At 42.4% G+C, this 115,343-nt stretch carries 104 protein-coding genes and 1 tRNA gene (2 of these 105 cut by a window edge); 31 read left to right on the top strand and 74 right to left on the bottom strand.

Annotated elements, in window-relative coordinates; genetic code table 11:
* From ACFFGT_RS04385 to ACFFGT_RS04375, 3 genes are all read right to left on the bottom strand, one after another.
* A protein-coding gene (locus ACFFGT_RS04385) for an ABC transporter permease (RefSeq protein ID WP_377021289.1) crosses the window boundary here: on the bottom strand, positions 1-750 show its 5' portion. Its footprint begins 1,644 nt before the window's first position; the window shows 750 of its 2,394 coding nt (coding positions 1-750); it begins with the start codon at positions 748-750; the stop codon falls past the left edge of the window.
* Between the two features lie 94 nt (positions 751-844).
* Positions 845-1,978, bottom strand: coding sequence for a M56 family metallopeptidase (locus ACFFGT_RS04380; RefSeq protein ID WP_377021288.1), 1,134 nt, complete (start codon positions 1,976-1,978; stop codon positions 845-847).
* A gap of 10 nt (positions 1,979-1,988) precedes the next feature.
* Entirely contained in the window at positions 1,989-2,396 is a 408-nt protein-coding gene (locus tag ACFFGT_RS04375) for a BlaI/MecI/CopY family transcriptional regulator (RefSeq protein WP_377021287.1), read from the bottom strand.
* Positions 2,397-2,846: 450 nt separating this feature from the next.
* Between ACFFGT_RS04375 and ACFFGT_RS04370 the strand changes: the two genes are divergently transcribed.
* Positions 2,847-3,104 (top strand): hypothetical protein, encoded by a 258-nt coding sequence (locus ACFFGT_RS04370; RefSeq protein ID WP_377021286.1) that lies wholly within the window; start codon positions 2,847-2,849, stop codon positions 3,102-3,104.
* 216 nt (positions 3,105-3,320) lie between these two features.
* Here ACFFGT_RS04370 and ACFFGT_RS04365 read toward each other — a convergent pair whose 3' ends face one another.
* The gene (locus ACFFGT_RS04365) at positions 3,321-3,944 is read right to left on the bottom strand and encodes a class I SAM-dependent methyltransferase (RefSeq protein WP_377021285.1); all 624 of its coding nucleotides are present in this window, start codon (positions 3,942-3,944) and stop codon (positions 3,321-3,323) included.
* A gap of 215 nt (positions 3,945-4,159) precedes the next feature.
* Between ACFFGT_RS04365 and ACFFGT_RS04360 the strand changes: the two genes are divergently transcribed.
* Together ACFFGT_RS04360 and ACFFGT_RS04355 are read left to right on the top strand one after the other, a co-directional pair.
* Entirely contained in the window at positions 4,160-4,747 is a 588-nt protein-coding gene (locus ACFFGT_RS04360; protein WP_377021284.1) for a Crp/Fnr family transcriptional regulator, read from the top strand.
* A gap of 30 nt (positions 4,748-4,777) precedes the next feature.
* Complete coding sequence (locus ACFFGT_RS04355) at positions 4,778-5,509, top strand: alpha/beta fold hydrolase (RefSeq protein ID WP_377021283.1); 732 nt, start codon at positions 4,778-4,780, stop codon at positions 5,507-5,509.
* Between the two features lie 233 nt (positions 5,510-5,742).
* On the opposite strand, the gene ACFFGT_RS04350 is transcribed toward ACFFGT_RS04355, so the two are convergent.
* The 6 genes from ACFFGT_RS04350 to cobA all read right to left on the bottom strand — a co-directional run bounded on the left by ACFFGT_RS04350 (position 5,743) and on the right by cobA (position 11,377).
* Positions 5,743-6,660: an aldo/keto reductase gene (locus ACFFGT_RS04350; RefSeq protein WP_377021282.1), complete on the bottom strand. Its 918-nt coding sequence runs from the start codon at positions 6,658-6,660 to the stop codon at positions 5,743-5,745.
* 374 nt (positions 6,661-7,034) lie between these two features.
* The gene (locus tag ACFFGT_RS04345) at positions 7,035-7,901 is read right to left on the bottom strand and encodes an alpha/beta fold hydrolase (RefSeq protein ID WP_377021281.1); all 867 of its coding nucleotides are present in this window, start codon (positions 7,899-7,901) and stop codon (positions 7,035-7,037) included.
* 178 nt (positions 7,902-8,079) lie between these two features.
* Positions 8,080-8,661 (bottom strand): Crp/Fnr family transcriptional regulator, encoded by a 582-nt coding sequence (locus ACFFGT_RS04340; protein WP_377021280.1) that lies wholly within the window; start codon positions 8,659-8,661, stop codon positions 8,080-8,082.
* Between the two features lie 307 nt (positions 8,662-8,968).
* A complete protein-coding gene (locus ACFFGT_RS04335) occupies positions 8,969-10,009 on the bottom strand; it encodes a methyltransferase (RefSeq protein WP_377021279.1) in 1,041 nt (346 codons plus the stop codon).
* 279 nt (positions 10,010-10,288) lie between these two features.
* Complete coding sequence (locus ACFFGT_RS04330) at positions 10,289-10,642, bottom strand: DUF7009 family protein (RefSeq protein WP_377021278.1); 354 nt, start codon at positions 10,640-10,642, stop codon at positions 10,289-10,291.
* Between the two features lie 6 nt (positions 10,643-10,648).
* On the bottom strand, positions 10,649-11,377 hold the full coding sequence (gene cobA, locus ACFFGT_RS04325; protein WP_377021277.1) for a uroporphyrinogen-III C-methyltransferase: 729 nt from the start codon (positions 11,375-11,377) through the stop codon (positions 10,649-10,651).
* A 289-nt stretch (positions 11,378-11,666) separates the two neighbouring features.
* On the opposite strand from cobA, the gene nirB reads away from it, so the two are divergent.
* The 8 genes from nirB to ACFFGT_RS04285 all read left to right on the top strand — a co-directional run bounded on the left by nirB (position 11,667) and on the right by ACFFGT_RS04285 (position 26,175).
* The gene (gene nirB, locus ACFFGT_RS04320; protein ID WP_377021276.1) at positions 11,667-14,162 is read left to right on the top strand and encodes a nitrite reductase large subunit NirB; all 2,496 of its coding nucleotides are present in this window, start codon (positions 11,667-11,669) and stop codon (positions 14,160-14,162) included.
* A gap of 67 nt (positions 14,163-14,229) precedes the next feature.
* Positions 14,230-14,580 (top strand): nitrite reductase small subunit NirD, encoded by a 351-nt coding sequence (gene nirD / locus ACFFGT_RS04315; protein ID WP_377021275.1) that lies wholly within the window; start codon positions 14,230-14,232, stop codon positions 14,578-14,580.
* Positions 14,581-15,283: 703 nt separating this feature from the next.
* The gene (locus tag ACFFGT_RS04310) at positions 15,284-16,825 is read left to right on the top strand and encodes an alginate export family protein (protein WP_377021274.1); all 1,542 of its coding nucleotides are present in this window, start codon (positions 15,284-15,286) and stop codon (positions 16,823-16,825) included.
* 81 nt (positions 16,826-16,906) lie between these two features.
* Positions 16,907-18,202, top strand: a complete 1,296-nt coding sequence (locus ACFFGT_RS04305; protein WP_377021273.1) for an MFS transporter — start codon at positions 16,907-16,909, stop codon at positions 18,200-18,202.
* 5 nt (positions 18,203-18,207) lie between these two features.
* Positions 18,208-21,723, top strand: a complete 3,516-nt coding sequence (locus ACFFGT_RS04300; RefSeq protein ID WP_377021272.1) for a molybdopterin-dependent oxidoreductase — start codon at positions 18,208-18,210, stop codon at positions 21,721-21,723.
* Between the two features lie 4 nt (positions 21,724-21,727).
* Positions 21,728-23,167: a rubredoxin gene (locus ACFFGT_RS04295; RefSeq protein WP_377021271.1), complete on the top strand. Its 1,440-nt coding sequence runs from the start codon at positions 21,728-21,730 to the stop codon at positions 23,165-23,167.
* A gap of 642 nt (positions 23,168-23,809) precedes the next feature.
* A complete protein-coding gene (locus tag ACFFGT_RS04290) occupies positions 23,810-24,322 on the top strand; it encodes a hypothetical protein (RefSeq protein WP_377021270.1) in 513 nt (170 codons plus the stop codon).
* 218 nt (positions 24,323-24,540) lie between these two features.
* Positions 24,541-26,175, top strand: coding sequence for an ABC-F family ATP-binding cassette domain-containing protein (locus tag ACFFGT_RS04285; RefSeq protein WP_377021269.1), 1,635 nt, complete (start codon positions 24,541-24,543; stop codon positions 26,173-26,175).
* 174 nt (positions 26,176-26,349) lie between these two features.
* Here the strand turns inward: ACFFGT_RS04285 and ACFFGT_RS04280 are convergent, their stop codons facing one another.
* From ACFFGT_RS04280 to ACFFGT_RS04245, 8 genes are all read right to left on the bottom strand, one after another.
* A complete protein-coding gene (locus ACFFGT_RS04280) occupies positions 26,350-26,715 on the bottom strand; it encodes a putative quinol monooxygenase (protein ID WP_377021268.1) in 366 nt (121 codons plus the stop codon).
* A gap of 115 nt (positions 26,716-26,830) precedes the next feature.
* Positions 26,831-27,604 carry an alpha/beta fold hydrolase gene (locus tag ACFFGT_RS04275; protein WP_377021267.1) on the bottom strand — a complete coding sequence of 258 codons (774 nt, stop codon included), beginning with the start codon at positions 27,602-27,604 and terminating at the stop codon, positions 26,831-26,833.
* 51 nt (positions 27,605-27,655) lie between these two features.
* Positions 27,656-28,294, bottom strand: a complete 639-nt coding sequence (locus tag ACFFGT_RS04270) for an NAD(P)-dependent oxidoreductase (RefSeq protein WP_377021266.1) — start codon at positions 28,292-28,294, stop codon at positions 27,656-27,658.
* Positions 28,295-28,361: 67 nt separating this feature from the next.
* Positions 28,362-28,958, bottom strand: coding sequence for a Crp/Fnr family transcriptional regulator (locus ACFFGT_RS04265; protein ID WP_377021265.1), 597 nt, complete (start codon positions 28,956-28,958; stop codon positions 28,362-28,364).
* Between the two features lie 240 nt (positions 28,959-29,198).
* Positions 29,199-29,957, bottom strand: a complete 759-nt coding sequence (locus ACFFGT_RS04260) for an SDR family NAD(P)-dependent oxidoreductase (protein WP_377021264.1) — start codon at positions 29,955-29,957, stop codon at positions 29,199-29,201.
* A 371-nt stretch (positions 29,958-30,328) separates the two neighbouring features.
* On the bottom strand, positions 30,329-30,916 hold the full coding sequence (locus tag ACFFGT_RS04255) for a Crp/Fnr family transcriptional regulator (protein WP_377021263.1): 588 nt from the start codon (positions 30,914-30,916) through the stop codon (positions 30,329-30,331).
* Positions 30,917-31,092: 176 nt separating this feature from the next.
* A complete protein-coding gene (locus ACFFGT_RS04250; RefSeq protein ID WP_377021262.1) occupies positions 31,093-31,716 on the bottom strand; it encodes an NADPH-dependent F420 reductase in 624 nt (207 codons plus the stop codon).
* 61 nt (positions 31,717-31,777) lie between these two features.
* On the bottom strand, positions 31,778-32,530 hold the full coding sequence (locus ACFFGT_RS04245) for an SDR family NAD(P)-dependent oxidoreductase (RefSeq protein ID WP_377021261.1): 753 nt from the start codon (positions 32,528-32,530) through the stop codon (positions 31,778-31,780).
* Positions 32,531-32,636: 106 nt separating this feature from the next.
* On the opposite strand from ACFFGT_RS04245, the gene ACFFGT_RS04240 reads away from it, so the two are divergent.
* Positions 32,637-32,996, top strand: a complete 360-nt coding sequence (locus tag ACFFGT_RS04240; RefSeq protein WP_377021260.1) for a winged helix-turn-helix transcriptional regulator — start codon at positions 32,637-32,639, stop codon at positions 32,994-32,996.
* Positions 32,997-33,182: 186 nt separating this feature from the next.
* Here ACFFGT_RS04240 and ACFFGT_RS04235 read toward each other — a convergent pair whose 3' ends face one another.
* Positions 33,183-33,968 (bottom strand): hypothetical protein, encoded by a 786-nt coding sequence (locus ACFFGT_RS04235; RefSeq protein ID WP_377021259.1) that lies wholly within the window; start codon positions 33,966-33,968, stop codon positions 33,183-33,185.
* Between the two features lie 1,375 nt (positions 33,969-35,343).
* On the opposite strand from ACFFGT_RS04235, the gene ACFFGT_RS04230 reads away from it, so the two are divergent.
* Positions 35,344-38,781, top strand: a complete 3,438-nt coding sequence (locus ACFFGT_RS04230) for a glycosyl hydrolase family 18 protein (RefSeq protein WP_377021258.1) — start codon at positions 35,344-35,346, stop codon at positions 38,779-38,781.
* The gene (locus ACFFGT_RS04225; protein WP_377021257.1) at positions 38,778-39,464 is read left to right on the top strand and encodes a hypothetical protein; all 687 of its coding nucleotides are present in this window, start codon (positions 38,778-38,780) and stop codon (positions 39,462-39,464) included. Before ACFFGT_RS04230 ends, ACFFGT_RS04225 begins: the two co-directional genes overlap by 4 nt.
* Here the strand turns inward: ACFFGT_RS04225 and ACFFGT_RS04220 are convergent.
* The 4 genes from ACFFGT_RS04220 to ACFFGT_RS04205 all read right to left on the bottom strand — a co-directional run bounded on the left by ACFFGT_RS04220 (position 39,451) and on the right by ACFFGT_RS04205 (position 43,089).
* Complete coding sequence (locus ACFFGT_RS04220) at positions 39,451-39,726, bottom strand: hypothetical protein (protein WP_377021256.1); 276 nt, start codon at positions 39,724-39,726, stop codon at positions 39,451-39,453. The two genes, ACFFGT_RS04225 and ACFFGT_RS04220, sit on opposite strands and share 14 nt — an antisense overlap.
* A gap of 222 nt (positions 39,727-39,948) precedes the next feature.
* Complete coding sequence (locus ACFFGT_RS04215; protein ID WP_377021300.1) at positions 39,949-40,098, bottom strand: hypothetical protein; 150 nt, start codon at positions 40,096-40,098, stop codon at positions 39,949-39,951.
* 552 nt (positions 40,099-40,650) lie between these two features.
* Positions 40,651-41,553: a HEPN domain-containing protein gene (locus ACFFGT_RS04210; protein ID WP_377021255.1), complete on the bottom strand. Its 903-nt coding sequence runs from the start codon at positions 41,551-41,553 to the stop codon at positions 40,651-40,653.
* A 21-nt stretch (positions 41,554-41,574) separates the two neighbouring features.
* Entirely contained in the window at positions 41,575-43,089 is a 1,515-nt protein-coding gene (locus ACFFGT_RS04205; protein WP_377021254.1) for a hypothetical protein, read from the bottom strand.
* 165 nt (positions 43,090-43,254) lie between these two features.
* On the opposite strand from ACFFGT_RS04205, the gene ACFFGT_RS04200 reads away from it, so the two are divergent.
* Positions 43,255-43,656 (top strand): helix-turn-helix transcriptional regulator, encoded by a 402-nt coding sequence (locus ACFFGT_RS04200; RefSeq protein WP_377021253.1) that lies wholly within the window; start codon positions 43,255-43,257, stop codon positions 43,654-43,656.
* Positions 43,657-44,038: 382 nt separating this feature from the next.
* Here the strand turns inward: ACFFGT_RS04200 and ACFFGT_RS04195 are convergent, their stop codons facing one another.
* The 17 genes from ACFFGT_RS04195 to ACFFGT_RS04115 form a co-directional block, all read right to left on the bottom strand.
* Positions 44,039-45,013, bottom strand: a complete 975-nt coding sequence (locus ACFFGT_RS04195) for a DUF5712 family protein (RefSeq protein ID WP_377021252.1) — start codon at positions 45,011-45,013, stop codon at positions 44,039-44,041.
* Positions 45,014-45,053: 40 nt separating this feature from the next.
* Positions 45,054-45,611 (bottom strand): BfmA/BtgA family mobilization protein, encoded by a 558-nt coding sequence (locus ACFFGT_RS04190; RefSeq protein ID WP_377021251.1) that lies wholly within the window; start codon positions 45,609-45,611, stop codon positions 45,054-45,056.
* Between the two features lie 390 nt (positions 45,612-46,001).
* The gene (locus ACFFGT_RS04185; RefSeq protein ID WP_377021250.1) at positions 46,002-46,319 is read right to left on the bottom strand and encodes a hypothetical protein; all 318 of its coding nucleotides are present in this window, start codon (positions 46,317-46,319) and stop codon (positions 46,002-46,004) included.
* The gene (locus tag ACFFGT_RS04180) at positions 46,316-46,585 is read right to left on the bottom strand and encodes a helix-turn-helix domain-containing protein (RefSeq protein WP_377021249.1); all 270 of its coding nucleotides are present in this window, start codon (positions 46,583-46,585) and stop codon (positions 46,316-46,318) included. The genes ACFFGT_RS04185 and ACFFGT_RS04180 overlap by 4 nt, the downstream gene beginning before the upstream one ends.
* Before the next feature lie 211 nt (positions 46,586-46,796).
* Entirely contained in the window at positions 46,797-47,558 is a 762-nt protein-coding gene (locus tag ACFFGT_RS04175) for a hypothetical protein (protein ID WP_377021248.1), read from the bottom strand.
* Between the two features lie 255 nt (positions 47,559-47,813).
* On the bottom strand, positions 47,814-48,350 hold the full coding sequence (locus ACFFGT_RS04170) for a hypothetical protein (protein ID WP_377021247.1): 537 nt from the start codon (positions 48,348-48,350) through the stop codon (positions 47,814-47,816).
* A 1-nt stretch (position 48,351) separates the two neighbouring features.
* Entirely contained in the window at positions 48,352-49,527 is a 1,176-nt protein-coding gene (locus ACFFGT_RS04165) for a hypothetical protein (RefSeq protein WP_377021246.1), read from the bottom strand.
* The gene (locus tag ACFFGT_RS04160) at positions 49,520-50,530 is read right to left on the bottom strand and encodes a nucleoid-associated protein (RefSeq protein WP_377021245.1); all 1,011 of its coding nucleotides are present in this window, start codon (positions 50,528-50,530) and stop codon (positions 49,520-49,522) included. The genes ACFFGT_RS04165 and ACFFGT_RS04160 overlap by 8 nt, the downstream gene beginning before the upstream one ends.
* 45 nt (positions 50,531-50,575) lie before the next feature.
* Complete coding sequence (locus ACFFGT_RS04155) at positions 50,576-51,520, bottom strand: OmpA family protein (RefSeq protein WP_377021244.1); 945 nt, start codon at positions 51,518-51,520, stop codon at positions 50,576-50,578.
* 309 nt (positions 51,521-51,829) lie between these two features.
* Positions 51,830-52,462, bottom strand: coding sequence for a response regulator (locus tag ACFFGT_RS04150; protein WP_377021243.1), 633 nt, complete (start codon positions 52,460-52,462; stop codon positions 51,830-51,832).
* Between the two features lie 4 nt (positions 52,463-52,466).
* On the bottom strand, positions 52,467-53,252 hold the full coding sequence (locus tag ACFFGT_RS04145; RefSeq protein WP_377021242.1) for a sensor histidine kinase: 786 nt from the start codon (positions 53,250-53,252) through the stop codon (positions 52,467-52,469).
* Between the two features lie 670 nt (positions 53,253-53,922).
* Complete coding sequence (locus tag ACFFGT_RS04140; RefSeq protein ID WP_377021241.1) at positions 53,923-54,864, bottom strand: hypothetical protein; 942 nt, start codon at positions 54,862-54,864, stop codon at positions 53,923-53,925.
* Between the two features lie 150 nt (positions 54,865-55,014).
* Entirely contained in the window at positions 55,015-56,334 is a 1,320-nt protein-coding gene (locus tag ACFFGT_RS04135; RefSeq protein ID WP_377021240.1) for an IPT/TIG domain-containing protein, read from the bottom strand.
* A gap of 40 nt (positions 56,335-56,374) precedes the next feature.
* A complete protein-coding gene (locus tag ACFFGT_RS04130; RefSeq protein ID WP_377021239.1) occupies positions 56,375-58,003 on the bottom strand; it encodes a S53 family peptidase in 1,629 nt (542 codons plus the stop codon).
* A gap of 40 nt (positions 58,004-58,043) precedes the next feature.
* A complete protein-coding gene (locus tag ACFFGT_RS04125) occupies positions 58,044-59,141 on the bottom strand; it encodes a hypothetical protein (RefSeq protein ID WP_377021238.1) in 1,098 nt (365 codons plus the stop codon).
* A gap of 881 nt (positions 59,142-60,022) precedes the next feature.
* Positions 60,023-60,847: a hypothetical protein gene (locus tag ACFFGT_RS04120; protein WP_377021237.1), complete on the bottom strand. Its 825-nt coding sequence runs from the start codon at positions 60,845-60,847 to the stop codon at positions 60,023-60,025.
* Positions 60,848-61,083: 236 nt separating this feature from the next.
* The gene (locus ACFFGT_RS04115) at positions 61,084-61,983 is read right to left on the bottom strand and encodes an RHS repeat domain-containing protein (protein ID WP_377021236.1); all 900 of its coding nucleotides are present in this window, start codon (positions 61,981-61,983) and stop codon (positions 61,084-61,086) included.
* A gap of 383 nt (positions 61,984-62,366) precedes the next feature.
* Between ACFFGT_RS04115 and ACFFGT_RS04110 the strand changes: the two genes are divergently transcribed.
* Positions 62,367-62,993 carry an FkbM family methyltransferase gene (locus tag ACFFGT_RS04110; RefSeq protein WP_377021235.1) on the top strand — a complete coding sequence of 209 codons (627 nt, stop codon included), beginning with the start codon at positions 62,367-62,369 and terminating at the stop codon, positions 62,991-62,993.
* 345 nt (positions 62,994-63,338) lie between these two features.
* Here ACFFGT_RS04110 and ACFFGT_RS04105 read toward each other — a convergent pair whose 3' ends face one another.
* Complete coding sequence (locus tag ACFFGT_RS04105; RefSeq protein ID WP_377021234.1) at positions 63,339-63,980, bottom strand: class I SAM-dependent methyltransferase; 642 nt, start codon at positions 63,978-63,980, stop codon at positions 63,339-63,341.
* Between the two features lie 78 nt (positions 63,981-64,058).
* Positions 64,059-64,907 carry an alpha-1,2-fucosyltransferase gene (locus tag ACFFGT_RS04100; RefSeq protein WP_377021233.1) on the bottom strand — a complete coding sequence of 283 codons (849 nt, stop codon included), beginning with the start codon at positions 64,905-64,907 and terminating at the stop codon, positions 64,059-64,061.
* Between the two features lie 416 nt (positions 64,908-65,323).
* Between ACFFGT_RS04100 and ACFFGT_RS04095 the strand changes: the two genes are divergently transcribed.
* Complete coding sequence (locus ACFFGT_RS04095) at positions 65,324-66,133, top strand: beta-1,6-N-acetylglucosaminyltransferase (RefSeq protein WP_377021232.1); 810 nt, start codon at positions 65,324-65,326, stop codon at positions 66,131-66,133.
* A gap of 3 nt (positions 66,134-66,136) precedes the next feature.
* Complete coding sequence (locus tag ACFFGT_RS04090; protein WP_377021231.1) at positions 66,137-66,943, top strand: alpha-1,2-fucosyltransferase; 807 nt, start codon at positions 66,137-66,139, stop codon at positions 66,941-66,943.
* Positions 66,944-67,043: 100 nt separating this feature from the next.
* On the opposite strand, the gene ACFFGT_RS04085 is transcribed toward ACFFGT_RS04090, so the two are convergent.
* The 5 genes from ACFFGT_RS04085 to ACFFGT_RS04065 all read right to left on the bottom strand — a co-directional run bounded on the left by ACFFGT_RS04085 (position 67,044) and on the right by ACFFGT_RS04065 (position 72,549).
* Positions 67,044-67,772, bottom strand: a complete 729-nt coding sequence (locus ACFFGT_RS04085; RefSeq protein ID WP_377021230.1) for a hypothetical protein — start codon at positions 67,770-67,772, stop codon at positions 67,044-67,046.
* A gap of 115 nt (positions 67,773-67,887) precedes the next feature.
* A complete protein-coding gene (locus ACFFGT_RS04080) occupies positions 67,888-69,216 on the bottom strand; it encodes a glycosyltransferase family protein (protein WP_377021229.1) in 1,329 nt (442 codons plus the stop codon).
* A 120-nt stretch (positions 69,217-69,336) separates the two neighbouring features.
* Entirely contained in the window at positions 69,337-70,545 is a 1,209-nt protein-coding gene (locus ACFFGT_RS04075) for an erythromycin esterase family protein (RefSeq protein WP_377021228.1), read from the bottom strand.
* A 16-nt stretch (positions 70,546-70,561) separates the two neighbouring features.
* Positions 70,562-71,617 (bottom strand): erythromycin esterase family protein, encoded by a 1,056-nt coding sequence (locus tag ACFFGT_RS04070; protein WP_377021227.1) that lies wholly within the window; start codon positions 71,615-71,617, stop codon positions 70,562-70,564.
* Positions 71,618-72,045: 428 nt separating this feature from the next.
* Positions 72,046-72,549: a hypothetical protein gene (locus ACFFGT_RS04065; protein ID WP_377021226.1), complete on the bottom strand. Its 504-nt coding sequence runs from the start codon at positions 72,547-72,549 to the stop codon at positions 72,046-72,048.
* A gap of 310 nt (positions 72,550-72,859) precedes the next feature.
* Here ACFFGT_RS04065 and ACFFGT_RS04060 point away from each other — a divergent pair, with 310 nt between their 5' ends.
* Positions 72,860-75,163: a peptidase domain-containing ABC transporter gene (locus ACFFGT_RS04060; protein WP_377021225.1), complete on the top strand. Its 2,304-nt coding sequence runs from the start codon at positions 72,860-72,862 to the stop codon at positions 75,161-75,163.
* Positions 75,150-76,496, top strand: coding sequence for an HlyD family secretion protein (locus tag ACFFGT_RS04055; protein WP_377021224.1), 1,347 nt, complete (start codon positions 75,150-75,152; stop codon positions 76,494-76,496). The genes ACFFGT_RS04060 and ACFFGT_RS04055 overlap by 14 nt, the downstream gene beginning before the upstream one ends.
* Positions 76,497-76,918: 422 nt before the next feature.
* On the opposite strand, the gene ACFFGT_RS04050 is transcribed toward ACFFGT_RS04055, so the two are convergent.
* From ACFFGT_RS04050 to metG, 7 genes are all read right to left on the bottom strand, one after another.
* Positions 76,919-79,912 carry a caspase family protein gene (locus ACFFGT_RS04050; protein WP_377021223.1) on the bottom strand — a complete coding sequence of 998 codons (2,994 nt, stop codon included), beginning with the start codon at positions 79,910-79,912 and terminating at the stop codon, positions 76,919-76,921.
* 33 nt (positions 79,913-79,945) lie between these two features.
* The gene (locus ACFFGT_RS04045; RefSeq protein ID WP_377021222.1) at positions 79,946-80,689 is read right to left on the bottom strand and encodes a hypothetical protein; all 744 of its coding nucleotides are present in this window, start codon (positions 80,687-80,689) and stop codon (positions 79,946-79,948) included.
* 1,081 nt (positions 80,690-81,770) lie between these two features.
* Positions 81,771-82,457 carry a nucleotidyl transferase AbiEii/AbiGii toxin family protein gene (locus ACFFGT_RS04040; RefSeq protein WP_377021221.1) on the bottom strand — a complete coding sequence of 229 codons (687 nt, stop codon included), beginning with the start codon at positions 82,455-82,457 and terminating at the stop codon, positions 81,771-81,773.
* Positions 82,415-82,921, bottom strand: a complete 507-nt coding sequence (locus tag ACFFGT_RS04035; protein ID WP_377021220.1) for a DUF6922 domain-containing protein — start codon at positions 82,919-82,921, stop codon at positions 82,415-82,417. The genes ACFFGT_RS04040 and ACFFGT_RS04035 overlap by 43 nt, the downstream gene beginning before the upstream one ends.
* A gap of 103 nt (positions 82,922-83,024) precedes the next feature.
* Positions 83,025-84,320, bottom strand: a complete 1,296-nt coding sequence (locus ACFFGT_RS04030; protein ID WP_377021219.1) for a site-specific integrase — start codon at positions 84,318-84,320, stop codon at positions 83,025-83,027.
* Between the two features lie 259 nt (positions 84,321-84,579).
* A tRNA-Arg gene (locus ACFFGT_RS04025) sits at positions 84,580-84,651 on the bottom strand.
* Positions 84,652-84,789: 138 nt separating this feature from the next.
* Positions 84,790-86,862: a methionine--tRNA ligase gene (metG, locus tag ACFFGT_RS04020; protein WP_377021218.1), complete on the bottom strand. Its 2,073-nt coding sequence runs from the start codon at positions 86,860-86,862 to the stop codon at positions 84,790-84,792.
* Between the two features lie 139 nt (positions 86,863-87,001).
* Here metG and ACFFGT_RS04015 point away from each other — a divergent pair, with 139 nt between their 5' ends.
* The 4 genes from ACFFGT_RS04015 to ACFFGT_RS04000 all read left to right on the top strand — a co-directional run bounded on the left by ACFFGT_RS04015 (position 87,002) and on the right by ACFFGT_RS04000 (position 91,417).
* Positions 87,002-87,904, top strand: coding sequence for a S66 peptidase family protein (locus ACFFGT_RS04015; RefSeq protein ID WP_377021217.1), 903 nt, complete (start codon positions 87,002-87,004; stop codon positions 87,902-87,904).
* A 287-nt stretch (positions 87,905-88,191) separates the two neighbouring features.
* Complete coding sequence (locus tag ACFFGT_RS04010) at positions 88,192-89,286, top strand: ligase-associated DNA damage response exonuclease (RefSeq protein WP_377021216.1); 1,095 nt, start codon at positions 88,192-88,194, stop codon at positions 89,284-89,286.
* A complete protein-coding gene (locus tag ACFFGT_RS04005; protein WP_377021215.1) occupies positions 89,283-90,899 on the top strand; it encodes an ATP-dependent DNA ligase in 1,617 nt (538 codons plus the stop codon). The genes ACFFGT_RS04010 and ACFFGT_RS04005 overlap by 4 nt, the downstream gene beginning before the upstream one ends.
* Positions 90,900-90,955: 56 nt before the next feature.
* A complete protein-coding gene (locus ACFFGT_RS04000) occupies positions 90,956-91,417 on the top strand; it encodes a MaoC family dehydratase (RefSeq protein WP_377021214.1) in 462 nt (153 codons plus the stop codon).
* 200 nt (positions 91,418-91,617) lie between these two features.
* Here ACFFGT_RS04000 and nadD read toward each other — a convergent pair whose 3' ends face one another.
* The 3 genes from nadD to ACFFGT_RS03985 all read right to left on the bottom strand — a co-directional run bounded on the left by nadD (position 91,618) and on the right by ACFFGT_RS03985 (position 93,827).
* Entirely contained in the window at positions 91,618-92,190 is a 573-nt protein-coding gene (gene nadD / locus ACFFGT_RS03995) for a nicotinate (nicotinamide) nucleotide adenylyltransferase (protein WP_377021213.1), read from the bottom strand.
* Between the two features lie 89 nt (positions 92,191-92,279).
* A complete protein-coding gene (gmk, locus tag ACFFGT_RS03990; protein ID WP_377021212.1) occupies positions 92,280-92,861 on the bottom strand; it encodes a guanylate kinase in 582 nt (193 codons plus the stop codon).
* Between the two features lie 90 nt (positions 92,862-92,951).
* The gene (locus ACFFGT_RS03985) at positions 92,952-93,827 is read right to left on the bottom strand and encodes a YicC/YloC family endoribonuclease (protein WP_377021211.1); all 876 of its coding nucleotides are present in this window, start codon (positions 93,825-93,827) and stop codon (positions 92,952-92,954) included.
* Positions 93,828-94,062: 235 nt separating this feature from the next.
* On the opposite strand from ACFFGT_RS03985, the gene ACFFGT_RS03980 reads away from it, so the two are divergent.
* Positions 94,063-94,872, top strand: coding sequence for a hypothetical protein (locus ACFFGT_RS03980; protein ID WP_377021210.1), 810 nt, complete (start codon positions 94,063-94,065; stop codon positions 94,870-94,872).
* A gap of 11 nt (positions 94,873-94,883) precedes the next feature.
* Here ACFFGT_RS03980 and rnc read toward each other — a convergent pair whose 3' ends face one another.
* The 3 genes from rnc to ACFFGT_RS03965 are packed head-to-tail and all read right to left on the bottom strand — an operon-like array spanning position 94,884 to position 97,130.
* Positions 94,884-95,609 carry a ribonuclease III gene (gene rnc, locus ACFFGT_RS03975; RefSeq protein ID WP_110586156.1) on the bottom strand — a complete coding sequence of 242 codons (726 nt, stop codon included), beginning with the start codon at positions 95,607-95,609 and terminating at the stop codon, positions 94,884-94,886.
* 10 nt (positions 95,610-95,619) lie between these two features.
* Positions 95,620-96,873: a beta-ketoacyl-ACP synthase II gene (gene fabF / locus ACFFGT_RS03970; protein WP_377021209.1), complete on the bottom strand. Its 1,254-nt coding sequence runs from the start codon at positions 96,871-96,873 to the stop codon at positions 95,620-95,622.
* A gap of 20 nt (positions 96,874-96,893) precedes the next feature.
* Positions 96,894-97,130 (bottom strand): acyl carrier protein, encoded by a 237-nt coding sequence (locus tag ACFFGT_RS03965; RefSeq protein WP_031266521.1) that lies wholly within the window; start codon positions 97,128-97,130, stop codon positions 96,894-96,896.
* Between the two features lie 154 nt (positions 97,131-97,284).
* Between ACFFGT_RS03965 and ACFFGT_RS03960 the strand changes: the two genes are divergently transcribed.
* The gene (locus ACFFGT_RS03960; protein WP_377021208.1) at positions 97,285-97,704 is read left to right on the top strand and encodes an IPExxxVDY family protein; all 420 of its coding nucleotides are present in this window, start codon (positions 97,285-97,287) and stop codon (positions 97,702-97,704) included.
* A gap of 65 nt (positions 97,705-97,769) precedes the next feature.
* A complete protein-coding gene (pyk, locus tag ACFFGT_RS03955; RefSeq protein ID WP_377021207.1) occupies positions 97,770-99,209 on the top strand; it encodes a pyruvate kinase in 1,440 nt (479 codons plus the stop codon).
* Between the two features lie 215 nt (positions 99,210-99,424).
* Here pyk and ACFFGT_RS03950 read toward each other — a convergent pair whose 3' ends face one another.
* Positions 99,425-99,646 (bottom strand): hypothetical protein, encoded by a 222-nt coding sequence (locus ACFFGT_RS03950; protein ID WP_377021206.1) that lies wholly within the window; start codon positions 99,644-99,646, stop codon positions 99,425-99,427.
* Positions 99,647-99,887: 241 nt separating this feature from the next.
* Between ACFFGT_RS03950 and ACFFGT_RS03945 the strand changes: the two genes are divergently transcribed.
* From ACFFGT_RS03945 to ACFFGT_RS03935, 3 genes are all read left to right on the top strand, one after another.
* Positions 99,888-100,694 (top strand): shikimate dehydrogenase family protein, encoded by an 807-nt coding sequence (locus tag ACFFGT_RS03945; RefSeq protein ID WP_377021205.1) that lies wholly within the window; start codon positions 99,888-99,890, stop codon positions 100,692-100,694.
* Entirely contained in the window at positions 100,691-101,269 is a 579-nt protein-coding gene (gldD, locus tag ACFFGT_RS03940) for a gliding motility lipoprotein GldD (protein WP_377021204.1), read from the top strand. The genes ACFFGT_RS03945 and gldD overlap by 4 nt, the downstream gene beginning before the upstream one ends.
* Positions 101,270-101,339: 70 nt before the next feature.
* Positions 101,340-102,263 carry an ROK family protein gene (locus tag ACFFGT_RS03935; protein WP_377021203.1) on the top strand — a complete coding sequence of 308 codons (924 nt, stop codon included), beginning with the start codon at positions 101,340-101,342 and terminating at the stop codon, positions 102,261-102,263.
* On the opposite strand, the gene ACFFGT_RS03930 is transcribed toward ACFFGT_RS03935, so the two are convergent.
* Complete coding sequence (locus ACFFGT_RS03930; protein WP_377021202.1) at positions 102,264-102,746, bottom strand: hypothetical protein; 483 nt, start codon at positions 102,744-102,746, stop codon at positions 102,264-102,266. It abuts the gene before it with no gap.
* A 106-nt stretch (positions 102,747-102,852) separates the two neighbouring features.
* On the opposite strand from ACFFGT_RS03930, the gene ACFFGT_RS03925 reads away from it, so the two are divergent.
* Entirely contained in the window at positions 102,853-103,413 is a 561-nt protein-coding gene (locus ACFFGT_RS03925; RefSeq protein ID WP_377021201.1) for a hypothetical protein, read from the top strand.
* 306 nt (positions 103,414-103,719) lie between these two features.
* Here ACFFGT_RS03925 and ACFFGT_RS03920 read toward each other — a convergent pair whose 3' ends face one another.
* From ACFFGT_RS03920 to ACFFGT_RS03865, 12 genes are all read right to left on the bottom strand, one after another.
* Positions 103,720-104,268 carry a dihydrofolate reductase family protein gene (locus tag ACFFGT_RS03920; protein WP_377021200.1) on the bottom strand — a complete coding sequence of 183 codons (549 nt, stop codon included), beginning with the start codon at positions 104,266-104,268 and terminating at the stop codon, positions 103,720-103,722.
* Positions 104,269-104,270: 2 nt separating this feature from the next.
* Positions 104,271-105,659, bottom strand: coding sequence for a LutB/LldF family L-lactate oxidation iron-sulfur protein (locus ACFFGT_RS03915; protein WP_377021199.1), 1,389 nt, complete (start codon positions 105,657-105,659; stop codon positions 104,271-104,273).
* 216 nt (positions 105,660-105,875) lie between these two features.
* Positions 105,876-107,438 (bottom strand): M28 family peptidase, encoded by a 1,563-nt coding sequence (locus ACFFGT_RS03910; RefSeq protein WP_377021198.1) that lies wholly within the window; start codon positions 107,436-107,438, stop codon positions 105,876-105,878.
* Positions 107,439-107,588: 150 nt separating this feature from the next.
* A complete protein-coding gene (gene rpiB / locus ACFFGT_RS03905) occupies positions 107,589-108,026 on the bottom strand; it encodes a ribose 5-phosphate isomerase B (RefSeq protein ID WP_377021197.1) in 438 nt (145 codons plus the stop codon).
* A 174-nt stretch (positions 108,027-108,200) separates the two neighbouring features.
* On the bottom strand, positions 108,201-109,070 hold the full coding sequence (gene tatC / locus ACFFGT_RS03900) for a twin-arginine translocase subunit TatC (RefSeq protein ID WP_377021196.1): 870 nt from the start codon (positions 109,068-109,070) through the stop codon (positions 108,201-108,203).
* Positions 109,071-109,145: 75 nt separating this feature from the next.
* Positions 109,146-110,480, bottom strand: coding sequence for an acetyl-CoA carboxylase biotin carboxylase subunit (accC, locus tag ACFFGT_RS03895; RefSeq protein WP_377021195.1), 1,335 nt, complete (start codon positions 110,478-110,480; stop codon positions 109,146-109,148).
* Between the two features lie 147 nt (positions 110,481-110,627).
* Complete coding sequence (gene accB / locus ACFFGT_RS03890; RefSeq protein ID WP_377021194.1) at positions 110,628-111,101, bottom strand: acetyl-CoA carboxylase biotin carboxyl carrier protein; 474 nt, start codon at positions 111,099-111,101, stop codon at positions 110,628-110,630.
* Positions 111,102-111,358: 257 nt separating this feature from the next.
* Positions 111,359-112,348 carry a beta-ketoacyl-ACP synthase III gene (locus ACFFGT_RS03885; protein ID WP_377021193.1) on the bottom strand — a complete coding sequence of 330 codons (990 nt, stop codon included), beginning with the start codon at positions 112,346-112,348 and terminating at the stop codon, positions 111,359-111,361.
* Positions 112,349-112,358: 10 nt separating this feature from the next.
* Positions 112,359-113,297: a phosphate acyltransferase PlsX gene (gene plsX, locus ACFFGT_RS03880; RefSeq protein ID WP_377021192.1), complete on the bottom strand. Its 939-nt coding sequence runs from the start codon at positions 113,295-113,297 to the stop codon at positions 112,359-112,361.
* Between the two features lie 16 nt (positions 113,298-113,313).
* Positions 113,314-113,505 carry a 50S ribosomal protein L32 gene (rpmF, locus tag ACFFGT_RS03875; protein ID WP_090534782.1) on the bottom strand — a complete coding sequence of 64 codons (192 nt, stop codon included), beginning with the start codon at positions 113,503-113,505 and terminating at the stop codon, positions 113,314-113,316.
* Between the two features lie 16 nt (positions 113,506-113,521).
* Positions 113,522-114,046 carry a YceD family protein gene (locus ACFFGT_RS03870; protein ID WP_377021191.1) on the bottom strand — a complete coding sequence of 175 codons (525 nt, stop codon included), beginning with the start codon at positions 114,044-114,046 and terminating at the stop codon, positions 113,522-113,524.
* Positions 114,047-114,208: 162 nt separating this feature from the next.
* A protein-coding gene (locus ACFFGT_RS03865) for a S8 family serine peptidase (RefSeq protein WP_377021190.1) crosses the window boundary here: on the bottom strand, positions 114,209-115,343 show its 3' portion. It continues 518 nt past the right edge of the window; the window shows 1,135 of its 1,653 coding nt (coding positions 519-1,653); its start codon lies beyond the right edge, outside the window; its stop codon occupies positions 114,209-114,211.

Here is a 115,343-nt window from a genome sequence, read left to right as displayed (position 1 = left end):
AATTTCATCTTTGGCCCGGGTGCGGTACACCTGGTCCATTTTATGGGAAATGTTTTGTATATCGGCCCCGGGCGAAAGGAGAAAATAAGTAGGGAACGATACCCACATCCAGCCATTATCAGGGCTGGCCACTTCAAAAAAGGAAAAAGGCAGCACAATGCTGAACTGGATGCTGGAATTTTGAGGGACTTTTTTGGCGACACCAGTAACGATAAAGGGCTCAAACTTCCCGTTGATCTCCAGTTGCAGGGTCTTTCCTGCGGCGGCATCCACACTTCCAAAATATTTAACTGCGCTTTCCTCGCTCAGTACCATCGCATGCTGATCAGACAAAACTGTGGCGGGGTTTCCTGAAAGGAGCGGGAAAGTGAAAACATTAAAAAAATTGGCATCGGCCCAGGTAATATGCTCATTAAACACGTCGTTGCCCCTTTTTATTACGATATCCCTGGGGTTAACGCGGATACAGGCCTGTATCTCCGGGATCTCCTGTTTAAAAGCAGGCCCTTGTACCAATGCTGCAATGGCGAATTTTTTCATGCTGCCATCCTGTTCGCTGCGGAGGCAGGTCAATTGGTAAATATGCTGTCTTTGAGCATGAAAACGGTCAAAGCTTAGTTCATCTTTGATGTATAATAAAATAAGGATACAGCAGGCCAAACCTATGCTTAAGCCCGCGATATTGATCATCGAGAAGGCTATGTTTTTCTGAAGATTTCTGACCGCGATTTTTAAATAGTTTCTGAACATGGTTATAATTTTTTAAGAAATGTTAGCCCAATAACCGGCCAGGGACACCGGGTAAAGTGTGCAAAAAAGGTTTATAAATGGGGATATACTAAGCCTAAGGACCTGGCTCTTTATGGCGCGTTCGCTCAGCAGCTTCCGCCTTCTTCTTCGCTTCCAGGTTTTTGCTGTTTGAGCCCGTACCGGGGTATTGTGTTTTTAGCAGCGATTGTACAGGAGTTTGCGGACTGACAGCGATGAACACTGTACTCAACACAAGAATAACCGCTAAAATGATCAGCTCCAATTTACCCAGTGAACGGTTATTCCCGGCTAATATTCGTTCCAGCCGGCCAAGCATATTCCCTCTTCTGCCGGTCAAAGCTACAGCCTGAGGAGGTAAACCCTGGCGGTATTCCTCAAAATGGACCAAAGCCTGCATATAGCCAATTTGATTTTGTGTATGATGAATAACAGCATCGTCGCAGCAATTTTCCCTTTCCAACCGGATTAGCCAGGACAGCCAAAGAACTGCAGGGTTAAAAAAGAAAAAGGTCTCCAATACTGTTTGCAGGATGTTGACGAGATAATCTTTTCGCCGGATATGTGCCAGTTCATGTAAAAGGATGGCTTCCACCTGTGCTGGTTCTAACGAATTAACCAGGCCTACCGGCACCAGCACCACGGGTTTTAAATAGCCGATCACCATTGGCACTTTAGCAACGGCCGATTCCAGGAGTAAAACGGCCTGGCTTATCCCTAACGCGTGGCCCAGCCGGTTTATTTTTTCCTGCCAATGCCCCCCGGCAGGTTTTACCCTTACCCTTTTTAATCGCTCCATGGCATATAAACCAAAAAACAACCTTACATTTTGCAGGCCAACCACAAGCAACCAGATACCACTTACCATTGCTGCATGTTCGTGGGCGCTCTTCAGCACATCATTAAATTGCGCTATCAACGCTGTAACGAAATCAGGCCATTCGTAGGGGTTTAAGCCGGCTAATCCAAAGCTTTCGCCTGCCGTTGCGTTCAACTCCCATACTAAAGTTAAACTTACTATCGCTGTATAAAGCAGCAAGGCCCCTACCAGTAAGCGGTAACGGAGCGCCGATCCTGAATTTCGGGTCAGCAGGATGATCAGCCCGGTGAGTATGGCCAGGAACAACCCTTCCCAAAGGGAATGCAACAGCGTATGGCACAGCGCTTGCGCGATATTTTGCGGGAAGATATGTTGGATGCGCTGTTCCATCTATTTTTTCTTATTTACCGGTATTCTTTTCCAGTTGATCCAGCAGGGCTTTCATCTTTTGCAGGTCTTCTTTCGTTGTTTTTTTATTCCCTATCAACTGGATCAACAGATTCGGGGCAGAGCCTTTGTACAGTGTTTCAAGGAATTTATCCAGCAAATGCGCTTTTGTTTGGTGTTCAGCCTCTACCACATGATAAACATGCTGCATCCGGCTCTCATCCCTTTTCAGAATACCTTTATCAACCATAAGCTGCATCAGTTTTAAGGTTGCTGTATAATTCAATTCGCGGCTTTTATTGATCTCCTGCATCACCAGGCGTACAGGCGACGGGCCATGTTCCCAAAGCACCTGAAGGATCTCCAGTTCGGATTTGGTAGGCTCTATCTTTTTACTTTCCTGAGGTTTATTCGGTTCCATGATACAAACCTACAAATAATTTTGTAGGTACAAAATTATTTGTAGGTTTGTATTGATTATTTAACAGAAATTAACGTATTGATAAAGATTGTTCGGAGAAGCTGTTTAAATCTTGAGAAGATTTCACACTTATGGTTACATGCTTTTAGCGGATCTTTGAGAACATTTTATCGCCCTTACTGCACTTAATTGGTAACATCTGCCATTTCAAATAATCCGGCTTCACCAAATTCTGCATTGATCGATTCCCTGTCATAAAAAAACATATTAACCTCATCAAATATTTCATAACGGTACTTGCTGATGAATTTGCCGTGCCTGTAGGTTGAAGCTTCTTTGAAAATGGCAGTACTATTAACCTGTTTCTGTCAATCATCAAAACAGATAGTCACAATATTTATTAATTGTTAAAAATTACTTAACTTAGTGTTAAAACAACATGAGTAAAGTATGCCTCAAAACAAACTGCCACTTTATGCTATAGTTGAATTATTGATGCGCCTTACCGGTATTAACGCCCAGATCGGAAATTATAAAAACCATGCAGAACGCGGCGACCTGGTAATTGTTAAAACCACTAATGGCACTATTCAACTTTCAAAATCTCTTGTTTTATCCCAATTTAATAAGCCCGAAGAGATTGATAAACGTGATCTGGAATCTATAGCATCAAGGTTTAGAAGAAAATTCAGCAAAGCGAAGATCTGAAAAGATTACTATCCGCTTGCCAGGGGAATTTGATTAGGCGAACTGATCTGCTTAAAACTTTTTGCCTGTATTTAAACCCGCCCACCGGGATCATGGCGCATCCTTCGCCTTAATTATTTTTGCGCAAATGTGGTTGAGGGTATTATTGCCCCCCAAATAATTCAAAGATTTTTTTGGATGATCTAAAGTTACCGTTACATCAATCCATTCAGATTTTTAATCGCCCTTACTGCATTTAACTAAAAAGAAGGGATAATTTTCGGTGACTTCGGTAATTTCAAGTAACCCGGCTTCGCCAAATTCTGCACTGATCGATTTCCTGTCATAAAAAAACATATTAACCCCATCAAATATTTCATAACGATCCTTACTGATAAATTTGCCCTGTCCGTATGTTGGGGCTTCTTTGGAAATAGCGGTAAAAACCATATAGCCGTTATCGATCAGTTGGTTATAACAATCAGCTATCAATTTCTTCCGTTCGCTGCTATCCAGTAAATGAATTAAGGCGTAGCAAAAGATTCCATCATATTGATTTTGATCAAACGGCATATCAATTACAGAGCCGTGATAGATAGTCAGATCCGTACCGTAATGCTTTCCGGCCATTTCGATAGCTGTTTTGGAAATCTCAATACCTGTTACAGCTATTCCGTTTTCCCTGAAAATTTGCGCATTTCGTCCGTAACCGATCCCGGGGATGAGGATCTTTTTTACCGATTTCTCAACAAAAAAATCCTTTGTCAACACTGCCGACTTTGATGGCTCAAAACCCCACATCTCTTGTTTTTCAACAAAGCTTTTTTCCCAAAACTCCGGCTTTTCAGTTTCATTCATCATAAGGCATTTCTGTTGTAGCCAAATTAGGCATTTACCATATTCTTCAAAAAGCTTAATGGTCGCTAAAGAATAATATGGCGTTTAAACTACAAAATCCCAATTCTTTTATATTTGATTTGCATTATGTTGCCTGAGAGCTGCCCTGCAAAAGTTCATATAATAAAGGCAAAGCACCGGTTTATATTTTTTGGTACATTAACTGAAATGATTTTTTAATGAAACACGAATTACCCCCTTGGTACGGGCAGCTTAAGAAAAAACACCCTATAGTAACCGACCAGGAATGGCAGTTACTGGATTCAATGGCTGTTGTTAAGCATATAAAAAAAGGTGATTCGTTTTTAAAATATGGAAAGGTGGCTCGCTTTTCGGCCTTTGTTATTTCCGGGCTGTTTAAGTTTTCTATCCAGGATGATGACGGCAATGAGAAGATCATCAAATTCGGGTTCCCCGACGATTTCCTTGCAAACTGCGAAAGCTACAACAAAAAAGCGCCCTCTGCAGTGAGCATCACGGCGCTTGAAGATGCGGTAATATTACGGATCAACATTAAAAAATTGCAGCCATTGTATGATCTGCACATGAACCTGCTGCATGTAAACCTGCAATTATATCAGGAGATCCTCGAACAGCAATCAGAGCACGAGTATATCCTATCATTAAAAAGCCCGGTAAGACGTTACCGGTACCTGCTGGAACGCCGCCCGGCCATTATACAAAAAATTTCGCTCACCAATATTGCCCGCTATCTCTATATCAGCCGGGAAGCCTTAAGCCGGGCACGGTTATACCTACTAAAATAACCCGGTAGCTTTTGTGACTACAATCACTAAATGGGGGAGCCAGGGGAGGTAGCTTTGTTTAAAAAACGGATGAAGCAAAGCATGATCTTACTCCACGGGCTATTTGGAGGATTGAGTAACTGGACCGGGGTTGTTAAACATTTTGAAGATAGATTTGACATTTATATCCCCGAACTGCCGATATATGAAAATTCAAAAACCAGCCTGGAACACCTTCTTAATTTTCTTGAAACAATGATTGCTGCTGCCGGGCTCAAAAATATCATCCTGGTAGGAAATTCGCTCGGCGGGCACATTGCTATACTTTACACCCATCGCCATCCCCATAACGTTGCAAAATTAGTATTGACCGGAAGTTCAGGGCTATATGAAAACAACCAGGTTGGCAGTTATCTGAAACGGGGGAACTATGCATACATCAAAGAAAGGGTAGCCGCCACATTTTATGATCCTGCTATAGCCACCGATGAACTTGTAGCAGAAGTTTTGCAAATTACCACCGATCCATTCAAATGTTTATGCACCGTCAGAACCGCTAAAGCTGCTCAACGGGATAACGTATCCACACACCTTCCTGAAATTTCAACACCTGTTTTATTAATATGGGGCGAAGACGATCACATTACACCTCCGGCGGTTGCGGATGAATTTAACTCCCATTTACCAAATTCAAAGTTGATCATGCTGTCGGAATGCGGGCACGCCCCGATGATGGAAAAACCAGAAGCGTTTAATGAGATATTAGACTCATTTATTTGTTAATGTAACGTGAGTTTGGGACAAGAAAACCTTGATGGTATTTCGAACGAATCGGCGCGGGAATGTACGCCGGGGTTGAGGAGAAACCACCTCTTAAGCGATAGCGAAAAATCTTCTGCACCCTGCTTTTTAATCATGCATGCAGCTTTACAGGGCGTAGAAGATTTCTCTTTCGCGCCATCCCTCAGCCTCACCATCGATCTATCGTGACAATTTTTATTAAAGATAACCGTGGGTTAGTTTGTGGTATCTTCTACTCTTGGTATAAACCCCGGCACACCTGTCTTTACCACGTGATTAAACCGCTGCCGGGTTTGAATATTACTGATTTCATTAAATGCATCGTCTGGCAGGGGCGAAACGTCGAAATTCTCTTTGGCACGGGCTGCCGTGCGGGGCGTGGTAAGCAAAGCCGTGCCGCGCTGAAGCGCCCAGGCCAGCAATACCTGCGCAGGTGTTTTTTTAATCCTTTCGGCAATTGCCAAAACCGCAGGATCTTCCAGCGGCCCTGGCCTCATTCCGTGACCCAGCGGTGCGAAAGCTAAAAGTATAATCCCTTTTTCTTTGCAAAACTCCAGCAATTCGGTTTCCGGCAAATAAGGGTGAGATTCAACCTGCACCACAGCCGGTTTAATTCGTGCTGATTCATATAGTGGCACCAGAGTCTCTAAGGTTACATCCGATAAGCCGATAGCACGGCATTTACCGCCATCAACAAGTTTCTCGAGCGCACCCCAGGTATCAAGCAAAGTCACCTCTTTATCGTAAATAACATTGCCGTTTTCATCCCGCGGGTCCTGATCCTCGCCCGGTTGAAATGCAAACGGGGTATGAATAAGATAGAGATCGATGTAGTCGATCCGGAGCCTTTTCAAACTCCCCTCGAATGCCGATTCCACACGTTCGGGGCGGTGATTGGTATTCCACAGCTTGGTGGTAATAAAAACGTCCTCGCGGGCTATTCCTTCGGCGGCCATTCCGGCTTGCAGCGCTTCGCCAACTTCGCTTTCATTCCGGTATCGTTCCGCGCAATCAAAATGTCTGAAACCGGCTTCCAGCGCGTACCTGGTAGCTCTAATCGTTTCGGCCGGATCAGGGATCAGGGTGCCAAACCCAAGACCAGGCATGTCTATGTCATTATTTGCTAACTTCATTTACAGTATGTTTTAAATGCAAAACTCAAACACCAATGCATTGCCCCTATTACAGGCAAATAACTGGCACCGTGCAGGATAGATATACAGATTGAAAGGAAATTTTAATTAAATCTACCTATCTTTTTCCTCATATAAAGTTAGGTACGTATTTTCTTTTCAATTAACCTAAAGCGCCAAATGTTTGATGATTCCGGACAATGCCCTGTTTCTTACTTTGAGATGATATTATATGCCATTCTTCCGCCCATACCAGCCGGCTAAAGTAATGGAGGTGAAAAACTTTTACTTTTTACTATGTCCACAGATCTGCATTAAACAAAATAGCGCGAATGAAACTAATTCACCCGCGCTAAGTCAACCTATGGTTTCATTTACTTTATGCCTTCAAGAAAAGCAGTAAGTTGTTTAACAAATAGCTCCGGGAACTGATATTGCGCACCGTGATTAGAATCGGGGTAGATGATCAGCTGTGCATCGGGCAGATTCTGTTGCAGCAAAAATGAGTTAACGGTAGGGAATATAATATCATTGTGACCGGTTAACACAAATACCGGCTGCTTAATGGCTTTTAGATAAGTATAATCGCCGGGGTTAATATTAGCCCAGCCTTTAATTGCGGCCGACTGTGCAGGGGCAACCTGCTCGCTTATCTTACTATCGCGGTTTTCGGTTCTGCCATCTTTTACCCGTTTCAGAAATTCATGGGCAGCCTGCTGACTGGTAGGCGTTGGTGAAAACAGGGTTTCCAGTAAAATCTCATATTCTGAAGGAAACTCTTTAGCAAAAATAGCCCAAACCTCCGGGGTAAAATCGTCAATTTCGTGGCCGCCGCGTGGAGCTGTGCCCAGCAAGATCAGTTTATTAATTAACTCTGGCCTATCAAGCGTTAGCTGCTGGGCTACCATACCGCCCATGGAAAAGCCAAGGAGATCGATCTTTTTTAAACCAAGTGCGTCAATAAATGCAACTGCATCCTGAGCTATGGCCGCTATACTATCAGGTGTTTCTCCGCCGGTGCTCGCTATCCCCCTGTTGTTAAAAATGATGATTTCACGATCTTGTGCCAGCGCATCCAATACTTTGGGGTCCCAGTTTTCCATAGTACCGGTAAAGTGCTGCAGGTGCACCAACGGCAAACCAGCTTTATTGCCAAAACGACGGTAAGCGAATGAAGTGCCATTTACAGATACGAACTGGGTAGGAACAGTTGATGCGGTGTATTCAATATTAGTTTTCATGATTTTATTGAAAAATTTTCTGTTTTAATTATTTACCCGAACTACCGGGCTACAGAACAAAGGTGGGCCGGAACGGCTCCCGGAAAAGAAGCCATATGACACAAAATGGCGTTGACATTTGTCACGCTTTTTGCGATAAAGCATGAAAATATTTAGAAAAGAGAAGAAGTCTCTTGAATTAATCGCGCCGGGTAAAGTCTTTCCGGATGCGGCTTAAGGTTTCGCGGGAGATACCCAGATAGGAGGCAACCATATGCAGGGGAACACTATTGAACACTTTGGGATATGTTTTTTGAAACTCAAGATACTTTTCTTCGGCCGAATTACTGATCAACGAATAAATACGCTGCTGGCTGGTTTCGTAACCCCGCGCTAAAAGCCTTTCGTTAAATAACTTCAACGCAGGGATATTTTCCCGCAGTTCTTCCCATTTCTCTTTAGTCCACACAATAACGGTACTGGCTGCTAAAGCTTCAATGTTATATTCGGATGGTTTTTCGAGGTTATAACTTTCCTGGTCACTGATCCACCAGTTTTCTACGCCAAACCTTAGTGTATGATCCGTTCCATCCGGACTAAAGCGATACAATCTAAAACAGCCGGTGGTAATAAAACACGCAATTTTCCATACTTCCCCCTCGTGTAAAATGGATTGCCACTTACGGATCTTCCTTTCAACACTTGCTGCACGGATTAGCGCCATCTCTTCGTCAGAAATATCAACCCATTGGCGTAAGTACTTTTCGAAAACCTCAAACATGGTTCGGCAAATCTAATTAAATAGATAAGACAGGAAACCAAAGCCTGTTTACGAATTGTAAAACTTGTTTTATTCGGCCAATAATTAGGGCTATTAGCTTAAGTGATTGGCAGTTTTTTAATTCCCTCCCTTGGGAGGGGTGCGTTGGGATGTGTAGTAGCAGGGAGGGGTTATGCATCGTTAAATGAATAGGCCGCCTGAAACCCCTCCCTACACCCTCCCAGGGGAGGGAATCGCACAATCCCTACTTTCTTCTTCCGATTATATTATTCAAAAATAACATTAAAGACAATTGCCCAAAGCAATATTACTTGTATGCAATTGCCGCGCTTGACGGCCCCGCCAGCGGAACAATTGAGGTTGATTTAAACCCGACAATATTTGCCCACTTGTTAAAATCGGCAAAAGTGTAATCAAATCCTGTTCCTGTTTCAATAAGCATGTTCAAACTCATCATCATACCAAAAACGTTTTGTTTTCTTTCATCATCTATGATACCCTCAATGGCTACAAATGCTCCGCCCGGGGGGAGTGCGTCATATGCTTTTTGCATTAATGCTATTTTGTTCCCCTCGTCCCAGTCATGCAGGATATTTCCCATTACAACAATATCAGCATTGGGTATTGGCATAGTGAAGAAATCGCCGCTTGCGGCTTTTACACTGTCAGATAGCCCGAATTGCAGTATAGTAGCATTTGCAATAGGCTCAACCGGCGGCAAATCGAAACTGGTACAATGCATATGAGGATTATGCTTTGCAACCATAATTGAAAGCAACCCGGCCGAGCCGCCCACATCAATCAGTGTTTTATATTTTGTAAAATCAAATTTTTGAGCAAAAGCCATAAAATTACCCATCTGTATGCCGCTCATTGCACTGGTAAATTCTTTTAATTTTTCAGGGTCCTGGTATATCAGGCCAAAAAAATCCTCGCTCCTTTTTGTTTCGTTTTGCGGAAGCCCGGTAAGCAGCCCATCGCCCAGGTTACCCCAAAATGTATATAACCGATTGTTCATCATTTCCAGGATCCCTCCAATATATGATGGCTTGTTGGTATCTAAAAATGTATCTGCATCTACAGTGTTCGAATAGATCGCTGTATCCCAAACGCCTTCACGCTTTAAGAAACCAAACACGGTTAAGGCATCTAAAAAATCATAAACATTCCTGTCGGTGCATTTAAGCCCCAAAAGGTCTTTTACATCTTTGGCTTTCATCGTTTTCTTTTCAGCAAGCCTGGTGAATAATTTAAAACTCACTGCAGTTAAAAGAATTTTTGAGGCCCAAAAGCCCGTGCCAATTTTCATAATGTTTTCGGGTGATGGCTGGTTAGGTTGCTGTTCCATTTTTTTGATAATTATCGGTTTAATTGGTTGGTGGTGGTTTGTGAGAGAGCCTACCAGGAGGTGGTAAATTAGTTATCTAATTTACAGGGATTTATTTTAATAAGAAAGGGGGGGGAATGCTTATTGCTGATGTTATTTCATGATCATTAGAATGCGCGATTCTAACGCCGCATGAGGTTATCTTTCGGCTTTTTTAGTGGGGATTTTTATATAATAAACCCCGGGCTATTGTTTAATAGCAAATTTAAACTCACCAATGAAACTGATCATATTCAAATGCTACACTTTGAAACTTAAAGGATTAGGGTAATTATCGCTCTGATCTTCGGCAATATTATCCAGGCATTTAAAATCTTTTTCAATAAGCAGGTACATTGGGCCGGTGTTGTTCTCGTAGCCAACCAGGTCGGTGCTTGCCCACTCAAGGGCCATGGTAACGGGCATATACATAGTTATAGTATCATCGTCGAAGCCGGCAGTTAAAGTGTCATTGGTGGAGCGTTGCAGGGCATATTTAAATACTTTGGCTCCGAAATGAGTACTTTCTTCCAGGTAGCCATTGGTGTCAAACCGTTCAACGTCGGTTTTGGTAAGGCGATAGCGCAGCGAGTTTCCTTTTATTCTGATCTTCATGGTTATTTAATTTTTTACGTTAACTACATCTCCAATAATAATAATGGCAGGGTAGGTAAGCTGGTTATCTGCGGCAATAGCTTCAAGATCGCTTACCTTTCCTCTTGCCGATTTTTGATTGGGTAATGATGCGTGCTGGATAATAGCCGCCGGTGTATTTCCTTTGCCTGCGCTCACATAGGCTAATGCAATTTCTGCCAGCTTTTTCATTCCCATATATATAACCACTGTTGCATTGCTGTGCATAGCGCAGGTTAAATCGGCAGAAAGCCTGCCATCTTTTTTGGTGCCTGTAACCATCCAAACGCTTTCGCTTACCTGCCTGTGGGTTAATGGAATATCCTCCAGTCCTGATGCCTGCATACTGGTTACGCCGGGAATATAATGTGTGGTAATACCATGCTGCCTGGCGTAAATGATCTCCTCAAACCCACGGCCAAATATGAACGGATCGCCACCTTTTAACCTTACCACATTACCTTTAGTAAAAGCGTAGTGCTTTATCAGTTCGTGGATGGTTTCCTGTGGCGTATAGTCGCCGTAAGGTTGCTTACCAACATATACCTTTTCGCAATCGTCAGAGCTTATAGCCAGTAATTCTTTATTAGCCAGGTTATCATATAATATCACATTTGCCTGCTGTAATACCTTATATCCCTTCATTGTTAGCAATTCCGGATCGCCGGGACCGGCACCAAGCACAAAAAGCACTGGATTTAGCGTTTGTTTTTGCATTTTTTTAAATTAACCATCAAAAAATAGATCAATAAGCCTTTTTATTTGATTGATTTTGTAAAAATCATAAATTTTTTAATAAAATATAATGTAAATAATGATTTAAATTATATCAATCACACTAATTTATGAAATTAAATGCAATTAAACATGATTTAATTAATAAAAAATAGTGTTTAAATTTTTATTTAATGTTTTTTTAAGTTATAATTGTGATATAAATGAAATCAGGGTCGCAGTTGGTTCATTTTAGTTTGAAAATTGCTTTAACATTTAAAAAAAATCCGACATGTCAAAACCAACCATCATTGTTGTTGGCAACGGTATGGTGGGTTATAAGTTTTGTGAAAAACTTTTAGCCAGATCAGCACAGTTCCAAATAATTGTTTTTGGCGAAGAGCCCCGTCACGCATATGACAGGGTACATCTTAGCGAGTATTTCAATGGTAAAACTGCCGATGACCTGTCGCTGTCCAGCCTGTCATGGTATACCGATAACCACATTGCGCTTCATTTAGATGATCCTATCCAGGAAATCAACCGCTCCGAAAAAACTATCCATTCCTTAAAGGGCGTCACCCTTAAATATGATTACCTGGTTTTGGCAACCGGCTCATCAGCTTTTGTGCCCGATATTCCGGGCATTGAAAAAGAGGGCGTATTTGTATATCGCACCATCGAAGATCTTGAGCTTATAAAAGCCTGTGCGGCTAATGCAAAATCAGGCGCGGTAATGGGCGGTGGTTTGTTGGGGTTAGAAGCTGCCAAGGCTTTGATTGACCTGGGCATTACCGAAACCCATGTTATTGAATTTGCCCCACGGCTAATGCCTCGGCAAATCGACTCTGCAGGGAGCAATATGCTGCAAATGAAATTGAGCCAATTGGGCCTGCACATTCATTTAAACAAAAGCACCGCTGCTATTACAGGCGATAAAAAGATCCAATCATTAAAATTCAATGACGACAGTCAGCTGGCGGTTGATATGCTGGTAATCTCGGCAGGTATCCGCCCGCGCGATGAACTGGCTAAACTGGCCGGCCTGCATGTAGGTACCCGTGGCGGTATTATAGTGAATGAAAAAATGCAAACCAGCGATGAGTTCATTTACGCTATTGGCGAATGCGCTTTATATGAAGGAATGATATACGGCTTGATTGCACCCGGTTATGAGATGGCTGATGTTGCGGCCGCTCATTTAACCGCGGCAGATAAAGCCTTTTACGGGTACGATATGAGTACCAAGCTGAAATTAATAGGGGTGGACGTGGCCAGCTTTGGTGATGCCTTTATTACCGAGCCGGATTGCCGCACTATTTTGTTTGAGGATACCCACAAAGGAATCTATAAGCGCATTAATATTACCAACGACGGTAAAAACCTGTTAGGCGGTATTTTAATTGGCGATGCAGAAGCTTACAATATGCTGCTGCAAACTGTTAATAATAAAATTGTATTACCTCCGGATCCTGAAGATTTGATCCTGGGTTCAAGAGGCGGCGAAACCAATACAGGCTCAGGTGTAATGAGCTTGCCTGATGATGCACTGATCTGCTCATGCGAGGCTGTTACCAAGGGGGACATCTGCTCGGCAGTAAATGAAGGTGGCATTACCGGTATTGACGGCATGAAAAAATGCACCAAGGCGGGTACAGGCTGCGGTGGCTGCGTGCCATTGGTTAAGGATTTAATTGCCGGTACCATGAAGGCGAACGGGCAATATATTAAAAATGTTATCTGCGAGCATTTTGATTATTCGCGCCAGGAGTTGTTTGACCTGGTAAAAATAAACGGGTTAAAAAACTACGACCTTGTGCTTGATCATTACGGCAAGGGCGATGGCTGCGAAGTTTGCAAACCGGTTGTGGCCAGCATCCTATCCAGCCTGTGGAATGATGTTATCGTAAAACAGGAAGCAATCCAGGATAGTAATGATCGCTTCCTGGCCAATATTCAAAAAGGCGGCACCTATTCTGTTGTTCCGCGCATACCGGGCGGCGAAATTACGCCGGATAAACTGATAGTAATTGGCCAGGTTGCTAAAAAATACGGATTGTATACTAAAATAACCGGAGGGCAGCGCATTGATATGTTTGGCGCGCACCTGAGCGATCTGCCATTAATTTGGGAGGAGCTTATTGATGCCGGTTTTGAAAGCGGGCACGCTTATGGCAAGGCGCTGCGTACGGTAAAAAGCTGCGTAGGCAGTACCTGGTGCAGGTTTGGCCTGCATGATAGCGTAACTTTTGCCATTGAGGTAGAGGATAGGTATAAAGGCATCCGCGCACCGCACAAAATTAAAGGCGGCGTAAGCGGCTGCGTGCGGGAATGCGCCGAAGCGCAATCAAAAGATTTTGGGATTATAGCTACAGAAAAGGGCTGGAATTTATACGTATGCGGCAATGGCGGCTCCAAGCCACAGCACGCTCAATTGCTGGCCACAGATATTGATAAGGAAACTGTAGTTAAATACCTCGACAGGTTCCTGATGTTTTACATTAAAACTGCCGACCAGTTAACCCGTACCGCAACCTGGCTTAATAAGCTGGACGGAGGCATGAGCTACCTTAAAAATGTAATAATAAATGATAGCCTTGGGCTTGGCGCGCAACTGGAGGAAGAAATGCAGGCACTGGTAAATACCTATCACTGCGAGTGGAAGGAGGCTGTTAATAACCCCGCAATGCGCAAGCGCTTTGCTCATTTTATTAATGCCCCCGACGAAAAAGACCCTCACGCTCAATTTGAGCCCATGCGCGAGCAGCTGCGTGCCAAAGAGTGGTAACCCCAAGTTGGAAAGTTCTAAGTTTTTAGTCTGAAGTTGAATTGATCATTATTGAAAAGAAAACACAATGGAAACAGTAATAGCAACCCGGTGGATCATGGCCTGTTATGTTGACGATGTACCCGAAAACGGTGGTTCATGTATCAAACATGGCGATGAGCAAATAGCAATATTTAATTTTGCGCGCCGCAATGAATGGTATGCCACTCAAAATCTTTGTCCGCATAAGCAGCAAATGGCTATCTCCCGCGGCATGATTGGCAGCGCAGGCGAAAGTTGCGAGCCAAAAGTGGCTTGCCCTTTTCATAAAAAAACATTTTCATTGCTCACCGGCGAATGCCTGGGAGAGGAAGAATTGACTATAAAAACCTACCCTGTAAAAATAGCTGATGGAAAAGTTTTCGTAGGGGTTGATTGAGCATTGATTGTAGATAAAATCCGAAGCTTACAATAAAGTTTGCCGGATTATGATAAATAAGACATCAGGCGCCGTTGCTGAATAGGGTAATGGCGCTTTTTTATGCCCGGCACTTTGAATTTAGTATCACGCTCCCTCTTTGCATTGTTTTGGATGTGTATGCCAAGGGAAGCTGCAGGGTTTTAAAGGGTGGCTTTGAGGATATTGTGTATTTACTACACCAAATTGTTAATTAGTTGACAGCGAGCTGTAATTTTTTCAATTTTTAGACACGCATTAATGGTTTTATCTGTAATAAAACATTGAAATTTAATTTTATTTCAATTTTACAGCCATATTTAAATGTTATTTAAATGAATGGATGGGCATTATGATATTTTTTACATAATAAAAACATTTTTATTTGATTAAATAATTGTTAAAAACTCATTTCTGCCGTTTTAACCATGTTAAAAATTGAATTTTTATTAAAATATTGGATTTTTAATGATTTTAATCATAAAAATTAACTTTAAAAATCAATTATTTGCACTTAATCATTAAATAAGTTATATTTATCGTAATTGAACAGATAAATAAATCAAAAAAAGATTGAGCCTATGGTAAAAATCAAAAATGCATAAAAAAGCCCTGCCGGGAGGTCGCATTCCCAGGCAGGGTTAAATAGTTTTTAATCGCTTTAACAAATAAAAAACCATTTCAAATGTACAAAAATGTAAGTTATCAGTGCACTATTGGGAAAATTCTATTAATTATATCATGTTTTATTTCTTATAATGCCTCAGCACAGCTGTCTTTAACCGGGCAGATCAAAACCAGGGGCGAATTACGTGATGGTTATGGAACTTTAGAACCAATAGCTAACAAAAACGCGGCCTTTGTATCGCAACGAACGCGGCTCACCTTTAATTACAAAAGCAGTAAGCTTATTTTTCAAACATCTGTACAGGATGTAAGGCTTTGGGGGCAGGACGCCTCAACTATTACCATTAATGACGGCAGCCGGTTAAGCCTGCACGAAGCCTGGGCCGAACTGATCCTCTCTAACAAAAAAGACACTTCCTTCAAAAAATCGCCTGTTGATTACTTCGCCATTAAGGCAGGCAGGCAGGAAATCAGCTACGACGATGAACGCCTGATGGGCGCTACCGACTGGATCCAGCAGGGCCGCCGGCACGATGCTATTGTATTGAAACTCCTTCAGTCAGGCTGGCAGCTTGATATTGGCGCTGCTTTTAACCAAAGCTCTGATGCTATTAATTATAACGGTACTTATTATACACCCGCTAACGTACCAGCTACAGTAAAAGATAGTAAAGGCAACCTGGCAAATACTCCTGCAGGGCTTATCCCCTTGATAAACGCCGCCGGCATTAGCGCCAAAAACGGTAATCTTTCCTTTTTAAATCCGCCCGGTACCAACGGGCAAAACCAAAACTATAAAGCACTTGAATATCTCTACTTCGCTAAAAAAATTAATAAGACTAAGATAACCGGTCTTTTCCTTGCCGACCAGTTTGCTAAATACAAACTCGATTCGGTAAAAAATGTATCGGGCGAGGACGTCGGTTATATCTATGGCCGCCGGTTTAATCAGCCGGGCGTTAATACCCGCTATACAACCGGGCTGCTCTTTAACCCTGTTTTCGGCAGTAAAGATGAATGGGCCGCTACCGGCGGGTTTTACTACCAGGGAGGGCATGACCGTGATGGCGCTGAGTTAAGCGCTTATACGTATACGTTATCTTTATCCTACAAAGGTGGTAACCTGACTTATACCGGCGGCTGGGATTATCTGTCAGGTAATGATGCGCTGTCATCTTCAAAAACCGACCACCGGTTTGATCCATTGTACGGTACGCCGCATAAGTTCTGGGGCTATATGGATTATTTTTATGCAGGCAGCGGATCTCCGACCGGCGGTTTAAGTAATCCTTATCTTAAGATAAAATACCTTTCGGACAATAAGCGCTTTAGTACCGAGCTGGCCAATCATTACTTTCTGCTGGCTAAAGATCAGAAAGGAACAGACGGACAGCCTATTGATAAATACCTCGGTACCGAATTTGACCTCACCAACAGCTATAAGCTTAACAAATTCACCGCTGTTGAACTGGGCCTATCCTACATGGCAGCAACCCACAGTATGGAGTATGCCAAAGGCTTAACGCCGGATGCTAACAAACTGCACCCGTTTTGGGCATATCTGCAGCTTAATATCAAACCCGAGTTTTTGAATAAATAATATGAAAGCTTAAGGCTCAAAGCCTAAAGCTGAAAACGCTGAAAAATCAAAGTAGAAACAAAAAGTTTTAAGCTTAAAAAAATGGAAAAACAACTTACCAAACTCAATATATTTTCATTAAAGGGCGTTCAAATGCGCACCTTTCACATTACCTGGCTCATGTTTTTTGTGTGCTTTTTTGGCTGGTTCGGCCTGGCGCCATTGATGCCAACCATCCGTGCCGAACTGCATTTAAGTAAAGGACAGGTAGGCAATACTATTATTGCCTCGGTAGCCGCAACTATTATAGCCCGGCTTATTATAGGCAAACTTTGTGATACCTGGGGGCCGCGCAAAACGGCGGTAAGGTTATTAATTATCGGGTCGCTGCCGGTATTTCTGGTAGGCCTGGCACATGATTATACTTCGTTTTTATTGTTCCGCCTGGCTATTGGTGTAATTGGTTCATCGTTTGTAATTACCCAATTCCACACCTCAATGATGTTTGCACCCAATATAAAAGGTACAGCTAACGCTGTAACTGGTGGTTGGGGCAACCTTGGCGGCGGTGTAACCAATATGGTAATGCCTTTAATATTTGCCGCTATTGTAGGGGCGGGCTTTACCAAAGCCGAAGCCTGGCGTTATGCTATGATCGTACCGGGTGTACTAATGCTGGTAATTGCTTTTTTATACTGGAAATTTACCAAAGACACCCCCAATGGCAACTATGATGAGGTTGGCTACGCTAAAACCAATCCATCAAAAACCGATTGGTCGATATTGGCCGACTGGCGCGTATGGGCACTCACAATGGCCTACGCCATGTGCTTTGGCATGGAAATTACTTTTGATAACGTAGCTTCCCTGCATTTTGTAGATACCTTTCACCTGTCACAAAGTTCGGCCGGTTTCTGGGCCGGCATCTTTGGCTTCATGAACATCTTTGCCCGCGCATTGGGCGGCATCGTATCTGACAAAGTTGGCGGCAAATTCGGCATGCGTGGTAAGGGGTTGTTACTGGCAGGCGTGCTACTGCTGGAAGGAGCAGGACTTATCCTGTTTGCGCAGTCTGGCAGCCTTACAATGGCTATTATTTCCATGCTTTCATTCGCGCTGTTCCTTAAAATGTCAAATGGTGCTACCTATGGTATAGTTCCGTTCATCAACAGTAAAAATGTGGGTATGGTAAGCGGCATTGTAGGTGCCGGCGGTAACCTTGGCGGCATGCTGTTTGGCTTCCTTTTCAAGTCGGAGCATATCACCTATGTACAGGCGTTTACCTACATCGGCACTACCGTTATGATTGTTTCCATGATTGTATTGATAACCCGGTTTCAGAAACAAACCGAGCCTCAAACAGTAGATGAACCCGTTTTAGCCGGAAGTATAGCTTAAAGAAAATGTCCAACAAACGCCTTCAAAATACATTTACAAGTACCTGCTGTTATTGCGGGGTAGGTTGCGGCGTGGTAATAAATAAAGAAAAAAACGGTAGCATCACGCTTGAGGGCGATAAAGATTATCCTGTAAATAAAGGAATGCTGTGCAGCAAAGGGCTTAACCTGCACTACACGGCCAATGATAAAACCGACAGGCTGCTATACCCTCAAATGCGTTATAATAAAAGCATGCCCCTGCAAAGGGTAAGCTGGGATGATGCATTGGAACGTACGGCAGCCATTTTTAAAACATTCATCAACAAATACGGGCCCGACTCGGTTGCTTTTTATGCTTCGGGTCAGTGCCTTACTGAAGAATATTATGTAGTTAATAAGTTAATTAAAGGGTTTATAGGCAGCAATAATATCGATACCAACTCGCGCTTGTGTATGAGCAGCGCTGTTGCTGCCTATAAAATTGCACTGGGCGAAGATACTGTACCACTTTGTTATGACGATATTGAACTGGCCGATTGCTTTTATGTTACCGGTGCAAACCCCGCCTGGTGCCACCCAATTTTGTGGAGGCGGGTTGAAGCGCATAAGGCAGCCAATCCTGCTGTAAAGATCATTGTGGTTGACCCGCGGGTTACGGATACCTGCAGCAATGCCGATCTGCACCTGCAACTGAACCCCGGTACCGATATCACCCTTAACCATGCTATAGGCCGGGTATTGATAGAAAACGGTGACATCGATATTGATTTTGTTACCAACCATGCCGATGGCTTTGAGCAATATAGCAAACTGGTATTTGAGCGCACCCTTGCCGAATCGGCCGCTATTTGCGGCGTAAGTGAAAGCGATATCAGGTTAGCGGCCAGTTACATCGGCGAAGCAAAGGGTTTTATTTCGATGTGGACAATGGGCCTAAACCAAAGTTCGGTTGGGGTAAATAAAAACCTGAGCCTTATAAACCTGAGTTTAATAACCGGTCATATTGGCAAACCGGGCTCTGGCCCGCTGTCGCTAACCGGGCAGCCAAATGCCATGGGCGGGCGCGAAGTTGGAGGGCTTGCCAATCTTTTGCCGGCCCATCGCAGCCTGGCAAACCCGGCAGACAGGGTGGAGGTACAAAAGTTTTGGGGCGGAGCGGAAATAGCCGCCAAACCGGGCCTCACCGCTACAGAAATGTTTGAGGCCCTGAATGATGGCCGCCTTAAAGCCATCTGGATCATGTGTACCAATCCTTTAACCAGTCTGCCAAATGTACGCATGGCCGAAGAGGCCCTGAAAAAAGCAAAGTTTGTAGTGGTTCAGGAAATCAGCAATAAACCCGAAACGCTGGCTTATGCCGATGTTATCCTTCCTGCCGCTGCCTGGGCCGAAAAGGAGGGCACTATGACCAATTCTGAAAGGCGCATCAGTTATCTCAGCAAAATACTTGAGCCGCCGGGCGAAGCTATTCCGGATAGTGAGATCATCTGCCGCTTTGCTCAAAAAATGGGGTACAAGGGCTTCGATTTTAAAAATGCATCCGAAATTTATGCCGAACATGCTAAGCTCACCGCCAAAACCAATATCGACATTAGCGGCCTTACGTATGATATCATCAGGCAGCAGCGGTCGGTACAATGGCCGTATAAAAAACGGCAGGCAGCACCGGGTACATCACGCCTGTTTACCGATAAGCAGTTTTATACGCCAACAGGCAATGCACAGATCAGCGCCGTGTCGGATCAGCACACCAGCGAATTGCCTGATGGCGATTACCCTTTTATCCTTACCACCGGGCGCATCCGCGACCAGTGGCATACCATGAGCAAAACCGGGAAGGTGAACAAACTTAACCAGCATATTAAACAATCGTTTGTTGAGATCAATCCTGCCGATGCTGCTGCATTGGAGATCAGGGATGGTGATGTTACCATAATTACCTCCCGAAGAGGCGAGGCCAGGGTAAAAGCCCGGATCACAGAACAGATAAAACAGGGTGTTATTTTTGTGCCAATGCATTGGGGCAAGATCCTGAATAACGACCTGCACCGCATTAACAATGTAACCAACGATGCTGTCGACCCGATATCAAAAGAACCGGATTTTAAGTACTGCGCGGTAAAGGTTCAAAAATATAAAAAGCCTTTTCAAAAAATTGTGGTGGTGGGCGCCGGAGCGGGAGCACATGGCTTTGTACGATCGTACCGGGAGCTTAACAAAGACGACGAGATCACCATTTTCAGTAAAGAGGACCACCCATTTTATAACCGCGTTATGCTGCCCGATTACATCAGCGGCGAACAACGCTGGGAGCAGCTGGTAAAAATGACCGATGAGGAAGAACCCGAACTTAAAATAAGATTATTGCGGGGCGTAAGTATCGAAAAGATTGATCGCGCCAACAAATATGTGCTGGATAGCCGTGGCGTAAAAACATATTACGATGTACTGCTGCTGGCTACCGGCAGCCGGGCGGCAATACCTAAAAATGTACCCTCGCTGCCCGGTATCTTCAGCATGCGCAGCCGTAACGATGCCGATAATTTTAAAAAGCATGTACCCAAAAACGGACATGTGGTTATTGTAGGTGGCGGCCTGTTAGGCCTGGAAATGGCTGCTTCCCTGCGGGAAATAGGGATAACCATTACTATTATTCAGCGTACTTCAAGGTTTTTAAACCGCCAGCTGGATGAATTAGGCAGCAGGCTCCTGCACGAAGAAATGGTTGACCAGGGCTGCGATATTTTTTATGACGATGAAGTGCAGCTATTTTACGGCCGAAATAAGCTTACAGGTATTGGTTTAAAGAGCGGGCGAAAAATTGATTGCGATGCCATGATCCTGGCTATCGGCACCACACCAAACCTGGAGATTGCAAAGGACTGCGGCCTTGAAATTAAGCGCGGCGTAATTGTAAATGAACGCCTGCTTACCAGCGACCCTAACATATATGCTATTGGCGAAATAGCTGAGTTTAACGGCACATTATACGGTATAACCGCAGCAGCCGAGCAACAGGCGGCTGTTGTTGCGGGGTATATGAACGGCGATATTGCCAGTTACTACAAGGGAAGCCTGTTTATGAATATCATTAAAATTCATGGTTTTGACCTGTGCAGTATCGGCTTATCCGACTGCCCTAATGATAAAGACTACGAAGAAATTGTATTTATAGACAAAGCCAAGCGCTACTATAAAAAATGCATTATTCACCAGGACAGGTTGGTAGGTACTATTTTGATTGGCGATAAAGGGGAATTCCAGGAATTTAGGGAGCTGATAGCCAATAAAACCGAGCTGAGCGATAAGCGCCTTAAATTACTTCGCAGTGGTAAAACAGCCGAACCTGTATTAGGTAAGCTGGTTTGCAGCTGCAATAATGTAGGCGCCGATAACATCCGCAATAAAGTAGCCGGCGGCTGCACACAACTGGCCGATGTTTGCAGCCAAACCGGGGCCGGAACAGGCTGCGGATCGTGCCGGCCCGAGGTAAAACGCCTGCTGGAAGAGGTGCTTCAGCAACAATTAGTAAAAGCTTAAACCAATGGATAACAAGCAACTGATCAAGATAAACCTGCCGGGCGGTGTAACCTCTGCCGGCGATTTTTATGAGATGCTCATCATTGCGCAAAATGCAGGTGCCGAACAAGTCCGTTTTGGGAACCGGCAGCAGCTTTATTTTGAAGTAGAAGAATCCCGGCTGGAAGATTTGGAGTTTGATATATTAAGCGCCGGTATCGATCATGAAATTAATGATGATGTTTATCCCAATATCACCAGCTCATATATTGCCGACGGGATTTTTAACCAGGAAAACTGGCTTAAGGAAGGTGTATATAAAGATATCTTCGACCTGTTTGATTATCAGCCCCAACTGAAAATAAACCTGGTAGACAGCAACCAAACTTTTGCTCCGTTTTTTACAGGTAACCTGAATTTTATTTGCTCGCCGGTGAGTAATTACTGGTACCTGTACATCAGGTTCCCTAAAACCAATATCCTTTATTGCTGGCCTGTGCTGGTTTATTCGGATGATATCCCCGCTATAGGCAAGGCAATTCAACAGGTAATATTTGCTAACAAATCATTGTTTTATGACCAGGCTGAAATTAGCCCCGATGAGCTTTATCAATTGGTTATTACAGGCCACCATTTTGTAATCCAGGAAATTGATCAGCCGCTGGCTATCCCCGAATTTCAATTGCCCTATTACGAGGGCTTTAACAGACAGGGCAATAAATACTGGCTGGGCATATACAGGCGTAACGAACTTTTTGACATCGAATTTTTGAAGGAGATCTGTAGCCTGTGCATGCAAACCAGGGTAGGGCAGTTATACATCAGCGCATGGAAATCTCTGCTCGTCAAAAATATTGAGGCCCGGCACCGACCATTATGGGGCAACCTGCTTAATAAATACCGGGTAAATATCAGGCATGCTTCAAACGAATTGAACTGGCAGGTTGAGGACCATTGCAGCAGGTGCCTTGAACTCAAACAGCTATTGGTACGTGAGTTTGAAGAAGCTGATTTACGTACTTACGGGCTTAGTTTTGCCATAAAGCGGTCGCCTAAATCAGGCATTTACGGTTCTGTCATGATCCGTGCCCGCATGCCCGATGAGTTTGAAATTGTACATACCCGCGATTTTAATCACAACACCCGCGAATTTGTAATATACAAACAGGGGGTATCAAAGGCTGATCTAAGCATGCACTTAAAAGCGCTTTGTGATATGTTTTACGAACAGCAATGCAACAATCAATTGCCTTTGCAAACAAATAAAAGCAATAATGAAATCAAGCCGGCTGATCAAAAAACTGTTCATCAATGCAAAAGCTGTTTTACTATTTATGACGAATTATATGGCGATATGCTGAATTCAATAGAGCCCGGTATACCTTTTGAAAGCTTAGTTAACTATGAATGCCCCACTTGTGGTTCGGAGAAAGAAAATTTTGCAGAGCTGACGTATGTTGAATGACGGCTGTTTCAATGAGGAACGTTTTGTACCGGGCCACCTGACTGCAAAACCCGAACTCTTTTATGGATGATTTGTACAATGCGGCTGGTTTTGAGAATAATTAGGCTGTGATACTTCAATCCTTAAAAATTAAGGATATTAAGAAGTGCGTTCAGTATTACACCTGAAACACCACCAATATTCTGAACCTTCATCTTTTAAAAGAGATTCTGTTTTATTTTTACACTCAACGCATATCCTTTCATTTCGTTCATCTTCGAAAGCAGTATATCCACAATTATGACAATGCCATATTGTTATTATATCATCATCAGCCATACACCATAAAAAGCTTTCGTTGCAACACTTCGGACAAATTTGAAAAGCCATCAATAAATATTTAACATTACCAAGTAAATATACCCTGAATATAGTTTAATAAAAAGCCTGCAGATTTTTCATCCAAAGGCTTTTTGAATAACGTTCCCATGTTTGGCATACCCTGGGTCATTTAGTGGTTCTTAAACTAAAAAAAACGAATTCTTTTATGGGTAACTTGCATTATGCAGGATTGGAGGATCATATTTCGGAGTTTTGAAAATAATAATTATTTCATCCATAATTTAGCAATCAATTTAGGGTAGCTTTATTTTTTGAAATAAGATGAATATTAAAGGTTTTTGTTTTTTACTGTGTATCACGCTTATCGTTACTGGTTGTTTTATTAGCGCAGGAACACATGGTTCTTTAAAGAACTATCGATACGCTATAAAAAAGGAAGACTTACAGCGAGCGATAATGAAGATAATAAAGAATAATCCTAATATTTATAGAGACACTTCTTTAGACAATTCATCAACCCATGCCTCCATTGACTCTACCGGGGCTTACTATTATAATGATATTAAAAATTATGTAACAATAAAAATAACCTCCGGACAAATAGTTAACGAGTATACTTTCAGGTATTATGGAGATGAAGAATATTGGAAGACTTCCAGCACCTCTGAAATATTTATTTGCTACGCATTCGACAAAAATCACAAGGGAGGAAGTGAAGGTAATGGCGGAGTGCCAAAAGAAATGTTAAAAGGGTTTACTGATATCTTTGAAAAGGAATTTATAAGTAACGTTGACCGTGAATTGAATTTGCCCCATACGGATGAATCTGATTAATAACAGCAAAAGCCTTGATACAGATTGACTGCAAATCTTCAACATAGATATAGCCCTTCGGGATTATTTTCAAAGTATCAATATTACCTTTTACAAATTAAGCACGATTACAAAAATTCCTGAAGCTCCAAACGCGGCCTGAAAGCTCCCCCTTCATACACCTGCCATAATTAACCGTCTTTCCCTTATCTTTGCGCAAAATTCAATATTAGCATACTGTGATTAATGTCAATAACATCTCCGTTTCATTTGGCGGAACCACCTTATTCAGTGACGTAACCTTCTCCATAAACGAGAACGATAAGATAGCCCTGATGGGTAAAAATGGCGCTGGCAAGTCCACCATCCTCAAGATCATTGCCGGTGCGTCCAAACCTACTACAGGCAACGTAACCGGCCCCAAAGACGCAGTAATAGCGTATTTGCCACAGCATTTGCTCACCCAGGATAACGTTACCGTTTTTGAAGAAACGATGAAAGCTTTTGACGAAGCCAATCAGATGCAGAAAGAGTTGGACGAAGTAAATGAGCAGCTCAATATTCGCACCGATTACGATAGTGACGATTACATGAAGCTGATTGAACGGGTATCGGAGCTGAGCGAAAAAGTTTATTCGCAGGAAGAGGTGAATTACGATGCAGAGGTAGAAAAAGTGCTGAAAGGCTTAGGTTTTGAACGCAAAGACTTTACCCGCCAAACTGCCGAGTTTTCGGGCGGTTGGCGCATGCGTATCGAGCTGGCCAAAATCCTGTTAAAGAAACCGGACCTGATCTTACTTGATGAGCCTACCAACCACATGGATATCGACAGTATACAATGGCTGGAAGATTTCCTGATCAACTCGGCAAAGGCAGTAATGGTCATTTCACACGACCGTACTTTTGTTGATAATATCACGAACCGTACCATCGAGGTAACCATGGGCAGGATCTATGATTATAAAGCCAAATACAGCCATTATCTTCAGCTGCGTGCTGAGCGCAGGGTACACCAATTGAAAGCCTATGAGGAACAACAGCGCTTTATTGCCGATAATCAGGAATTTATAGACCGGTTCAGGGGTACGTACTCTAAAACTTTGCAGGTACAGTCACGCGTGAAGATGCTCGAAAAGCTCGAGGTCATTGAGATCGATGAAGTGGATACATCCGCATTGCGATTAAAATTTCCGCCATCGCCGCGTTCCGGTCAATACCCCGTAATGGTTGAAGAGCTTACAAAAACCTATGGTGATCATGTTGTGTTCGAGAAAGCAGCTATGGTGATTGAGCGGGGCGAAAAAGTGGCCTTTGTTGGTAAAAATGGTGAAGGTAAATCTACCATGATCAAAGCTATCATGGGGGAGATCGATTTCCAGGGATCTTTAAAAGTAGGTCACAATGCCAAGATCGGGTACTTTGCCCAAAACCAGGCGGCTTTGTTAGATGAGAATTTAACGGTATTTGAAACCATCGACCAGATCCCCTTGAGTGATGGTACCATAAAGATCAAAGATCTTTTGGGTGCATTTATGTTCAGCGGCGATGATACCACCAAAAAGGTCAAGGTACTTTCAGGCGGCGAGAAAACTCGTCTGGCCATGATCAAGCTGCTGTTGGAACCAGTAAACGTGTTGATACTGGATGAGCCAACGAACCATTTGGATATGAAGACCAAGGACATCATCAAAGATGCACTAAAGGACTTTGACGGAACGCTGATTTTGGTATCGCACGACCGGGATTTCCTGGACGGGCTGGTAAAAAAAGTATTCGAGTTTGGTAATAAACGCGTTCGTGAACATTTTGAGGACATTAAGGGATTTTTAGCTTACAAAAAAATGGACAGCTTAAAGCAGATAGAGCAAAGCTAAATGAATAGCAGGGAAGAAGCGGAATGATGGGGATTCTCGTATAAAATGGTGCATAACCATCAAAAAGAGAGCCTGCAAACATTTGATTTGCAGGCTCTCATACTTTTCCAGTGGCCCTTAGACTACAAAAACCGACCCTTTTATGGGTGATTTGGATGATTACCCCCGTTACAATTAAACGTCTCCACGAATAAATCCTTCATGGTATTTAAAAATTTGCGCGCCAATAGATTTCAATGCTTCTTCTGCCTCTTTCGTTAAGTTACCAAAAACCTCTAAGCGCACAGCTGGTGCTATCGCTAAGAGTTCGGGAAATAAAGGCCCTACGTTCGCTAAATGAATTAAAATGGCTTCAGAATTCTTAAACCACTCAACAATAAATGCCTTGTTTTCCTCCGCATTCAGGTAAACCTGATATGCACTCATATCCTGTTCTTTTTCTTTGACAGACTCAATGATAGAATGCATAATTTTTTTGAAATCCTCTATTTTACCGTCAACAATTGTAAACTCTGTTGTGTATTGAACTTGATTTGTCATCGTATTTGATTTTAGTTATTAAGCATTAAAAAATGTTGTTAGGATAATAGCAATTGCGTTCTTCAATTGCCGGTAATTTGGCTAAGCGCGTGGCCATAGTCGGCCCGTCTTCTCGTTAGTTCTTCTCAATTAGTCTGCTGATTAAATTAAAAACCTCCAATGGTCTTTCTAATGGACTCACATGTCCGCCTTTAACTATTATCGTTTCAATTTTGGGAGGTGTTGGCACGAAATCTTCTTCACCTTTTAAAGCAAGGGCATAAACTTTCAATGTTTCGATTAAGTAAGTAGTATCATCTGCTTTCATCAAAACGGCTTTGTCAATTTGCCTGATCTGCCTGTTAGATAAGATCCCCATTGGCAGTTTTAGTTGATTGATCAATGGGGGATTTTCTTTTAATGATGCCTCGCCAAACATAGACTTCGCAGATTGTTTCATATAGAAGTTTTTGAACACCAACATGGAATGTTGAAAGCAGATGGTGTTCTTTTGTCCCTTTGTTGGCGCTTTAAAATTCATATTACACAACCCAACAGATTCAAACCTCGCAGGTTGCCTGTATGCAGCTCTCAAAATAGTCATGCTTCCCCATGAATGTCCAACTGCAATGACTTTGGAGATCTGTAAACTATCTAAAATCTCAATCAGCATATTCGCGCAATCATTCAAAGTCCAATTGGGTTCGATGTTTTCCCGGCTATCGCCATGGAAAGGCATGTCAACAGAAATTACTGTGCGGTCTTTTATTTCTTCTGCTTGTTTGTCCCATAGATGGTGGTCGAAGTATATTCCGTGTAAAAAAATAAGTGGTGTTTGGCCAGATGTATGTTTTTTTATATAAACTGAAATTTTCCCAATGCTGGTTAGTATTTCAGATTTTTGTGCCATTACATTCATTGTTACTAATTATAAATAATTAAGAAAAATAGTTATCTGGTGCTAATTGCTTATGGAAGGTGCTTGTTTGGAGAAACCACTACCTGTTAATTGCTGAACCATAAACGTTGACATATCGCCCAACGTAATGGATAGCTTTAGGCGTTTCCCGTCCAAAGTGGCGTGAGCCCTTCCTTTAGCAGGCTTGTCTACAATATTGGGACAGCGGACAATTGTCCAGTTGAGTTGGCTGTTCATGATGATGGGTTCCATGCGGTTCTTATCGTCGATAACCACTTTTAACCATTTCATAAAATAGGGGAGAATGATTTTAGTAAAATACCAGGGGTTGTAACCAATACTGTTTCCGGCTCCTATATTACTCATTGCGATCAGTCGTTTAACTCCTGATTTTTCCATTTCCGCAACAATTATTTTTGTTACATCAGACATGAATGTTGTTGGCTGGGTACTTTTTCCACTTACCCCAAGGCATTGAATTACAGCATCCTGATTTTCTAATACCTCCGAAACTTTATTTCTGTCCATAACATTACCTTCAATGATGGTCAGGTTTTTATCATTGATTGAAATCGCAGACTTATTTCTTACTAATATGGTTACCTGATGATTTTGCGCTAAGGCTTTTTTCAAAACGGCATTACCCGCGAAACCTGTAGCACCGAAGATGACTACTTTCATTTTTATGTTGGTTTATTTTCAAACCAAAAGTAGTCGCATTACGAAAGGCGCTCCTGACACAAAAGTGTCAAAATGAATTATGGGCCAATTTTTTTCTTATTCGCGTTAGTGATTGCCGCTCAATACCAAGGTAAGATGACAGGTAGGATAATGATACCCTGTTGAACAAATCCGGGTTTTCTTTTATGAAATCGAGGTATCTGGTTTCGGCAGTTTCAAACAAAAAGCTCTCAATTCTCTTATGTAGAATTTTCAAAGCTTCCTCTGCTACCAAGCGGCCATAGCGTTCCAAAATTGGAAACCTGTTGTAACCCTCCTGAATGTGTTTGTAGGAAAGGTTAACAACAATTGTTGGCTCTATACATTGAAAATAATACTTGCTGGGTGTTTGAGTGATGAATGCAGGATAATGGGTTACATAGCGGTTTTCCCGGACAAAATTCACCGAAATCTGATTGCCATTATTGTCAATATAAAATGTTCGCAATAAGCCTGAAAACACAAATCCTATTTCTTTTTGAATCGTATTTGCATGAATGTAAAAATGCTTTGGTTTTAGATCAGAAACTGTCAGGCCACTTATCAGATAGTCTAATTCAGCAGTTGTAACCTGGGGACAAAGTGCCTTAACTGAACTTAAATATGTATTGATCGCCTCTTTCAATTTAACGTATATATTATTTTGTAACTAAAGTTAGAAAAGAAATCCAACAAAAAAGCCCTCAGATTTTCACCTAAAGGCTTTTTCAATTTCATTCCCATGCCGATCCGGTGGATGGGTGTAACTGTGGTCTCAAAGGCCCCTATTTCTAATAATTTTATAGCGGATTTACAGCTATTAATTGACCTGGCGTTACAATAAGGCCGATTTCGAAAATGGCAATGAGAAGTGTTTCAAACTATTTTAAAAACCATACATACCACCCGAAACGGAAATTTGCTCACCCGTAATCCATGCTGCATCATCTGAAGCAAGAAATACCACGGCTTTCGCAATATCTTCGGGCTGGCCCCTGCGGCCAAGCGGTGTTTTAGCAATAAACATTTTTTCATACTCACTGCCTGCAGTAACGCCCGCGCTGGCTGCACCTTCTGTTTCCGTAGCGCCCGGTAAAATCGAATTGATACGAATGTTTTTTGCGCCCAGTTCTTTCGATAAAGCAATGGTGAAGGCATCTAAAGCCGCCTTAGTTGAAGAGTATAAAGAGGCTCCGGGCAAGGGGTATTTGCTGGCACCCGAACTGATATTGATGATATTGCCACCCTTATCGCCAAATAATTTCAATGCTGCCTGGATAGTCAGGATAGGCCCTAATACATTGACGCTGAAACTCTGATGAAATGCCGCTACCGAGATCTGTTCTATAGGCGCGTATCCCTGGGCAACCGCGTTATTTACCAAAATATCCAATCCGCCGAAAGCCTTCTCTGTTTCGTTAAATAGCCTGGTTACATCAGCTTCTTGGGATATATCGGCCTGTACCGAAATGGCTATGCCTCCATTGTCAGTTATTTCTTTAACCACTTTATCTGCGCCTTCTTTACTTGAGGCATAATTTACAACAACCTTTGCACCTTCTGCCGCAAAGTGTTTTGCGATAGATGCACCTATTCCTTTTGAAGCACCGGTAACTATCGCTACTTTGTTTTTCAGTTTACTCATTATTTCTATTTATTAATACACTTTTTGTTGATATTCATTGAATGTTTGATTTCAAATTCTTCAGGATTTTTCTGTTCTGAATCATATCCAAAGATGCTATGTTGTAACGAACTGCGTGTTGACATGAATCACTAAATAGGCTTGATACAGGTCAATTCAACGTGATGACCTATATCACATTAACCCGATAACAAATTGTAAAATAGCAACTTAAGATAGTGGCTAAAAACCAAAGCAGCAGAAAGCCAGACCAGTCACAACGGCGTATATTCCCTTGGTAAGCGATTTATTGTATTCAGGAAGATATATCGATAAGGGTTTCTGAAGCGGCAATTGAAAAGCCGCCCCCTTTGTGGAAAGCCTATAAAACTCTATTTTAAAGAGTTTTTCTTTAGCCGGCTCAAAGTTTCCGGGGATAAACCGAGATAAGAAGCGATCATATTTTGCGGAAACCGCTGTAGAAATTGCGGATAATTGCTGATCAAATCCTCGTAACGCTCTTCCGCCGTATAGCTCATGACGGTCTGCATTCTTTTCTGGTTTGCAATGGTATAATTTTGACTAATTACGTTCGCCATCGCTGAAAAGGCAGGTATATGCTTAAGATACTCCTCAATTTGCGCATTGGTTGATTGCAGAACCTCCAGATCCTCCAGCGCTTCAATATTAAAGCGACTTGGCGTTAACAGGTAAAAGCTTTCAAAATCGGCCAGCCACCAGTTTTCCAAAGATAATTTCAGTATATGCTCATGCCCTTTTTCATCTACCGAAAAGGTTCTGGCAGATCCTTTTACAATAAACCCGATATATTTGCATACGTCTCCTTCCTGTAAAAAGTATTGTCGTTTTCGAAGTTTTTTGGGTTTGAAATGTGCCATCAATAAATGCTTATCATCTTCTGAAAGCAGTTTGCCTGATATTTTTTGAATGTAATCAAAAAGCGCTTCAAAATTGGGCATCGTTCAAGTATATAATTATGCGCAATTTACTCAAGCTGCCTGATAAAAGACAAAAAACATCGTAAATCACTCAGTATGCTTGACGGCGTAAAAGTTAATTAAAGCAATAAAAATCCCTGCTTCAGGAAGAAACAGGGATTTGAAAGAAACTTATTCTTTTTTGTGACCACGATTCATCAGTCGAACTTGAACAAGTCCTGAAAGATGAGTTTTCCCCAGGTATTTCCGTGCGCCTGCACAAGCAGTCCGCCTTCCGAAAGCCCACCAAGTTTGATCGGCGCGAAACCGAGATTTTCTGCAAGCGCAGCAATCTCCGCTGCTGCGCCGTCATCATCGCTCGCCAGGAACACGACTCTCCTGCCACCATGTACGGCCGGGTCCTGGCCAAGAATGGCGGCTCCCAAATGGTTGAAGCCCTTAACCAGTTTTCCGCCAGTGAAGGCCTGCGCCACGAACCTGGCAGAAGGCTGTCCCCCCATCTTCTCAGCGGGTACGCCGTAGGCATTGGTCACATCCACGATGGTCTTCCCCTGCCAGTTGGTCAGCGCCTTTGCAACATCCGGGTGCGATTCAAAACGCACAGCCAAAAAGATGACGTCCGCTTTAACGGCTTCCGCCAGTGTTGTGGGAATGATCCCGGGGCCGATCGCGGCCGCATCAGATGCAAAGCTTTCCGGGTTGCGCGTGGTTGCAACGGATATTTCGATGCCCTTGCGTGCAAACGCCCTGGCCAGGGCCTGGCCGATCTTGCCGAAGCCGATAATTGCATAGCCCGCAACTTTGTTTTCTGATTTACTCATTTTGGAAATTATTTTTAATATTTAATGGCACGTTTACAAACTCGCGCCAGTGTGAGGATAATTATTTAGACAAATAGGTCATCCCGCCATCAACAAGAAGTTCGGCACCCAACATAAACGAAGAATCGTCGGATGCCAGGAAAACCGCTGTTTTACCAATGTCAGCTGGTTGCCCGATCCTGCCTATCGGCATTTGATCTGCAAAGTGCTTTTTTACCGCTTCCATTTGTTCTGCCGGAACAAACTTGTCAAATGCCGGTGTATCTGTTGTGCCTGGTGTGATCACATTTGCCCTGATCTTTCTATCTAAAAGGTCGCTTGAAAACCCTTTAGCTAAATAGATAACAGCTGCTTTTGCAGCGCCATAAAGCGTAAAATTCGCATATGCCCGATGTGCAGCATTTGACCCGATCAAAATAATCGAACCACCATCATTCATATGAGGAAGTGCTCTTTGAACCGTGAAATAAACGCTTTTCAGGTTCAGGTCAATGGCCTGGTCAAACGCGGCTTCGTCAAAAGTTGCTACTGTTCCTACTGCTCCGGCACCCGCATTGGCTACAACCACGTCTATCTTACCAAATTTTTCAGCTGTTGCTTTAAACACCCTTTCCAGGTCGGCAACGTTGGTTACATCGGCATTTATGGCTATAAAACCATCGCCAAGCTGAGCCGCAGCACTATCTAAAGTTTCCTGGTTTCTACCTACAATAACTCCTTTAGCACCTTCATTTTTAAATTCCTGGGCAATCCCAAATCCAATGCCACTATTACCGCCTGTAATAACTGCTACTTTATTTTTTAATCTGCTCATTATTGTTTCTTTTTTTTAAAGATTGAGCGACAAAGGTAGACCACATAAGTTATTTTTAGTAACTTTGTACTGATAAATAACAGTAACACCGGTGTAACCAAGTAACATGACGACGTGTAAAATAACAGAGTTTCAGCAGGAACAAAAGAAAAGGATGAGGTCCGTTCAGGATGCCATGGACGCATTGAACGGGAAATGGAAGATCGCTATTATCTCGTCGATTTGCTGTTACGGCAAAAGAAGATTTTCTGACATTCTGAATGATGTTGAAGGGGTTTCAAACAGAATGCTGAGCAAGGAATTAAAGGAACTGGAAATAAATCAGTTAGTGAAACGAACAGTTTTAGCTACACAACCCATAACTGTTGAATATGAATTGACAGAACACGGTAATACGCTGCAAAGCATCATCAGCGAACTTTCAGATTGGGGAATTGTACATCGGAAGAAAATTGTCGGGAAGTAACGTTTATTATTTATTGGATGCCAAGTGTGAAGTGTACCAGTGACTTAAACAGTCACAAGTACTCAGCCCTCAATCCAATCGCTGCATACTCGCGCCAGTGAGGGGAAAAGCCTTCAACTTTCGTTGAAAGCTTCCAGTGGCACCAATTGGGATCGAACCAGTGACACAAGGTTAAATAAGGAATTTTTATTTGACACGCTTGTATATTTCTACAGATTGGCCATTTGTTGCACTATTAATCACCTGGGTATATTCGTCATGACCATTCATCGTGACTTTAACAGTAAATTTATTACCCTGAAGAAGCCGGTAATTTGATATTTGCTCTTCTTCCCTAAGCGTATCATTACTAAAAGTAAATACCCCAGTACCAAACCCATTTTTAAAGATGTTTTTTTCCTTATTCTGAACGAACCTGTGTATGAAAATAAAATGTCCTCCCCAGAATATTTTATACTGCGTTACATTAGTTGGGATCGTGTCTTTGCCTTTTATTGTATAGGTTCTTTCCATTTTCCACAAACCATCAAGTACTGAGCTATCAGCTGGCTGGAATTTTTTATAATCTTCTTTCAATGCATATTTTACACCTTTTACCGTGGCAAAGTCGGGAATGACTTGGGTATAACCACCAGGTTTTCTTGTAATCTCAAGATTATAGGTTAAGGATGAGTCAAGCGCTCTGCTGGTATAAATACTATGTTCCTTAAGTCGGTTAGCAGAGTCAAGTGTATAAGTGCCAACACCAAACCCAACAGATGAATCAGGAACTATACTGGCGTATACATAGTTGCGATCCGTATAGATTTTAACTTGAGTTCGTTTAATAGTAGAGTCTTTGCCTCCTCGATCAAGCATCTGTTTTTCAAGTTCATATACACCCGACAGGCTTGCCTCAGAAGACTTCTCTTTTTTCTTACATCCCAAAATCAACAAGCTAAATAAAGCTGCAAAAATTAAAATCTTATTCATAATGCTTAAGTTTTAATATGATATAGGAATTTATTTCGTCTGGTAGAGGTTTTTATTTGGCGGTTGATAACTTAATTATTCAATAAAAAAGCCAAGTAAGGACAAAATAAATGTCTAAAATTTTACCACCATAAATAATACAATTGGTTACATAAACTTACAAATAATATATATGATAAGCAATTTGTTAGTAAATTATTAAAGACCTGTTAATGAACTATTTAAAGATAAAAAAAACATCTGATTAGATACGGGACGATGTGAATGTGAATCAATATTTAGTCGGAGAGAAAAGATGCCTTTAACAAAAAAAAGCCATTTTCTATTCGAAAATGGCTTTTTTGCTGTGGTCCCGACGAGAATCGAACTCCATCGGTCTAATATACTTTAAAGGCAGTTTTTGCCTGTTTTTGCTTCAAAAACTCACCAGTGTTTCATAAGCCCTGGCTGTAAATGTTATATCCAAATTTAAGGATTATTTTTTAAAATACCACCAAAGGGTGTTTTAAACGGGATTAAATTTCGCTGACTAATGCTAAATAATTGGACTATAAAGCTTTTAGCTTTGAATTACCTTAGTTGAGAAATGCCGCCAGCACTAGCTTCGTAGGGGAATCGAACACGACTCACTATCCACTGACCTGCAATATTTTATATGGGTATAATTTAGCTACGCACCGAATTACTCAACACTATTTGATGCAGATTATTTACAAATCTTAAGATATAAAGGTAAGAAATATGTTAAAATGTTCCAATCAATATATATATGTTTTTGGACAAATCCGTTTTTAAGTGAAATCATGTCAATATAAAACGATGAATCACTTTGCCTTTTCCGGGTATTCACGAGCCTCCCTGATATCCTAAATTTAAGGGTTCGAAAATGTTCCTTCAAAGACTCTATTTTATTTGGTTTTTATTTGTTACCCGTCAATTATAATGTTTTGATATTCAGAGCAGATGTAGTTTTTGGATGCAGAATTGAGTGAAAAACTAAAAGGCCTGATCAGCAAATGAAGTATGACGGCCTTCACTTGGCAGGCCGTATTTTTAATGATAAAAAATATCGTGAAACATTGGGAAATTATCAATATTATTTTCGTAGTTTTAGTCAATAATAAAAAACATCAATATCCTTGAAGTAGGCCGGCATTCAATTGAAATAGTTGATTATCAGTCTTAATTCAAAATGCTAAACCTTATAACATCTATCCGGCTTTTATTTGTTTTTGTAACGTGCTTCCCGATAATAAAAGAAGTGAAATGTTGTAATGCAACCTACCATCAACACGTCGGAATCAATATTATTTGATTACGGCATGGGGAAGTCAAGTAGTGCAGATTACTATTGCCACTTTTTCGAAACCGGCGTATGAAAAAACTTATACTCTTATTCATCCTTCCTTTTGTTTTTGTTTCAGTAATTAAAGGTCAGTCTGTCGAAGGTTATATTCCCGAATACGAACCCCAGTCAATTGTAGATGAAATTGATTATTCCAAATTAACCGATGTCCTTTATTCAGTTTCCTATTTATATACCATTCCACAAGCGCCCCCTAAAATTTATGATGCTAATGGTAACCTTCAGGTCTTTAATAAAACGCTTTTCGAGGCGGTCAAAAAAAATTGCTCCAAAATTAATTTATATTTGAGCATAGGGGACGATGGGCGGACTTTATCCCTGATCGCTGCAAACAGCACCCAAAGGCAGAATTTCGCCAGCAAATGTGCAGAGTTCTGTTATGCGAATGGTTTAAAGGGCGTAGACATAGATTGGGAAATCCCGCAAATCAGTGATTCCGATAATTTCAAACAATTGCTCTTTGATCTGCGGACAGCGCTAGATAGTAAGGGAATGGCTGTCAATAAACGATATAAACTCAGTATCGCTGCGGTGCGTTACACCGGATCTGACGGAATTTCTGCGGCTTCGTTAAAGTATCTTGACTACCTCAATATTATGGATTATGACGGTGTTAACAATTCACCCACATCACTTGCAAAGGACTTGATGACGGGTTGGGCAAATATTGGCGTTCCTTATAGCAAAATGGTTATTGGTATTCCGTTTTATGGAAGAAATGCTGCTAATAAAACAATGACCTACAGGGAGATTAATCCCGACACGGGATCGGAAACGTTATTTAAGAACGATTTATATAACGGTTATTATTACAATGGTTACAATACCATAAATGAAAAAATTACTTATGCGATGGGAAAAGGTGTCCATGGTGTGTTCTCTTGGGAATTAGCTCAGGACAAATCGACCAGTAATCAATATTCATTGTTAGGTGCTTTAAATAAAGTAATAAGTCAGTTTGCTACTTGTACCGACAAAAACGAACCCAATGATAATACTAACGACGCTACATCTGCTTTTACGACCCCGTTAAATTTAAGTGCGAAATCGGTAACGTTCAATGGTTTTATACCCGACCCATCAGATCAGGATTGGTTTAAAATACCTGTTGACGGAACGGGTACACTAACTATCACTTTGAGTAACCTGCCAGCAGATTACGACCTTGAATTATATCCCAGTAACGGCTTGGCCGGAGGTGCACTAAAAGGTTCCTACAAAGTGAGCGCGACAAGTGAAAACATTACCTATAACTATAGTAAACCCGCTTCGACAATTTTATACGCCAAAGTTTATCCGAAGAATAGTTCGCAATCCAGCGCTTGCGGAAAATACACGTTAACTATCAATTGGGCACCGCCATCGCAGGCGGCTTGCACGACGCCACAAGCGCCCGTTGCAAACTATGGAGCCGATGTTTGCTCAGCACCCGTAATGGTGACTGACCCGCAAAATATCACGTTAGCATTCACGAGTAATGGTGGCAATACGTTCGGCGCGCAAATCAGCAAATATCCTTACGGTACATCGAATATTACTTTTACCTCTTCCTGTCAATCGACGACGGCTCCTATATCGGCCACGGACCTTGTCAAAGGTATGCTGTACCGCTGGAATATGTATGCTTATGGCGGAACGGACTGCACTTCTTGTCAAAGCCCTGTTTCCAACACAAAATATTTTGGTATCCCCCCGGAGATCACAGCAGCTACCACACAATTGCCTTCGGGTGGAAACGTTACGCTCACCACATTGCCCCAGGTACCTGGAAGCGGCGCAACAATCAATTATAAGTGGCTTAAAAATGGTTCGGTCTATCAGCAAGGAGCGAGCATGACCAGCCTTTCGGTAACGTCCACCGGTACGTACACCCTGACGATTGAATATTTCGGCGGTGGCAATTGTGCTGTAATCAGTTCGACGGCAGCAAGCAATGCAATTGTAGTGACGGCTGCTATCGCCTGCACCAATTCGGTCAAGCCGGACAACCTGACCCAAAGCGTGGCTAATACGCCGAACGGGTCACAGGTTTTACTAACTGTGAATGGCGGCTCGCTGGGCACTAATGGGGTATGGAAATTATATTCAGGAAACTGCGGCGGTACATTTGAAGGCCAGGGACACGCCAATACATTTATCGTGAACCCCTCAGTTACCACTACCTATTATATACGTGCGGAAGGAGACTGTAATATCACTGATTGTGTTAGCACACTGGTTGTCGTTCCTTGCACCAACTCGGTTATGCCATCTGCTGTTACAGTTAGCACAGGCAACACGCCTAACGGGCCGACATCCATACTCACCGTTGTTGGCGGTTCTCTCGGTACGAACGCTACCTGGCGGGTTTATTCTGGCAGTTGTGGCGGTGTACTGGAAGGCTCAGGCCATGCGAGTACGTTTTTATTCAATCCCACGGCAACAACTACTTATTATATACGTGCAGAAGGCGATTGTAATTTTACGGATTGCGCGACAGCGACAATCTATGTTAAGCCAACCATTAGTTCATTCTCTCCTACAACCAGCCCCACCGGGCAAAGCGTGACGGTCACCGGCACAAACTTTACAGGCGCTTCCGCAGTAAGTTTTGGCGGCGTTCCGTCAACATTATTTACCGTAAACTCACCGACGAGCCTTACTGCTATGGTCGGCTCAGGAGCAAACGGTAATGTTTCCGTAACCACGCCGGGAGGAACCGCAATACTCAGTGGATTCAATTATATATTCAGCCTGCCAGTTACTAATTTTAATTTATCAGCAGTTAGCGCTTCGTGTAAGGGTTCAAATAACGGCACCATTAAGGTCACCGCAGCCCAGCACTTGAATTATACTGCGACGATTATTGGCAATGGTTTAAATGCACCATACCCGTTTACCGATTCCGTGAATATTAACAACCTTGCGGCCGGCAATTATAACGTGTGTATCACAGTAGCCGGTCAAAATGATTACCAGCAATGCTATTCGATGATCATTAACGAACCCAAAGATCTTTCGGTGTATGTAGCCAGTACTAATCCGGGTAATCAAGTCGTTTTAAATCTCGGCGGTGGCACAACCTATAATATTAGCCTGAATGGCACGGTTACAACAACCACGAATAGTCAAGTCACATTAAATCTTACGTCCGGCATCAACCGCATTATCATATCGACGGATAAAGCCTGTCAGGGGTTGATAGAAAAGGATATTACCACAGCGGATGAAAAAGTCGCCTATCCCAATCCTTTTGATAAAATCTTAAATATTAGTTTGGGTAAAGAACTGGTGCAAAAGGCGGACGTAAAAGTTTTTAAAATTGAGGGATTACAAGTTTTTAGTCAAACATTTACACGGGTGGCAGGTTCCATACAGATCGACCTGTCAAACTTACAAAGCGGCCAATACCTATTAAAATTATCGGCCGATAACAAGGACACCGTTTTTAAAATAATAAAGCGATGAGGAAAACGCTACCACTCTTAGCTGGTCTTTGCCTGATCATGGCCTGCCATAAAAAAAACAATCCAACGCCGACTATTCCTGCGCCTGATAAAGCGTCGTTAACTTTCCCTTCGCAAAATGCGGCCTGTACGACAGGAACGATTATCTCTGCCGTACAAAGTACAGTTACATTAACCTGGAATACAGCTGCAAATAGCGATAGTTACGAATTAGGTATCAAAAACCTGTTGACCCAAACTATCACCTATAAAAACACAACGGCGACGCATTTAACCGATACGCTGGACAGGAACACTCCTTATTCCTGGTTCATCGTCACCAAATCCAAGGCCTCATCGGATACCACAAAAAGCGACGTATGGAAATTTTATAATGCAGGCCCGGGCACCTTAACCTATGCGCCTTTCCCGGCAGACTTAGTTACGCCAGGTTTTAATCATAATGTACCTGCCGGGACTGTCAACCTCGCATGGAATGGTAGCAGCGTTGACAATGACATTGCCGGTTATGATGTATATTTTGGCACAAATACGACACCTCCTCTATTTAAAAGTAACGTAACTGATATGTTTTTGAACGCAGTAACGGTAACATCAGCCACAACCTACTATTGGAAAGTAGTAACTAAGGATTTGATCGGAAATACTTCGGTTTCTACTATTGCCCAATTTAAGGTAAACTGATGCCTATACGATAGTCGTTATTGCTATTGACTTTTAACTGACTTACCTTTTTCTCCAGGTCATAAGCCTGCTTCCTTAGTTCGTCTATCTTGCCAAAATCGAGGTCCTTTATCAAAAGTTCAAGTTCGCGTTGGGTAGCCGATTCAATTTCCCGTATCAATGCAGTGATGTCCTTTTCAAACAGTTTAACATAGCTCAATGCTATTTCATAATCAGCAACTGTGATCGCAGCCGGATCGATAATTTTGCCTAGGTAAGCCACGTAAAATGCGCGTTGCTTCAAATCGTCCGCGTCTCTCCACCAGAAAAAGTTACCGGCCGCCGTCGCGACGTGGAGCAAGCCATTACCAATCGTTGCCCAAAACCCGCTTTTTTTGTTAGTGCATTGACGGGAGAGTTGAACAATAAATAGAGAAGAAATCCTTGATCAGGTCATGACGGGTTTTGTGATGATAAAACAACTTGCCGAACCAGGATTGTTTTTTTACCCAGTTTTCTTTGCTGCCAGTAATGCGCCAAAGGTTTTGATCAGCTCTTCCGTGCTTAAAATCAAATGGGCAATCGCATTTTGATGTTCGCCCGCTTCCGCCAGGATATTGGCACATCTGAAATGGCGCTGGGCATTTAATTCAATGACTGGGTATATTTCTTCAAATTCCTTCGGTAAGATCCGACCAGTTCTTTGGCCACTCAGTTAGGACAGGTCGTTACATGACATTATAAGGTTTGGCCTAATATAAGTGAATGTTATGAATAAACTGAATCTTCCGGGAGGCTTGACCAGGACATCCGTGCGCTTTGGGGTATCGGGTTGTGTAGGCATTTTGGGAGAATTGAATTAGTAATCAGCAAATTGAAATGATCAAAGTGTTACGGAATCAACTGTTTGCTATTCAGGAATGGGAGGTCAATGGCTCCGGAATGTCCAACAATGACCTCTAAAGGGTCAAGGAATTCGCCTATCTGTAAATTCTTAGGAAAATGATCCCATGGCATTGTTTCTCCGCAATACATCTTCGTTTTATTTAGCTGTTTTGAACTGATATTTATAATCGTAATTATTGATTTGGGGATTAGGGACAGGAAAGCTGGACAAATGTCACGGCCCCTGGCTGTCAACCTAAGTGTCTTAACTAATTATTTTCCGTTACACAGTATTTATAGAATATCCCACAAGATTTGTCACTTACAGGGAGGCAGGCAGGGCCGGGGAATAATCCACGACCGCTGCCTGGTCTGCTCCTGTGCTCTTAGCAGTTTCCCGGTTTGGTTCTTTTGATGACAATTCAAGCGTCAGGTCAAGAAATGTTTTGACAAGTGAGCAAAGTTTGCCTGCATCTTGATCCCCGACCTGGTAATTGTCCCTGTATCTTGCCTCTGTATAGCTTCCGGCCAATACCCCGAATAGTCTTTTATCTTCTTTAAAGTGTCGTTTAAACAGTCTTGATGGTTCTGCGGAAAAACATTCACAAAGGAACAGTAGACGTTCAATGTTGTGTATATCGGCCCGGTAGCCCGTATACAGCCGGATCAATCCCCGGCAAGCTTGTTCTACTGCCTGGTGCAGCAGGAAAGCCACATTATTGAAAAATCCTTTTTCAAAGCAATCTAACGCGCTTTCTAAAAAGCCGGAGGCCATACTGTACATTCGGGAAAAAGCTTCCTCGTCTTTTAAATAACTTCCCTCCATATTGTCTGCATTGCATTCCGGGGACATAGTAAAACCATCTGACGTGTATACCAATAGCCCATTCAGGCAGGCATCTACAAAGAACCGGTCGTACCTGTACAACGCCTCCATCACCGTAGACAGCCCATGCGCAATGATAAATACGCCGGAAAAATGGCTACTGATAAAATCTTGCATGACATATTTAACCCTTTTGGTCTCTTTGGTTAGGACTAACAGATAATAGGTGTTTTTCATACTATGATCTGGCGGCATAAAACAGGTGTTAGCTGTAGTCATGGAACTTAACGCGCCAAAGCAGATGACCTTTTCAATTTGATAATTGCTGGTCAATACTTTTGCAATTTCCCGCAGTTCTTTATGTTGCCCATCGCTAAGTTTTATAGGCTGTTTTTCCATATCAAAAACTTTTTTTAGTTATCAGGTTGAATGGTGGTTCACATCTGCCATGCGTTCCTGGTATTCATCCCTGGCTATCATATTCAGGAGGTAAGCATTCAGCATCAATACATTCATACCCGCTTCATTCTCTGTTTGTGCTATGGGGCCATTTAGGAGAGGTTCATTTAGATTGAGCAAGTCCATAGCGCTAATACTGGATTCTGAATCTTTATGAAAAATCCCCCAGATCTTAACTGAACAAAGCAGCGACATTTTTAATAACCGGTTATGATCATTTGTTGCCGGCATGAAGCCTGTCATCATCGCAATCATTGATTTTAGTGTATAGTTTATGGCTTCTTTTACTGTTGAAAGACACTCGGTGTAATTCTTGTCCAATTGCAATTGCTGTGCTTTAAAGTACCGTTCATATCCATGATGACCCGTTCTATCCCATATTTCATCGATCTCTTGTTGGGTCATATACGGCCCGTATTTGGGATATTCCGGTATCGTTACGGATGTAGATTGGTAGGTGACATCCTTTAGTCTAAAGGCATAATAGTAAAAGCTTGAACTACTACGCCCTGCTTTTTCAAACCACTTCTGTTTTTTAACAAATGCCGCGATGGTTACCAGCTGAGCGCAGCCCTGCTCTATCTTGGCGGCGATCTCATCGTTAGTAAATGCCTGGTCGTTTGCAACAATGATCAGCAGGAAAAAAATGAAAGGCTCCTCAGAAGTATGGAAGTGGCATACCATCTGTACAGTGGGCTCTATTTTTAAGATCAGTTTGGTGACCTCTTTTAACCCAAGTTTTTGAGCCGGTGTCGCTTTAATCGACACATTTTTTCTGATTGGGTCTGCCATAGCGCCTAAAGCATTTTTATCCTCCGGCTCGGGCAGCACCTTGTTTTCCTCTACTGGTTTTTCTTTCAAAAATGGCTGTGCCGTTTCCCGCTGAAAGATCAGCCACGCTGCTGAATACATTTTTTTAATGTGCTCATATACCGTAATGATCTCGCCGGGAGTTACAGCCTCGTCTATCGCGTTACTTGATAAAGCCGCATTTATCCATTCCCAAAGATGATCTCTGAACGCTTCCGGCTGTATTTCATTAAAGGCGGCTTTTATAACCAGGTATGGGTTTAGCAATTCCTTCTTAGTTAGGTCGTTGGGATACCAGGCCCATTCTTTTTCTTCGCTGGTAAGCTGTTCCTCCGTGACCTTATCATCGCTATAGGACAGCTCCTCGTCTTCCAATAACAGGAGGTAAAGCGATTCGAGCAACCTCAAATTTAGTTCGTAATCATAAAGCAGATTACCCGGCCCGAAGCGCTCGTCGTTATAATGCTCATTATTAACAACATAATGCCGCCACTTTTTCAGCCTGGTGAAATGGTCTTCGACATCATTCGCATCGAAGAACCCTTTAAGAGCGATCAGCGGATTTCTTACCTCTGATTGGCGAAGAAATTTAGGGTAGTGATCCCAGGGAGCATAAACACCGCAATACATAACCAATACATTAAACCGGCCTTTATTGACCGTCATTACAAAGTTGGCTAGTTGGCTGATGCTAAACCATTCCCGGCTGTTTCTATCGAAGAAAAATCAGGGCATAATTTATCCTCCTGTTATTTCTAAAACAGGCTTCTCCACACAAGCATATTTTTTTGTTACATTTGTTTATATATCATACTATCACATATCTGACCTATGAGCGCCACTACTGACACACCAAAGAATATACACCAGGGCCGTAACATTAAACGTTTCCGGGAAATGCTCGGCCTAAAACAAGAAGCCTTAGCTTATGCACTTGGTGAGGACTGGAGTCAAAAAAGGGTGTCGCTTTTGGAAGCCAAAGAGACCATTGAAGAAGATGTGCTTATACAAGTAGCTGAGATTTTAAAAGTGCCTGTAGATGCAATTAAAAATTTGGATGATAATAAAGCTGTAAATATTATTGCCAATACATTCAATGATGAGGCTGTTGCCTACAGCCAGTACTATAAATGTACCATCAATCCTATGGAAAAATGGCTGGAATCATTAGAGGAAATAAAGCTACTTCACAATGAGATCAAAAAGCTTTACGAACGCCTTTTAGATAAATAAGCCGCTCGTCTGCTTTATTAAGCCTATCTCCCCAATCAAAACTGCGCACACCCAGTCATTGCACCGCTTAAACAACCGGAGCTTAAAGCAGGAAAACGGTCAAGGGCGGGGCAAGCCAATAAAAAAGCAAACAACCCTGCCCCGTTTATATACCCTTTACCGTTTTCCTGCGTGAGCTATCTTTGTGACCGCGGTGCTGTGACTAACCGATAGTCGCGGGCGGGAAAGGCAGGTGTGTATGAGGAACGAATACACTCCTGCACGTGCGGCGGCGAGGCTGGCCGCGTAATGGAACCCGGAGCGAAGCGCGTGGTGTAATGAAGCCGCCTGCCGCAGCCATCTATCAAAAGGGCAAATATCTTTTCTATAATAACTCACCGCTTCAACGCGAGATTTGCTGGCCCTGAAATTTTTTCTTTCGCCTTTTCTTTTTCTCTATCTCGCTTTCCGGGACAATATTAGCCCCTCCCGTATACATCGGTTCCAGCATTACCTCCAGGAAGCTCGCGGCTGTCTTACCTGCTGCGGACAGCATCCCCGCCGTTGAGGTAAACAAGCCCTCCGCGACTCCCATGGCCAGTTCATTAGCCACCGACCTGCTTTCATAATTCTGCGAAGCGCCTTCGGCTAACATGTCCAGTTGTTCCCGCTGTGGTAGCTCCCCGTTCTTCTGAACATTGGCGTATGCCATCGTATCTTTAAGCTGCCTATCAAATCCAAAAAGGCTGTCAAAAAGGGATTCCCCGCTTTGTTTGAATGCTACCCGGTCAAACTGGCCCATCTTTTTTGAATGCTCGGTATTCTTTCCCCTTGAAGTATTCATCGGGCTAAGTTTGATCTTATTGGTTATATCCTTACGGCTAACTATAACCTGCACATGCATCTGCTCTCCCTCTTTACGTTCGCCCCGTTGTTTCAAACCTTGTTTTACTTCCTGGTCATTATAGCTGTAATAACGGTAGTTTTCCAGCTTGGCAAACCATAATAAATCTTCGTTACTGTTCACGCCCTCCCGGTTGAAATTTTTGGCATAGGCATCCATCAGCCTTACCGCAAAGCCCTTTATTTGTTCTTTAGCACCATCTTCGCCATATTGTTCTTTTAAAAACCTGATCTCCTTCTGGCTCGGGCTGATATTGACCAGGAAAAATTTAGCATCGTCTTTGCCCAGTTTGGCAACATTATTATCGATACTGCGCATGACCTCATAAGGCTCGATCCTGATCTGCTGTCCGTTAAACCAGTATTCTGGTTCCGGCTTATTGTCGATCCGGTTTTCTTTTTCCAGGTAATTTACCAGCCCCGCGCTGCTGCCTTTGTTTGCCGCTTCTTTACTATCTGTAATATTGATAAACATAATACCCCCTATCCCCTAAAGGCGAATAATAAATACATGATTAAAGCAGACCGACCTGCGATCTGGTAACAGCGATCAGCTCATCTTTTTCCCGGCCCGAGGTCATCATCCCAAAAGCATCCCTGGATTTGATATAACCATCCAGAATGAACAGGAACTGTTTTTTCAGGTTATCCTTGCTCTTTTGGCTTTTCGAAATCGTTTCCATCAGCGCATCTATGCCGGTTAACTTCTGCGCCAAAGCATGCTGATTATTCAGCAAGTCCGTATTTGCCTTGAGGACTTGCGTATTGAAACTTTCGATGATCTTGACCTGTGATACAATCATCCTGTCCATTTCCGTTTTGATCGGAATGAGCAGCATATTCTCCTGGTTTCTGATAAAACCAATATACTGCTGATGATTTTTCATCAGCGCATTCTTTAATAACTCATCATTTAGGTCCAGGGGATCTTTCTTGCTTTTATAAAAGTAATCGACCATCTGGATAAACACCTGCCGTTTCGTCCTGCCCAGTTTAAGGGCGATCTTTTCAAACTTCTGATCTACCGCAACCGGGTATCTCACTGATCTCACATTAATATCTTCTATGCTCATATTCTCCAACCGGTTAAATAGCTGTGTATGCAACTAAGTCTTTATTCCCCTATCGAGGATACCGCCGGGTATCCTGTTTTCTTTTATTTCATAGGCGGAAACGCCCTAAAGTATCCCCGGAGGATACGTAACCCCCCCGTAGCGAAGCGTAGGCAAGCAAAGTAGGGCTCTGCCCAACTTCCGCTTGCTCCCTCCGCTTTCGCGAAGCGACCACCGCTTTTCTTCCTGATTTGCGAAGCATATCATTACCTGTGCAGCCTTTGGCTGCACAGGTAATGATATATTATATAGCTGGATATCTGTTTATACCTATATCGGAATAAGCAATTATTCCGATATGCGGTTATCCGTGTAGGCCGATATTCGGCTATGCCGATATAAAATACCGGGCTACACTTCCCAACAGGCAGGCCAGTAAACCTGGCTGCCGAGTTTGGGATGGTATGACGGCTGATAACGGATGTAACCATATTCATCGAGTTCATTAATACACTTGTGATACGTTGCAATAGATGCTATCCGGCTAAAAGCCATCAGCGTTTTCCTCGTGACAGAAAATGGGCTTTTGAAACCAGCGCGTTGCCATTGGACGAATAATGCACTGAACAAGCTAATGTGAGTCGTATTCAGCCGCCCGTCCATGCTCATACGTTTGAGTAGCTTACTATAACCGGCAAGTTCACTCACCGCAATTTTATGAATGCTCATTGCAAACCTCCTTCCAGCAGCTTGTTGATGTCGTCGAACTTGTAATACATAATACTGCCGATACGGGTAAAACTCAGTGTCCCGTTGATTCGCAGGTTCTGTAAGGTGCCTGGTGATATTTTGAGCAGCTTTCTTAATTCGTTACTTTTGAGCCATTTTTTGGACTCGCCCTGGCCATCCAGTTGAACCAGCCTTTTGATTTCTGTTAACAGTTCGCTTTTAAATTCATTCAGATCTCCTTTAGTGATCAGTTCGTTTGCATTCATAATCGCCTCCTCATTAAAACATTTAATTAATACTTGTACCGCCGGTACCGGGTACGAAGCAAAGATGTAGGCAAAGGGATATTATTCATTACCATAAACCAAGCTATGGTAACGGCAGTCAAAGCATAGTGCTGAAAAAGAGCGTACTGAATAGTTTCGAGGCAATTATTAACGTTTGCCTGCAAAAGGTAAATGAACGTATGATCCGGTCTTAACTTGATCTGCGTTTTGCCGGAATGATATTGAAGTGTTGGCTTTCAGAGGGGATAGCAGATGACCTGCCACTGGGGTTACCTGCGTCACGCGGGTAATAGCGCCGCACTCGGTCTAATTTGATCGGTTCACCATCCTCCTGAAAATACCGGCAGATCAATTTGGCCCAGGTGATGGGCATCTGCGAAAATACGAGTTCCTTATCGCCTATTTTTAGTGCCTCAATCTTCTTGAAAATGTCAACTACTGTGAGGAAATGACCGCTGGCAATATTGATCGGGTAATCAGTATCCAACTTCTCAGCTTCCCTACGCTCATCCATCAGGCGTTGCAACTGTTCTTTGAGTATTTTGATCTGACCTTCCTTCTCGGCAATAATCTCAGCCTGTGTACGGCCGAGGTTCCACTCATCGATACTTTGAAGATATTCTGCAAACCGGTTAAGGTGAAACTTATTCCGGAAATTGAGGGCGTGGCCGGTGGTGTATCTGTTTTTATGTCTTAATTGTGCAATGGCATCCTGTATGACCTCCCACACATACGTGAAGAACTCCTGCTTGGTTGCATCATCGTACTCGGAAAGGAAAAATTGCAGATGATATTTATACAGTTCATCGAATTGTTGTTCATTCTTCGTATAAAGGCGATTAAGAAAGTGGTTGTCTTCAACTTTTTTATTCCAAAAAAATGGGCGACCTATATCGTTAGTATCTTTGTTAAAATCGAAACGTCCCCGGTGTTTGAAGTATTGTTCGCGCATAGGTCAGATTTTAACCTAAAGTTAATAACTTAATTGCATATTGGCTTTTTGGCTAGCTTTTGTGAGATAAAAACAACTGCGGAAATTCTTAGATAATAATTGATCTAAGGTAAATTATAATCGTACTAGCGGCAGGGTTTTATTTCATATTTAAACCACTTAAAATCCAGTTAACAAAATTTAATATAATCATAACTTGAAAGGTCTACGATTCACAGGTCAGGTTTTTCACTGTTATCCCAGCCAAAGACTGGCCTAAAACCTTACCGTCCACGCGTCTACTAACTGACCAAGTCGGTACCTTTCCAAGTAACAAACGCGCATCACGCTGTTGACCTCCATATAAATACCAACTTTATAGCCGCAAACATGCTCTGGGTGGGTGCCGTTCCAGCCCCAGAGATCTTCCATTGGCCTCCTGGTCAGCGCGATAAGCCGGTTTTTGTCATCCTGCTTTAATTTTGCGGGTCGTTTGCTTTTTTTCATTTCCAAAGCCAGGAGGTTATCATGCTCGACCTCTTCCCCACGGCTGTGGACCAGTAGGTCACAGCTAATGGTAATGATTTTATAATCGTTATCGATAATTGTTTTGACCTGCCCCTGCTGTTTGCGGTTGTATTCCGTGTCTACATGATACACAGCGATCTCTGTGCCGCTAATTTCCTGGCGCAGGTAAACCTGCAGTAGCCCACACAGGTTTCGCTCACTAACATCATCTAGGATATTTCTGATCTCCCGCTCAAAAAAATGAGGCAGCGCACGGGAGAAGGCCTCAAAAACGATTTCTTCCATATTATTTGCTGTATATCATTAAAAATAGAAAGGTCGCCCCGGGAACCAGCCAGGTAACGATGCGAAATAGAATCAGGTAATTCCGCTGTTTGTTGATCAGTGGCGCCAGCTTACCGTACGACCCAAGGAACTCCGTCAGGTCCAATTGAGTATCTTTATTTTTAAGAATTGTCTTCAATTGCTCAATTTCTTCTTCGATGTAGGCAAGCACTCCAAACTGATTGCGCAGCAGTACCTCGATCAGGACAGAGAATAAAACAGCACCGGTCAGCAGCAGAATATTTTTCAGGAACTGGGCGCCTGTGAAATCAAATTGTGTATAAATTAGGATAAAGGCAGCAGGCACCGCAATGACCTTGGATTGGATATCATTTACACTTGCATAGATCTTTTTCATATAATCCAGCTGGTCTTTGTCTACTTCCGATTTGAGGTCCTGGTAAGAAAACTTTTCGAGGTACAGTAAATGACTCTTTTTATAATGCTCATATACCTCGTTCAGCATCGCTAGTAATTTGGCGAATGCGCCTGATGTTGGCGTGTCCTTCAAATAGCTGATCAGTTCGGCCCTGAAAATAGAGCGGCGCTCGGTAAAATCATGGGCATCGAACAATTGCTCCCGTAATTTGTCAATGAAATCAATTTTCCGCAGATCATCCTTGCCATAAATCAACTGAAGATGCAGCTTACTTTTTTCAAAATAGATGAGCGTGTCGCGTTCACCTGGAGCTTCCTTAATATAATCTGCAACCTCACTCAGTAAAGCAATCAGCTTAATGACATTCTGGTAGTGCATAATGATTTCGGGAACAACCGCATCTTCCGAAAAATAGTCAAGTGATGCGATGTAATAGGCTTTGCCCGGTAACCGATAGGGATGAGCAGTGATCAATTCCTCCGGGTTATCATAATAGAGGCCGTCATCCAGGCTTCGTGTGTAAAACGTGATCGCCGTTTCATACACCTGCGCCCGGTCGAATTTCAATGTCGTGATTTGTTCTGAATTTTCGCCTATGGTTACGCTGTCCTCTGTCACGCTGATAGCCGCCATAGTGATCAGGTCAGTGATCAGGGTAGCATCGATTTTCAAAATTCCGGACAATTCTCCGCTGTCATAAATTACGTCGCTTAAAGCGGCGCGCAACCTGACGAGGCTATGCAAATGAGGGCTATTCATTTTCTTCTTCGGCCGGTTCTTCGTTGTTCAGCTGGGCCCGCAGTTTCTTAGGAACATCCTTGATCAGCAGTGTATTTTTCTTGTTGTCGAAAACCACACTTTGATTCGCAATCAGTTTACTGTCGAACACGATGGTCAGCTCTTTACTGTTAAATATATAATACTTCAGGCTCTTCAACGTTGCTGGATGTCCCTTGAAAACGGTGCTGATCTGGTAGGTTTCCGTCGATGCAAATTCCTGAAAAAGTTCCGGCTCATCATGATTCACGATAGCGGAAACCTGGCTCAGGCTGATATCTTCTTTTTTGTTCATGCGTTTTTCGCAATATTCGAACACATCTTTCTTGATCCTTTCGATTTCATCCTTTTCCGTACCCTGCTTGATAAGGAACTCGTTCAGAGCTTTTTTTAATTTATCTGATGACTCCTTGGCAGAATTGTAGTCGGTACAGCCGATAAAGTCCCGGAAATAATTGGAAATTTCTTTTTTACCCCGTGTGAAGGACAGGTAAACATCTTCGCCATTTTCCCATTTCGTGCAGTTTGAGAAATTAGCCACATCGAGTTTTTCAATATCCAGCCTGAAATTCTCCCGCAAGTCCATATTGTCATCCAGCACATAACCGCTTTTCGCGTTCAGGATAATTACCGCCATAAAATCTTCAGTTGTCTTGAAATGGCAGAATACGACATTACCACCGGTAGCCTGGGTAACCTTGTTAATCTCTGTTACAAAGTGATCGATTGCTTTAACCGTAAAATCATAGAAACTCAGCTTACCCTTCAGATAACTATTGAGGAAGCCCTGGTAAGGAAAGGAATCCGCCCCGCTGTCAAATACCCCGTAGATAGGGTTTGATTTTTTATAATATACGTCTTTTACATCGGTCATGAACTTATCATGCACTTCCTTAATAACCAAGGTCTTTGACGCTTTTTTGAGTTTGGCATTGCCGCCCGCATCTTTTTTTAAGTCGTGAATGATAATACCTTTTATTTCCATGATTTAATGTTGAATTTTACTAACATGCTTATTGTTAATCAGTTGCTAATCCTGCTTGAAGTCGATTTTTACACCATTTTGTACTTGATTATCGGTTTGGGGACCGGTCTCACCGTAAGATTTCACCACGATACGGCCGGGCGATGCCCCCATGCCAATGAGCACTACCCTTAACGCCATTGCAAAATCTTTCTCCCTGAGCTGCCTTCGGGCTACCATTCCCTCGTTACTGGATCCGGTCAGTATGACCCTTGATGACGGGTTGTCATTTAATCTTTTGAGGATGGCTGCAATAAGAATTTTGTTTCGGGGGCTGTTCAGATCCGAGGCTTGGGTAAGGGGAATAAAGTTGGCGTCAGGCTTTGCAGTTGATTGCTGAACTGCCGCCATGTTCTGTTTGCCTTTGCCCGGTGGTTTCGAGGTTTGTTGTTTTTGATTACCGTTTTCATTGCCTGTTTGCTGGTTGGCTGTGCTATCTTGCAGTATGGTCAGCAAGTTAATCAGTTGCTCCAGCTTTGCCTTCGTGTCGCCGCTTTCTACTGTGTAATCCAGCTCATTTTTGGTGACCAGCACCGCGATAATAATCCCGACCCCCAAAGTGATCATCACCAGCCCGGGTGAGGTGCTTTCCAGCGATACATTATCGACCGGTGTTTGGTCCGCTTTTAGTTTATAAGATAGCTTGAAAACTTTGAGCAGATAAAGCGCCCCGGTAAATACCAGCAGGAATCCAAGGAAGGTGCTCGCAGCTTTAGTATGGGCAAAATCCTTAGATCTCGAAAATGCAAAGATAGCTGTATTACTTTCGTTAAAATATTTATCATCTTTTGCTGAATGGCGCATGGCCGCAGTTATCACTTTATCATAGGCCGCATTCTGCGTGTCCAGGTTATTTTTGAGCATGAAGCCCGTTAAAATCAGGACGATCAGGATGACGCATAGCAAAAGCCAGTCAATAAGTTTCAGGTTGTCTTCAGCGAATTGTCCCATGTGAATCAGGTTTATTCATTAAAGGTACATATTATTTAAAATCAAAATATTAATATATGATGAGTTAAGTGTTTTAGGTGAGATCCTAAGGATTCGCTTTATTGAACGATGTTCGCGGCATAATTATATTGCATGGTAAAATAGATAAATTACTCACGTGCATCTCGTTGCTATCTATGAAATCACAAGTTAAAAGAATGATTTACAAAATATTGTATATGTTTTTTAATATTATAAAAATGGGCCTACTATCAGATAATATTGTTTCAAGCTTCACTTGTATATATATTGGAGCCTGAACGCCCTTTTCTACTCAACTTTATAAATCTTTTTCTTTATGGCGTACAATACTAATCCGGTACGTGTTTTTAAATTTAATTTGAGAAACAATGACTCCCTATAATTATCAACTGTTCGGGGGCTAACACACATTTGATCTGCTATTTCTTTATATGAAAATTCAGAACAGGCAAGCTTTAGAAATTCAGTTTCTCTATCTGTGAATTTCGGCTGATTGCTTGAAGACAGGGTTCGGATTAATTTACCTGACACTAGCTCGTTTAAAAAAACTCCCTTTTCATCAGCAACCTTAATTGCTTCTAATAGTTCTTTCGGCTTGGAGCGCTTCAAAATGTATCCGCAGGCGCCATGCTTAATTATTTTGATGACAGCTTCGTCGTCGTCATACATACTCAAGGCAAGAACATGAATTGAGGGGTAGTTTTCTTTAATCCAGATAGTTGACTCGTAACCATCCATAACCGGCATGTTAATATCCATTAAGATTATGCTTGGCTTTTCCTGAATTGAAGTAATATATTGTATCATTTGCCGGCCGTTTTCCGCGTCAAACAATACTTTTAATTCTTTAAATTCTTCTAAGAGGCCGGAAAGGCCCTTTCGGAACAAAGTATGATCATCGACTATAGCTATGTTTATCATGCATTTATGGATATGGAATGAGTACTTCTATTTTACAACCTCCACCTGGAAATGATTGAATGTTCAATTGTCCTTCCATCAAACTAACCCTTTTAAAAATATGCATTAATCCCATCCCGGAACGTTTTTCATGTATAATAGCCGGATCAAATCCCTTGCCATTATCGATTATAATAAGTTTCATTGTATCGTTCGTGCAAGTCAAGTGTATATCTATCAGTGTTGCTGCCGAATGTTTTATAATATTGTTAAGAGATTCTTGTAGAACCCTGAAAATTATTAAGTTTTTACCATTTTCGGCACTTTCGCAGGATATTTTTCCAAATGTATAATTGACTTTAAATCTGCCTGATTTCTCTATCCACTTAAGTTCTTGCAGAATAGCATCTATTAATCCCATTTCAAGTATTTGGGTGCCTTGAATAATCCTGCCCAATAACCTTAGTTCCATAATGGAACGCCCTGTAAGTTCTATGGCTGCATTAACCTTAGTTTGTTCTATTGAAAATTCGTTTAATTCTATTGACCCTAATGTAAGCGATGTTAAACTTAATAACTGACCTATGTTATCATGTAAATCGGCACCAACTGTTTGCAAAGTCTGCTCTTGTATTTCTATTTGAGTTTTCTCCAGTTCTTCCTGAAAACGTACCCTCATCTGCTCTTTCTCAATCAAGTGATCCTTCTTTTTTTTATTATATATGATAACATAGGCCAGTATACTTACCGGAGCCAGTAAAAATATAAGCGTTGATATAACGACTAAACTCTTGGGATCTTCTCCAACCATCTTTTGCAAATAAATGAATAGCACCAGCAACCGTACAATATCAGATTCAGAACATTATATATATAGTAAGTAACAGAATGTGTTGATGTAATAGGTATCAGGGATAACTTATTATAAAAAACATTGCAGATAGTGCTACCAAAATAGAAACAAATTACACCTGATACCCACCAAAACGGAGGATAGAATTTCAGATCAAGATAATCTTCATCTCTGAGCAAATAATAAAAGTAAATTAAGCTATACAAAATAAACAGCACTGAAATTGCATTAGTTGTAAGGTTATGGCTTTTGTATACCCCATGAGAGTGCAAGTCATTGGTATAGAAAATAATAATTGCAAATGCCCCCCAGGATATCCAAATTTTACTTTTGAAATATTTGCCAAGCAGGTCATAGAACATCACAGAAATAAACCCCAGGTCAAATAGCAAAATAATGTTATAAACCCATACGTTGGAATGGACATGCAATTTGTCTTTTAAGTATTGTCCTTTGATATAAATGCCTGAGAATTCAATTAAGCATGTTATAAACAAATACAAGATCATTCCCTTCCATGATATGCTAACGTTACGGTATAAGCATATAATCGCTATTAACAAACTTATACTCTCTATGACTGTATTAAAAGTGAAATAATTTAACATTTCAAAGGTTATTTATCATGCTATTGCCACGTTGCACCTTTACAGTTAATAGGACATTCTTCGCCTTTGTCAAATACGATGAACTTTCCAAATTGTCCTTTAACACCTTCTTTTTCAAGTTCGGTAAAAGGCGCGTAGCAATCGAAATAATCACGGTTAATTCCTTTAATGTTTTCGGTTGTTACCACAATAAACCCATAATGCGTATTGGGTTTTGTAAAATAGAGGCGTATCCCAACGTTTACTTTCCCTTGTTTTGTGGCAGAATCCAGTTCGGCAACTAAATGATCTAATAATTTAATTCCATACCACACGCTTGTTGCATCCATTAGTGGTTTGCTGAAAAGTTTAGTATACCTGTATGCTAAGGTGCAGGGGATAAAATTATATATACCGACTGTACAGTTATGCCCGGCGCAGGGATCCGGTCCATACAACAAGGCACCGGTACTGGTATCATTGTTGTATGCTTCTTTAACGGCAGCTTCATTGGAATGAAGAAACGGAGAGTCGTGGTCAAAATAGTCAGTATGATAATGCTTTGAATCCGCAGCAGGGTTAGGATCACCTTCAATGGTTGAAACTATTACAACAGAGTTTCTGTTATCGCTGTTTTTTGCAAAATAAATGCGTATTCCATCAACATTTTTTTTGAGTTTTTCGGCCTTCAACAACGTATGTATACTATCAATATAGGCTTTACTGAACCAAATATTTGTAACGGCGTCGGAGCTGTTCTTGTTTTGTAAGAAGCGTGAAACCCTCGTGCCCGCCTCCGCCAGATCTAAGCCGTTTAAAGTTATTTGTTCTGCAGGCGGACTTATGTTTTTGACCTTATTTGTGTGATTGGGGTTTTCCTTATTCGTCAACTCAATTCCTAAAAGATCTCCGCTTACCTGAACCTGGTTACAAGCGGCTGCAAAGATCAAAGCAAATGCAGCCAGGGTGAATATTTTTTTCATGATAATAAGTTTTAAGTTTAGCACTAATGTACCGAAAGTTTGTTGTTTAATAGCTTGAATTGTTAATAAATATCATGTAATCAGTGTGTTGTAAATGGAGTTGCTTTTCTCGCTTTTCAGCGGAAGCTTCAGTGGCTGAAAGCAGGCTGATTACAGTTTTGATGCAATGCCGATTTTTAAATATGGAATCAGTTTATCGGTTGAACCGGATAAATATTTGGCATTGCTGTTATTAATAATCATATCTACACCTATTTTAATTGTTTGATTAGACTTTTCACCAACATCGAAAACCATCGACCCGTTCACCTCGGGGTATATTAGAAGTGATTTTTTTCCGGTATTAAAAAAGTTGGAGAATGCATCATTTTCGGAACCAATGGCTAAAAAATTCATATAACCGGATAACGAAACGTTTGCATTCCACAGCAAAAGCGACAGCCCTATTTTTGAATGAATTACAAAAGGGGTAAAATTGGTGGAGATTTTTGAAGCCGTATCCAAATAGGAAACTTTTTTCCATAAAAGATTTATTTCACCAACGGGTCCTATTTTAATGTCATCTGTAGAAATACCGGAGAAATAATATGCTCCGTCAATTTTTAAACCTATCATACTTGATTCCGGGATCAGAAATTTAGTTCCTGCTTTTTGTTTTGTACTGTCAACTCCGAATGAATTGCCCCAAAATGTGCCGGTTATCCCGAATTTTTTACTGCTGTATATTTTATTGTAAATAAATGTAGGGGTTAAAATTATGTTTAGTCCGTTCTGGCCAACATCGGGTATGGTAAAATCTGCTCCGGCAGTAGCACTTTCAGTCCCGGGGGCTTCAATTTCATTTGAAAAGTTAAATCCGGCAAATGTTGCTGTTCCTAATGGTGTTGTAACAGTCACATCACCCGTAGCCCCGTTATTTACAACCGCAATGATGGTTGTGGGTGAGATTACAGTAAAGCTTTTAACAAAAGTTCCACCTAATGCAACTGCGGTAGCGCCTGTAAAATCAGTTCCGACAATGGTAACTTTAGCGCCGCTTCCGGCGATTGCCGGGATGATTGAGCTGATCGTCGGAAGGCCGGGGGCATGAGCCGGCACCAAACCCGCAAAGAACACAAAACCAGGTATCGAGGCAAAACCGCGAGGACTTAATACGAACAATGCCCCAGATCCCCCGGCTCCAACCTCGGCAATGATACATTCTGCAGAAACCTTTTGAACGCTGGCGGCGGGAACGCCGTTAAACTTCACTTCAGTAACATCTTGCAAATAATGCCCGATAATTGTGACTTTTTGCCCCGTTGACGCAGTGCCGGGACTAAAAGCAGTAATTTCAGGCGAATGGGTTGGGGCTCCAACCACAGCTTGGTTTTGTTTGACAATTTTTCTTAACGTTTGGCCCACGGCAATATTGGCTACCAATAAAAGCATGCCAGTAATGGTAACAAACGATGATAGTTTCTTTTTCATGGCTTAAGCATTGACTGATTGATGATAATAGGTATGTGAATTATTTATTTAATTCGTTGGATAATTCTCCGATATCGGGAACTCCTATTCCCGTAATCATATCGTAACCGTCGGTGGCCTGGTAAGCGCCATTGGTCCCTTTTGAGATATTTCTAAAACAGGATGTATTAATTAAGGGATATAGTAAAGGGTTTAAAAAAGAAAGTGATGGCTTACCTGCATTTTGCCGGGATTCATTAAGCATAGCACAAAAGCCGGCCCACACCGGTGCGCTCCAGCTTGTGCCGCCAAATTGACGAACAGCGCCGTTTAAGATGACGTAAGCGCCAAAATCCGGATCGGCAGTAAGCCCAACATCTGGCACCAACCTTCTCCCGCCTTCAGGTATGCCAGCTCCGGTTTGCCATACCGGACGATCATAGTAGATACTTTGCCCGCCTCCGCTGCTTACCCACGCGTCTTCTTCGGTAACTACTCCTATATTAGAAAGCTGAAGGCTTGTTCCCCCAACTCCTATAACAAAAGGGTCTGAAGCAGGGTGCTCCACTTGCAGGGGGCCTGTGGCACTGTGTCCGCTTGCATCCGGATTTGAGCCTGCGTCGCCGCTTGAGGCAAATATATTAACCCCTAAAGCTGCGAGTTTTAAAAATTTCAGGTGCTGTGTAGTAACCTCTCCTTCAAGTCCCCCCATATAGGTTTCTCCTAAACCTAAGCTTATGGACAACTGGCACATGCCCGGAAATTGAGAAACGTCCTCAATAATTTGATCGAGTGCCTGGTCAAGGTCTACGAACTGTAAAGTGCCACTGGCATAAATCCTGATATTAGCGTCCGGTGCTATTCCTGTTGTCCATTGAACATCCAGCGTTTCCTCGCCCTCTTGTGGAGGTAATTCCTGGCCGGTAACATTGATCTTTTCAATTCTTGTAAGATCTGTGTTCAAATTATTGTTTTGCCAGAAAGCCAGCAAATCACTATCTAAAGGGAACGTATCAATCAGAATAGCGATAGTCTGGTTTTTGCCGGTTAGTCCCAGTCCATCTGCATTGTAGGCTTTTAGTATTTCAGAAGCCAGGTAAGGGGGCGCATTTTGAATGGCCGGATTGAGACCTGTTGACGCTACTGCCGGGGCTAAAGCCCTGGTGCGGTTATGATGCTTTGGCGTTCTCATTCTGAAGTTTTTTCTGGCCTGCCTGAATGGCTGAAGGCCAATAATTGCATGCACATTCCTTCCAACAGTGCTTGGTAAACTTGGTGCATTTTGAGCGGCAGTATAAGAAAAGCCATCTTTAGTTACCCGGACCATTTTTACCTGGAGGCTTTTCTGTATCTGGTCAACTGTTGCATCGGTATAAATTCCACTTCCATCCTTTGCGATTTTTTTAATTGCAAATCCTTCTGCTTTTAGCCAGTCCTTTAGCGCAGTTAATTCCCCTGAGGCCGAACTGTATTTTTCATAAAGCTCGTCCGGGCTGATCACCTCTCCTTTACCAACCCGCTGTTCAAGTTCTGTCTGTCTTTCTTTTGCCAGTTTTATTGAAAATAGCACTGGCATACTTTCGTGCAGGTGGCTTTCGTTTGCTGCATGCACCATTAATCCTGAAGGAGTAATGCCTAACTGTACAGGAAGCGGTGTAACGCTGTCCTGGTAAACGATTCTGGTTTCCATAATTTTTTAAGTTAAATACCTTGAATGATTGCTACGATGTTTATTTATTTAAAGAAGTTGTCTTAGTTTGTTTTTTTAAATCCATTAGTTTTTTCTGGAGTAAAAGGCTGGCAATTTCATTTTGATGTTGATGCTGTATTTTGAAACTGAAGAGTTGACCGGGGATAGAGACCAGCGCTTTTCCAATATTGATAGGAATGCTTAAAAAACCTTCAACTTCACTTGGCTTATTCATGAAGTTTCCGGTAATCATTCCATTTGAAAATTTAGGTGTGTTTACCCGTTTAACAAACGGACTTCTTTTTACCGGGATATTAATCAGACGGGTAACATCCGGTATTTGGATTTCCGTTTTAACGATCCCTTGCCTGTTAGTTGAACGGGATTTTGGCCTAACTGTCATGATTATGGTTTTTAATGGCCTGGTGAAGATGCCCGCCGATGGACTGATGCTGTTAGCACTTACACGTTCGTTCCTTTCTGGAGAAAATTCTATTATAAATGAAGCGTCGGCTTCAGTCGTTTTGTTGATCTGTCCATCTGCATTTATAAACCAGGAGCAAACGGCTTTACCTTTTCTGATATCCCGGGCAGAGAGAAAAAAGCTTTTGTTAAAGGTGCGGGTTTCGCTTGCCTGATTTCCTGTCGGCGGCGGAATAAGGCCAAGTGCCGTCTGCTGAATAGAAAGTATTTTTGAAGGGACATCTGCCGTTAGTCCAATAATATTTCCTAACCTATCTTCGGTGGTAGTGGATATTGAGTCTAATAATCCGGTAGGGCCAGTTGAAATTTTAAACTCGTCGTTACTAAAATAATTTGCAGAATATTCGAGCTTAAAGGAAAATTTCGTATCGGGGACGATAGATACTAATGTGGATACTGATAATTCTCCTACTTTGGCAGACGTAATTTTGGTCTGCAGTGTTGTCGGATCAGTGTTTTTTACAATGATAACTTTAGCTGTTGCATTAACAGTAAGCGAACCAACAGGTAAATAATAAATTAGATCTGCTTTAATCTTTTTATTACCATCATTCAGGATAGTTGATGTTAATATATTATTATCTGATTGCCCAACTACAATCGCATATATCACAATGATTCCTACAAAAATTCCTATGAGTATGCCCATTTCCATTTTTATTTGTTAACTGTAAAACCTTAAACATATTTACATTTGATTCAATGTTCTAATTTACAGGCGTTTAGATGGCTAAGAACGGGGGCTTTTACGGTATTTGGGGGGGGTGTTTTTACGGTATTGGCATTTGAGCGAATGCTGTCAAATCATTTAAGAAATCTATTTGGCCTTGACTAACTTGATAAAATACACCAAAAGGTAGATTACCGAAGTAATAATGATAAAGCTGTGCATGTTCCGCTACTGACTCCAAGGTAAGACATACATAAAAGACCAGAAAATAGTGGGAATAGCTAATGCTATGGCAAGGAGGTGTGTTATAAGCTGTGATTAACTCACTGATCTATGATGAAAGTATAAAATCATTATAGACAATAAAATATCATGCTTGAAGAATCAGCACATCAGTTTTCTAAATACAACGCCTCTCGGAATAACATTAAAGTGTATATTTCTTCGCTGTTGAACTCTTTGCCGAATTGATAGCGCTGGAAGAACATTTGAGGCTCGATTAGTGAGCAGGCTTTTCTTTGTATTTGTGAAATTGCCAAGTTCCATCAACTTTACGATAATGAATTTGATTTTCGAATATATCAGCAGCCTACCAGGCGAAAAAAGAATCGTGTTGATTTCATGAAATGGAGATAATAAATAGTTATCTATCGTTGATAGGACTCCTCATAGGTATCAGCCCCCCATTTTTAGGTTAAAAAGGGAACCCGCATAAAAAATGAGTTGCCAATTTTTTTAAATCCCCCCGGGAGGGCAAGAGACTTTTTGTCAGACAAAAAGACATCTTGCAGCTACGGAATCAAAGTGATTTTTGATTATGTTTTTGCTATTCAATGGATATTCCGAAGCCATCGCGAGGATAGAAACTATCGATCTAAAATCGCGCAGGCATCATCTTTGCCTGCTAAATCCCATCGCTTTTCGCCGGGATTAAACAAAAATTGAAGCGTCATGCTTTTTCGGCTGACTGTTCCGCGGTGTTTCATTTTTGCTTCGTCGCATCTATCATAAATACTTCCATGGAAAACAATATCATTAAATCCATCCTTGTTCACATCCTCATTACTAAAAATAAGTTGATTAGGAGTAAATTCGAGGCATTCCCCATTATATTCGCCCGTGTAAATGCCGTATTTGCAGTATAATGAGGAGTCGAAGACTTTTAGAAAAACACCATTCTCATATTTATAAACTGAAAAAAAGTCCTGGCTGCGAATATTAATAAAGCCGGACGGATCTTCGCCCTGTGCATTTTTTGCAGTTGTAATGATTTTAAAATTTTCAAAAGGAAGCGCAACTATCTCCCGACTGTCTCGATTCAATAACAGGCATAGGTTCTTGTTGATCCCGGAAGACTTATCTCCTTTTATAAAAAAATTAAAATAAGTTACCTTTCCAAAAGTACGGATCAAACACTTTCCTGTGGACTTAATTGCAAGGTCACTTGCAGAAATTATTGGTGAAGCAAGGCTTTTGGCAAGCCATTGGCTTAACCGAAGTGTATCATCGAAAATGGAAATATCATCTACTTTGTGCATTTTTACGGTATCCGACAGAATTTTTCTGTAGTCCAGGATGTATGACAAATCAACAGTATGAGTTTTGTGTAAGCCAGGGGATAAATGTTCTTTCTTTTTATCATTTGATCTGCATGAGGCGAAAACTAATAGGATAAACAATGCTTTTTTCATGTTTTAATAGTTAGATGGTTTAGCTGGTATTATTGATCGTAATAATGATAATATAGTTTCTACATAATGCGGGGCTTTTTTACCAGGCCCGTATTTTAGAAGTCCATATTCCCACCCGTTAAAATCTTTTGTTTTCCCATCGTGGGAAATAAAAGATTTGTAATACAAAAATCTAAGCCCCCAATACAGATTACTTGTCGAAGTGTCACCGGATTTTATTTCGGTCATCGTCATTCCTATGTTCTCTTTCCCCCTTTATCGCCAGTATTATACATGGACAACAGGTCGCTTGCTTCAGTCGCAACCTTTTGCCCTTTTCCAATTCGGGATTCTTTATAAATCCAGGCCTTTACCAGATTAACATCCAGAGGTGTGGATGCGTCACTTCCCTTTTCGTACTTCGAGCCGATCTCCAGATTGTCCTCCTTTAAGTCTTTGTTAAAGAGAAACGTTTGCGCTGCAATTTCATAGTCATGTTCCTGGAACTTAGTTTCCTGCGGGTTGCCTATCGCATTACCTTTCTCGTCTTTATCTATGGTTTTGGTTATCACTCCCGGCATTTTTGCCTCTTTATATATATAAAAGGCCGTCTTGCCCTTTACATATTCCGGATTTAATCTGGTTGCAACCAAAGTTCTAAACTCTGTTTGTGATTCTTTCCGCCCAATCTCTTCACCTTTTTGATTAAACCAAACTATGTCATTACCATCCGGATCCAGAAAAACCAGAGGATTATTGACTGCATATGCATAACTACTTATACCCTGATACTTTTCAGCCTTGTTATCGACCGTATTCAGTCTACCGATTAAAGGATCGTAATATCTTGCGCCATAGTCATAGAGCCCCGTCTCTTCCTGTAACTCTTTATGATTATAAAGATATTCATTCTTAGGTGATGCTACTAAAGAGCAGGGAATTTCAAGTCCAAATGGGTAATAATCATCTGTTTGTGTTACTGTTGGCGTATTGGTCTGCATGCTGAAAGAGAACCGGGCGCTCCCAAGATGATCAGAGAGGTTATATTCGTAGCTAGCTGTTGTTCCCGAAGTAAAAACCCGGCCCTCGTCAGTGCGGATAAAACTTAAATTACAGGTACCGGTATTTGCCGGATCTTCGAACTCTATTCCGCCCATATAATATCTCTTCCCGCCTGGCGTACTGAACCTGCGGAGCTTATTACCTTCCGCATCATAGGTATATGACACCGTTTTTGAACCCGATACCTGGTTTGGCAGGTTAAGAATATTGTAACTGATTGCAACAGTACCGATACTAAATCGCCACCTGTATTATATTAATGCCTGTTGTCAAGATCAAATTTACCTCCTATCTTTCTATGCGTTTTAGCCCTGAATGGGAGTTCGTTCCACGCTTCCTTGAAAATCGCTCGGACTGGACATACCAATTCAATAAGCCTTAAAAGTCTCTTGAGCAATACTCGGGATTGTATTTGCAAGTAGAACATTAATTAGCACCGGAATAATCAGTTAAAGAAAATCATCATATTCATATGTTAATGCCATTAAACCAATTAATAGAATACTATCATTTAAAAATAAAAGGAATCATCCATGTGGGCGCCTCCGATGGACAGGAGGCGGAGCTTTATAAAAGCTGCGGCATAGCCAGGGTTTTCTGGATTGAAGCTATTCCTACTGTATTTGAACGATTATGCTCAAGATTGGAATATTTTCCTGGCAACCGGGCTTTTTGCGCCTGTATCACCGATAAAGATGAAGAGGAGATTATTTTCAATATTACCAATAACAATGGTGAGAGCTCCTCTATTTTCAATCTCAAGAACCATAAATCGTATTATCCCCACATAAAAGTTGTAGAAACAATTCAGTTGAAAACACTAAAACTGGATACGCTCGTCGAACGGGAAGAACTGTTGATCGATGGCCAAGTTAATTTTATAATACTTGACATCCAGGGGGCTGAACTTTTAGCACTGGAGGGTTTTATAAATAATTTGAAGTTTATCGATTATATCTATTTGGAGATTTGCATCGATGAGTATTATGAGAACGGAGCAAAAGTTAAGGATATCAATATATTCTTGGAAAAACAGGGATTTTCGTTTATAGCAGAGCAGAGAACCAACATGGGATGGGGTGACAGGCTTTATATCAGAAAATGACCGCCCACAAATTTATTGGAACACCTGAAAGGCACTTTGTCATTAGATTGATATTAGAACAGCAGGTAATAACGGTTCCTCTGACTTATACCTGCACCTGACAGCGCCTTTGCGCGCATATGGTGTTTTTCATACCGCCGGGTGTGATCAAAAGGGAGCATTGTTCAGCGATAATATCAGCCGGCGCGCCAAGTTCCTTTACAAGTATTGGCGTTTTGCGATAACTCGAACAAAGGTACAAAGCGTAATAATAATGGCCGGGGCTTAGATATGCCCAGCCATTATTTTTTTAATCATACCGCCGATCAACGCACGTCCAGTAAAGTCATGCATCTTCATCTTCGATTATTTTGAGGCCCTTTTAATGTAAATTATCCCCCTTTTCGCTCCGGCCGAGGTTTCAGGCTTATTATATTCATAAGTCCAGTTGCTTCCGTAAATTTGATTCACAGCAGGTGTAATCCAGGCCAAATCAAATGACTGGCCTCCGTAAGTATCATAGCCCAATTCGTCGGGATGGTCAGTCTTAAAATCATGTATGGCTATAACTGCCGGCGATAGACCCAGATCGGCAATTGTTAACAGTTCATTATAAAGAGGACAATCATCATACCAGTGGGCATCCAGGAAAAAAATTGATTCGCCGCTCAGTTGCGGCCCTATCATTTTTAAAAACGACACACTATCACTGTTAGCGATTATCATTTCACCCATGTCCGGCGGGTTTACGATCTGGGAAGGATAGTGATCCATTTTATACTTGCTATTCACAGAGAATATACGCTTACAGGCGCCCTGATAATACCCTTCGTCGCTCTCGCAGGTATAAACGCGATCAAAGTTATTGTACAGCCATGCAAATGTACTGCCCATGTTAGTCCCCGTTTCTATCGCGTTTACGATTTTCATTTTTTTCTTAAATTTCAGGAATGATTTTTCTATATAAGTGTCTCCGGCGAAAGGTTTTAACAATACATTAATTTGCATACTGAATCGGTTAAGGTTGTAATTATTTATTTTTTAAAAGGTAAGCGAGGTTATTTTGACGGTCGGTTAAAATATTGGTTACATAGCTATCCACTCAGCAGGAAACAGGTCCCTGGCGTTAATGACCGGCGCTGCGAACCACTTTTCGGGATAAATTACAAGCGCCCCTTCCACTGCGCCCAGCCAGGCAGACCACCATGCAAAAGTGCTGTTAGCAATAATGAAATGTTTGCAAGCGGTCATCAGTTTGAAATAAGATTGATATTTCAAATCGTAATAAGCTTCATCCACAAAACATAGTTGCTGATATCCGGTCAAAGTTTCCCTGCACCACGGCATGTCATCCGAAAAGACGTAAAACATGGCAGACGGTGTTACACTCAGTACATACTGTATGGCGCTACGTAAATAGTCCTCAGAAACTACGCCGTGATAGTCGAGTTTTTGAAGGTAGTCTCCTCTGCGGACATTGATCATAACGGCGTCAGTCGCCGCTATTTTTTTTGAAAGCTCAAGCCATTTACCGGATAGATTATTCCTGAGATTAAATTCGGTTTTTATTTGCTCGCTGACAGCTTTAAAGTATTGACAGGATTGCCAATATCCGGTAAAGATCAAAACCGGATTTGCTTCGGATACCAGGAATTTATCGATTTCCTGCATAAGTTCGCTATCATACTCAAATTTCCTTTCAGTTACTGCACAGATATTTTTGTTAGTTGACGATCGGATCGTATCAGGAATGCTGGCCAGTCTATATTCCTTTATCTCAAAAATCTCCAGGTCGAAAGAACGGTTTGAATTGCCGCTTGAGTAAATGGTTATATCCAGCGCCAAAGGTAAATTATATTTGATTGAAAGCGCTTTGCCAAATGCATATTGAAACATTTGATTTCCAACGCCTCCCATTAAATTTAGTATGATCATTTGATTGGATTAGGTTTTGCCTGCCGGCATATCCTAAAATAATCAATAATATATGAAAGCGGCAACTATTAAATTTCGATTTATCTTAATTCAATTTTTCGTCATCCAAATACTCGGCGCTTGCACCCGACGTGCCGGTACATAGCTCACATGCTGTTGAAATAGGGTCCCAGCTGCAGGCGCCGCTTCCGGATCATTCACTATTATATATCTAAAATTTCCATACTTGATAACCCGTTTATTTATGAGGATAGGTTATTGTAAAATATATCATTATAAATATCTTTGACTGCGATTGTCAATTCAAACCGGCGCTGCGCGTGGAAGCCAACAATTGGTGTCAAAAGCAAAACCGGGTCACGTTGATAAAAGCTGCATTTGGGACTTTCCAAAAGCTGACAATTACCTAAGCCGAAATGATGATACAGGTTGTTTATTGCTTACTCGTCCATAAAAATCCTTCACAGGTAGAACGTCTTATTTCAAGATTATCCGACGGGGCTGCACATTTTGTAGTGCATGTCGACAAGAAAGCTGACTTGAATGATTTTTCTTTTTTAAATAAAAATGAAAATGTCCATGTCATAGCAGATGCCGTAGTAAGTAATTGGGGGCAGTTCGGTTTAATTGAAGCTACGCTCAGGCTAATTACTTACGTTCATCGATCCGTCAGAAATTACGACAGGGTTGTTTTATTAAGCGGGCAGGATTACCCCATCAAAGCTAATAGTTACATTAGAGAGTTTTTCCAAAAACATCCTGATCGGATTTTCATGGAGTATTTTGAAATTCCCTGCATACAATGGAATAATGGAGGCATCGACAGATTTCCTTATTTTCAAAGCGTTCGTAATGTTTTAAAAATCTGCGGCGGTTCGCAATGGTGGTCCATGCCGGCTTTTGCCGTTGATTTTCTGATCGGCACTAACGATGACTTGTCGATTTTGGACGATTATTTTAAAAAGGTTGTAATCCCTGAAGAAAGCTATTTTCAGACGGTACTGTTCAACAGCAACCACGATAAAATACTAAGCAACCTCAGAAGTGAGTCCCTGCACTATATCAAATGGAGCGGTAATTCCGCCCACCCGGATTTATTGACATCGGCTCATTTTGAAAACATGAGACAATCTGCCGCATTATTTGCCAGAAAATTCGATACCGGTTTTGACTCCGGGATCCTCGACTTAATAGACAATAAATTACTTCTGAATAATAAATACTGATAAATGATTATAATAGAAATCAAAAAGGGCCTTGGTAATCAATTATTCCAATATGCAGCCGGTAAAAGTTTAGCCGCGTTTCATAGGGTACCCTTAAAGCTGGATCTCTCCAGTTTTTACAGGGATAAATCAAGACCTTATAGTTTGTCGTTTTTTGAAGTCGAACAATTCGACACGAGTTTGCCGGTACCATCTTCCCAACACTACAATTTTTATCACGAACCATTCGCCCACTTTGATGAAGGTTTTTTCAAATGCCCACCTTATAGTTATCTGTCAGGATTCTGGCAAAGCGAAAAATATTTTGCCGGAATTGCAGATGTGTTAAGAAAGGAGTTCCGGGTTAAAGATCAGTATGTTAGTCACCTGACTGTTAAAGCGGCTGAAATCCGTAATGAAGAATCGGTTTGTTTGCACGTAAGAAGAGGCGATTACCTGCAGCCCGGGTATGAGTTCCTCGGGGTACTTTCCTTAAAATATTATATTAGAGCGCTTGATTATTTAAAATCAACCCTTCCCGGATATAAACTATACATATTTTCCGATGACATCGAATGGGTGAAACACACTATAAAATTTGATTCCCCGCATGAATTTATATCGCCGAGTATTCAAAGCTCATCGATTGAAGACTTTTATCTGATGCAGCAATGCAGGCATCATATCATCGCGAATAGTTCGTTCAGCTGGTGGACCGCCTGGTTGAGTGAAAAATCGGATAGTCAGATAATTATCTGCCCTAAAATCTGGTTTGCTGACAGGAGGCTTAGTTCTGAAGACATAGCATCTGCATCATGGATCAGGCTCTGATCATTGGATGCCTGAAGTGTCATCCGTTTTAATACCATCAAAAATGGAAAATGACATATTGAATTCTATGCGAAACACCTTCGAACAAACAAAGCCAATTTCATTTTTTGGCTGTGCCAGCGGTACTGTCTTTCTGCGAAACCATTTCCCTGGCCTTTTGCTGTATATATTTAATTAAATCATAATCGCTTGCTTTTTTAATAAAGTCATAGGCAGGACGGTTATTGATCATAAACCTATCAAGCTGCTCGCCTTCGTAACCGGTTACTTTTGCAACCAGGCTTTCAGTAAACCGGGAGTCGACAATATCGCTATGGTAGTCCCTGACCAGGACCTTCTGGAGGCGGCGGGCGTTTCGGCCTTCTTTGCTTAGCGCACTGTATAAGGCATCTATGTTGATAGCCAGGCCAGCACTGCCATAGCCGCCGCCTAAAGAGAAAATATGACGATCGTCTCCAATGCGGTATATCTGTTTATAATCACTTTGATTTTTTTTGAATTTTTCCAGCGGACTGGTTCTGGATCTAATAAATACCTCCCTTAACAAATTGGATTGGGGTTGAAGTGTGATCACCAGCGGAATTCGCTTGAAAACGACTAAGGTATCGGTAATAAAACCTATATAACTTGCCGTAAGTGTATCTCCGGTTTTGACCGCGAGTTTAAATTTCCCATTCTCGTCGCTGATAACAAACTTCTTTGATGTTAAATTTTTAATCGTAGCTCCGGCGAGTGGTATCAAATTACCGCTAACAATGCCTTCCGTGTCTTGTCCATAGGCAAACGACCCCGTAGCCAGCAAAAAGATCGCTGAAAAGCAGCATGTCATTAAACGCCTGGTTGATGATGACAAAAAGATCATTGCGGATTTTATTTAAACCCAAGTTATGGAATTTAAAATATAATATAATTTATTAGGCTGTAATTTATCAAACAAACGATCATCATATGGCCTGCTGCTTATGGGCCGCATAAACCAGTTGCATATAATCCGCGCGGAATGAGGCTGCATTAAACATCTCCTGAACTACATGACTTTGATCATTGTGTAAGCTGGTTACATCCGAAAGTCCGATCTCTTTTTGCGTGGAAATAAAGGGAACCAATAACATTTTATTCACTGCCAGTTCTGAAAGCTTTATATCACCGACGATATTTTCGTCATAAGGGGCATCCAGTATTTTCCGGAAAAACTTTTTAAATATGATGACAAACTGCGTGGACAGGCAATGGTCTGTCCAAAACAGGTTTTCTGAAACCGGAACCGCGAGATCAAACCTTCCCGATCCTCCGGAAAGGTATTCGCACCCTAAAATATGGGCGGTAAAAATATTTTTAAAGAATGCAGATTGCGAGTATTGCGGCGTAAACTCATGATCGTCCTCACAAAATACGATAACATCGTCATCATTTTCTATAGCCAGCTCAATGACTTTTCTAATGCTTTGCCAGTGCCCATAGGCGCCTGTCTCATGTTTAACACCTTCGACCAGGTGAACATCAAATTCATGCCGTCCGGAAAACTGGTTTAAAATATGGGCCTTTCTGTCTTCTCGCTCAGGAAGGTTTACAATATAAGCCGGTATATTCCAGTCGTCATTATCATAGATGGAGTTTGATATTGCATCAACATTAAAGGAATTTAAAAAATATGACCTGATATTATTTGCTGTTTTAGCTTTCACTATGCTTCGGATGAACAGCGACTGTACCCTGTGGGTGCCGTCATTCATATTGGTTGCATCTGAATATCCAAACTCTTTTTGAACAGATATAAACGAGGATGTGAAGTAAATGCTGTCGGACAAACTCGTTAATTTTGCATCTGCCGTATCCTGGAGCTCAAATTCTGCATCCAATATTTTCTTGAAGAATTTCCTGAAAATGATGGTAAACTGTGTTCCGCTGAATTTTTTGACTGAAAACAACGTGTTGGAAACCTGTATGGCATCTTCAAACCAGCTCAGGCCTCCCAGCAGAACATCTGCGTTTTTATCCTGTGCTTCCGTTATCGCGTCCGAAATAGTTTGCAACGAATATTCAGCGGTGAACAAATGATCATCTTCACAAATAAGCACAAACTCGTGCTCCGGGTCTGTCAGATCTTTAATGATGTGCTTTATCGTATTCCATAACCCGATGTTGCCGAACTTATGGGGGTACGCTTCCACGATATTTATCTCAAATTCGCTTCGCCCTTCAAATTCTTGTTTGATATGCTCAAATCTGTCACTACGTATTTTAAGGTTGATGATAAAGGTCGGTATTTTCATTGGTTAGTAATTATAAAGACGGTTTAGATTATATATTATGAGTTTTTGAGCCCGCTGTTCATATCTTCAGATACAGATCAATACGGTCGGCATCCTTTAAGCGGCCGGTCTCCCGATTTTTCAATAGGCAAGGTTTATTTCTGACAGGTTTGAAAACAAGAACAGCCCGTCCACAGCCGGGGTATTCCGATCTGTCATTACATCAGTTTGCTGACCTTTAAGATAGGGTAATAAAACAGGTTGATATCCTTTTAAAATATCCATATCGCTTTCACGGTCCAGGTAGTCATTTTTTTTTGATAAGGCTTTGGCTTGTGCTGAGCCGTCAAATGTTTCGACGCCGGTGTTACGCGCCAGCAGGTCAACTACCGGAAGTTTGGCAATACCGGTGAAATCCGTAGCAAAAACATAATAATTTTCCTTTAGATCTTCCGCCAGGTATTTACCAACGGAAAAATATGGATGATTATTTAGTACAAAGCTTGACGTTAAATCAGCCTTGACTACATCTGTATTCAGGCTGTAGAATATTGTTTTCTGGTCTAACCTTTTCAAAATCTGATTGGCCATGTAGCGGGATCTGGCGTTGAGCAACTCCGGTTGGAATTTTTGATCAATTGACTCGTGTTTTAGTACAGACTTGTTATGGCGGAGGTCCTCATCGCACCTTGCAATTAAGTCCTGATGCAGCTTCGATAGCTTTTTATTTTTAAGAGACGTTGACCAGATCTGAATATCTAAATAAGCAGCTGAGTCCGGAGTGGCGTTGTCACTCCATTTTTCACTCAATGTCCGACTATAAGGTTCATCGACGACGAGCACATAAACAGACAGGAAATACGACGGCGGTATGGTCGCATTAGGCGCAACTCCAAAAACGTTAACCATGTCTTTCGGATGAGTTGAATTGTATTTCTTTATCCAACTCATCAATGATCTGAATTCAGGGTTGCGAAATTTATGAATGCCGGAGAAGGTATTCTTGATAAGGGAGTCTAATTTCGCGGTATCTGCAGGCACAGACGTGGTCAAATAGCTATTTAATGGCCGAAGCAGCCAATCATCCGCGGGCAACACGATGTTCCTGAACTTTTTTTCACTGATCAGGTAGGCTGAAAACGCTGTATTTATTCTTTTAGATTCTTTGACAAATTCGCCGACATCTCCCAGGCCTACAAGCTTAACCTTTTCGGTGTTCTTAAACTGTGAAATATGCTCAAATGCCGGAATTGCCTCGTCTATATTTTTTGACGCGATTTCCTGGATTTTTTGAGCATTAACGTGATTAAAAGAGAGCAATAAAATAATTACGACATAAACATTTTTCATAGGATATAGTGGGTATTTACTGTGCGGTTGGATAAATATTGCTGAACACAACAAGGGCGTCAAAGGAGTTATGAAGTCCCGGGATATAAAAATGGAGCCCGTTCGCGTCGATGGTATTTGTATCTTCCTTAATATTCATACGAAGCATGTCCCGGTGAAAGAAAACGCCTTCCGAAACTCCGTATTTCTCAAGGATGCTATAAGCCGCGGTAGACGGACCGGATTTAAAGGTCCTGGTTACATATTGTTTGCTTTCACGTTCTGTCTGGCTTTTCATTATAACATCCACCCGGGCAATTTTTGAGAAATCGGTTGCGATGATATAATAGCTGTTTTTGAAATATTGATTTAAATAATCCCCCATATATTTTATGCCGGTTCTGATAACATGACTGTTGTGTGCCCAGAGTATTGTTTTATCATCTCCGCTCAGGTATTTAACGTTTTCCGCCATAACACTATCACGGAACAGGTTTGCATCATTCGAGTGATCAGATCTGCTTTTTGAATCTTTGTCAAGGTAATTCAGACCGCTAACCGCATTATGGATATAGAAATACAGCCACTTAAAATCTTCTTTATTTAGTTTAGTCCTAAGCTCCGATTCATTTGACAACAGCCATTCATTAAGTATTTGAACCTTCTCCACATCTGAAACACCTGAATTTAACTTATAAACATATCGCTGACCTTGCTCATGATCATAAGGAATGATATATTTATTAAGAATAAAGTTTATGATACTTTGCTCCTTGCCAATTTCAAACCCCATAACCTCAACCATATTTTCCGGGTGCCTGTCATTATACTGTTTTATCCATTTAAATAAATTTAAACACACCGATGTTGTTGCATCAACAAATTGCGCATCTTTAATCCATTTGGTGATATAAGATGTATCGCCTGCATTTTTTTGATTATTTAAATAGCTTCGCAGCATTCTTACCGATGTAAGATCAGGAAGTTCGAAAAGAACTTTTCGATAACCCTTGTCCTCAATCAAATACCTGACCATATTTGCTTTAAACGCAATAGGTTCATATCCTCCATGGCTAACTTCACCTAACGCCATTATTTGAACACCGTCCGGTATTTTGCCGTCAAAAATCTCCCCCAGGTATTTTTTTGAATAATTCGATGTTAAACTGTCTAAACCAGGTTTCGTGAATCCGCTCCTGGTCACCTGCCCATAGGAAAATGAATTAAAAATCGTGATAGCAGAAATATTAAAAACTACCAGGCAAGTAACTTTCAACAGGATGCGCCTAAATCCCAACCGAATTGCTGCTATTAATGTCATGCATTTATCCCCCGGCAGATCGTAACAGATTAAAAAAGCTATTGACTCGTTTGATAATGGCAATAATTGAGACCTGGATGAGTAGTTGTCGTTTAAAAAACACAGAGGTTGTTTTACCACAACCCCTGTTTTACTGACTCACTTGCTTTAATATCTCTAAAGAACTGCTGCAAATAGTCGATATATCAAGTGAGGATTCCTCAAAAACCAAGCGTTATTGTTAAAGTTGTGGTACCACTACTATATTTAATTGTATAGCTGGTTCCACCGGGTGTGGTTATCTTTAAAGTTGGATTAGAAAGGCCCGGCATTGTAAATTGTGTATTCCAGCCGTTAAAAGTTCCGACTAACGGCGCCGGATTTATGGTACTTCCGATATGAGCTGATCCAAAACTGATCCCACCGGACGAGCCAAAGTTCCAAATATTGTTTCCGGCGGGGGCACTGCCAAAAAGTGAAGTTATATTGCTTCCGTTGCTGAACCAAAGTGTGTTATAGTTACCCATAAAATTTGATCCGCCGACATAGTTTAATAAACCACTGGAGAGCATTGTGTTCACGTTGTTCAGAAAGCCGTCCTGATTTCCCCAGGAACTTGCATCACCATATGCTCCGCCTAAAATTGATTTAAGTTCTTCAGATGAAATAATGGTAGGGAACTCATTTTCGAGTTCTTCAAAATGAAGTTTAATTTTTTTTTTCATTGAAATAGGTCTTTTTGGTTGATTTTGATAAATAATTTAGGTACATATGCATATGAGATATGCATAATGCTAATATAATACATATTTATAAATAAATAACTTTTTTGTAAAAAAAGCAGTTTAAACCTAAGCCAACTAACCTATGAACCTACCAGTAATTTTACAGCCGCAGCTGGCGGTTTCGGATCCAATAATTGCCATTTGTTTTTAATTTATTGAAAACCTGTTTTTTAACGTTGTTTTGTGGCTTTTCAATACCAGTTGAAATGCCATTTATTTAGATACTTAACCTTATTTACAACCAAGAACAATGATGAAGAAATTTCCTTACGATCGGCAATTAGATCTGATGGATTGCGGTCCGGCGTGTTTAAAGATGATTGCCAAGTATTATGGAAAGTATTATAGCCTCCAGTATATGCGGGATAAATGCGGCATAACCAAGGAAGGGGTTTCGCTCCTTGATATAAGCCATGCCGCAGAAAGTGTCGGTATGCGCAGCCTGGCATTAAAGTGCTCTGTAGATGACTTGATTTTCAGGATCCCGTTACCTGTAATCGTTCATTGGGACAGAAGTCATTTCATCGTAGTCTACGAAACAAACTCTAAAAAAGGAATAATCTCTGTCTCCGATCCTGCTAAAGGCCATGTAGACTATAACAGAGAGGAGTTTTCGCAAAAATGGTTAAACGAAGCAGATGAAAACAGAGGGATACTGATGGCAATTGAACCGCAGGCGGAATTTTATCAACGTCAGGGGGAAGAAAGGATAGAGCGAAAAAAAACACTTGAGAACTTTCTGGGATATTTTAGGCCTTATCAGAAAAACTTCATAAGCTTATTTATCATCATGCTTATGGTCACCATTTTGCAGGGGATCTTACCCTTTATTTCCAAGTCGGTTATTGACGTGGGTATTCAGACAAATGACACAAATTTTATCATGATCGTATTAGTTGCCAATATAGCCATCTATGTATGCATACTGCTCAGCAATATGGCCCGCGACTGGATCTTACTTCATATCACATCGAGGGTAAACATTGCACTTATATCCGATTATTTAATTAAGCTGATGTTGTTGCCCATCACATTTTTTGAAAACAGGATGACCGGAGATATTCTGCAGCGTGCCCAGGATCATGAACGTATCCGCTCATTCATTATGAATAATTCGATCAACATGATTTTCTCTTCAATCACGTTTTTTGTTTTCGGCCTTATACTGTTCTTTTACAATACAACAATTTTTTTCATCTTTTTAACCGGAAGCGTATTATATGTGCTTTGGGTAATGGGATTTTTAAAGCTGAGAAAAAAATTAGATTGGGAGTATTTTGATTTGGTTTCAAAAAACCAAAGTTACTGGGTAGAAACAATCGGAGCAATCCAGGACATAAAGATCAATAATTATGAGAAGCCAAAAAGATGGAAGTGGGAGCATATACAGGCACGGATTTACGAAATAAATATCCGATCCTTAAATATTAATAACCTGCAAAGTTCCGGAGCGCAATTTATCGATAATATTAAGAACCTCGCCATCGTGTTCTTTTGCGCGATCGCTGTAATACGGGGTGAGATGACATTCGGCGTAATGCTTTCAACTCAATTCATGATCGGGATGCTCAATGGCCCGGTTATTCAATTTATCCAGTTTGTAATGTCTTTTCAATTAGCCAAAATAAGTTTCCTCAGGTTAAATGAAATCCATCAGTTAGCAGATGAACATGAAAATGTAGGGGCTAACCCGATAGACCTGCCCGAGAATAAGAGTCTTAAAGTCAGCAATGTGACTTTTCAGTATGGTCCCAACGACGCACCGGTCTTACGCCAAATAAACCTGACAATCCCGGAAAAGAAGGTCACCGCGATAGTTGGGGACAGCGGTAGCGGGAAATCAACCTTATTGAAGTTGATTTTACGGCTCTACAAACCGACTTCGGGAGATATCCTCATCGGCAACATGAATGTAAACAATATAAGCTTAAAACAATGGAGAGATAAGTGCGGGGCAGTAATGCAAGACGGCAAAATATTTAACGATACCATTTTGAACAATATTGTTCTTGATGATGTAAAGATCGATTATGAAAAATTAAAAAAAGCGTTAGATACAGCTAATATTGCTGCAGAGATAGAACGGTTGCCGCTCGGTTATCAAACGATCATGGGTGAACAGGGCAGAGGGTTAAGCGGCGGGCAAAGGCAGCGGGTTTTAATAGCCCGTGCGCTGTATAAAGATCCGGACTATCTTTTTTTCGATGAAGCCACAAATTCGCTTGATACATTAAATGAGCAAAAAATAGTTGAAGCCTTAGACGATGTATTTAAGGACAAGACCGTAATCGTGATAGCGCATAGACTTAGTACGATCCGAAAAGCTGATCAAATAGTTGTAATGCAAAATGGCCAAATCGCAGAAACGGGGAGCCATCAGGAACTGATAGATAAAAAAGGCAGATATTATCAGTTGGTAAATTCTCAGCTTGAAATTCAACGTGAAGTTGCTCCGGAACAAGTGTTTGAGATTAAAGGCAGCGAGAATAATAATCCGATCTTTCAAAAACTAATTGAGGCATTTGAATCCGAAATGAAAAATGGAAAAGCTTAATATTGATAAATCAATCGAGGTATTAGACGTTCAGAAATATCATGGACGGGAAAAAACTGAGGAAATTCAGGATATTATAGAGAGAATGCCGACAAAATTCGGGATCCAGGTCTTGCTTATTGTCGGCTTGATCTTTAGCCTGATGATCTTCTTCGGGTGGTTTATTCGATACCCTGATATTAAAAAAGGGAATATTACCATCAATTCCCCATTAGCACCGATAAGACTGGTGGCCGGCAGTTCCGGCAGGATCAAACTAAATTATTCAACACTGCATCCAGATGTTAAAGGCGGCGAGGTTATCGCTTACATTAAAAATGCAACATCATTTGATACGTTATTAAAAATAAAGAAATTATTGATCAGGTATAACCCGACGAGCGATAATACAGATATATTAAACCAATTGCCTTCAAAAATCCCACTGGGCGAACTAACGACTACATATTACAACTTCTACAGCAGCGTTCATCAACTGGCCACTTTTGTAAAAGATCAATTGTATGATAAGCAAATAACCAACCTCAAAAAGTTACACAGCGATCAGGAAACAGGCGTTAAAAACAGTTCAGAAAAAGTGGATATCAGTAAAAACAACCTGGAGTTTACAAAAAAGTTTCTTCATCGTGATTCTGTTTTATATGCCGGAAAGGTTGCGACGGAATATGAATTGGACAAAAGCCGGGTGCAGTACTTAAATAGCAGAACGGTGTTAGCGAGTGCCCGCGCAGAGCAAATCGAAGCAGGAAAACAAGCGCAACAAACTTTGGGAAACATCAGGGAGATGGAAATACAGAAAGAAGAAAAAAGGAAAGAGCTTAAAGTTGCTGTGCTTTCTTCATATAACGAGCTGATAGAAAGTATTTCATTATGGGAACAAAAATATGTATTGATTTCGCCCTTTGACGGCAAAGTACAATCCCTGCAATTTTGGACCGATGATCAATTTGTGCAGGCCCAGGAGCCGATACTCACAGTAATTCCGAAAACTCAGGAACCCTACGGCCAAATTTTTTTACCGGCCATTGGCGCCGGAAAGGTTAAAGTCGGTCAGGAAGTAATAGTTAAACTTGATGATTTTCCGTACAATGAGTATGGTTCAATCAAGGGAGTTATAAAGAGTATTTCTCTGACAACAAACACTGAAAAAACTCAACAGGGAAACATAGAAGCGTACCTTCTTACCTTGAAGTTTCCAAAAGGCCTGCGAACAAACTACGGCAAGATCATCCCTTTTCGCCATGAGATTAAAGGGGTTGCTGAAATTATTACAAACGATCGGAGACTGATAGGGCGTTTGTTCGGGGATTTGAGCTACTCATTAAAACAATAAAACTGATAGATGGTATTGTAATGAAATAAATCCAACCGGACTTTTTCAATATGTCGAACCTCCTTTGACGACCTAAATACTTACTAAAAAAAATATTGAATTTATCAAGCGGTTCGATATCAGTCCTATTTCGAACTGCCGATAATTTAAGCGTCAAAGCAACTGCATTCGTACCATTCGGTGAACATTCCGGCGTGCTTGACCATGCTATTCCGTGCCCATTAGACCGTTGAGTTGTGTTAATCAATATCAAATTTCAATGTCAAATTCAGGAAGATAGCATGGTCAAAGTGTAACGGAACGGCCTAATATCATTGAATTAATCTCGCTAAACATTCGAGTCAATCGGAACTATTTCGATTCTTTAAAATGACATTTTTGAAGATTGGTCAATTCTACTTAATTTGGAATGTGAACTAATATTACCAAATACTAAACGAGTGGTAGATATTCGAATGTTTAAGCTCCGGCACTGGGAGGTTGAATTCCCTGAACTTTTCGAAATAACTAAGTATGGCTCCGCTTAACTTGTCAGAATTCATATGTGTTTGTTCGTCTATAGTCGCTATAACAGCTTGTGATAGCAACCCTCCGGCACTGTTACCCAGTGCAGTATTCTCACCGCTGCTGGCACTGATTACGTATACCCCGTTCCTTTCTTCAGTGTCTGTAAACTGCGCGTTGAGCAGAGTGTAGGCCTCTTTAACCAACGGGTCAGATGAGCCGGCATTTTTTCCTGAAAAACAGGCGTCTATAAAGAACAGGCGGTTTCGGGACTCAAGCGTCCCGAACATGGAGTAGATTTCAGAAAATGGAATACCCGAAATGCTGCCTGAGATTTGCGCATTTGGTGTCGCAAAATAAAATTCATTTTCTTTTAGGCTCAGAAGTCCATGACCTGAAATAAACAGGATGACCACGTCGTCAGTCGTGGCCTCCGAAAAAAATTCTTTCAACAACACAAAATTCGCTCGATTCACTACTTTGCCCTTGATTTCCCGTATCTTGAGCGTAACTGAATCACCGAGGCGTTTCTTCAAGTGTGCAGCAACGGAATCCAGACTGGCTTCCGTGCCTGGCAGGGCTGGAAAATGCTCGTAAGTATCTATTCCGATCAATGCCAGGAATACCTGCCGTTTTTGCGGCTTAAGTGGGTGGTATGAAATAAAAAGTTCTTCGGCTGGAGAGGCGATCCCTGACCGGTCGAAGGCTAATATCTTGATTCTGTTCTTACCGCTGGCCAGCGATAATGGGTTCAAATGGAGCATTGTCTTGTGCATGGGCTTGTTAATAACTATTTCCCTGACCGGCACGCCGTTGGCATATACTAACACTTTCTGGATCACATCGGTATGCCCGTCGATCTCGATGCTGAACTTCAGTAATGGGTCGCTAGTCAGGTGAGGAATAGCCGCCTCACCGATGATCTTGACAGATGGAAGGCTGAACGGGCTTTCCTGCGCAGAAGCATGTCCCGGATTACGGAGTTGGTAAGTCCGTTTGTAGGCACTGATCAAGCTAGTGTTTGACGGGCGTACCTGCTGAAGGATGATATCTGGTCGGTTGAAGCGTTTGTCGAATTGCTCGAATAAATAGGATCGATTTCGGTATTGAAAGCTGGAGTACTGGATTGCTTCGCTGTTCGCCCAGTAATTATTGCCCGAAATTAGCAATGAGCCTTTTTCGCCGAACTGAAAAATTTCGCAAAGCATGCGGCCCGTCAGGCAATCGAACATCCTGATCTTCCCCTCGGTATCGAGCACGAACAGGTAGCAGGACTTGTCGCTGAAAATGTAGTTTGCCACTTTCGGAACGGCTGCCCCGAAAATGAACTTGTGGCTACGTAAGTTGAAGACTCCGACATAATCATTGTCGTCAATCGCAAGCATAGATGAATCCGCGTTATAGGCCTTGCGGGTGAGCATATTGAAATCTTTTGGTACCCGGCAGGTTATCAATGTGTCGACTGTTGCCTTAAGCCAATTGAACCTGCGCAGCACCATAAAATGGTCCTTGGTCTTAGCGACAATATTATCTATGATCATGTTTTTGATAAAATAAGTACTGAACTGGCTAGTATCAATTTTCACAGGATTAGGTAGCTTGGAATATTTGATCACTTCCTTGTAAGAGAATTCTGGGTCGCTAAAAGGCGATTTCTTTTCAAGTGCTATGGCATTTTGGTTCAAATCCAGGTGCTTAATGATTCCTTCTTTCCCATTCCGGATGGTCAATATTCCCGCTTGCTCATCGAAAGAAGCCAGTTTTGAATTATATAAAACCGGCTGAAAGGTTCCAATAGAGGTAGTCTCAATGCCGGTCTGCAGGTCATAAACGCTTAACCGACCCTGGTTAAGAACAGCAAAGAGACGTCCGTTACTGCTAAACTCTGGTTTAGTATTTACGTCTATCCCTTCCGGTAATTCATATTGCAGGAGCTTTTTCTCCAGGTCCCATACTTTTAAGCTCGTTTTGCTGCCATAAAGCAGGAAATTACCATCCGGCGAGAAAGCCAACATGGTTGCCTCGTTATGGCAGTCGTTCAGACAGAGGCCTTCTGCTGCAAAGCTACAGACAACTTGTTTGGTCCGTATATCGACTATATCGACATCGTTCCTGATCAGAAACTCGCCTGAGGTACGTTTTCTAATGATCTCGGCCTGGTTTCCCGGTTGCGGGATATATTCCTGTCCCCCTTTGGTCAGCATTTTCGTATGGGCGATTGCCAATAATTGCTTTTTTCCAGACACCGCCAGTTTGGTCGTTGACCAGTGTTGTTTTAAAATATCCGCTATATTAATGGTAGCCGCTTTTTTCAGGTCATACAGCGTGTTGTCAGGATCGATCATGAACATGCCCTCATTGTCAATATAGGGCTGGATGCCCGGCATGAGATAACGACTCGATTCCTTCAGGACTCCCATGTTTGTCATGTGCAGGGTATGTCCGTCGTGTGCCGAGGCGAAGAACAGGCGCTGGTTTACTTCCCCTTTGTTCAGGTAGATAAAATGCTTCTCGAAAGCGCCATAAGGCTCGATAACTTCAGTGGGGTCTTCCAGACGACTATGGGAAACCCTGTAGGTGTCGGCATGCCACCACACTACTTTGGCTAGGTCACCGAGGGCGTAGAGTAACTTTCCGTCAGCAGTAAAGCTGATCATTTTCGGGAAAAACCCTGGGAACTTTTTTTCCAGGCTATCTATCGTATGTTCTTCAAGGCCAGTCCGAGAATTGAAAAATACGATCTTGTCCAGGCCCAGTACCACCAGTTGCTCCCCATCCGGACGAAAGCAAAATGCGCTTGGGTATTCAGGAACGCCCTGCCGGACCTTTACCTTAATTTCCTGCCCACTGGCCGGGTTACTGTTCATTGAAAGGAACAACATCAAAATCAAAAAAGCTGGCAGTGATTTCATGGGTTAGGTTCGGCCAATTGCTAATTAGGGCTGTTAAACCTCGATGATAAAATATTGAAAACCCTTTGCCGGTACTGACAGTTTTTTTCCCCGGTCATCGGAAAAACGAAACTGTACCCCTAGGAGGTAAACCGCTTTGGCAGGGTATCGGCCAGCGCTGATCGTCGAATAATGGTCTGACCAGAAAGTATACTCCACACGTCCCCTGCCTTTAAAATGCAATTTGGGATTAGCCATATTCAGGCTTAGCGTGCTTTTTTCCATTTTCAGGAAAACATCTTTTTCCATCCGGTTCTCCACGTAACCTCCTCCTGTTTTGGCGTAAAGAAAGTCCGCCACGTTCAGGCGGACCGAATCGAGGTAATAATCCTTGCTTTCTTCCCCGCGGAAATCGAAATACATTTTAGGCGATAATTTTTCCGCCGCTTTCCAACAGAAAGGATCCTCTTTTTTCCAGTAGGCGTTGAAGCCTTCGGGAGTAAGTTTTTTTTCGCTATAAGAGTTCCAGAGCGCGAGCAGGTTTTCCGAACAATCGTCCAACTCTTTTTTTAACTGTTTATTCTCACCAAACTTGTAATAGCTCACCGGGTATTTTAACGAAGATGGTACAGCGGCGAAAGGCAGGCTTGCTTTTGAAACGATCTCCCGCGTCTCATAGGACGGGGAACTAATGCCCATGCCGTCAAGCATGATACCAGTAGGCTGATCTGCCGGACGGCTTCCGATTAAAAAATGAGCGCACAGAAGTAGTGTATAAATTGCAGTTGTACTTTTCATATTCATTGATTGGCGGTGCATAGGACCGGGGTAGATTGTTCCCAATAATAAGGGACGTTCAGTAAAGCGATCTGTAGGTCGTCTTTCAGCCGAAAAACGACCCGGTAGGTCTCGTGGCTGACATGCATCCGCTTTTGGAAGGCACCTGTTTCCCCTGTGTTCCCTAAAGGCTTGTAACTACCGTTATCACTGCGCAATAGGATGCTCGAAGATGCCGCAGATCGAAACTCGACCTGTCTGTAAAATACCAATTGATAGAGCAAGAGGCAAGAGAATGCTGCCAATACTAAGTTCGAAGTCAGCAGATACCACCTACGGCTCAATAATGTCTTGTAAGTCTTTCGGATACCCGCCGCTGCGTCACCTTTGGGAAAAATCAGTGAAGCGGTAAAGACCAATGCGGACCAGCTTCCTATGATGACATAAGTCACAATATCAATTGTGGTCCTGATCTCATCATATGTACCGTCCGAAAAACGAATAAATAGGAGCAAAAGTATAGTACTGCTTATAATCAGGCATATGTGCAGGAAGCGATAAGGCGATTTCATTTGGCCAGGTTTAGTTGTGAATGGTCAAATTTAAAAAAACTATTTTATTATGATCACAGGAGCTAAAATTCTCATTATCCCTACAAAGCCGAAACACAAACGTCCCAAAGTACTCAGCATTATACCAATATCGAGATAGGGCAAAGGAAAATAGTAGTAGGCAAGTGGTAATTGACCTGTGATTTCATATTAAAATGTACATGTGCGCGAGCATCCGTTTTTCTACATTGAATTGTGAAGCCGCAGGTTGGTGGGTTGCAGCTTAATCGTTAAAAAAGTTCCCTCCGTTAATTTAGAGTTACTTTTAAAATGCCTATATTTATTCTAAAGATTTGCAACTAATCTATATCAAAAAATGCGGTGAGTAATTCTGTGAGTAGTGAATTAATAATCGTATAAAATACTGAATTTCATATAATTAACGACGTGGTTCGATTCTCGTCGGCTCTGGTAAGCACTGACCTTTGCTCAACTATAGAATATAAGTTACAGTATTCACCATCGACGCCCCAAACCTGCCGTCAGATCGATCACATTTTGCGGCCTGACCCTTTTTTTAGCCCGCGTTTATTCTTATGAACTATGTTCTTTCTTAAAATGAGTTCATGTTCAGCAATGGCCGCTTTGATCGACTTTTCGATAACCGGCCATTTAAATTCATCCTTGATGAGCAGGATCTCAGTTGTAAAATCTATATCTCGGTGATGGAGAAGTGACATCCGCACTTGATGACTATTCGTGTTAGGATATTTAGTTGAGTAGGCATCGACGATCTGCTGATAGGGCATTTCTTTCAATAGGTAATGGATATCCACAAAATCCTTTAACCGTGTGCCATTGCCTACTATAGCGTTGATCTTCATCGCAGCGATATCTTCTAAACCGAGCATTCGGATACCTTCAGGATCGAGTACTGGATTTACGTGAGAGTAGTTGTGCAACAACATATCCAGCCTTACGCCATTAATATGACCAGTTAAAAAATTGTTACGTGCATTTAAGATAGTTGCCTGATGATTATTGTTTAAGTGCTTAGCCAATTCCAAACCATTAAAATTATCGGCCGTAAAAAGATCTATATCGATAGATAACCGGTGTCCAAGCATTAATGATAGCGCCGTGCCTCCTACCAAATAAAATTGTTTTAATTTTTCATCATCCATCAAGCGATGGATCAATTCCAGTGTTCCTGGCGTAACTGTTTCCGTGTGTAGCATTTTAGTTGAGCTTTACTCAACTGAAAATAAGTACAAGCGGCTTCCATGCCGTGGTCGGTTAAATAAGGTATATCTTCTGTTAATGCACTAATTACACGGTTCCTGCTGTAAAAGTTGATCATTGTTTCCCATTCTGCGGGTAGCCCTCTTTCGATGACACGTTCTATAACAGTACGAAAACTCCGCTGCCAGTCCATTTTATCATAGTCGAACTCCCAGAACAAGTGTTTCGGCAGGTCAGGTTTAGGAGATCGTTGTTGCACCGGTTTTCTTTCTATGCGGATCTCGTCATTTTCAAACGGGATCTTTCTCTTTGACAGGTAATTATTCAGCGTGTTATAGTTATAAGAGGGATGATTTTCACAGAAATTTTTCAGGCTGGAGAATATTTCCAAACTATGCTCGGCCAGTTTTTTCCACTGAACTACCAATACGCGCCGGTTTTGATCTGTCTGTTCCTGCATTATACAAAGATACGTAAAATAACTTTTCAACCAATATTGTACGATATTTGTCAATTGAAGTTTTAAAATAAAAATTCTAATATGATATCTGTTCGTGTGTGTATTAACGAAACATGCTGACTACACGCCCCATTTCAATTTGTTCCGGCCCCGTAGCCTCAAAGTTGCTGGTCGTTATAGCCTTATCATATAGCCGTTCTTGAAGCTTCTGCATATCCTCGCTTGTTTTGCTATCTAGCACCTTTGCGTAATGTTGCGTTGTCTTAATACTATTGTGTCCGAGCATTTTTGAAACAGTTTCCATTGGAACACCATTAGATAAAGTAACTGTAGTGGCAAAAGTGTGCCGGGCCATATGAAAAGTCAACGTTTTGTTGATACCACACAAGTCGCCAATTTCCTTTAGATAACTGTTCATCCGTTGGTTGGTCAGTACTGGCAAGAGCAGTGACCTACGTACGCAAACAGGATGGTCTTTGTAATTTTCTAAAATTTCCAGTGCCTCTTTCAATAAGGGGATATGTGATGGGGTATCCGTCTTATGCCTTTTGGTAAACACCCATAACTTATCGTCGTCGCCTCTTCCTATTTCGCCTGGGGTCAATTTCTGTACATCGATATAGGCCAGCCCTGTGTAGCAGCTGAAAATAAAAATATCCCGAACGAGATTCAGCCGTTCAACACTCAACGCTTTATTTCGGATAAGGTCCAACTCATTCTTTGTTAAATAGGTTCTTGGCGAAGGCTTTGCGGTCGATTTATAGTGTAAAAAAGGATTGGCAACGATCCATCTGTTGGCTAAGCAAAGGAGAATGATTTTTTTCAAATGCTTAACATATTTGTCGGCAGAAATTGGGATACAATTCTTTTCGGTCCGCAAATAGAAGTCATAGTCTTTTATAAAATTAAAATCGACTTTCCGCAATTCATAGTCCGGTCGTTTAAATTTCCATTCGATAAATTCACGCGCATGTTTAAAAGAGCTTTTAAAGGATTTGAGCGTGTTGGCCCCAAAGCCTCTACCAATCAGGGATTCCATTTGTTTATTGTGATCGCTGAAAATCTCCAACAACATTTTAGATTTTTTTCCTTTCCCGTCCAGTTCGTTCCGCAAGGTATCGGCAGTGATCTCTTCTTCACTGTCCAGCAGGCGGGTATGGATACGTTTCAGCTTCGCCAGGATACTGTCCAAATGGGCATTTAAACTCCTGGCATCTTCCGTATTTCCACGGGCTTTTCCGCGTTTTTCGTCCCATTTTTCAGGTTCGATTCCTCGCCCGATAGTTGCCTCACTCCTTTTTCCGTCAACGGAAATACGCAAATAAATAGGCAAATTACCTGATTCATAGCCCTTTACCTTCTTTAGGTAAAAAAGCAGGTTAAAATTTTTAGTCTTCATTTACTCACCAATTTTTGTTCACAAATCATTACAAACCTACGTTTACAGGCCGCGAGAATCAAGATGTTCAAAATTTGAACACCTTGAAAATCAATGAATTATGACACTTTTGGTGAGTAAATCGGTAAGTGGCAAAAAAACGCTCTAAAACTCACCAGAACAGTGAAAAAAGATGCATAAAATGGCCATTTTACCAAAATCAAAAAGCCTGTAAATATTTGATTTACAGACTTTTGATTGTTTTTGAATTAAGCATATGTGGTCCCGACGAGAATCGAACTCATATCTAGAGTTTAGGAAACTCCTATTCTATCCGTTGAACTACGGGACCGTTTAAAAATCAGCCCTAAAAAGACTGATCTTTTATTTAGTTTGCAAAGGTGCAATTTTTCAATGAAAAATCACACCCTAAAAATCAAAATTTAACAACCATCTCATCTGCACACCTGCACATCTGAAATCTGCATATCTACCGGATCACCGCGCCGTTGTGGAAATCTTCGGTTGGGGCAACAAAGCTGAGCTTGCCTTCGCTGTTTTCGGCCATCAGGATCATCCCTTGCGATACGATGCCTTTGATCTCCCTTGGCTCCAGGTTTACCAGGATGCTCACTTTTTGGCCGATGATGTTTTCCGGCTCGTAATATTCGGCAATGCCCGATACTACAGTGCGTTCGTCGATGCCGGTATCAATGGTCAGTTTCAGCAGCTTTTTGGTTTTGGCAACCTTTTCGGCAGTTAAAATTGTACCCGTGCGGATGTCCATGGTAGCAAAGGTTTCGTAATTAACGTTTTCCTTTGCAGGTAACACATCTGCCGATTTTGGCGGAACAGCTGCAGCTTTTTTATCCAATAGCTTTTTAAGCTGGGCTTCTATTACATCGTCCTCTACTTTGTTAAATAACAGGAACGACGGGTTTAACTGGTGACCGTTGTTGAAATACATCTCCTGGTCATAAGCTATTGGCTCATTAGGCAGGTTAAGCATCGTAATGATCTTTTTTGCCGTAGCCGGTAAAAAAGCCTGTGCAGCGGTTGCCAAATGACCAGCGAGCACTAAACCGTTATGTAATGCCTCTTTAGCAGCGGCAGGATTTGTCTTGATAGTTATCCATGGTTCTGTTTCAGTAAGGTAGCCATTACCCAAACGGGCCATTTGCATTACCGCCTGCAAAGCCTCACGGTAGCGGTACGCCTCCAGGTTCTTCTCTATCTCATCGTAACACTTGCCTACGCCGTCGCTCAGCCTTTGGTCGGTAAATTCTATCCTGTCGGTATCAGCTTCAACTTTGCCACCGTAATATTTGTGCATGAGGGTCATTACACGGTTTACAAAATTGCCAAAAATAGCTACCAGCTCGTTATTAACACGGGCCTGGTAATCTTTCCAGGTAAATTCGCTGTCGCTGGTTTCAGGGAGGATAGAAGTCAGCACATAACGCAACTCATCCTGTTTGCCGGGGAGCTCTTCCAGGTACTCATGCAGCCAAACGGCGTGGTTGCGCGAGGTGGACAGCTTATCTCCCTCTAAATTTAAAAACTCGTTAGCAGGTACGTTTTGCGGTAAAATATACTCGCCGTGGGCATGCAGTATTGACGGGAAAATAATACAGTGAAACACAATATTATCCTTACCGATAAAATGCAGCAAACAAGCATCATCCTGTTCGTCGGCTTGCTTTTTCCAGTATAGCTTCCAGTCCTTTTTGTTATCAATAGCCCATTGCTTGGTGGCCGAAATATAGCCGATAGGCGCATCCATCCACACGTAAAGCTTTTTGCCTTTGGCCTCGGTTAATGGTACGTCAATACCCCAGTCAAGGTCGCGGGTCATGGAGCGCGGCTGCAGGCCCGATTTAAGCCATGATTTACACTGGCCAAAAACGTTCACTTTCCAGCTGCCCTCCTTGGTATCAATCCATTGCTCAAGCCATGGCTGGTATTTATCAAGCGGCAGGTACCAGTGTTTGGTTGATTTAAGCACCGGCGTTTTACCGCTCAGGGTCGAGATCGGGTTGATCAGGTCGGTAGGGCTAAGGGAAGTACCGCAACGTTCACACTGATCGCCGTAGGCATTTTCATTGCCGCAATTCGGGCAGGTGCCAATGATATAACGATCGGCCAGGAACTGCTGGTAATCCTCATCAAAATACTGATCAGAGAATTTTTCTATAAACTCATCCTTTTCATACAGGTTCAGGAAAAACTCCTGGCTCAGCTCATGATGAATAGGCGACGAGGTGCGGTGATAAATATCAAACGCAATCCCAAACTCCTCAAAACTATCTTTTATTTGCTTGTGGTATTTATCAATAATGGCCTGCGGGGTGGTATCCTCTTTTTTGGCTTTGATGGTAATCGCTGCGCCATGCTCATCCGAACCGCATATATACACTACATCCTTTTTTTTGAGCCTCAGGTACCGCACAAAAATATCTGCCGGCAGGTAAGCCCCCGCCAGGTGACCGATGTGTAAGGGGCCGTTGGCATAAGGCAGGGCCGATGTAATGGTGAATCGTTTATATTTGTTGAGTTGTGACATTAAATATTGCCTTGGTAAAATAGTGTGCAAAGATAATTGATTTAAGTGGGAAAAATGCCCGAACCATGATGCTCATGATTTAAGGATTTCCCGATTTTTTGTTTCTTATCATCAAGGCAATCGTTCAATCTTAAAAATCATGGTTCAAACTCAACCCCCATATCTCAAAAAAGGCGATAAAATAGCTATCACCTGCCCGGCCAAAAAGTTGCCCAACCCCATGACGGATGCCATTGCCCTGCTGCAAAGCTGGGACCTGGAAGTTGTTTTGGGCGATACCGTAAATGCTTCGTTTCACCAGTTTGCCGGTAATGACCACCAGCGCGCGGCCGATATGCAGCGTTTTATTGATGACGACAGCATTAAGGCCATCATTGCAGCCCGGGGCGGCTACGGAACAGTCAGGATGATTGACAAAGTTGATTTCAGCCGTTTTGCACAAAACCCAAAATGGCTCATCGGCTTCAGTGATATTACGGTGCTGCATACCCACCTGTTCGCCAATTACGGCGCACAAACTATTCACGGGCAAATGCCGGTTAATATCCCTGATGCATCCAAACATTCAATAGATACTTTGAGGCGGGCCTTGTTTGGTGAAGAACTGAATTACGAATTTACAACCCATAACACCAACAAATCCGGCGAAGCCGAAAGCATACTGATAGGCGGCAATTTATCTCTGCTGGTAGCCATTTCAGGTTCGGTATCTGATCTGGATTACACCGGCAAGGTCCTGTTTATTGAAGATGTTGGCGAATACCTTTATTCGGTAGACAGGATGCTGCGTATGTTGGACAGGGCCGGTAAATTGAAAAACCTTGCAGGCCTGGTGGTGGGCGGCTTTACCGATATTAAAGATAACGATATCCCCTTTGGCCAAACCGTGCCGCAAATAGTGATGGACATTGTTAAAGGTTACGGTTACCCGGTATGTTTTGATTTCCCGGCAGGGCATATTCCGGACAATAATAGTTTGGTGTTGGGGCGTATGGTTGAGTTACGGGTAGATGAAAAACAGGCAAGTTTAAGGTTTTTGTAACGAAGCTTTTAAATTCCCCTCTTTGAGAGAGCAATAGTCCAAGAAAAGACCGCCGTGTCGACTCACCCCGACATCGCTACGCTTGTCACCCCTCTCTACGCAAGCGTAAAGAGGGGATTTCTTTTTTATTTTCCCTACCCTCTTTGCGGCAAAGCCGGAGAGAGGGTGGTCCAGCGAAGCGTAGACCGGGTGAGTCGATTATGCGGCTTGCGCTTTTAAGATTACAGACAAGCCCCCCTTCAGGGGGCCGGGGTCAAACCAATTTGCTTATCAGTAGTTTATACATCATGGCCAAGAAACCGCTGCTTGAGTTTACAGATAGGGGAATTTACTGTGCAAAGGGCAAATTTTATATCGACCCATGGAAACCGGTTGATGATGCCGTAATTACCCATGCCCATGCCGATCATGCTTACATGGGGCATAAACATTATCTGGCACATCATTTATCCCGCGAGGTGCTGCTGTACCGTCTTGGCGAAATCAACCTGCGAACTGTGGAGTACGGGGAAACCGTGATGAAAAATGGCGTAAGTGTATCGCTATATCCTGCCGGGCATGTAATTGGTTCAGCACAAATCCGTGTTGAACATAAGGGCGAGGTTTGGGTAGTATCCGGTGATTACAAGGTAGAGAATGACGGGATCTCTACACCTTTTGAGCCGGTTAAATGTCATCACTTTATTTCCGAATGTACTTTTGGCATGCCGGTTTACCAGTGGAAGCCGCAGGTGCAAACTTTTAACGAGATCAATAACTGGTGGCGCGGCAACCTGCACAATGGGGTGGCTACTGTACTGGTTGGTTATTCCTTAGGGAAAGCCCAGCGCATTCTGCAAAACCTCGATCTGTTTAACGGCAAAGTTTATACCCATGGCGTTATCGAAAACACCAATGAGGCCCTGCTCCGCAATGGTGTATTGCTCAATCCAACCGCAAGGATTACCCCCGAAAGTTCGAAAGAAGAAGTACGCAAAGGCATCATCTTAGCGCCGCCATCATCAGTAGGTACACCCTGGATGCGCAAGTTTCAGCCTTATAGTTTTGGCTATTGCTCAGGCTGGATGGCTATCCGCGGCGCTAAACGCCGCCGTGCTGCCGACCGCGGCTTTGTACTCTCCGACCATGCCGACTGGGACGGTCTCATCAGCGCCATTGACGCCACCGGCTGCGAAAGCGTTTACCTTACCCACGGCTACACTGCAACATTTTCAAGATATTTAAATGAGATAGGTTTTGACGCACATGAGGTGCATACTTTGTATGGAGACGAGGAGGAAGAAGAAGCCCCCTCCCAACCTCCCCCGGAAGGGGAGGAGTTAAATAGTTTGAAAAAAGTCTCCCCTTCCGGGGGAGATTTAGAGGGGGCTGGTGTTTTATGAAAGCCTTCGCCCAACTCTTTCTATCGCTTGATGAAACCAACAAAACCAACGAGAAGGTTAAGGTTTTAAAAGACTACTTTAACGCCGTGCCCGATACCGACAAAATGCACATGCTTGCCCTGTTTACCGGCAGGCGACCGAAGCGGCAGATCAACTCAACACTGGTACGTAACTGGGCTATCGAAGCATCGCATATCCCGGCCTGGCTGTTTGAGGAAAGCTATCATGTAGTAGGCGATCTGGCCGAAACCATGGCTTTATTGATGCCCCAAAGCAATGAAAGCAGCAGCAAAACCCTTACCGAGTGGATAGCCGAGATCAATGCCCTTAACGATAAAACCGAAGAACAGAAAAAGGAATGGCTGCTGGAATCATGGGCCATGCTGGATAGCCAGGAGCGTTTTGTGTTTAACAAATTGCTTACGGGCAGTTTCAGAGTTGGGGTATCGCAAAACCTGGTAATCAAGGCGCTGGCCGACATCTCCGGCCTGGAACCTGCTGCGCTTACCCATCGCATTATGGGAAGCTGGCTGCCCGAAACTTACCAGTTTTCGCAATTGATGGAAGAGCAGGATGCCGATGCAAATATCTCCCGGCCTTATCCTTTCTTCCTGGCTTATCCCATCCAGGAAACCTCCGAAAAACAAAAAACACCAGCCGAAGTAGGTATTGCCCTTGGCGATGCCGCCGACTGGCAGGCCGAATGGAAATGGGACGGCATCCGTGCGCAAATGATAAAGCGTGGCGGCGAAATTTTTATCTGGAGCAGGGGCGAGGACCTCGCTACCGAAAAGTTTCCCGAGCTGCACCCTTTCCTGAGTGCCCTGCTTGATGGTACGGTGATTGATGGAGAGATCCTCAGTTTTCAGAATGGTTTGCCTATGCCTTTTAACGTGCTGCAAACCCGTATCGGCCGCAAAAATCTGAGTAAAAAAATTTTAGAGGAAAGCCCTGTTGCTGTCATCGTTTATGACTGCCTGGAATATAATGGCGAAGATATCCGCTATAAAACCCAAACCGAAAGGCGGGAGATCCTGGAACTCTTGCAATCCCAAACTCAATACCCCGAAATATTCCGCATTTCAGCGTTGATCGGGTTTGAAAGCTGGGAACAGCTTGGCAGTATCAGGGAACAGTCGCGGGCTATGATAGCCGAGGGGATTATGCTGAAACGCAAAAGTGCCGCCTACCAGGTTGGCCGCCGGAGGGGCGATTGGTGGAAATGGAAGATCGATCCGCTCTCGGTTGATGCGGTGATGATCTACGCCCAAAAAGGCCATGGCAGGCGCGCCGATCTGTACACTGATTATACTTTTGCCGTTTGGGATGGCGACAAGCTGGTCCCTTTTGCCAAAGCTTACTCAGGCCTTACCGATGCCGAGATCAACAAGGTAGATTATTTTATAAAACGCAACACCATCGAAAAATTCGGCCCGGTCCGTACCGTAAAACCCGAGCTGGTGTTTGAGATCGGTTTTGAGGGCATCAATAAATCAACCCGGCATAAATCGGGTATCGCCCTGCGTTTTCCTCGGATCTTGAGGTGGCGACACGATAAACCCAAGGAAGAAGCTGATACGCTGGAAAGTCTGAAAGCTTTACTGGGCGAATAAAGCGTTAGATTTTATACCTTTGCGGCTTCAAAATACCCTAACTATTAATAAACCTTATGATTGTAATCAGTAATTTCCAGGAGTTTGAACAGCAGGTAGGCAATGACCTTGGCGTTTCATCATGGCATACCATTACCCAGGATCAGATCAACAAATTTGCCGATGCAACCCTTGACCACCAATGGATCCATACCGACCCTGAAAGGGCCAAAACCGAAAGTCCTTTTAAATCAACCATAGCACATGGCTACCTTACACTGTCGCTGATCCCTCACCTGTGGAAAGAGATCGTAAAGATCGATAACCTGAAAATGGAAATTAATTATGGTATCGAAAACCTGCGTTTTGCCCAGCCGGTACTGGTTGACAATGAAGTAAGGTTAAAAGTAAAACTGGCCGGCTTGCTTAACCTGCGCGGCGTTATCAAAGCTACCATGGCCATCGAACTCGAAATAAAAGACCAGCGCAAGCCTGCCTTTAGCGGTGAGGTTGTGTTTTTATATCACTTTATAGGATAAACTGAGGCCATATAATCCCTCCGTCATTGCGAGGCACGAAGCAATCCCCGATTAGCCGAGCGGCTCTGTATTGTTCGCGATTGCTTCGTACCTCGCAATGACGGGGAGAATAAACCGTATAATCCCCCGTTTACCGTGTCCTCACGGTAAACCTGCAATAAAAAAGCGCCCGTGAGGACACGGGCGCGGGGATTATATCTCTATCGGTACAAACTCTTACTCTCAATAAATTTCAATACCGGATCGGGCACAAAAAACTGAACATTCTTTTTTTCGGATATTGATTTGCGGATAAATGTTGCCGAAAGCTCCATAAGCGGCGTCATGGTGATGGTAACCGAAGGATGATCGGCCAGTTCTGCGTTTTCATACCCGGGACGCGGGTACACATAAATGCGGTAATCGCGCAGGATAAGCTTATAGTTCTTCCATTTATGCAGTGAGCCAAGGTTATCAGACCCCATGATGAGGGCAAACTCATGCTCAGGATATTTTTCCTTTAAATGGGCAAGGGTATCAATGGTATATGATGGCTGGGGCAGTTTCAGTTCCACATCGCTCACGCTGATATTGCTTGCATTATCAGTAGCCAGGCGGGCCATTTCCAGGCGATCATAAGTATTGATCAGATCGCCATACTTTTTTAACGGATTTTGAGGCGATACCACCATCCACACCTTATCAAGCGAGGTATGGTTTGCCATATAATTGGCAATGATCAAATGCCCTATGTGTATAGGATTAAACGAACCAAACAGTAAGCCTATTTTCATGTGTGCCCCCTAACCCCCTAAAGGGGGAATTAAAAGTTTAGTAGATTAAATAGTCCCGGTGTACAAAATGAGTTTTTTATACTCCCCCTTCAGGGGGCCGGGGGGCTAATAAAGTTACTCACTAATTCCTTCGCCTCCGTACAAGCCGTTTCAAGATCGTAATTTTTGAGTATAATATCAAATTGCGGAGCGTATTTAAGCTCTTTTTCTGCTTTAGCAAAGCGTTCTTTCAGTTTTTCTTCGCTATCGGTACCCCTGCCGGTTAATCTTTCAATTAAAACCTCAAGTGATGGCGGTTGTACAAATATGGCTAATGCCTGGGCCCCGTATTTGCGTTTAAGGTGCAAACCGCCCTCTACGTCAATATCAAATATTACTGTTTTACCTTTTGCCCAGATGCGCTCAATTTCGGTACGGAGCGTACCATAAAAGGTGCCGGTGTAAACCTCTTCAAACTCAACAAACTGCTTTTTGGCAATGCGGTGTAAAAATTCTTCTTTACTTATAAAATAATAATCCTGCTCATGCACTTCATCGCCGCGGCGCTCACGCGTAGTGGCCGAAATGGAAAATTCAAGCCCGGGGATTTCCCCCAGCAAATGGTGTACTATTGTGGTTTTACCAGCGCCCGACGGAGCCGAAAATATGATGAGTTTACCTTCTTTGGTCATTAGTTCATTAGCTCATTGGTTCATTAGTTCAATGGTGCAGCTTTCACCGGCGATAAGACCAATGAACGAATGAACCAATGAACAAATGAATTATAATACGTTTAACAGTTGTTCTTTAATTTTTTCAAGCTCTTCTTTCATGCCTACTACCAGTTTCTGGATATTGGCATCATTGGCTTTTGAGCCTAATGTATTGATCTCCCGGCCAATCTCCTGTGAAATAAAGCCCAGTTTTTTACCGTTTGCATCGGCATTTTTAAGGGTTTCATTAAAGTATTCGCAATGGGCTTTCAACCTTACCTTTTCTTCGGTTATATCAAGCTTGTCGATATAGTAAATCAGCTCCTGTTCAAAACGGTTCTGGTCGATAGCTTCGCGGCTCGTGGCTTCAGCTAAAAATGTATTAAGGCGCTCACGGATCAATGGAACCCGTTTTGGATCTTCCAGCTCAACAAGTTCCAGGTTTTTTAATATGGTGTTAATTCGGCCTTTTATCTCCTGTTCAATAACGTTACCTTCCTGCGCCCTGAATTCCTGGAAAGCGGCCATAGCCTGCTGAAAGGTTTTTTCAACGGCTTTCCATTCATCTTCAGATATGGTATCTTCTTCGTATTTCACAACTTCGGGCAGGCCTAATGCCAGTTGAAGCAGGTTGCCGGTTGGCTCGCCAAGTTCTTCACTTACCGTTTTAAGCTGGTTGTAGTAGTGTTTAAGCAGATCTTTATCAATGCCGGCCGCTTTTACCGATTGGCTTACCTGCTCGGTGTTAATAGATAAATTAACTTTACCGCGTTCAATAAGCTTGCTGCAGTCATTACGCAGCTGAAACTCTTTTTCGGCAAAAATCTTCGGCAAACGAAGCGATAATTCTAAAAATTTGCTGTTCAGGGATTTAACCTCTACGGTATATTTTGTATTGCCCGAATCAAAACTGGCAATTCCATACCCTGTCATGGATTTTATCATGCGCAAAGATAGCAAATTTAGAGATTAGTGGTTGGAGGTTAGAGATTAGTGTTTTCTATTCACAAAAGAGCAGGTTTAAGGGTAATGATTTATTAAAAAGGCTTATATTTCAACTCTTGTGCAGCAAAAAACTAACCTCCAATCACTAACCTCTAATCACCAGGACTCCGCCCTTTAACACTTTTTCACATTTGCTATAAAATAGAGTTCCTATATTTACGTTCAATTATCACTGATGCGCAACTATTTATACCTGCTTATAACAGGCGTTTTATGCCTTATAACCATTCATGTTTCGGCCCAGGAGTTTACGGTAAAGGGCGTTATCTCTAAAAAGGTCACTAATGAACGGGTTGGACAGGTGTTTGTTAAAGATCTCAATACTAAAACACTGATACTTAGTGACGATGTAGGCTGGTTCAGCATAAAAACCCGAGTTGGCGATACCCTGCTTTTTTCCAGGGATGACTATACCCCCCAAAAAGTAGTGGTGCTGAACAACAGCGATATGCCCGTTTACATGCAGCCCATTATAAAGCTTGATGAGGTGAAAATTGTTGGACAAACAAAAAGACAGGAAATAAACGAGGTAATGAAAGATTATAAAAAACAGGGATCTTATTATGATGGAAAGCCGCCTGTATTATCTTTTTTAAGCAGCCCCGTAACCGGCCTTTACGAACTTTTGGGCACAACCCCAAACCGGGCCCGCCGCTTTGCCCAAAACGCCCAAAGCGAGTTGGAGCAGGCCGAAATTCACAAGCATTATAACGTGCCATTTGTGAAACAATATACCGGCCTTGCTACGGATAGCCTTGCCCGCAAGTTCATGAATTACTATACCCCCACCTACAAGGATATTAAAGCATGGACCGATTATGATTTGATTAAACATACCATACGGGCGTATGACTATTATAAAAACAGCAGTGATAAAGATAAGCTTGAGAAGTTAAACAGCCCAACGTTCATAGTACCGGATACCACTGTAAAACTGGGCGAAGGACCGGTACAGCTTAAAAAGGAAAAGCAGCCACCGCTTTAGTAAGTAAGATTTTAGATCCCCAATGCTTCGCAGGCTTTTTCGGCAGCGAGCTTCTCGGCGTTCTTTTTGCTAAACTCTTTGCCCGAGCCCATTACTTCGCCATCAACATTGGCCTGTACGGTGAAAAGTTTGGTACTTTCGCCATCCTGGTTGGTTACCAGTTCAAAAATGATATCGCGGCCATGGCGCTGGCACCATTCAATAAGCTTGCTCTTGAAATTGGTTTCCGTTTGCTCAAGTGTATGGATATCAATATGGGGTTTTATAATATGGTTGATCAGGAAGTTTTTGGTAAAGTCATATCCTTTATCCAAATAAACTGCACCAATCAGGGCTTCAAAAGCATCGCCCAGTAATGATCCCTGCCTGCTTGAGTTAAGCATGCGGTTATCATATTCAATAAGCTTATCAAAGCCCAGTTTTTTACCGAGCGCGTTAAGGTTAACACGGCTCACTATTTTTGATCGCAGTTCGGTTAAAAAGCCCTCATCTTCATAAGGGTATAATTTAAAAAGCACTTCAGCAACAACGCTGCCCAATACGGCATCGCCCAAAAACTCAAGGCGTTCGTTACTGTTCTTCACCCCTTTTTTGATGTTTTGCGCTACCGACTTATGGCGAAAAGCCATGCGGTATAAAGACAAATTGCCCGGCACAAAGCCGAGCAAATTCTTTAAAATTTTAACATACTTTCTGTTGGGTGATATATAAAGCTTGTAGAACCGACTGATAGGCATCAAACCACAATTAATCTTCGTACTTTTTAAATATTACAGAAGCATTGTGTCCGCCAAAACCAAATCCGTTGCTCTGCACTATATTAATATCGCGTTTTTGAGCGGTATTAAAGGTGAAATTGATCTTAGGATCAAAAGCCGGATCATCAGTAAAGTGATTAATGGTTGGAGGGATGATACCATGTTTCAATGCCAGTATCGATGCAATAGCTTCAACCGCGCCGGCAGCACCCAATAAATGGCCTGTCATTGATTTGGTTGAGCTAATGTTGATACGGTAAATATCATCGCCAAACACATCCTGTATTGCTTTAATTTCCTGCGGATCACCGATTGGGGTTGATGTGCCGTGAACGTTCACATAATCAATATCGGCAGGGGTAAGGTTAGCATCTTCAAGGGCCATACGCATAACCAGGGCAGCACCTAAACCATCAGGGTGAGGGGCTGTCATGTGGTAGGCATCGGCACTCATGCCGCCGCCCATCATTTCGGCGTATATTTTAGCACCGCGGGCTTTAGCATGTTCCAATTCTTCTAAAATGATAGTACCTGCACCTTCACCGGCCACAAAACCATCCCTGTCCAGATCAAACGGACGAGATGCCGTTGCCGGGTCATCGTTACGGGTTGATAGTGCATGCATGGCGTTAAAACCGCCTATACCGGCTTCGTTGATGATAGCTTCAGAACCACCGCTGATAAACATGTTAGCTTTACCCAAACGGATATAGTTAAATGAATCGATCAGCGAGTTGTTTGATGAAGCACATGCCGAAACGGTTGAGAAGTTAGGGCCGCGCAAACCATATTTAATAGATATATGGCCGGGGGCTATATCGGCAATCATTTTAGGGATGAAGAACGGGTTAAAACGTGGTGAGCCATCGCCTTTTGCAAAGGCCGTAACCTCATCAAGAAAGGTTTTTAAACCACCAATACCCGAACCCCAGATAACACCTATGCGGCTGGTATCCAGTTTTGAAAAATCTAATCCCGCGTCTTTTACGGCTTCTTCTGTTGAGAATAAGGCGTATTGTACAAAGGGATCCAATTTGCGGGCGTCTTTACGGCCCAAAAAACCATCCGCGTCAAAGCCTTTCACTTCACACGCGAACTTAGTTTTGAATTTTTCGGTATCAAAACTTTTAATCAAGGCAGCGCCACTTACTCCATTGATCAGTCCGTTCCAATAATCTGAAACAGTGTTGCCAATAGGAGTAAGTGCTCCAAGCCCGGTTACTACAACTCTTTTAAACTCCATTTAATCCAGTTAGGGAGTTCTTATTTAACGTTTTTTTCAAGGTAAGCAACTGCCTGGCCAACAGTACCAATAGTTTCAGCCTGATCGTCAGGAATAGCCACGTTAAATTCTTTTTCAAACTCCATGATTAATTCCACGGTGTCTAACGAGTCGGCACCAAGATCATTGGTGAAACTCGCTTCTGGCGTAACTTCACTTTCGTCAACACCCAGTTTTTCTACGATAATAGCTTTTACTCTTGAAGCGATATCAGACATAGTCTTTATAGTTTAATGATTAATAAAAATTCAGTGCAAAGAAAAATAAATTCTGTCAATAAACAAATCTAAAACTTTTACAATATAAATCTCTAAACAAAATTTTATTGAAACAGTTTGTATTAGTAATTTTGACGGCGTAAAAGTAATGATTTTGAACAGGAAATTTTTAAAGTTTGAGATCGATTTTGATTTTGTGCTCATTGCAGTAACAAGCTCGCTTAAAGATTACCGGGTTTGTTTTCTAATCAACAAGTATCTGAATTTTAATTTCGTAAAAAACGATGACCTGGAAGTTGACATTTACCCCGGGGCCGAGCCCGTTTTGTTTTCATTATACCGCTACAGCTGGGAAACCACCGAAACAGATTTCTTCTTTATAGGCAATAAAGGATCAGACGGTTACCTGGTTCCTGAAATAAAAAGTGCCGACTATTTTTTAATGATCCGTAACTATATAGATGATAATGAGCTTGATACGATCGTATCTACGCTCAATAAAATACCTGAGATAGTTGCAGCCGTAAAGATTGACCCAAAAAAAATAAAATCACGGGAAAATCTGTTATTTTAGCGCCGAATTTAAAAAGGTGTAGGTTTTACAATCATTAAATATCCTCCAGTTTTAACCCGAATAATATGGAACTATACTATAATCGAACAAAAATTGTTGCCACCATGGGGCCGGCATCAGCTAAAAAAGATGTTTTATTAGCGATGATCAAGGCAGGTGTTAACGTTTGCCGTCTTAATTTTTCGCACGGTAAGCCCGAAGATCATAAGGTAGTGATCGATCTTATCCGCGAAATTAACGATCAATACAAAACCAACGTAGGCATCCTTGCCGATTTACAGGGCCCAAAGATCCGTATAGGCCTGGTAAAGGATGGCGGTATTCATTTAGTTAATGGTACGCACATTAAAATTACCACACACGAGTGCATTGGTAACGATGAGCAGATCTACATTACTTATGATACCTTCCCACAGGATGTACAGGCAAACGAAATTATTTTGCTTGATGATGGTAAGCTGCAATTGAGGGTTATTGAAACCAACAAAATTGATACGGTTATATGTGAAGTTGTTCACGGCGGTATTTTAACATCCCGTAAAGGTGTTAACCTGCCCAATACTAAAGTATCTATCCCAAGCTTAACCGAAGAAGACCTGATCAACCTTGAATTTGCCCTTAAACAGGATGTTGAATGGATCGGTCTTTCTTTTGTTCGTACAGGCGAAGATATTATTGACCTGAAACGGATTATAGCACGCAGCGGTTCGGCAGCTAAGGTTATTGCCAAAGTTGAAAAGCCTGAAGCTATTGATAATATTGATGCCATTATTGCCGCTACAGACGGTGTAATGGTTGCGCGTGGCGACCTTGGTGTTGAAATGCCGCTTGAAGAAGTGCCATTGCTGCAAAAAATGATTGCCCGTAAATGCCGTGCCGCTTCAAAACCGGTTATCGTAGCTACCCAGATGCTTGAATCAATGATCACTACTCCGCGCCCAACCCGTGCCGAAGTAAATGACGTTGCAAACTCCGTACTTGACGGCGCAGATGCGGTAATGCTAAGCGGTGAAACATCAGTTGGTGAGTTCCCGGTTATTGTTATTGAAACCATGGCCAAAATTGTACGCAATGTTGAAGAGTTAGGCTATCCTTTCAACGCTCCTAAACAAGCAGTGGTTAAGGATCCGTCATCTCCAAACTTCCTGAGCGATGCACTTTGCGAATCGGCCGTACATATTGCCGAAAGAAGCAACGCTGTAGGTATTGTTTCGATGACTACTTCGGGTTATACCGCATTTGAAATATCAAGCCACAGGCCTAAAGCCAGCACATACATCTTTACATCAAACAAGCAGCTGTTAAATGCACTTAGCCTTGTTTGGGGCGTAAGGGCATTCTACTATGATCAGCTGGAAAGTACTGATCAAACCATTGCTGATGTTAATGACGTGCTTAAAGCCGAAAACCTGATCAAAGCAGGCGATGTAGTTGTTAACACAGCTTCTACGCCTATTATTAAACAAGGTAAAACCAATACGCTTAAACTGAGCGTTATTGAATAAGGCTATTTGAAGATCTTACTTTTAATGAAGAAGGCTCGCCGGGATACTGGCGGGCTTTTTTGTTGGGATACATCTGCAAAAACAATGCCGGCTACCCGAAGACAAGCCGGCAAAGCGCAATTAAAATCAGGCACAATTTAGGTTTAGGTTGAACGGCCCGATCTCTTTTGCTATCCTAAAAAATAAAAGGTAGGTGTTTCTTCAAATTGCAGTTTTTATCCGCGTTTATAAAAGCTATTGGAACATTTGGCGCAGCGGTAGCGCTTTACCGAAAGCCAGGGAAGTAACAGTTTAACAATAGCGCCTCTTTTTATCCGGTCGCAAAATTTATTTCCGCAACGCGGACATTCTACGGCGGTTGTTTTGCCAATTGTTGGTATTGTATCGTTATGGTTATTACGGGTACCGAACTTATCCTCATTAAAAGTAACAGTCATTATTCAAGGGGTATTTCACAAAGCTGCCCAAAAACAGTGTAACAAAACTGCCATTTAGCTTAACAAAACCGCCATTAACCCGATTTTTAATAATTTTATCCCGAATGTTTTCCGGTACGCTCTTTTTAAATCAATAATTAAAATTGCCTGTTTTGTTGCTAATATTACGGCATTAAGGCTATATGCCAGCCTTAAAGCTATAATTGATTACTTTAGCAGCTGGTATTGTTATAAATTGACCATGAAACACTACGGACTAATCGGTTTTCCGCTTTCCCACTCATTTTCAAAAAAGTTTTTTACCGAAAAATTTGAAGCCGAAGGCATTACAGATGCACGCTATGATCTTTATCCTATCGAGCATATCAAAGATCTGCAGGACCTGCTTGATGAGCATCCGGATATTTGCGGCCTTAACGTAACCATTCCGCATAAAATAAAAGTATTGCCTTTTTTAGATTGGATAGAGCATGACGCCCGTACAGCCGGTGCTGTAAACTGTATCCGGGTAACTGCCGAAAGTCCGATTGAAGCTGCATTTTCGGGCGAGATTGGGATTAAAGACCACGATTTCAGGCTGGAAGGATACAATACCGATATTTATGGCTTCGAAGAATCATTAAAGCCGCTAATTGGTGATGAAAATTATGATGCCCTTGTTTTGGGCGATGGTGGTGCTGCAAAGGCGGTTAAGTGTGTGCTGGAAAACTTAGGCATCAGCTATAAAATTATTACCCGCAAGCCCACTCACCATAGGGATAATATTTTGTTTAACGACCTTAAGCCGCACCACATCACGCAGCATAAGCTCATCATCAATACTACCCCACTGGGTACCTCTCCCAATGTTGATGAATGCCCACTCATCCCTTATGACTTTATTGGCGAAAACCATATTTTATACGACCTGATATACAACCCCGAAGAGACCCTGTTTTTAAAACAAGGACGTGAGCGCGGCGCCGTTACTAAAAACGGTTATGAAATGCTGGTTTTACAGGCCGAAAAATCATGGGAGATCTGGAATTCAAAGGAGAAACATCCATGAAGTATTTAACCTTACTGGTAACGGCGTTATTATTTTTTACTGCCTGCGGTGGCAATCGTGATTATTCGCCCAAGCCACGTGGCTACTACCGTATACCGTTCCCTAAAAAGGAATATCAAGATTATGCCGCCGGCTGCCCTTATGCCTTTACATACCCTAAATACGCCTATATTGAACCCGATAAAAAGCGCGATGCCAAACCCTGCTGGGTAAATATGCAGTTTCCGCAGTTTAATGCTACACTGCATTTAAGCTACCAGCCCATCAGCTCAAAAAAAGAGTTTAATGAGCTCGTTGAGGATGCGCGCACTTTTGCTTTTAAGCATACGGTAAAGGCAACATCAATTGATGAAGGCATTATCCATTATGCCGATAAAAAGGTTTATGGTATTTATTATACAATAGATGGCAATGCCGCTTCATCCGCGCAGTTTTTCCTTACCGATAGTACGCATAACTATGTACGCGGGGCGCTGTATTTTAACAGCGAACCCAGGCTTGATTCCATACAGCCCGTGCTTAATTTTATTAAACAGGATATGGCTGTGATGATCAAAAGTTTTAGGTGGAAGTGAAGTAGATGCAAGACTTTAAGAATCAGGAGCCAGGATAATAGAGGTAAAACTTAATCCAGGATATTGACCCATGCAAAATTGTTATATAGGCATTGAAATAGGCGGCACCAAACTGCAAATGGTTTTGGCCGGTGATGACCTGGTTATTAACAACAGTTTTCGTTTTGCTGTGGATAAAGCGCGGGGTGCTGCAGGGATCAGGGAGCACATTGCCCAAACTATTATCGCTATTTCAAAAGAGTACCTTATTAAAGGTATAAGCATTGGTTTCGGCGGGCCGGTTGACCGTACAGCCGGGCGCATAGCCAAATCGCACCAATTAAGCGGCTGGGACGGATTTGATATTTCGGACTGGTTAAAGCAACTGGTCGATGTACCGGTTATCCTCGAAAACGATGCTAATGTAGCAGCCCTTGGTGAAGCTTTAAAAGGAGCCGGGCGCAATTATGAACACGTATTTTATATAACCCTTGGCAGCGGCGTAGGCGCCGGAATGGTTATCAACGGTAACATTTACCATGGTGCCAAGCCCGGAGAAGCGGAGATAGGCCATATCCGCCTAACCCGCGAAGGCCTTACGCTTGAAGATAGCTGCTCGGGCTGGGCTGTTGACAAAAAGATCCGCGGGCTTATCGCACAAAAGCCTCACAGTAAACTCGCCCAACTTTGTGCAGGCATGGATGGAGGTGAAGCCAAAACACTAATAACAGCTTTGGAAGCGGGCGACACAGATGCCAGGAAAATACTGGATGATACCGCCGCCGATCTGGGCTTTGGCCTGTCACACGCTGTACATCTTTTTCACCCGGATATTATAGTGCTGGGTGGGGGATTATCTTTATTAGGTGAACCTCTGCGCGTTCGGGTACAGGAGGCTATCCGGGCTAATATCATGAAATTGTTTTTGCCCGGGCCTAACGTAGTAATAGCTGAATTAGGCGAACAGGTGGTACCCGTTGGGGCCATTGAAAATTTGAGGAAGCAAATCTTATAGTTAATAATACAGAGCTGATTTGTTTTTGAATTTTTCTAACTCAACAGCTTCCTGAAAATAGGCTTTAAATTTATCTGAGAGCACTTCATCTGTAAATTTAACGATAGTATATCCACTATCGTAGCAAATTATCTCTATAATAGCATCCGGATGTTGAATGTTTCCGTTTTTCCAGACAAGCAAAGTTTGAGCACGAGGCGGGTTATCCACATCAACCTGGATCGGGCTATGTTTTGGGATACCGAGTAATGCTCCCCATACAATTTGCATGTCGGCATTTGCTAAAATTTCGAATTCGGCCGGGTTCAGAATAAAATAGTCGTCATCCATGTTAATCGGTGGATAGCTTCCCTCAAAATTTCTATACTCCAAATCTGCCACTAACCAATTTAAATCAGCAAGATCATCAAATATCGGCTTTACAATCTCTCTAAGGTTAGTGTGATAGTCGAATTTATTGCTTTTACGCAGGATGCAATTCATATCAATAAAGATAGGCTTTAGAATATATTGAGCAATTTAAAACATGCCTGTCAATAATGCTGTTATAAAGCTACCGGGTGTTATCCGGTTTAATAACCAACCAACAATGAAACTCATCAAAATCAATAAAATACGTACTGAGCTCCGCTTGCATACCGAAAACCTTGCCCATACCGGGTTTAGGAAAATATTTGAAAGTGTGGATCAGCTTAAGATAAAAAACGGTGTTGATAAGCTTGGTCTCGAAGGTTTTATTAACCAGTGCGCCTGCCTTGCGGCAGGCTCGGGCGCTATGGCCGGCAGTGGCGGCATGTTTACACTGATAGCCGGGATCCCTTTTGATTTCATCAACCTGATAACCCAGCAGTTCAGGGCTATTATGGGCATCATGTATTATTACCGGGGCACTTACGACAATGGATTTGAAGATTTCATGTCATTAGTGGCAACATCCGTTAGGGTAGAGGCCGGCGTAGCCATTACCAGGGGCATGATGGAAGGCATTGCAGAACGTTTGCTCATGATATTAGGTACCCGCACTGCCGAACGCCTGGTGCCTGTGGTAGGTGCAGTGATTGGCGGCACAGCAAATTACCTGTTCATTAAACGCATGGCCGAACAGGTGAAGCGGATGCAGAAGGATTTTGTGGTGATTCAGGTTGGATAAAAGCTTAGGGCGTTAACTTCGTAAGCGATTTGGGCTAAAGCCCAAGCTTTGTTTGTGCATATCCCCGTTGGTTAAAACCAACGGCAATGAATCGGCCTTTTCAAATTTTATCTAAATTAAAAAATGTCATTTCGATAGAGCGACGTAGGGACTGAGGGGTGGCGCGAAAGAGAAATCTTCTACGCCCTGCAAAACTGCATGCATGGTTAAAAAATAGGGCGTATAAGATTTCTCCTCCGCCCTACGCACAGTTACCCTCGCTGGTTCGTCGAAATGACAGTTTTTTTAAGCCCTTTTCCTCACTCTCTACATCCCATCAAGCATGCTCAGATCAAATTTGGGCTTAATGGCATACCTAAGCTGTACCAACCCACTCGAAAATTGCTCACTACTCAGCAATATGAGTTCAGTACGCTCTTTTGAACCGGTAAATAACAATTTCCCTGCGCCTAAAATAATAGGGTGTACCGAGAGCATAAACTCTGTAATAAAGCCCTGCTCAATAAAATCAGCAACGAGGTTTGCCCCGCCAAACAGCCAGATATTGCCGCCTGCCTGATTGCTGATCTCTTCAACACGCGCTTTAAAATCAGCACTCTTAACAATTTCAGTATTGGGGTTTTGCGATGGCTGAAGTGTATCCGAAAAAACATACATTTTTAAAGCACCGAACATTTCAGGATCGGTACTCATCAGCAGCTCGTAACTTTTGCGGCCTATGAAAATAGCATCGCTGTTGTTTAAAAACTCGGTCATGCCATAATCCTGGTCGGCAAGGCACCAGTCATATTCGCCATTTGGGCCTTCAATGAAGCCATCGAGGCTTACCGCAAGGTTTAATATTATTTTACGCATGGTTATTCTTTGGGTGTGTTATTCATCTCCTGCCATTGCTTGCTGAATGATTTATCAGCCACATGCGGCATCTCGCGCAAATGGCCCCAGGTGCGTTTAAAGAAAGTTTTAAGCAGGAAGTTTTTCATACCACCGCCCAAAAAATCAGTAAGCTTGCGTTTAAGCATCCCTTTTTTCCAGATAGCCCAGCCCCAGCGCTCTTTATTGGTAACCAGGTTTTCGTTCACCGCATCGCGGCGGTTAAGGAGCAGCATTTTATGAATATCTATCTTAACCGGGCAAACCTCGGTGCATTTGCCGCAAAGGCTTGAGGCATAGCTCAGGTGTTTAAAATCTTCCATGCCCTGGGTATGCGGGGTAATGATGGAGCCAATAGGCCCGCTGTAAGTGGTAGCGTAAGTGTGGCCACCAATGTTTTTGTAAATAGGGCAACCGTTAAGACAGGCCCCGCAACGGATGCAGTAAAGCCCCTGGCGCTGGTCTTTTTTTGCTAACAGGTTGGTACGGCCATTATCCAGCAGCACTACATACATTTCTTCGGGCCCGTCGGTTTCATCCGGCCGGCGCGGACCGCTTAATATGGTATTATAAACGGTAAGATTTTGCCCTGTGCCGTGGGTTGATAACATGGGCCAAAACAAATCCAGGTCGGTAATTGAAGGGATGATTTTTTCAATTCCCACAATAGCAATGTGGATTTTAGGGAAGGTAGTACAAAGGCGCGCGTTGCCTTCGTTTTCGCTGATGGCGATACTGCCGGTATCGGCCAGCAGGAAGTTGGCACCGGTGATGCCTACATCGGCCTGTATATATTTTTCGCGAAGCAGTTCACGGGCTTTCAGGGTAATTTGCTCGGGTGTGGCATCAATGGGGGTACCAAATTTTTCGTGGAAAAGCTTGGCGATATCCTCCTTGCTCAGGTGCATGGCGGGGGTAACAATATGGTAAGGCTTTTGGCCTAACAACTGCACTATATACTCGCCCAGATCTGTTTCAAGTGATTCAATCTGGTTGCTCTGCAAAAACTCATTCAGGTGAATCTCTTCGGTAACCATCGATTTGGATTTTACCACCGTTTTGGCATTGGCTTTTTGGATAATGTTCAGGATTTCGCGCTGGGCTTCCTGGATATCATTAGCCCAGATCACCTTACCGCCGCGCTTCTGAAAATTGGCCTCAAACTCAGGGAGAAACTTATCCAGGTTCTCCATCACCTTCCACTTAAGCACGTGGCCTTTTTTCTTGGCATTATCTAAATTGATAATGCGCGATAAGCCCCGCGATACCGCTGTATTGTACCGGTCAATATTGAAGTTGATAATACGGCGGTGATCGGCATCAAAAGCCTTCTCCTCCGATTTTACCAAAAATTCTTCTGCGGTTGCTCCCATATATGCGAAAATAGGGTTTTTGTTTTTAAGTTTTTAGGTGAGTGGTTGATTGGGTTGATTAAGTGAGTGGTTTTTGTTTTTTGAACGTCTTATTGGTTAAATGGTTTTCGCAAATCAATTTTCCTTTAAATAAAAAGAGGCGCATGTGATGCGCCTCTACAAAAAATATTTTCAGCAAGTGTAACCACTCACCTAATCAACCCAATCAACCACTCACTACTTCCCACCAGCAGCATCCACTACAGGGCGCTTATCGCGGTTGGCAAGCTCCCAGCCGGTATAAAATACCAACTGAGCACGTTTGGCCAGCAGCGGGAAGTTGATCTTGCTTACTTCATCGCCTGGCTGGTGGTAATCGGCATGTACGCCGTTAAAGTAGAAAATGATAGGCACGCCGTGTTTTGCAAAATTGTAGTGATCACTGCGGTAGTAAAACCTGTTAGGATCATTAGGATCATCATACTTATAGTCAAGTTTTAAATGCGTATAGGTATTATTAGCGTTTTCACCAATTTCATGCAGCTCCTTGCTCAGCATTGCCGAACCGATAGGATATACATAGTTTGCAGAATCGGGTTTGCCAATGTACTCTTCACCTACACGACCGATCATATCAATATTTAAATCGGTAATGGTATTTGCCAGCGGGAATACAGGATGATCTGAGTAATACTCAGAACCCAACAAGCCTTTCTCCTCGCCAACGTTACCTAAAAACAGGATACTGCGGCGCGGGCCGTGACCATCTTTCTTAGCTTTAGAAAAAGCGCGGGCAATTTCCAAAATGCCGGTAGTACCTGAACCATCATCGTCGGCGCCATTATTTACTTTATCTTTGGCTTTTTCATCCGGATTTAAGCCGATGTGGTCATAATGTGCAGAGAAGATCAATACCTCATCTTTCAGATCGGTACCCGGCATGTAGCCTAATACGTCAACCGCTTTTACATCTTTTCTGGTAGTTACGTAGTTTACAACTACGTTGTTTTTAATATCAATTGCAGGCGTAACCGCCGCTGCCGAAGCAGATTTAAGATCGGCATAGGTTTTACCTATTGGCTTTACCAGCTCATCGGCTACTGCAGCAGTGATGTTAAATACAGGGGCATTGGTATTTGCCGGTTTAGCTGCGCCATCTTTAATGGTTAACCGCGGACTTGTTACACTTTTGCCAAAGCGGGCCAGTGCTGCTGCAATACCAGGGTTAGCAGCCAATATAATAGCCGGGTTTTTGCTTTGTAAGTTTTTTACCGTTTTGGTACGCGCAGTGCTCATACGGTAGCTGGTGTTGGGGGTAACACCTGCTTCGGGTTTGTCTTCGTTAATCCAAAGTACAATTTTACCGGCCAGATCGGTGTTGCCTATTTCGGCATCGGTGCCGTAGCCAACAAAAACAACATCATTTACAGATGTGCTTTTATCAGGGAATGCACCGCCCAAAAAGAAATCGGTACCAAACTCAAATGATTTGCCGTTAACGGTAAATGCCGTTACTTTCAAGGCATTTTCGGTAAGGGGCACATCAAAAAAGTACGATCCGTTAACCGGGGCCTCAAGCCCTAATTTTTTAAACTCGCCGGCTATGTAATTAGCGGCTTTTTCGGCGCCGGGTTTACCGGTTTCGCGGCCTTCAAACGCATCCGATGCCAGGATGCTCAGGTGCTTTTTCGCGTCGTCGGCAGTGATCAGCCCGGCATATTTTACTGCCGTGGCGTTCTGCTGGGCACAGGCCGTAGTTGCCGAGGCCAGCGCGATAAGCAATAGTGGTAATTTATTCATTCTTTTAGTTAATAGTTCTTTTTTTAGGTGAATTTGAGGTCAAAGGCAAAAGGTTAAAGGCGAAAGGTAGCTGCATCTTGCAAAGCGAGGGAAGAGATAAAAAAAACCTTTTACCTTTCGCCTTTTACCTTTAACCTTTTCCAGCCTAAATCAAGCGCAGGCAATTTTCCCCACGCGATGGGCATGCCTGCCGCCTTCAAATTCAGTATTCAAAAATGTAGTTACTATGGCCTTCGCTTCTTCGGGGGTAACAAAGCGGGCGGGTACGCAAACTATGTTTGCGTTATTATGGCTGCGGGCCAGTACAGCAATTTCTTCTTTCCAGCAAATAGCAGCACGGATGCCCTGGTGTTTGTTGGCAGTTATGGCTACACCGTTGGCTGCACCACAAATCAGGATGCCCAGATCGCATTCGCCGCTTTCAACGGCATTGGCTACAGGATGTGCAAAATCAGGGTAATCAACCGATTCGGACGAATAAGTGCCGAAATCTTTTACTTCGGCAGATGAAAGGGCTTCTGTTAAAATTTGTTTGTATTCATACCCGGCGTGATCCGAACCGATAGCGATTTTTAATCCTTGCTTCATTTATCAAAAGTATAACGTTTTATCACTTTTTAAAGGTAAATAATTTGTTATAAACAGGCTAATGTGTACTTGTTCAAAAGGTGATTAATGCAATCAAAAAATATGCAGATCTCACTTTTTTGCTACGGGCACGATAAAAAACAGCTTATTAACGGCTCCCTACGGTAATCAGGATCAGTTCCCTTTTTCGAATTCCAACTCCTTTTTGATCTTGCGTTTTTCAACAAGGCCGGCTACAATTATACTCACCTCATACAACGCAAACAGTGGGATACTAACCACAGTCATGGTAAGCATATCAGGCGTCGGGGTAACCACAGCGGCTATGATCAGGATCACTACAATAGCGTAACGGCGGGTTTCTTTCATGAATTTAGGTGTCATGATACCCAGGTTAGCTAATATATAAACCAGTATAGGCAATTGGAAAACAAGGCCGGTTGCAAGGGTAAGGGTTGCTACTGACGACAGGTAAGAGTCGGTATCAATCAAGTTTTCGATAGCCGAGCTCACGGTGTAGTTCGACAGGAAATTGATTGACATTGGGGTGATCACGTAGTAACCGAACAAAACACCTAAAAAGAAAAGCACACAGGCATAAAATACAAAGCCCGTAGCAGCTTTACGTTCTTTGTCGTGTAACGCAGGTTTTATAAATCGCCAGATCTCCCAGATGAGGTATGGAACGCCCAGCGTGATACCAATTATTAATGCCGAGTTGATCTGGAGCGTGAACTGACCGGCCAGTTCGGTATTGATGAGGTGGATCTTTACATTACTAACACAAAAGCCATCACGGTGCAGGGCAGCGCCGATTTTGCAAAGCATGCGGTAAGTCCAGAAAGTTGACTTGCTGGGCCCCATAATAATGGTTTCAAATATCCAGTCGTAGTAGTAAAAAACAACAGCGGTAAATACTACAATGGCTATCGAAGCTCTCACGAGGTGCCACCTTAAGGCCTCGAGGTGATCAAAGAACGACATTTCTGCCTCTAACGTTTTACCTTTATCCTTTATGGCCTTGATGATCTTGTTGTCGCTCATTGTAAATATATACCGCTGTATAAACGCTATCGTGCTAAATACGTTTTATAGTATGAAGATAGTTTGAATTTATTTTTATAATTCAAATGTATCCATAAACTTGGTGGTAAAATTACCAGCGCGGAAGTTAGGATCCTTCAATAATTTTAAGTGGAATGGAATGGTGGTTTTTACCCCTTCAATCACAAATTCGCTCAATGCGCGTTCCATAGTGCTTAAAGCTTCATCGCGGGTTTGGGCCACGCAAATAACCTTGGCAATCATTGAATCGTAGTTAGGCGGAATAACGTAACCTGTGTACACGTGTGTATCAATACGTACACCATGACCACCTGGCGAGTGGAAATTGGTTATTTTACCTGGTGATGGGCGGAAATTGTTAAACGGATCTTCGGCATTGATACGGCATTCAATGGCGTGCATTGTTGGCTCGTAGTTTTTACCTGAGATAGGGATCCCTGCAGCAACTTTAATTTGCTCCTTGATCAGGTCGAAGTTGATCACCTCTTCGGTAACCGGGTGTTCAACCTGGATGCGGGTATTCATCTCCATGAAGTAAAAGTTACGGTCTTTATCAACCAAAAACTCTACTGTACCCGCACCTTCATATGAAACGGCTTTGGCGCCTTTAATAGCAGCCTCGCCCATTTTTTTACGAAGCTTTTCGGTCATAAAAGGCGAAGGTGATTCTTCAACCAGTTTTTGGTGACGGCGCTGAATAGAGCAATCGCGCTCAGAAAGATGGCATACTTTACCAAACTGGTCGCCCACAACCTGAATTTCGATGTGGCGCGGGTCCTGAACATATTTTTCAAGGTATAAGCCATCGTTGCCAAAGGCAGCACCTGATTCGGCACGGGCCGAGTCCCAGGCGTTCTCAAACTCTTCGTCTTTCCAAACAATACGCATACCACGGCCACCACCACCGGCAGTAGCTTTCAATATAATAGGGTAGCCAATTTTGTTGGCGATAGCAATACCCGATTTAACATCGGTAAGCAAACCATCAGAACCGGGAACGATAGGCACACCGGCTTTTTTCATGGTATCCTTAGCCGAAGCTTTATCACCCATCTGGTTGATCTGCTCGGCAGTTGCACCAATAAATTTGATACCATACTCAGCGCAAATGGCCGAAAACTTAGCATTTTCAGACAGGAAACCATAACCTGGATGGATAGCATCGGCGTTGGTTAATTCGGCTGCTGAAATGATGTTAGGAATATTTAAATATGAATCGCGGCTTGGCGGCGGACCGATACAAACAGCCTCGTCGGCAAAGCGAACATGCAGACTATCGCGGTCGGCAGTTGAATATACAGCAACCGTTTTAATACCCATTTCCTTACAGGTACGGATAATACGAAGGGCGATCTCGCCACGGTTAGCTATTAATATTTTTTTAAACATTGTTTTTCTTTGATGTGCAAATTACAGATGTGCAAATATGCAGATGAAAATATTAACGAATGATTGATGGGCAAATATGTAAATTATAAATGTGCAAACGAATTAAATATCATTTGCACATTTATAATTTGCACATCAGTTCATCAACTAAACTGGTTCTACTAAAAACAGTGGCTGATCGTACTCAACAGGTGAGGCGTTATCAACAAGTACTTTTACTATACGGCCCGAAACTTCTGATTCAATTTCATTGAATAGTTTCATGGCCTCAATGATACATACTACAGAGCCTGGTTTAATCTCGTCGCCAACATTAACAAACAGGGGTTTATCCGGGCTTGATGAGCGGTAAAAAGTACCGATCATTGGTGATTTAACGGTAATGTATTTCGATGTATCAGGACCGGAAGGTGCAGCAGGCTCGGTTGGCACAGCAGCAGGTGCGGTTGGCAATACCGGCGTAACGGGTTGCGTAACAGCCGGGATAGTAGCATGAACCACCGTAGGCTGTACCTCGTTGGTTTTTATTGTGATCTTAAAATCTTTTTGCTCGATTGATACTTCGTTCACGCCCGATTTGGAAACAAAGCGAATAAGGTCCTGAATTTGTTTAATATCCATGTTTAAGGATTAATTGGTTTTGGACAAAGTTTATATCTAAGTTATACTCAAATGTGCAGATATGCAAATGTGCAGATATGCGGATTATATGTTGATTAATTAATTAGCGACCGGATTACTATTAGTTTCAGTTTGTTTGCATTACTCATAAGCAGATAACAGGCGCTGTTTACGGATGTTTTAATTTTTTGATACCTGAAATATGCTTTTTAATAAAAATTTGCACATCCGCACATCTGAAACCTGCACATCCGAAATCAATAAGCCCATTTCAAATATACCGAGCCCCAGGTAAAGCCACCGCCAAAAGCCGCTAAAATAAGGTTGTCCCCTTTTTTAAACTTGCTCTCCCATTCCCACAAACAAAGCGGGATAGTGCCGTTGGTAGTATTACCATAACGTTCAATATTGATAATCACCTTATCGGGGCTGATGCCTGTACGGTTTGCCGTAGCATCAATGATCCGCTTGTTGGCCTGGTGTGGCACCAGCCAGGCAATATCTTCGCCCGTAAGGTGGTTACGCTCCATTACCTCGTGGGCAACATCAGCCATGTTGGTTACTGCAAATTTAAACACCGCCTGGCCTTCCTGGTAAGCATAGTGTTCTTTGGCATCAACCGTTTCGTGGCTTGCCGGTTTCAGTGAACCGCCTGCTTTAAGGTTTAAATACTGCGCACCCGCGCCATCGCTTTTTAGGATAGAATCGATAACACCGTTACCTTCTTCATTGGGTTCAAGTAATACGGCACCGCAGCCATCGCCAAAAATGATACAGGTAGCACGGTCTTCGTAATTAACAATAGCCGACATTTTATCGCCGCCTACTACCAATACTTTTTTGTGTTTACCGCTTTCAATGAATTGGGCGCCAGATGTTAAGCCGAAAAGGAAACCCGAACAGGCTGCCTGCAAATCAAATCCCCATGCGTTTTTAGCACCTATTTTAGCGCCTAAAATGTTGGCCGCAGCCGGGAAGATCATATCGGGGGTGGTAGTGCAAAAGATGATAAGGTCGATCTCATCAGCACCGATACCGCGTTTTTTTAATAACCCGTTAACGGCGTGGACCGCCATATCAGATGTAGCAAGGCCTTCGCCTTTTAATATGCGTCGCTCTTTGATACCGGTACGGCTGGTTATCCACTCGTCATTTGTATCAACCATTGTTTCCAGCTCCTGGTTGGTTAATACATAGTCGGGAACGTAACCATGTACAGCGGTAATAGCGGCATGAACTTTACTCATCTTTATAAAATTACTGGAATGCTTGTTTTATTTTATCAACGAGGTTACTCTCAACCATGTTCCTTGATAAAAGGACCATGTTTTTTATAGCCTCTGGGCTCGAGATGCCATGACCAACAACAACGGGGGCATTTACACCCAATATCGGGCTGCCACCATACTGCTCATAATTAAACCTGTCAAAAAACTCGTCCTTCAGCTGTTTCTTCCGCGTTATAACGTAAAACGATTCGGCAAGCTTTAATATTACATTGCCTGTAAAACCATCGCATACGTACACATCGGCACTTTCGCTAAAAAGATCGCGCCCTTCAACATTACCAACAAAGTTAAACAACGTTGTTGCTTTCATTAAGGGGTAGGTAGCCTGGCTAAGGATATTACCTTTTTCCTCTTCTTCGCCAATGTTCATGAGGGCAACCCGCGGGTTGCTGATATCATAAACTGCCTGGGCAAACAAGCTGCCGAGCACACCGAACTGAACAAGCACATCGGGTTTGCAATCGGCGTTGGCACCTACATCCAACAAAATACCCAAACCTCCTTTAAGTTTGGGTACAATAGTAGTCATTGCCGGGCGTACAACACCCGGAATAGTTTTTACGCTGAACATGGCACCAACAAGCATGGCACCGGTGTTACCAGCCGATGAGAAAGCCTGAATTTCGCCGGCTTTAAGCAGTTGAAAACCAACTGATATGCTCGAATCAGGCTTCTGAACAATAGCTTTGGTAGGATGCTCGCCCATACCAATAACTTCGGTTGTGTGTACAAACTCGAAGTTATCAGGGCTTACACCATTTTCCTGAAGAATATTTACTGTAGCTTCCTTATCGCCAATAAGTACCAGTTTCTGGTCGGCAGATAAAGTTTTATAAGCTTCGATAGCTCCTAAAACAGCTGCTTTGGGAGCGTAATCACCGCCCATAATATCTAAGCCAATCTTCATTTTCAGAAAATTAAACTTATGCTACTGCTGCTTTCTCAATAAGAACTTTACCGTTGTAGTAAACATTACCATCAACAGTGTATGCCCTGTGCGGTAAATGCACAGCGCCTGTAGTTTGGCAGGTAGTTAAAGTTGGAGCTTCCGCTTTGTAATGAGTTCTGCGTTTATCTCTCCTTGATTTTGAAAATTTCCGCTTTGGATGTGGCATAATATCCTAATATTAATTATTTATTCATTTTCCTGAGCGCATCCCACCGTGGGTCTGCCTGCTCACTTTGTTCACCATTTGCCGATAGGTTATTAATCCTGTCAAGCATTTCTTTATCACAATATGAGGTGTTACCCTCGTCGCCGCAAACCGATATAAATGGCACTGCAACGTTAATATATTCGTAAATAAGCCCGGCTATATTGATCTCGTGATCATTTTTACCAATGGCTATAATTTCTTCATCCTCATCAACCGGCTCATCGCTAAACTTAGCTATCTGCTGTTCTTCAATATCCAGTTGCTGCGGCAATTGTGCCAGGCATCTGTCGCAGGTGGTATCAACAACACCATCTATCTTAAAGTTCAGGATCAGCATAGTTTCCTGTTTGTCCAGTTCAACCTCACAATGCAGGGTTGCCTTTTTAACGAGCGAGTATTCAAACTCATCAAAAAAGTCATCCTGTATGTCATACTCAAACTGGTGCTTCCCAAGTTTAAGCCCCGTAAAGGGAATCGAATATTTTTTAAGCGATTTCAATGAGCAACAATTAGCCCGCAAATGTAGGGAAAAATACCATAACTGGAAAGGGTTTTTTCATTTTGCTCCTGCGAGGAGTTGAAAGGCGGTAATCAACGGCTAAAATACTGAATAACAGTTATTTTTACGTTATGTAAAAATAACTGTTATATTAAATTGAAATTAGTTTGACAAAACCTCGCCCTTCATTTTTGAGGCAAGCTGTAGTGCTTTGTACGCATTTACTATACCACCTGTTTTTGAAAGCGTTGCAAAATCAACTTTTTCGGTTTTGCTGCCGGGCTTTAATACCATAGTGCCGGTAAGCGGGGTAGCCGAGCCCAAAATGGCTTCTTTTACCTGTTTTGCACTTAGGCCTGGATAATATTCTAATATCAAAGCAGCTATGCCTGCTGTAATTGGCGATGAAAAGCTGGTACCGTCTTCGGTATCAACCTCGGCATCGGTAGTGATAGAGGTAACCTTTACACCAGGCGCAAAAATATCCACGCTTTTTTTGCCGTAATTAGAAAAATCGCCGGCAAGGTTTTGCCCCATCTTAGGGCCCGAAGCACCTACACTGATCACGTTATCGGCATCGGTTGATGAGCCATCTAAAAAAGTATCGTTCGGAAATTCGGGCTGGGTGTCCATGTCCTGGTTATCATTGCCGGCAGCCATCACCAGTAAAACATTTTTTGACGCGGCATATTTAAAGGCGGCATCAACCCACTCCTTATGCGGCGAGATCTTTTTGCCAAAGCTCATGTTAACCACCCTGGCACCGTTATCAACCGCATAGCGGATAGCATTGGCTATGTCCTTATCATACTCATCGCCATTAGGCACGGCTTTAATAATCATCAGCTTAACATTATCGGCCACGCCATTGATGCCGTAGTTGTTATTACGCACCGCGCCTATCAGTCCGGCTACTCCTGTTCCATGCGCGGCATCGGCAAATTTTACCAGGTTGTTACCATAAGGTTTGCCATCCATGGTATCCGGATCGTCGCCCACAATGCGTTTGCGTGAAGTAAGATCGGGCGATACATCGTTGTTAAGCTTGGCCAGGTATTCGCTCAGGTCTTTAATGATCTTGGCATTGGTTGAACCTGCGCCTTCCTGCGAAAACACCGATTCCCAAACATATTTACTTTGGCTTAAAGTATCGTTGGTGGCTTTCACCCGTACCAGATCGGCCTGGGTAAAGGTGCCATTGGCTGGCAAATTAAGACCGCGTTTAATGTACCCGCTGGTTACCATCAAAGCGTTCATTACCGGCGAAAGCTGACCAATTTCGGTATTAGCTTTATTT

The sequence above is a fragment of the Mucilaginibacter angelicae genome (genome assembly GCF_042434235.1).
GTDB lineage: Bacteria > Bacteroidota > Bacteroidia > Sphingobacteriales > Sphingobacteriaceae > Mucilaginibacter > Mucilaginibacter angelicae.
Note: the sequence above shows the minus strand (reverse complement) of the source record. Positions and strands in the feature narration are given on the sequence as shown.

Bases quoted from the DNA above. Each gene is read 5' to 3' on its own strand.
- plsX (WP_377021192.1), bottom strand. From the start codon at position 113,297: ATGAAGATTGGCTTAGATATTATGGGCGGTGATTACGCTCCCAAAGCA.
- ACFFGT_RS04345 (WP_377021281.1), bottom strand. From the start codon at position 7,901: ATGAAAACTAATATTGAATACACCGCATCAACTGTTCCTACCCAGTTC.
- ACFFGT_RS04155 (WP_377021244.1), bottom strand. From the start codon at position 51,520: ATGGGACAATTCGCTGAAGACAACCTGAAACTTATTGACTGGCTTTTG.
- ACFFGT_RS04380 (WP_377021288.1), bottom strand. From the start codon at position 1,978: ATGGAACAGCGCATCCAACATATCTTCCCGCAAAATATCGCGCAAGCG.
- ACFFGT_RS04340 (WP_377021280.1), bottom strand. From the start codon at position 8,661: ATGTTTGAGGTTTTCGAAAAGTACTTACGCCAATGGGTTGATATTTCT.
- ACFFGT_RS04080 (WP_377021229.1), bottom strand. From the start codon at position 69,216: ATGAAAATACCGACCTTTATCATCAACCTTAAAATACGTAGTGACAGA.
- ACFFGT_RS04260 (WP_377021264.1), bottom strand. From the start codon at position 29,957: ATGAGTAAACTGAAAAACAAAGTAGCGATAGTTACCGGTGCTTCAAAA.
- pyk (WP_377021207.1), top strand. From the start codon at position 97,770: ATGGAACTATACTATAATCGAACAAAAATTGTTGCCACCATGGGGCCG.
- ACFFGT_RS04270 (WP_377021266.1), bottom strand. From the start codon at position 28,294: ATGAAAGTAGTCATCTTCGGTGCTACAGGTTTCGCGGGTAATGCCGTT.
- ACFFGT_RS04075 (WP_377021228.1), bottom strand. From the start codon at position 70,545: ATGAAAAATGTTTATGTCGTAATTATTTTATTGCTCTCTTTTAATCAC.
- ACFFGT_RS04235 (WP_377021259.1), bottom strand. From the start codon at position 33,968: ATGAATAAGATTTTAATTTTTGCAGCTTTATTTAGCTTGTTGATTTTG.
- ACFFGT_RS04100 (WP_377021233.1), bottom strand. From the start codon at position 64,907: ATGATCATACTAAATTTAATGGGAGGCGTTGGAAATCAAATGTTTCAA.
- ACFFGT_RS04245 (WP_377021261.1), bottom strand. From the start codon at position 32,530: ATGAGCAGATTAAAAAATAAAGTAGCAGTTATTACAGGCGGTAATAGT.
- ACFFGT_RS04290 (WP_377021270.1), top strand. From the start codon at position 23,810: ATGAATATTAAAGGTTTTTGTTTTTTACTGTGTATCACGCTTATCGTT.
- ACFFGT_RS04190 (WP_377021251.1), bottom strand. From the start codon at position 45,611: ATGAGCATAGAAGATATTAATGTGAGATCAGTGAGATACCCGGTTGCG.
- ACFFGT_RS04225 (WP_377021257.1), top strand. From the start codon at position 38,778: ATGAGGAAAACGCTACCACTCTTAGCTGGTCTTTGCCTGATCATGGCC.
- ACFFGT_RS04240 (WP_377021260.1), top strand. From the start codon at position 32,637: ATGACGACGTGTAAAATAACAGAGTTTCAGCAGGAACAAAAGAAAAGG.
- ACFFGT_RS04335 (WP_377021279.1), bottom strand. From the start codon at position 10,009: ATGGAACAGCAACCTAACCAGCCATCACCCGAAAACATTATGAAAATT.
- ACFFGT_RS04300 (WP_377021272.1), top strand. From the start codon at position 18,208: ATGTCCAACAAACGCCTTCAAAATACATTTACAAGTACCTGCTGTTAT.
- ACFFGT_RS04165 (WP_377021246.1), bottom strand. From the start codon at position 49,527: ATGAATAGCCCTCATTTGCATAGCCTCGTCAGGTTGCGCGCCGCTTTA.
- ACFFGT_RS03980 (WP_377021210.1), top strand. From the start codon at position 94,063: ATGCGCAACTATTTATACCTGCTTATAACAGGCGTTTTATGCCTTATA.
- accC (WP_377021195.1), bottom strand. From the start codon at position 110,480: ATGTTTAAAAAAATATTAATAGCTAACCGTGGCGAGATCGCCCTTCGT.
- nadD (WP_377021213.1), bottom strand. From the start codon at position 92,190: ATGAAAATAGGCTTACTGTTTGGTTCGTTTAATCCTATACACATAGGG.
- ACFFGT_RS04130 (WP_377021239.1), bottom strand. From the start codon at position 58,003: ATGGAAACCAGAATCGTTTACCAGGACAGCGTTACACCGCTTCCTGTA.
- nirB (WP_377021276.1), top strand. From the start codon at position 11,667: ATGTCAAAACCAACCATCATTGTTGTTGGCAACGGTATGGTGGGTTAT.
- ACFFGT_RS04350 (WP_377021282.1), bottom strand. From the start codon at position 6,660: ATGAAGTTAGCAAATAATGACATAGACATGCCTGGTCTTGGGTTTGGC.
- gmk (WP_377021212.1), bottom strand. From the start codon at position 92,861: ATGACCAAAGAAGGTAAACTCATCATATTTTCGGCTCCGTCGGGCGCT.
- ACFFGT_RS03930 (WP_377021202.1), bottom strand. From the start codon at position 102,746: ATGAATTGCATCCTGCGTAAAAGCAATAAATTCGACTATCACACTAAC.
- ACFFGT_RS03920 (WP_377021200.1), bottom strand. From the start codon at position 104,268: ATGCGTAAAATAATATTAAACCTTGCGGTAAGCCTCGATGGCTTCATT.
- ACFFGT_RS04090 (WP_377021231.1), top strand. From the start codon at position 66,137: ATGATTATAATAGAAATCAAAAAGGGCCTTGGTAATCAATTATTCCAA.
- ACFFGT_RS04310 (WP_377021274.1), top strand. From the start codon at position 15,284: ATGTACAAAAATGTAAGTTATCAGTGCACTATTGGGAAAATTCTATTA.
- ACFFGT_RS04125 (WP_377021238.1), bottom strand. From the start codon at position 59,141: ATGGAAATGGGCATACTCATAGGAATTTTTGTAGGAATCATTGTGATA.
- ACFFGT_RS04295 (WP_377021271.1), top strand. From the start codon at position 21,728: ATGGATAACAAGCAACTGATCAAGATAAACCTGCCGGGCGGTGTAACC.
- ACFFGT_RS04150 (WP_377021243.1), bottom strand. From the start codon at position 52,462: ATGATAAACATAGCTATAGTCGATGATCATACTTTGTTCCGAAAGGGC.
- ACFFGT_RS04115 (WP_377021236.1), bottom strand. From the start codon at position 61,983: ATGGGCGGAATAGAGTTCGAAGATCCGGCAAATACCGGTACCTGTAAT.
- ACFFGT_RS04185 (WP_377021250.1), bottom strand. From the start codon at position 46,319: ATGAGCATTCATAAAATTGCGGTGAGTGAACTTGCCGGTTATAGTAAG.
- ACFFGT_RS04360 (WP_377021284.1), top strand. From the start codon at position 4,160: ATGAAACACGAATTACCCCCTTGGTACGGGCAGCTTAAGAAAAAACAC.
- ACFFGT_RS04055 (WP_377021224.1), top strand. From the start codon at position 75,150: ATGGAAAAGCTTAATATTGATAAATCAATCGAGGTATTAGACGTTCAG.
- ACFFGT_RS03935 (WP_377021203.1), top strand. From the start codon at position 101,340: ATGCAAAATTGTTATATAGGCATTGAAATAGGCGGCACCAAACTGCAA.
- cobA (WP_377021277.1), bottom strand. From the start codon at position 11,377: ATGCAAAAACAAACGCTAAATCCAGTGCTTTTTGTGCTTGGTGCCGGT.
- ACFFGT_RS04070 (WP_377021227.1), bottom strand. From the start codon at position 71,617: ATGGCGTTAGGTGAAGTTAGCCATGGAGGATATGAACCTATTGCGTTT.
- ACFFGT_RS04210 (WP_377021255.1), bottom strand. From the start codon at position 41,553: ATGGAAAAACAGCCTATAAAACTTAGCGATGGGCAACATAAAGAACTG.
- ACFFGT_RS04180 (WP_377021249.1), bottom strand. From the start codon at position 46,585: ATGAATGCAAACGAACTGATCACTAAAGGAGATCTGAATGAATTTAAA.
- ACFFGT_RS04000 (WP_377021214.1), top strand. From the start codon at position 90,956: ATGATTGTAATCAGTAATTTCCAGGAGTTTGAACAGCAGGTAGGCAAT.
- ACFFGT_RS04275 (WP_377021267.1), bottom strand. From the start codon at position 27,604: ATGGCACAAAAATCTGAAATACTAACCAGCATTGGGAAAATTTCAGTT.
- ACFFGT_RS04205 (WP_377021254.1), bottom strand. From the start codon at position 43,089: ATGACGGTCAATAAAGGCCGGTTTAATGTATTGGTTATGTATTGCGGT.
- rpmF (WP_090534782.1), bottom strand. From the start codon at position 113,505: ATGCCACATCCAAAGCGGAAATTTTCAAAATCAAGGAGAGATAAACGC.
- ACFFGT_RS04065 (WP_377021226.1), bottom strand. From the start codon at position 72,549: ATGAAAAAAAAAATTAAACTTCATTTTGAAGAACTCGAAAATGAGTTC.
- metG (WP_377021218.1), bottom strand. From the start codon at position 86,862: ATGTCACAACTCAACAAATATAAACGATTCACCATTACATCGGCCCTG.
- ACFFGT_RS04005 (WP_377021215.1), top strand. From the start codon at position 89,283: ATGAAAGCCTTCGCCCAACTCTTTCTATCGCTTGATGAAACCAACAAA.
- ACFFGT_RS04375 (WP_377021287.1), bottom strand. From the start codon at position 2,396: ATGGAACCGAATAAACCTCAGGAAAGTAAAAAGATAGAGCCTACCAAA.
- ACFFGT_RS03985 (WP_377021211.1), bottom strand. From the start codon at position 93,827: ATGATAAAATCCATGACAGGGTATGGAATTGCCAGTTTTGATTCGGGC.
- ACFFGT_RS04280 (WP_377021268.1), bottom strand. From the start codon at position 26,715: ATGACAAATCAAGTTCAATACACAACAGAGTTTACAATTGTTGACGGT.
- ACFFGT_RS03965 (WP_031266521.1), bottom strand. From the start codon at position 97,130: ATGTCTGATATCGCTTCAAGAGTAAAAGCTATTATCGTAGAAAAACTG.
- ACFFGT_RS04010 (WP_377021216.1), top strand. From the start codon at position 88,192: ATGGCCAAGAAACCGCTGCTTGAGTTTACAGATAGGGGAATTTACTGT.
- ACFFGT_RS04035 (WP_377021220.1), bottom strand. From the start codon at position 82,921: ATGCAGGAACAGACAGATCAAAACCGGCGCGTATTGGTAGTTCAGTGG.
- ACFFGT_RS04110 (WP_377021235.1), top strand. From the start codon at position 62,367: ATGCCATTAAACCAATTAATAGAATACTATCATTTAAAAATAAAAGGA.
- ACFFGT_RS04045 (WP_377021222.1), bottom strand. From the start codon at position 80,689: ATGAAAAGTACAACTGCAATTTATACACTACTTCTGTGCGCTCATTTT.
- ACFFGT_RS04050 (WP_377021223.1), bottom strand. From the start codon at position 79,912: ATGAAATCACTGCCAGCTTTTTTGATTTTGATGTTGTTCCTTTCAATG.
- ACFFGT_RS04195 (WP_377021252.1), bottom strand. From the start codon at position 45,013: ATGTTTATCAATATTACAGATAGTAAAGAAGCGGCAAACAAAGGCAGC.
- ACFFGT_RS03945 (WP_377021205.1), top strand. From the start codon at position 99,888: ATGAAACACTACGGACTAATCGGTTTTCCGCTTTCCCACTCATTTTCA.
- ACFFGT_RS04355 (WP_377021283.1), top strand. From the start codon at position 4,778: ATGGGGGAGCCAGGGGAGGTAGCTTTGTTTAAAAAACGGATGAAGCAA.
- gldD (WP_377021204.1), top strand. From the start codon at position 100,691: ATGAAGTATTTAACCTTACTGGTAACGGCGTTATTATTTTTTACTGCC.
- ACFFGT_RS04370 (WP_377021286.1), top strand. From the start codon at position 2,847: ATGCCTCAAAACAAACTGCCACTTTATGCTATAGTTGAATTATTGATG.
- rnc (WP_110586156.1), bottom strand. From the start codon at position 95,609: ATGCCTATCAGTCGGTTCTACAAGCTTTATATATCACCCAACAGAAAG.
- ACFFGT_RS04120 (WP_377021237.1), bottom strand. From the start codon at position 60,847: ATGAAAAAAGCATTGTTTATCCTATTAGTTTTCGCCTCATGCAGATCA.
- ACFFGT_RS04365 (WP_377021285.1), bottom strand. From the start codon at position 3,944: ATGATGAATGAAACTGAAAAGCCGGAGTTTTGGGAAAAAAGCTTTGTT.
- ACFFGT_RS04250 (WP_377021262.1), bottom strand. From the start codon at position 31,716: ATGAGTAAATCAGAAAACAAAGTTGCGGGCTATGCAATTATCGGCTTC.
- ACFFGT_RS04170 (WP_377021247.1), bottom strand. From the start codon at position 48,350: ATGGAAGAAATCGTTTTTGAGGCCTTCTCCCGTGCGCTGCCTCATTTT.
- ACFFGT_RS04030 (WP_377021219.1), bottom strand. From the start codon at position 84,320: ATGAAGACTAAAAATTTTAACCTGCTTTTTTACCTAAAGAAGGTAAAG.
- ACFFGT_RS04330 (WP_377021278.1), bottom strand. From the start codon at position 10,642: ATGAAGATCAGAATAAAAGGAAACTCGCTGCGCTATCGCCTTACCAAA.
- ACFFGT_RS04105 (WP_377021234.1), bottom strand. From the start codon at position 63,980: ATGCAAATTAATGTATTGTTAAAACCTTTCGCCGGAGACACTTATATA.
- ACFFGT_RS04085 (WP_377021230.1), bottom strand. From the start codon at position 67,772: ATGACATGCTGCTTTTCAGCGATCTTTTTGCTGGCTACGGGGTCGTTT.
- tatC (WP_377021196.1), bottom strand. From the start codon at position 109,070: ATGAGCGACAACAAGATCATCAAGGCCATAAAGGATAAAGGTAAAACG.
- ACFFGT_RS03915 (WP_377021199.1), bottom strand. From the start codon at position 105,659: ATGGGAGCAACCGCAGAAGAATTTTTGGTAAAATCGGAGGAGAAGGCT.
- ACFFGT_RS04305 (WP_377021273.1), top strand. From the start codon at position 16,907: ATGGAAAAACAACTTACCAAACTCAATATATTTTCATTAAAGGGCGTT.
- accB (WP_377021194.1), bottom strand. From the start codon at position 111,101: ATGGATATTAAACAAATTCAGGACCTTATTCGCTTTGTTTCCAAATCG.
- ACFFGT_RS04255 (WP_377021263.1), bottom strand. From the start codon at position 30,916: ATGCCCAATTTTGAAGCGCTTTTTGATTACATTCAAAAAATATCAGGC.
- ACFFGT_RS03885 (WP_377021193.1), bottom strand. From the start codon at position 112,348: ATGAGTAAAGTTCATGCCGCTATTACCGCTGTACATGGTTACGTTCCC.
- ACFFGT_RS03950 (WP_377021206.1), bottom strand. From the start codon at position 99,646: ATGACTGTTACTTTTAATGAGGATAAGTTCGGTACCCGTAATAACCAT.
- ACFFGT_RS04160 (WP_377021245.1), bottom strand. From the start codon at position 50,530: ATGGAAATAAAAGGTATTATCATTCACGACTTAAAAAAAGATGCGGGC.
- ACFFGT_RS04230 (WP_377021258.1), top strand. From the start codon at position 35,344: ATGAAAAAACTTATACTCTTATTCATCCTTCCTTTTGTTTTTGTTTCA.
- ACFFGT_RS04175 (WP_377021248.1), bottom strand. From the start codon at position 47,558: ATGCGCGAACAATACTTCAAACACCGGGGACGTTTCGATTTTAACAAA.
- ACFFGT_RS04095 (WP_377021232.1), top strand. From the start codon at position 65,324: ATGATGATACAGGTTGTTTATTGCTTACTCGTCCATAAAAATCCTTCA.
- fabF (WP_377021209.1), bottom strand. From the start codon at position 96,873: ATGGAGTTTAAAAGAGTTGTAGTAACCGGGCTTGGAGCACTTACTCCT.
- ACFFGT_RS04200 (WP_377021253.1), top strand. From the start codon at position 43,255: ATGAGCGCCACTACTGACACACCAAAGAATATACACCAGGGCCGTAAC.
- ACFFGT_RS03910 (WP_377021198.1), bottom strand. From the start codon at position 107,438: ATGAATAAATTACCACTATTGCTTATCGCGCTGGCCTCGGCAACTACG.
- ACFFGT_RS04040 (WP_377021221.1), bottom strand. From the start codon at position 82,457: ATGCTACACACGGAAACAGTTACGCCAGGAACACTGGAATTGATCCAT.
- ACFFGT_RS04135 (WP_377021240.1), bottom strand. From the start codon at position 56,334: ATGAAAAAGAAACTATCATCGTTTGTTACCATTACTGGCATGCTTTTA.
- nirD (WP_377021275.1), top strand. From the start codon at position 14,230: ATGGAAACAGTAATAGCAACCCGGTGGATCATGGCCTGTTATGTTGAC.
- ACFFGT_RS04015 (WP_377021217.1), top strand. From the start codon at position 87,002: ATGGTTCAAACTCAACCCCCATATCTCAAAAAAGGCGATAAAATAGCT.
- ACFFGT_RS03925 (WP_377021201.1), top strand. From the start codon at position 102,853: ATGAAACTCATCAAAATCAATAAAATACGTACTGAGCTCCGCTTGCAT.
- rpiB (WP_377021197.1), bottom strand. From the start codon at position 108,026: ATGAAGCAAGGATTAAAAATCGCTATCGGTTCGGATCACGCCGGGTAT.
- ACFFGT_RS04060 (WP_377021225.1), top strand. From the start codon at position 72,860: ATGATGAAGAAATTTCCTTACGATCGGCAATTAGATCTGATGGATTGC.
- ACFFGT_RS04140 (WP_377021241.1), bottom strand. From the start codon at position 54,864: ATGAAAAAAATATTCACCCTGGCTGCATTTGCTTTGATCTTTGCAGCC.
- ACFFGT_RS04145 (WP_377021242.1), bottom strand. From the start codon at position 53,252: ATGGTTGGAGAAGATCCCAAGAGTTTAGTCGTTATATCAACGCTTATA.